Here is an 88,129-nt window from a genome sequence, read left to right as displayed (position 1 = left end):
GGGGGGCTGGGGGTCAACTCCGCAGGGGTCAACGGAGGATGGGCCTGTTGCCGTTCCTACCCAAGTCCAAGTGCAAACCGAAGACGGGGATGTTTGGCAGGATGTCGCTTCTCCAACTTCTGATAATACCGATGAAAAAGGTCGTTACTACACCACCTTAAGCGAATATCTTGAACGCAATAAAGAACGCCATGAAAATCGGGTATTTTATTGTACCGATGAAACAACCCAAGCCACTTATATTCAGTTACATACCAGTCAAGGATTAGAAGTTTTGTTCTTCGATTCCTTTATTGATAGTCATTTTATTAGTTTCCTAGAACGGGAACACACTGATGTTAAGTTTGCCCGGGTGGATGCGGAACTAGATGACAATTTAATTGCTAAGGATAATAGTCCTGAAATTGTTGATCCTAAAACCAATAAAACCCGCAGTGAAATCATTAAAGACCTGTTTACCGCAGCTTTAAACAAGCCTAAATTAACGATTCGGACTGAATCCTTGAAATCCGAGAATACCCCGCCCGCGATGGTATTATTACCGGAATTTATGCGACGGTTACAGGATATGACAGCCCTGATGCAGCAACAAAAAGTTGAATTTCCAGAGGAACATATTCTGTTAATTAATATTGCCCATCCGTTAATTCAGAATTTAGTGAATTTGAGTCAAGGAGCGATTATTCAAGAAGGTGGTGAATCTCCTTCGACGGAATTAGCGAATATGATTTGTCATCATGTCTATGATTTAGCCTTAATTGCTCAAAAAGGCTTTGATGCTGAAGGAATGAAGGACTTTGTAGAACGTTCTAACCAAGTATTAACGCGGTTAACAACCCACTGAGATGACGGTAAAAAACGCTAGTAGAGGTAATTCATGAATTACCCCTACATATAGGGTTACATCCCCAAATTTGCGTAAGTCCTGAAAGAGTAAAAAGTTAGCGATCGCAGCCTGATATAGCAGGGAACAGCCCCCCCAAACCCCCCGTGCACGGGGGGCTAGGGGGGGAGGGAACACCGGGGGAAAACACTTTACCGTCTGGGTTCCAAGATCCGTCTGGTGTCTTAACTGCCTTGGCGGTTGCTATAAAATCAAGAGCGATCGCTTGCTTTTTACAAAAATTTTGAATTTAAAATGATAATTAAAGCTGAAATTTAAGTTGGTTAAAAAGATCAGCATTAATAGGCGATATTGCTAGAATGGGATACTTAACACCACCCCAAATACTACCCGATCGCACCCGATACAATGCTAATAATTCAGGAATTTTCGAGGAAATAAAAACTTGTGGGGGTGCAAGTTGATCGAGTAATCGCGCCCGTTGGTATTGAATTGATTGTGATAAAGCAATATCTAAATTTTTAGCTAAGATTTGTGGACTTTCTACGGCTTGATCGAGTAATAAAATATAGTGAGGTGGATTGGCAACTGGAACTAAGCTTTTAAAGCAGGTTTCTGGAATATTTAATTGCGCTAAAATATCACAAACAAAGCTTTCTTGTAGCTTTTCACCGACTAGATCGCTGATGGCTTCATTTCGTCCTAAAAACTCTAAACAAGGAGTGTGATGATATATCCCCGACACGCGAATGCGATCGCCAATTCGATAACGATATAATCCTCCCTTTTGTGATAGAATGATTGTATATTTCTGCCCAACACTAAGTTCATGTAGTTGATAAAAGCAACCCTGATCATCTTCAAATTCAAAAAAAACTTCATCCAGAACAGGAACATACCCGTTAGCTTCTATTAACGGAATTGTCATTGGGGCTTCTGTGGCTAATAAACCTTTACCTTGAACGAAGACATTAGGAAATTGTAATTGCAACCCTTTCGCCCCATCTCCTGAATTAGCAGCATCCCAACAGGAAATTAGCTTTAAATTAGACCAAAGTTGTTGCCAAGTAATTTGAGGTTCTGCTAGTAATTTCAGGCGTTCACTTGATATCTTTTTTTGTAATTCTTTTGACAATAATTCCTGATTTTCTTGAATATAGTTTAAATGTGTTTTAAGAAAACTAGGACTCCAAATCGAAATTATTTCGAGTTTTTCTGCTTGTAATAGTGCTAAAGAAAGCTGATGTTTAAATTGCTGGTAATTCTGCAAACTTTCCAGTTTTTCTGGCATGACTAACCAAGGATGCAAAAACCAGCGCAACCAATTATCTAAGTAATCTAAATCATTTTGCAAAGAGAGGGAATTATTGAATTTAGAATCGAGGGAATCTAATTGAGGTGAAATACAAGCATAGAGTTTACCTGTGGAAAACTTAGGGCCATTTTGTATTAAATCATACGCCCATACACAAAACATTTGATTGAAGGATTTTCGCAGCGATCGCGTGTAAGGAATCCATTTAACTGCACCGCTACTTCCAGAGGTTTTTTCATAAAATAAAATGGGTTCTGGTGTCAGTGAAATTCGCTTTTGTTTAGAGTTTTGTTTTCCTAAAATCCAAGGTTTAAGTTGATCATAATCAACGATTGGAACCTGATGCCAATCTGCTACAGAGCGAATGTTTAAAGATTTGCCGTACTCGCTTTGAATCAAGCGATCGCAAATTTCTATTTGCACCAATTGTTGTGCCGCTTGCGGGTTATCTAATGCTCGATAAAATCGCCGATAACTTGGGGCTAGAAGTTTCCCAAATAGTTGAATAAATTGACGCATTATTTTACTTTTTGATTCGGATAAAGGTTAGTATCAACAGGCATATAAACACCATTTTCAATAATTACTCCGGGCGCAATATGCGATCCAGCACCGACAAAAACATCATTGCCAATTTTGACTTTTTTGACATACAACATTAAGTTGTGTTTACGGGGTTTAATAACATGAGAATAAATGCCAACTCGATGTCCAATTACAACGCGATCGCCAATTTCTAACAAACCGCGATCGGCAATTTCTAGTCCCGGTGTCCAGTATATATTTTGCCCGATTTTCGCCCCCCACAATCGCAACCAACCGGAAAATACGCCTGGAATTAATCGCAATACAGCCTCTAAAACTGGAATTGCAATATAGATCACCTGAATTTGATGGCTACCCCACCAAGGGCTATATTCTTTTCCCTGTAAATAACTAATCCCTTCTTTAATCGGATAAATCCACTGATGTAATCGATAAATAAAAACGGGCAAACCATAAAGAGAAAATAATACAACCACAGCACTAAAAATGCCAGGTGAATGTGCAAAATAGATTAACGATCCGCCTGTTAGTAATAAAACTATAGCAGGAAAAAATAAAAGAATTTTACTCAGCAGTGTCATGAAAAGGGAAATAAAAGTTTTTGAGTGAAAGTTAATGGAATTGCATTTCCAATTTGAGTTGGTAATTCACTGTTTTGATAATAAGTTCCATGCAAACGATCCCAAAGTTTTAGATTAGCACCATAATTACAGTTAGGAAACTGGCTAGAATGATGCCATGAGTGATCCTGGGGCAAAATCAACCAAGGAGATAGAAAATGGTAAAACCAACTATTTGCAGGAACAATCAGTTGGCTATGCCTCCATAGATCTAGGACAGAAGTTAAGCTAACTCCTAAAAGATAGCCTGTAGAATTAGCAAACAAGTACAAAAAAAAGCTATTAATCCACAAATAAACAATAAAAAAGCTTGCCCAAATCGTGTTACGAGATGTTCCTAAAACATCCAAATTAGTCACTGTATGATGCACTTGATGAACGTTCCAAAAAAAAGTAGAATGTAGCAGGCGATGATTCCAGTAGTAGAGATAATCAACGGCAACAAAGCTAATCAGAAAGGATAAAATTGGAGAAACATGAAGATATCCGGGTGATATCGGTAGCCAGTAACGATAAAGTTGATAAATTATCGTCGCTTGCATAAGTGGAATTAGCATTCCTTGTACAAATAATCCAGCGCTATCTAATAGCCAATCTTCAAAAGATTTTGCTTTAAGTTGAGTTCTCCCTGATTTATCAAAAATAGTCCAGCCAACTAAGCCGATAAAAGCAACAAAAACTATAATTTGGACAATAATTTGCATAAAAAAGGTTAAACGAAAAATGTAACTTTAACCGATTGATTGGGTAATTGTCGCGGATCTTTTCCAGATGCGATCGCATTTCGGATCGACTCTACAAATACATGAATTGTATCAGCAGGCGTGTTAGAAAATTGGGTTCCATATTTAGCGATCGCTTCCCCTTGAATCCCCAATATTTTCACATCCTGCTGAATAATATGTTGTGCTGTCCAACGGATAAACGGACGCGCTAGTTTATTCCAAATGCCATAGTTATAAGTAACATCCGTGTAAACTAGGGTTGAATTTTCCGTTTCGGGAATCGACTGACTGGTAATGAACAAATGGCGGTTGTTTCCCATCTGATATTCGACACTGGTAATATTTGGCATATAAAAGCGATCGCTATGTTTAATTTCCCCACCTTGCTGATTAAGAAAACGACTATACCATCCTAAATTACTCGTTTCGTTACAATAATTCACCAAAACAGAACCATTTTTCCGTTCTACAATCATTTGTAGCATTTGTTGGCAAGATTTGCGGAAAATACCGGGATGCACAAAGGCAGTATGGGGAATATCAATAAAGTTTTCTACACAATTAGTCACATTATTTTGAAAACGGTTAATAACTCGTATTGTTTCCCATCCTTGCTCTTGATAATGAGGCATAAAAAACGGGTTAAAATCTTCACTAGGATCGTCAGCTAACCGCACATAAACATAACCATCTTGTTCTTTTGTTGCATAACATTTTGCTCGACGTTGTTGGGATAATTTGATTGAATTTCCCTCCGAAGGAACAGCAATAACATTACCATTTTGATCGTAAATCCAACCATGATAAGGACATTGTAGTGCGCCGTTACAAACCTTTCCGACGGATAGGCGACTACTGCGATGCAAACAGCGATCGCGCAACGCCACAGCTTGTCCATTTTCTCCCCGAAATATTGCTAACCATTCTCCTAAAAGCGATCGCGCTAATACCGTGTTAGGCTTTAATTGGTTGCTCAGTGCAACAATGTACCAAAAATCTTCAAATTGCATGACTAATAGTACCGAGAGACGAGGACGATCATATTTCAATTCTGACAAATTATCAAAAAAATAAAAATATCAGTTAATCCATTGCCTGCCAATAGTCACCTGATTTATAATTAAAAGTGATACTTATAGGCAAAAAATCATAATGAATTTACAAGAATTACAAAAACAGGTATTGCAGTTACCAATTAGCGATCGCTGGCAATTAGTAGAAACGCTGTTAGAGTCATTACAGCGAGAATCCAGTTTTGAATTGAAAAAGGGAAATCTTTCTCGATTACGAGGAATTGCCAAAACAACAGAAACATCAAGTGAAGATGTCGAAACAGATTATATTAACTATATTACAAAAAAATATCAGTTATCAAAATTATTCTAGTTTGCGAATTTTAACATTAACTGTGAGGTCAATTTGACAGGCTAATCTTGCATTTGAAACATTAGAAGCCAATATATCCAAGACCTCCTGCTCATCTGCTTTAGCAGCAGGAATATCACCGATTACTTTAACTAAACAAGTTCCACAGATTCCAGTCCGACAGCCAAACAAAACAGGTGAATTTTGAATGGTTAGATGTTCGGATAAGTTTTGATGACGTTGCAAAGTAATGGAAAGATAATCAGTTTCGGGAAAAGAGATTTTACACAAATTAGACATGGCAGAAATCCTGTTAATATTGCTGTTCAAAGCGTTGAAAAGCCGTTTTTTGAGTTGCTAAATATTGGGGAATGGAATTAGATGACATTAGGGTCATTTCTCGATTGCGTTTCCATAGGTAATCGAGCTTTTCCACATACACTTTATAAGATTCCATTGCTTCTTGATGGGTTAAATAACTGCGATGTAATCCCTCTGATTCTTCAGTAAAGCAGCGTCGCATCATGTCTTTAGCATCTTTTTCAGTTAGGTTAAAAATAGGCGATCGCAACACGCGATAAATCTTACTATATAACGCCGGATCGTACCAAAAAATTCCATTAATGGCAGCAGAAAAGTGAAAATGATCTTGTTGACATCCCCATACTCCTAAATTCGCTACAAACTTTTCAAATGCTGTTGGAGGTGCAAGGCAAGTGACAACTTCGTGAGATACAATTGTAGAACTATTAAAATGAAAACTCTCATCTAAAAAATGATAGTAAGAAACTTTAGCGGGAATAGGTGCTAAGTCTTGATTGGTATGTTTTTGATAGTAGTTGCTGAGTTTATGCTGAATTAATTTACCATTTAATGTCCGCACGCCTCGGACAGTAAAATACTGACAAGCCAAAAAAGTATTATTTGCAGAAATTAAACCAAAGTATTGAAGTTGAATCTTTTTCCACCAGGTTTTTAACGCATTTGTATCTGCATAAACCATTGTTTCTGTAAAGGGCGATCGCATCGGGTAAGTGAAAATTAATTCTCCAAACAAAGCTTTTTCTACTTGTTTGGAAATCGTTCTAAATGCGTTAATATGGGTGCGCTCTTGAGACGATTCTAAATCTAATGTATCGCAAATCAAACGGAAATCTTCATAGGCGTAAAGACCAGTAGCGCTAGTTTGATTAAAAAAGATAGTGGCAATTTCAGCCGAGACAATTTGCGAATAGTAAGCGACCCAGTAAAGTTGATTTAAAATTAAGCGCTGATCTGGACTCGATTGCTCCCATAAAGGAGTACCATACAGTAAAGAAAACTCTTCTGGATTCCAATATTCATTTTTACAATCTTCATAACAAAACTTTTCAACAGCTTCATCCATTAAAGTCGTCTGATCTTGCTGTTTGTTGCGTTTATAATTAATTTGTAACTTGCGATAAATAGTGGGATGCTCTAACAGTTGATTTTCCATATTAAAGTTTAAGTTAAGTTAACACATTGGTGAGCAGGTAAGGGGACAAAAGCACCTCGTTCTTCTAAAGTTTGAATGATCGCCTCTACCGATTTTATTCGCATGAGCGATCGCAATAATTTTAATCGGGTTCCGCTATGGGTTTCCGTATCCAACTCTTCTAGGATTTGGATTTTTTGCGATCGCGAAAGGTGTCCTTTCACCTGTGTGATCGCCGTTAGCACATTCTGGGGGCCAACTTGTACCATCATTAAAAACTTTGCCAATAGTTCAATCATTAATTCTTGACTAGATTTTGAAATTAAAATTTTCTCAAACAATAAATTTCCAGTTGCGTGATGGCGTGCTTCTGCATCCAAAAAACTAGAAAAAATTTCTGCAAGATTTTGATGACAACATTCCTTTGCTATTCGGCGATAGTGACTTAAACCCCATCCTTCTAACACCACTTGCAACACAAATAATAACACAGTTTTATCCGTACCTTCAACAACTTCTGCCAATAAGTTTAGAAATGGATCTTGATGATTAGTTAATTCAATTTCTGGCAAAAAACAACTGATTTGACTCAGATGATTGGCTTCATCTGCTGCAAATAAACCGTAAAGTATTCGTTCTTCAACGGTTTCTGCTAAAAGCGTCATTTTTGCCATATAACCAACGCCTGCATTCTCAATATAATAGGCTTCTTCTAATAAGCTGCGATTTGTGATTTGAAGAATAGCAGACTGTTCGCGATCGCTTGCTTCTTGAAAAATTTTGACTCGATTGAGATGAAAAAAATCCGCATTCCAATATTGACCACTTACGTCAATTTTAGGACGTTCTTGCTTTGGCAATGCTGCCGTCAAAACCCGTCTTAATTTGTTATTCGAGGTGATATGAGGTAAATTTAATCCGGCAATTTGGGATTCTGATAATGGTTGATTCATGCTAGGGTACTCAAAAAATAGATGGATTGCGATCGCGATTTTCTACTTGATCAATAGGTTTCCAAGTTTTCCAGTTCAGTGCTTTCTGGCGGTTAACCTGTTGGATAAATTCTCCAATGGAATGATCCGCTTTTGTGGGAGTTTTTAAGTCAAATTGAATGGTTTGAAAAACTTGTGTATCTCCCTTAGCAAAGTAATTACCAACCTGTTGAGTTAACCACAGTAACCCCTGATTAATTCCCCATTTCAAACATCCCGATCTTTTGGGGGTTATTAAAATTGTTTGTCCCTCGGTTTTTCCTTCCTCAATCATTCGCAGTGCAAAGACAATATAGAAGTGTAAGAAATCGGGGCCAAGGGTTACTGTTCCTGTACTACCATACCAATAACACATACTATAAGTCACTTCATTTTTATAAAGCGGACGAATCAAACGAATTAACCCAGAATTATCACCTCCCCTGGTTGTATTGCTAAAAGTAATGGCATGAGAATTCAGTTCTTTAGACTCAAAAATAATCTCTAAAGGTAAATTGTGAACGGTATTAAAGTGATGAGCATCGATTGCATTAATTAACAGTACATTGGGATGACAGTTTTTAATAAATCGAGTCCCCAAACGATAATCGCAATCTACCTGTTCTAATTCCGGTACAAAAGGCAGTAAATTAGGTAAATCTTCTCCCACCCACACCCAAATTAAACCATAATTTTCTGCTGTTTGCCAAGTTTTTATACACACATTTAGGGGTTTTTCCAATGAAGGAATATCAATGCAAATCCCCTCCGCATTATATTTCCAATTATGGAAAAAACAACGAATTCCATCCCCTTCTACTTTACCTTCTGCCAAATGGGCTCCCATGTGGGGGCAATAGGCATCTACCGCCACCACCTGACCACTAATACCCCGATAAATGGCTAAGTTTCTACCCAAAAGCGTGACCGCTTTCACCTTCCCAACTTTTAATTCTTTAGAGGGTAATACCCAGTACCATCCCTCAACAAATTGAGTGGGATTATTAAAAATAGCATGAGGTTTTTGATCAGACATAAGAATTAAATTAAAACTGAGTTTTGCACAAATTCTAGGGGTGATTCTGCATCCCACATTCGTTGTCCAGCCGGGGTGAGATTTTCATAACAAATTTCTGTTAAACACACCAATTCATCACCTAATTTATAACCTGGGTTTTGAGTTGTAAAAAAATGAATATGGCGGTTAGTTTGTCGTCCCGATGGAATTTCTATTAATTTATCCTGAAGAATTTGGGGAGATTTAAAGCGGACAATACCCGTTGCTTTTTTATAAAAATCGCCATAATATTCTTCTGCTAAACTTGCCATTAACTTTTCAATAAAAACAGGGGTATTTGTGTTGTATTGAGGATAGAACTCTTTCCAAAATATGGGTAGAAAGCGATAGGTACGAAAACCCGAACAAATAAGCAGCCAATATAGTTTATTTTCAGTATGTTGTTGACGTAAAAAATTAACGGCAGCGATCCAAGTTCGAGGTAAGGTGGTGCTTGACCAAACACTGGGATCGACGATCGTATCCCCTGAATAAACAACACTAATTTTTTCCCCTAAAAAACTCGTCTGACACAACATTAAGGTCGAAAAACCTTTTAGAGTATTAGTTGTTTCATCTCTTAACAATAACGCCCAATTTTTGCGCTCAAGATCGGTCTGGAACCCATCCCATGTAATACCCAGAAAATGATTGTTTAAAAGGGCATACATGGCAGTGCGATCGCTAGGATGTAGCTTGGTAATGGGAACTAGCCAACTCTTCATGATTGGGAAACTACCGGAACTCGGTTTTCAAGTATACTCTTCTAGTTTACTCAATGTTATTTGATAACAGCAATAGCTCACCTCTATAAGATAATAAACTTAATGCAAATAAGTTTACTATTTTTTTAGGATTAAGTTATTTTTGATGGATTGATTTCAAATGACAATTTTCATCCTGTGACCATTGAGATGGTTCAAGTTGATTAACATACTGTATATATTGAACTAGGGGTTGATCAATAGTGAGAATTACTTGCGGATTAAACCGAATATTATCATAAATTTTGCCATCTTCATCCCTGAGCATATAATAAGCCAAACGGGTACAAAATAATAAAAACTGACTGAACAAATAACCCAGGATTCCCTTCCGTTTTTCGGTGACATAAATCGGTTGAATTCGGGTTTTTTGTGGTGCGATCGCCGTATAAGCATAGATCATGTAAAGCGAAGGAAATAGCCGTACATTTTTCATCATTGTGAGTAAACCAATACAACCATCTGCATAACGCATAGAATACTCATAACTAGAACCTAAAAATCGCTGTCCTAACCTTTCTCGCCAAGTCGTTTGGGGGAATTGTCCCCGCATCGTAAAGTCAATTTGCGTCCCTAATTCATTTATGTTTAAAGATAGATCCATTTTGATATCTAAATGATGAATAGTTTTCAAATGTTGGGCATCAATTCCATTCATCATACAAATATGATGATGGCAACTTCTTTCAAAAGCATTATCAGCTTGACTGATAATTTCTTTACCCTTCAATTCATCAAATTCAACAAGTTTTTCCGGTGCTTTAGCATTAGGATGAATCCAAATAAAGCCATATTTTTCCTCGGTTGCGTAAGCTGTTAATTTAGCTTGATGGGGAATTTCTGATTGACAGGGAATATTTTGACAAACTCCTGTTTCATCAAATGCCCAATAATGAAATGCACAGCGAATCCAATTTCCCTCAACTTGCCCAATTCCTAAATCTGTTCCGAGATGAGGACAATAGGCATCTAAAGCCCGAACTTTTCCATCTTCCCCTCGAAAAATGACAATTTTTTGACCGCAAATTTCTATAGATTGTGCTTTTTTCTGAGATAATTCTTGACTAGGACAGGCAATATACCAACCTTTGGTAATAATATTCCAATTGTTAAAATTTTTCATAAAAAATCTTTATTTATAAGTCGGTTAATTTACTTTTAATTGATACTGCTGTAAAATTTCTTGACATTGGTGGATATCCTCTCTATATTTGCCCGATAAAACCCTAAATAGCATTTTACCTAAACAGAAAGAAGCTCGCCACGAGAAAACTGCATCTTGTAAATTAATATGACTTCGTTCAAATAAAAAATGTCCAGCTAATCCGATTAACTGAGTGAGGGGCAAGCCTAAAAGTAACCAGTAATTTTGCGATTTACAAATGGTAAAAAGTAGGCTGTAAAAGAATATTATACCGATAATATGCAGGGCAATATTGATAGGATGCTGGTGTTTGAGAACAAAAATATCCCAGTAGTCTGTAAAAGGATGATCGAGAATGCGATCGCTAATTCTATTTCTCAATTTTGGATCGATTGAATTCATAAATTATTAGAGTTAAAAGATGGAAATAAAACGGTTCCCAGACGTTCTCGACCTAAAATTTCCCTAACTTGACCCCGACTAACGACTTGAATTCCCTTAATATAAACCGCTTCTACAATTTCTTCAGATCCCCGTTTAACCATGCGAGGTTCGCCATCTAAAATGGGATCAAAAATTTCGACTTGGGGACTAATTGGTTGGTTAAAAGATTGAGGATTCAGTAAAACGAGATCAGCTTGAGCGCCAATATTCAGAACACCTGTATCTAGCCTAAACCAACGAGCGGGTTCTCCGGTAACGCGAGCGATCGCCACTTCTGGTTTCAGAAACTTCGTTGCCACCGCTTGCTTGAGCAAAGATAACGCCCCATCGTAGTAACCCAAGTTACGGACATGAGCCCCCGCATCAGTAAAACCGGGCAAAATATAGGGGTGCTGCATCAGTGCTAAACGAGGTGCTAAACGATCGTTCGCTCCCGTCGCCACCCAACGCAGATCCGTGTCATATTTCCGCAACGCCTCAATAAACAAATCTACAGGTTTCTGTTGCTTTTGAGCAGCAACTTCAGCAAAACTTAATCCTTGCCAACTCGTTTCGGGACAACGCACGATTTCCATTAAATCTAACTGACGATGAAATGATTTCCGCCAATTATTTAACCATTCTTGGCGAAATTGACGGCGAAACGTTTCCGACTCCCATAATTGTTGCCGTTTTTGTCGTGAATTGCAGCTATTGAGTTGTGCGCCTGTGGGGAATTCTTCAAATAAGGGAGTAACAGACCCATCAGAATAAATTGTAAAGGGTTCGGTCAATGTTTGAAAGCGAACATTCCCCTTAAGAATTTGGTTCCAAAAATAGAGCAGAGGCGAAAAGATGCGCCACAATTTACGATCATGAACGGCATCCAGGGCTGATAAAACTGTCAATCTTAAGGGTTTTTGTCCAATTCCCGAACCCATACGAAAAATATCTAAAAAAGAAGCAAATTTTTGTAAATTTGGAGTGACTTGAAATACTAAATCTCGTTCTCGACAAAGATTAGCAAGCATTGCGTATTCTGGAAGTTTGGCGTGTTGGGATGGGATCGTGCAACCACTCCATTCTCCACTCATCCGATGCCAGGGAAACATATCTATTGAAATGCCAACAAATCCTGCATCTAAAGCATCTGCGGCAATTTGTTGCATAGTTTTAAGTTCGGTTTCTGAGGGTTGAACTGTTAAGCTGCGTTCCAATCCCATCACATGAGCGCGTAAGGCACTATGCCCGAATAAAGGCGCAATATTAGCACCAAGTTGTAATTGTTTTAAATGTTCTAAATATTCTGCGGGTGTCTGCCAAGAAACCGATTGTTTTAACCATTTTTCTATTAATTTATGGGAAAGAGTTTCGACTCTCTGAAATATATCTGCCAGCATTTGGGGTTCACCAACTGCAACCGATAAGCTGCAATTACCAATCACAACGCTGGTAACACCATGACGCACTGATTCGCTTAATCCGGGTGCAATTTCTAGCTCTAAATCGTAATGAGTGTGAATATCAATAAATCCCGGTGTTACCCATAAACCGGACGCATCGATAATTTGATGAGCATTGGGGGGAAGAGAAGATGCGATCACCACAATCTTACCCTTTTCAATCCCAATATCCCCCCGCATTGGCTTAGAGCCTAAACCATCAAAAATTAACCCGTTTTGAATTAGCAAATCTAACATGATTTTTTGTTATTTGGGTTGTTAGCTGTAATTTATCCTAATGCAATAGAAGTTAAGCTATAACTGTTCGATTCTTGAGCGTAATTCCATAATATCGGGATGTTGAGTAAAGTCAAGGTTATTAATTCCCCAACGAAAATATTTTGTTAGAGAAATATAGTGATGTTTTTGTTGCTGCAATTGCTTCTGCATTTCCATTTGCCTTTGAATATCTTTTCCATGAAACCATATTAAATACTGTTTCTGTGTCCAGAAATTCTCTTGTTCAAACTGATTTTGATACATCGCAAGGCTGTCTTCAAATTTTTCTGTTGTGACTGTTTCAACAGCTTGTTTAAATTCGTTAATTAATCCTAAAGCTTCACTTTTACAATCTTGTAAATCCAATGAAGCGGGCAGTGTACCACTATTGCCTGTCCATGTTGTTTTGAGTTGTTCTCGTGCTGCACTCATGTTAACCAAGTCACTCAACGCCCAGCGTACAGCTTGGTAATCTTGCAGGTTCTTGGCACTACTTTCAATCCATGCTGAAATGAGATTGATTCCTGGTGAATCTTGATGTCCCCACTTAGAAAGTTTAGGATTTTCCTGCTTCTGCCTGTAATTTTCTACCCAATAGGTGTGAATTAAATTAGGATCTAAGAGATAGTTCTCAATACAAGCGCGATAAGTTAAAACAATAGAACTATTACCTAACCTATTACCTAGTGGAAGTAATTGGCAGTTAGCAGTTGGTTGAATATCGAAATCACGATCGCGAAAAATAATGTATTTCTGATTTACTGCTTGATTATTAGAGAAGTAGCCTTCAGCAAAGATTGAAAAAGTAAATTTACTACCCGCAGGCACAATTGTGCATCGATCGCCTGGTATGCCATCAACTACTTTGTCAAGCAAGCTATAATCTAAGCTGCTCCCCTTCCCTTCACAAAAAATTATTTTTCCACCGCTAACAACACTCACAATTATACCTCGATGCGGACAATGGATGCTTCAGGTATTAACTGCTCTACATAATCGGAGTGAGTTGTAATGATAAATTGATTATTTTTCCCTAATTTGGGTAAAGCTCTCAACAATGCTTGTTGCATAGGTGGGTGTAAATGTAACTCAATCTCATCAATCAATATCACCGAATTATGAATATTCCAATTGGCAAAGTCCATCAAGATGGGAAAGGTAGCACGCTCACCCCCAGACATCTCAGAAATTTCATAGTGATTTTTACCATCGTAGAGATAAAACCAAGGTTCGCTGAGAATATCATCGATACCCTCTCGTGGAATTGAACCTTCAAAGCTACGTTCTGGAAAAACGGCTTTATAAGCTTGTTCAATTTCAGCATATAAGTCTTTCTGCCCAGGACGCAATTGCAGATTTTTGTCTTTCACATCTTGATGAAATATTCGCCACTTTGATAGGCGATCGCGTAAAATATCATCTGTGATTTCAATTTTGCCATCCACGTTTTCAGTAGTTAAGCTAGTTGAAGTTCTTTGCTCTGTATACCAAAAAACTGTGCCAACTCGTTCAAACACCTGAAAGCCTTCTGAACGAAGTAATTGCTTTGCATATTCTCGTCCTTTGAATTGAAACAATTCAGCCGCCGTGTTTGCTTGAACGTCCTCACCTTGCCATCTAAGAGATACACTATGTTCGTTAGCGGGAGAAACTGGTAAATCGTGGCTCATCTTTTGTAATTTGTGATGAAACTCACGCACTGCTTCGAGTTCTGGGCTAGGAAATTGTACTTTTAGAGTTACTTCTGGTTCAAACCTTCCCCAATTACTCCCTAACAATTCATAGTTAAATCCTGGCCATTGTAATTTAGGAAGTTTTTTTAATCGCCCAGTTGCAACTCCCAGTGTAGCAGCTATTGCTTGTAAAAGGCTTGTTTTTCCAGAGCCGTTCATCCCTATTATGACTATAATATCTCGTGCTAATCCAGTTTCTGGATCGGTGAAATCGAATGACCGTTCCCGAAATTTTTTGAAATACTTTAACTGGACAGATTGAACTTTCATGTCAGAAGTTTATTGAAAAGGATAGAGACTGTTTGTATAGAGTTACTTTATACTTATTTTATAACCCTTTTGGCCATAATGCTCTGTTTTTATCCACTGCGATCGCCCCCCTTTCACACACATCCTTAATGTAACAAAAATCATCACAGGAATCCAATGCACCATATAAAACGAACCTTGAATGGTTGCCCAAATTAATCGCCATCCTCTTAAATTTTGATATTGGTATATTCCTGCTATAAACCCAACCGTTAGAAGAAAACCGAGTAAAGTTTGCAGAGGGAAAAGAACCGGATGATGGCTATAAAAAACTGTCCATAAGAGATCGGCAATTAGCCCGATGGGAAGTAAAAATTGCAATAATAAAAATAATAATAAATCCAGTTCTTTTTGCCAATTTAAAGTTAAAATATTCGGAAAATAATCGAGGTAACGCTGATAGCCCCCTTCTGCCCAACGACAGTGTTGATGCCAAAGGCTTTTCCAGTTTGTCACCCCTTCCTCCTGAACTGCTGATAACGTGAAAAACTCGATTTCTGTACCAATTAAATATAGTTGGAATGTGAAATCTAAATCTTCAGTTACCGTATCTTCACTCCAACCGTTACACTGTTCTAGCAATTCTCGCCGCACTAACATTCCATTCCCCCGGAGTTCAGTCATTCCAGCCGCAGCAATACGATGAGTTTGCAGAAAAGCATCACAATTCATTTCCATTTGTTGGCAACGAGTTAGGAAATTGGTATCAGCATTAGAAATCGCTTTTCTGGTTTGTACTGCACCGATCGCATTTTGCCCAAATAAAGGAACGGTTTGTATTAAGAAATCGGCCGGAAGTTGAGCATCGGCATCACAAATTAACATAATCTCTCCCTGGGTAAAGGGAAAAACTGAGTTCAATGCCCCAGCTTTACCGCCTTTTGATTCTCGACGATGCACTTTTAACCCGGAAAATTGACTTTGCAATTGATTCAAAATATGGGGAGTTTGATCCGTACTCCCATCATCAATTACCCAGATATCCAAAAGAGCAGTTGGATAATTTAGGTGAAATAGGTTATCAACTAAATCAGTTAAAACGGCACTTTCATTTTTAGCGGGAACTAATATAGAAACTCTGGGCAAATCAACATCAACTTCTATCTGGGGCGAAGTGGTTTTTGCTATCAACATCCGTAGAATTTGAATCGTCAGGATTGCCGTTAATCCCCCCATCAACCATTGTGTTTGGGGTTGCCAGTGCAGTAAACTGACGATACCCCAAATGAATAGAACAACCAGCCTTGCTTTCCAATGTCGATTCGACTCGACACGGCTATCACGACTTAAGTGATCAATACGAGTTCCCATTCTATGAGCTACAGCCTTGACGTTACTTGTTTGCGGCTACGATGCCAGAACAGCATCCCCACAGCCCCCACGATAACACCGCCCAACCCCGTAGCAACGGCGATCGCACGCCCCGCTTTTTGAGCACCATACAGTAAAGGGTTATTCAGTAGATTAGACGAGAAATGCAGGGATTGAATCGTCCATCTCCCCTGAAACTTTTGCATCACGGCTGTCCAGCGCATTGCCATATTAGCAGAATTACCATCTTGGAAAGAGAAAGTTGCGATCGCATCTCCGTAGGAAACCTCAGTCTCCGACGAGAGAAACCTTCTCGGATCGTCCACCTTAACTTCCATTGCGATCTTTTGGATCGAACTGGAAAACTGCTGATTCCAGTATTTCTCAAACTCTTGCACCTGATGAAACACCTGGTTATCCACAGTTGTAATCGTGAATGAGGGGTGTAAGTAAGGCTCAATTTTGGAAAAATCACGAGTGTTGATAGCTTTCAAGGCTATCTCCCGCGCCTGAATAATCCCATTGATGTCCTGTTGATTAGCCTCTGCTAAGGCGCATTGAGGCATATTCCAAATTATCAACACTAGCAAAATGCTCCAAAGTAGCTGCCAATATTGATGTGCAATTGTGAATTTTTGTTTGTTCATAAGTAGTTACACAAAATAAATTACCTAGTTGAGAGAGGGAACAGCCCCCCAAACCCCCCGTGCACGGGGGGCTAGGGGAGGAGGGAACAGGGTGGAGGATGTGTAATTAATTTTGTTTAGGTACTTACCAGCTTGTTTTTTGACTTCAGTGCTAATCTAACATCTGATTGAAGTGGAAGTGAAAACTGCTGACCGTTGGAGTTAGAGATTTGACATATTCTATTTAGAAGAACGAACCAATAAAAAACTCGCAATTCCAATTCCTAAAAATGTAGGTAACCAAGCTGCAAAAAAGGGAGTCATAATTTCTTTTTGACCTAATGCTCCGGTAATAAAAGACAGTAAATAATATCCGAAAATCACGATTACACTAATCCCAAAACTGGTTGCTCGACTGGTACTTTGGGGTCTGCTTCCTAATGCAACACCCAATAATGCAAAGACAACACAGGAAAAAGGGAGAGCATATTTTTGTTGAATTCTAACTTGAGTTTTAACAATTTTTTGTTGATCTCCACTCAATTTCATTAACTTTAAATAATCTCGAGCTTGAGCAATATTCATCTCATCAAACCCTCGTTTCCGTGACGCTAAATCTAGGGGAGTACGAGAAAGTTGAATCTGTTTATGATCAAAACGAACAATATTACGATAAGAGCCATCGGGATTGACAATATAAACCGTACCATTAAAGAAATCCCAAGTATTAGCAGAAAAATTCCAATTAGCAGATTTTGAAGAAATAATTTGAGTTAATTCCGGTTGGGAAAGATCTAAGATAGTCACCTCTAACATTTTACCTTTGTCAAATCTTTGGGCATAAAATAACCGCACTAAACGACTAAATTTTTTATCAGTTCCTTCTATTTTAATTTTCTCATATTCGGGATAAAAAATATTATCTTCTTGAACAGGAAGGTTGCCTTCATTTAATGCCTGTTCATAGGTGACAGATGCTTTATAATTAGCCGCCGGAACAATTACCTCATTAAACCAAAAGGTTAAACCCGTGATCATTAAACTAAAAATCAATGTTGGTACTAATAGCCGATATAAACTAATTCCACAACTTTTCATGGCAATTAATTCACTATCACTTGATAAACGACCATAGACCATTAAGGTACTTAAAATCATCGCCATGGGAAAGGCTAAAACGATGAATTCTGGCATTTTTAAAAGAAAAACCTCAACCGCAATCCCCACGGCTAAACCCGACTCCGCCACCTGTCTAACCAAGTCAAAAACCGTTCCTACGGTTAATGCAACGGAACTAAATAATCCCACTCCAAACACAAAGGGCGGAACTAATTCTTGAATTAAATATCGATCTAAAATTGAAAGATAGGGCGGGAGAAATTTACCAGAAATAAAAGACTGATCAAAAGTAATTTTCATATAGCAATTCTAAATAGGTTGTACCATTTTAATACTGACATGAAAAAGCCAGAAGTTAGACCCCTGTTCCCTCCCCCCCTAGCCCCCCGTGCACGGGGGGTTTGGGGGGGCTGTTCCGGTGTTCCCTTTTGATCAGGGATTTTAAACACAACTCAAATAGGATTGCTATAGTTGAAAACTGTCACCTAAATAATACTGCCGCACTAGGGGATTATTATAGAGTTCTTCAGCAGTTCCCGATGCAAAAATTTGCCCATCTCGCATAATATAAGCTCGGTCTGTAATAGCTAAAGTTTCCCTAACATTATGATCCGTAATCAAAATTCCCATATTTCGAGTGCGTAACTGAGCGACAATTTCTTGAATTTCAGAAACTGCAATCGGGTCAACACCAGCAAAGGGTTCATCTAAGAGTAAAAACTGAGGTAATTCTAACCCCGCCGCTAAAGCCCTGGCCAGTTCCGTCCGTCGTCGTTCTCCCCCAGAAACCTGATAACCTAAAGTCGAGGCTACTTTTTCTAAGCGAAATTCCCTTAGTAAAGTATGCAGACGTTTTTGCCACAAATGACGCGGAACATGGGTTTGTTGCAACACCAATAAAATATTATCCTTGACAGTCAGATGTCGAAAAATACTCGCCTGTTGCGTTAGATAACCAATTCCTAACCGGGCGCGTTGATGAATCGGTAAATGGGTAATATCAATTTCATTCAGATAAACATTCCCTTGGGTCGGTTTTTCTAATCCCGTAGCAATATAAAAGGTTGTAGTTTTACCAGCACCATTTGGCCCCAATAATCCCACAATTTCCCCTTGAGAAACCGATAAATTAACCCGACTAACAACGGTACGTTTCCGATAGGATTTGTGAATATTCTCCAGCACTATTTTCATAACCAGATTTGTTAGAAATTATTTAAGGATTACGCGGTGCTGAAGGCGCGCTTAATGGGTTTTTAAAAGCAGGTTTAGGATTAAAAGGTTCAACTGTTGTGTTTTTCGGGCTGGCACTTTCATCGGGTACTAAATACATAGATTCGACCTGTCCTCCCCCTTGCGGTAAGGCGATAAACCGTCCTTCATCAATTAAATAGGTGACGGTTTCCCCGCGAATTGTATTCCCTTCTTGCAAAACAAATACATTTCCACTGAGAATGATTCGACGTTCTCGACTAAAATATTGGGCTTGGGCTGCGGTGGCCTGAATACTGCGGGCGGGATAGTTAATTTGAACATTGCCCCTAGCGGTGACAATTCCCGTTTGAGCATCGGCTTCTTGAATATCGGAGCGCACGGTCATCGCCCGCCCGACGGCGTTTTTAGCGGGGGGGGCCTGGGCATAACTAGCCGCAGAACTGACTACACTATCTGTAAGGAAACTACTGACTAGGGCAATGGGTAACAGGAGTGTAAACCCCAAGGGAAGGGTGATTGAATTTAACAGTTTGGCAATCAGCATTATGATGTTGGAAACTCTAAAATGTTGACTGGGCGGTGCAATTGAGTCGTAGACATTGAAATTGACACCTTATAGTCGGTGTGTCCATTGTACTCTATCCGCTTCATGACACTTACACCTACTCAAATACTTAAAATGCTGAATATATAGCAAAAGGCAATATAGATCGCCCTTAAACCAACTCTACATCACACGCACTCTATTAATGCCAAATCTACGAGGGTGATCGCTCTTTTTCAAGGTAAATAACTCAAGGTAAATAAGATGACAGGCCCACACAAAACTAGACAGTATCTACTGATTAGAAAGATTTATGATTTGATTCATAGAATCTTCTAAATGTTTTAATAAAGTATCGACATCTTTTCCAACTTGTTGAAAACATTCTGGGGGAGTAGGATTAGATTCAAAATAAATTAATCTGACATGATCAAAACCAATTCCAATGATTAATACTTCTTTTTCCGGTTGATACCCGTCTACAATTCCGACAATTTCTTTTAAGCGATTTTCAACATTTTGATTTAGTTGTTCAATAGTTGATTTCGGACAGGCGACAAAGTGGGGGGTAGGTTTGAGATCAATTCCGAGGGTATTGGGTTCTTCTCCCCATTTTAGGTGTAAACCCCAAGTTAAGGCGGCGAATTCCTGACGGTTATCTTTCACAAACTGATCCAACTGACTTTGCCAACTTTGCTGTCCTAAACCGGGTTGAGTGCTATCAGGTTTAATCATTTTTTGACTACTCGTTTTCACTGAGATATTATTTTAACCCATTATGGGTCAATTCTATCAAATTCTATGGGTCTAAGTCGATCTACTGATCAAAACTAGAATAACTGTAATAAAAGTCATGAATTTACTCAGTATTTTTAATGAGTACAGGATGTAATTAATAACTGAGTATCCTTAAAAATACGGTATTTTTTAAAATTGATGTATATTAAATTACTTTTATAAATCAATAATTTGGATAAAAAAAATCTAAATTTGAGAAACTTTTTGCCTCAATAAATCGTCTTCGCTGTTTAGTGCATTACTTTCAGGGTCAGGGTTTAAACAGCTTTTAAATCTACTAAATTTTTAATCAGATTAAATTAAATATTTTCCTGATTAATTGAAAATATCCTGAAAAATAGTATAGCTATTGTGAGTCTTTGCGAGGAAAATTAGATTATGAGTCTCGACACTTTTGATTCTGGAAATTTGTTTTTCAGTCCGACCCAAATTATTCCTAATCCTCAAACCTTATCTTTTGGTTTAGGGGTTAATCTTCCCATGGGTAGAAGTTTTACAAATATTACTCCGACTGAAACTAATTTTATTCCTACCAATAATTCTGATTTAATTATTGGTACTGCATTTCAGGATAATATTTTTGCTCTGGGGGGAAATGATACTATTTATGGTTTAGAAGGGAATGATATTTTAGGAGGAAACCAACAAGCTGATCTAATTTTTGGTAATCTAGGAAATGATAGTATTTATGCTGGTCAAGATGACGATACTTTAGCGGGAGGTCAAGATGATGATCTGATTTTTGGTGATGTAGGAAATGATTTTATTTTTGGCGATCGCGGTGCAGATACATTATTTGGAAATCAGAATAACGATATTATTTATGGGGGAAAAGAGGATGATTTAGTCGCCGGAGGTGAAGGAGATGATCAATTATTTGGTGATTTTGGGGATGATATTCTCTATGGAGATTTTGGTGCTGACACGGTAACGGGTGGAGATGGTAATGATCTATTTTATATTGGCAAAACGATGGGAGGATTTGCGATTAATGATGCTGATATTATCACAGATTTTACTTTAAATCAAGATACTATTGGATTATTAGGAGATCTGACATTCTCGGCTTTAAATATTACTCAAGGTACTGGAGAATATGCTAATGATACGATTATTCAGGATAAAAATTCTAGTGAATATTTGGCAATTCTCAAAAATGTAAATAGTAATAGTCTCAATTCTGATAATTTTGTTTTTGACGGTTTTGATCCAACACCCGATCCAACACCAATACCAACACCCGATCCAACCTCTGTACCGACTCCAATACCAACACCTGATCCCACACCAATACCAACCTCTGTACCAACTCCAATACCAACACCAGATCCGACACCAATACCGACTCAAATACCAACACCAATACCAACAACCGATCCGACACCAATACCGACTCCAGTACCGACTCCAATACCAACTCCAATACCAACCTCTGTACCGACACCAGTTCCAACACCAATACCAACGTCTGTACCGACACCAGTTCCGACACCAGTTCCAACACCAGTACCAACACCAGTACCGACACCAGTACCGACACCAGTACCGACACCAGTACCGACACCAGTACCGACACCAGTACCTCTTAGTGTTTTAGGGTTTAGTTCTGCTAATTTTAGTGTTAATGAAAATGGCACACTTATTAACACTATTACCATTAATAGAACGGGAGGAAGTAGTGGTTTAGTGACGGCACAAATCACCCCAACGGATGGAACTGCAACGGCAATTTTAGATTATACTAATACTCCCGTAACTGTGACTTTTGCAGATGGAGATATTACTCCAAAAACTGTAATAATTCCGGTCATTGATGATACAATATTTGAACCGACGGAAACCGTTAATTTAGCATTAACTATTACCGCCGGAACTGCAACGGTCGGAACTCAAAACACAGCTATATTGCAAATTGTTGATAATGATCCGAGTGATAATCTCCTGTTAAATAGTGCAACCTATTTAGGAACTACTGGAAATGATAGTGGTGCATCGGTTGAAATTTCCCCGGTTGATAATAACATTATTATTGCTGGGAATTTTAACGGTGTGGGAGCAATTCAACGATTACAGAATGGCAATACTGCCCCCTTATCCAATACACCATTAGGCGGTATTGTTAATGATTTAGATGTGGATCGAGATAGTGGGGAAATTGTAGCAGTTGGGGATTTTGGAATTAAGGTTTATAACCCTACAGCTAATACAGTTTTATGGTCACAACCGGGAACTTTTAATCGAGTTGCGATCGCCAATGATGGTACAGTTGCCACTTTAAATAATAGTACCGATACTATTACTTTATGGAATGGAACCGGAACTCAATTAACTAGCACAACCTTAACCGGAACCAATGTCAATCCGGCGGATATCACTATTGATCCTACCACAAAACAAGTCTTTGTTACCGGGTATAATCAAGTTACCAGTCTCTTACAAACTCCTTTCTTACGAGGGTTTGATTCTGCCTTGAATTCCTTATGGAAAACTTGGGATTTCAGTGCAACGGAAGTCACCGGACAAAACTTAGGGGCAGATACCCGGGGAGAACGGATTACTATTGGTAAAGATGGCGGACTTTATTTCTTAGGAAGAACAGATGGCGGCAATAATGTTTTTCAACGCAATGGTCAAAACATTACTCAAACTTTAGCAACCCTAGTTAATGTGGATTCTTTTAATAATTTCTCTGGTGCTGGTGCAGGAACTTTCACATTTCACGCCAAAATTAATCCTAATACTGGAATAGTTGATCAGGGTCAATTTATTGTCACCCGCACTAGCACTGGGGCGAATAGTTTTACTCCCAATTCGATTACGGCTGACGAATTTGGTAATATATATATAGGAGGATCTTCGGCTTTCCAATTACAAAATCGTCCTGGTAAAACGATTAATAGTCAACCCGTTGGTGCTTATACCTTGGGAGAAATGGCAGTATTAGGATTATCTGCAGATTATACTATCAGAAAATTCTGGACTCCGTTAACCCAAACTGGTGACGTAGATGGTGCTAAAGGCAGTGTGAATGGTTTTGCAGTTGCGAAGGGTCAAGCGGTGATTTTGGGAACAGTAACCCAACCATCTGTTACAATAACAACTAACGCGATTAATCCTAATCCATTAGGAGGAAATGATGCTTATTTAGCCACTTGGTCGGTTTAGGAAATCATTGATCACTCGCTAGGTTTCTAACCGTTATCTTTGATTGAGAAACCTAGTTTCTTAGATCTGCGTCGATCAGTTTAAATACCCTCTGATGATGCGCTAGAAGCGCAACAACGGGTTTTTTAGTATAACCTGTAAATTATCCCTGCACTTATTATGTTAAAACGTTTGACAATTGCCAGATCTTTGCGCCGTCGTTGGTTATATCCGGTTATTTCAATAACTCTTAGCCTGAGTATTGTATTGAGTTCGACGGTTGCAACTTTGGCAATTCCTTTTCCAGAATTAATTTTTAGAGGAATTCAGGTTATCCAGTTATCGAATTTATCTGCACGTCAGGAAGTTGCGATCGGCGAACAAATTAATCAAGAATTACTCTCAAAACAAGTTAAATTATTTCGTAATCAAGAGGCTCAAAGCTATATTAATCAAATTGGTCAACGTCTAGTCCAAGCCAGCGATCGCCCGAATATTCCCTATACTTTTCAAGTAATTGATGATAGTAGTGTCAATGCTTTTGCAACTATGGGCGGGTTTGTTTATGTTAATACCGGGTTAATTGCCGCTGCTAGTAATGAAGCAGAATTAGCGAGTGTAATGGCCCATGAAATCGGACATATTGCCGGACGTCATGCGATTAAACAAATGCGCCAAGCAGCTGTGGCTGCGGGGGTGGCTACGGCTGTGGGTGCGGATCAGAATAAATTAGTCCAAATTGGGGTGGAATTAGCCTTAAACCGCCCTAAAAGCCGTGAAGCTGAATATGAAGCCGATCGCATGGGTTTAGCTACCCTAGCCCGGGCGGGTTATGCTCCACGAGGCGCCGTTGATTTTATGGCTAAACTGTTAAAAAGTGGTTCTCCGCCAACAATTCTCAGCACTCACCCGGCTACAGGCGATCGGATTTCCGCCATGCAAAGACTTATTGATCCGAGTCAGGTTAATTCAGGTGATGGATTAGATAGCAATTCCTATCGCGCTACCGTTGAACGAATTTTATCTTAATTTCTGATCGAATTAATCGAAACTTCACGCGCCTTGAATCGAATTCAGGGCGCTTTTGATTGCTATGGATAGACAAAATTCAATCAATATGTTAAGTTAACCTATCAAGTAGAGTCAGTCAGCCTAATCCACTCTTTTTTAATGAGTTAGGAGCGGGGGAACCATATTTAGGGGCTTATCTTCGATTGTTTGTGATTGTCGAGAAGGACATCTCTCAGTCCTAGCCCGTCAGCTAACCCCGTCGGCTGTGAGAGAAGACTGTTGATCGGCAAAGTTTTAATCATTGCCCTCACCGGAATTCTAAGTACATCAGACTCTGTTATTAATATTCAATCCGTGAAGGTTGAATACTAGACACTTGCAAAGGTGTGTTGGGGTCATGGAAATGGCTAGGTTTTGTGGTTTGCTAATTTTAGGTAATCACAGATATAGATAACTCATTCTAAAATTCAATGAGTGCGGGGGTGAATAAATATTAATCTCCCTTTAACTTTCGTATTGTTCCAATTTGATGCTGACTATGAACCCTGCGATTTTAGTTCTCCTGCAAGTTTTAATCGTGATTGGATTATCCCGATTAATGGGATTATTCTGTCGTCAAATTAAACAACCCTTAGTAATTGGAGAAATTATTGCTGGAATTATGTTGGGGCCATCATTATTAGGGTTAATTGCTCCTAATGTGATGACGGCTTTATTTCCTGCCGAAACTTTGCCCTACTTGAATATTTTATCACAAATTGGACTGATTTTCTTCATGTTTTTAATTGGGTTGGAACTAAACCCTAAATATTTAAGTGGGCAACTAGAAAAGGCAGTTTTAATTTCTCATGTTAGTATTGTGGTTCCCTTTGCATTAGGAATTTCGACCGCATTAATTCTATATCCAATTGTTTCTAATAATGGTGTTTCCTTCACAGCGTTTGCTTTATTTTTAGGTTCGGCTTTATCAATTACCGCTTTTCCCGTTTTAGCCCGAATTATTACAGAAAATAATTTACAAGGAACTCGTTTAGGAACCTTGGCTTTAACTTGTGCCGCCGTTGATGATGTGACTGCATGGTGTTTATTAGCCTTAGCGATCGCCGTTACCCGAACTAACAGTATATCGGGGGCATTTCCCACAATTATTGCCTCAATTCTGTATATTATTTTAATGGCAACCGCCGGGCGGTGGTTATTAAGAAAACTCTCGATCCATTATCAACGCACAGGGCGACTTAGCCAATGGGTTTTAGCTTGGATTTATATGGGAGTGGTGGCTTCGGCTTTAATTACTGAATTGATCGGAATTCACTTGATTTTTGGAGCCTTTTTACTGGGGGCTGTGATGCCTAAAGATCCAGGTTTAGTCCGAGAATTAGCTGAAAAAACCGAAGATTTTGTCTTAATTTTTTTACTACCAATTTTTTTTGCTTACAGTGGATTACGCACGGAAATTGGCTTGCTAAATCGTCCTGAATTGTGGTTATTATGTGCATTAGTTGTGGCGGTGGCAATTATTGGCAAATATGTCGGAACCTATGTCGCGGCGCGGGTTAGTGGAATTGAAAAACGAGAAGCCTCCGCCCTGGGTTGGTTAATGAATACCAGGGGATTAACTGAACTAATTGTTTTAAATATTGGCTTAAGTTTAGGGGTAATTTCACCGTTACTTTTTACCCTATTAGTCATTATGGCATTAGTCACAACCTTTATGACTTCGCCATTATTAGAAATGACCTATCCCAAAGAGTTAATTAAACTCGATATTATTGAACCGGAAACTCAAACAACAAATCCTCAATCTCTTACTCCTGCTTATCGAGTTTTAGTTCCCGTTGCTAATCCCAATACTCAAAAAGGATTAGTACAATTAGCTTTAGCGATCGCCGGAAAACCGCCTGCTGTTGTTCATCCTTTAAGTTTAATCGAACTGGAGGAAGATTATTTATTTCAAAGTACCCCCGATGAAGCTAATCGCTTAATTGAGAAACAACGCCAACGTTTAGAAGAATTAATTCAAAGTTTAGAACCTCCTGAACTTAGACAAGGAGTTTATCCAATTATCCGCATTGCCCAGGATGTTGCTAAAAAAACGATAGAAATTGCACAAGTTGATCAAGCTAATTTAATATTAGTAGGCTGGCATCGTCCCGCCTTCAGTGACAATCGTTTAGGTGGGAGAGTGGGCAAAATTTTGAATACTTCTCCTACGGATGTCGCCGTATTTGTCAATAAAGAACAGCAACAAATTCAGTCTTTATTAGTGGCTTACGCTTCTAATATTCACGATGATTTAGGGTTAACTTTAGCTTTAAGAATGATGTTCAATGACCCCAATCGTCAGTTAAAAATTCTAGTCACATCCAACGAGGGGGAGGAAGAATTAAGCCATGAATTACGGAACATGATTAATGTATTACCTACCCAAATTCAATCCCGTTTAGAAGTGATTAGACTGCAAGAAACCGATCCTATTCAAGCGGTAATTGAAACTTCAAAAACCGTAGATTTAACGATTGTAGGTACCAGCCGCACCTGGGGAATTGAAAGGCAAACATTGGGAAGGTATACCGATCAACTAGCTCAAGATTGTCATTCATCTTTACTAATTACTCGGAGTTATTCTCAAGTTACCTCCCACTTGGAATCATTATTACAACAACCAATTAATTCCTAACAATTATTATCAAACTATGAGCCATAATTTTAACTGGAAATCCTTCCTATTTTATGCAGCTACAATCGCCTCAGTGCTGATCCTTTTTAAAGGAGTCACAGCCTATGGAGAAACCCAATTAAAAGCACCTGTAAGTATTGGGGGTGATTATTCTATAGAGTTTGATACCCCTCCCAATTGTTTAAAAGATAAAGATTTAACCTTGAAAATTGAACAGTCAGGGATTTATATTTTTGCTAATTTAGTATTAGAAAAATCTAAAGATAATTTGGATAAAATTCCGTTAAGTGGCAAATTCAAAGAGCCAGAAATGATCTTATCAGGAAATTCAAATCCGTTATTATTCTGTTCATCCGATCTTTCCCAAAATCCTAATCAATTAACACTCACAGGAGAATTTAAAGAAAAAATATTCATAGGTAAAATACAGGATCAAACCTTATCGAAGCCGATCAATTTTACCGCAAAAATAAACTCTGTTTCTCCCTCAGAAAAATCAACTCATTAATCACTAAAAATTATTGTTATTTTGGGAAATATGTGATACCATTAAAACAATTAATTAATTTTCAGGTATTTGTTTGTTTTCAACCCATATTATCAATATAAACAATGGATTCTTTAATTGCTGGAATCATCTTTGTTGGAGTTATTATTTCAATCATGGGGGAATGGTTACACCTCACCATTGCAGCGTTTTTAGGGGCTCTCCTCCTGATTTTTTTCCATGTAATGACTTTAACCGAGGCTGTTAATTATATCAGTCGAAGTTATGCAACTTTAGCCTTATTTTTTGGCGTGATGGTTTTAGTTCGTGCCTTTGAGCCGACTAAAATTTTTGATTATTTAGCCGTTAAAATGATTTTGATGGCTAAGGGAGAAGGGAAACGGTTACTGTTAGGAATTGTAGCCTTAACCACTCCCATTTGTGCCGTATTACCCAACGCTACAACCGTGATGTTATTAGCGCCTTTAATTCCCCCCATTGCTCAGGATATAGGAATTGATTTTGTCCCCTTATTAATTTTAATGGTATTCATTGCTAATAGCGCCGGATTATTAACCTTAGTAGGAGATCCGGCCACATTTATTGTCGGAGATGCGATTAATATTAGCTTTGTTGAATACCTACAACGCTTAAGTATTGGAGGAGTATTAGCAGTAGTAAGTGTAGTGATTTTATTACCAATTTTATTCCGTAAAACTTGGAATACAAAATTTGAACATTTAGAAGATTTGCCCCATCCTAAAATTAATCATCCTCGGATTCTAGCACTGGGAGGTTTAATTATGGCCTTTGTTTTAACCTTTTTTGTAATTGGAGAAACCTTACCCGTTCCCATTTCTCCGGCGGCGGTAGCTTTATTAGGTGCTGCTTTAGCCTTAATGTTAGCTCATCACAGTAAAATTGATACCGTTAATAATATTTTGCGGGATTTAGATTGGAGTACCTTAATTTTCTTTATGTCAATTTTTGTTTTAATTGGAGGATTAGAAAAAACTGGAGTGATTAGCAATTTATCGGGACTTCTAGCGGTGATTTTAGGAAAAAATATCGCTCTCGGTTCAATTTTACTGTTAGTAACAGTAGGGATTATTTCTAGTGTTGTGCCTAATATTCCCCTAGTGGTGGCGATGGTTCCCTTATTAAAACAATATTTAGTTAATGTGGGATTTGTCGGTGCAGAAGTGCTTGACCCGGCTTTTAACGGACAGTTTCCCCCGGAAGTATTACCGCTATTTTATGCAATGATGTTTGGGGCAACCTTGGGCGGAAATGGCACATTGGTAGGAGCTTCTTCTAATATTGTCGCCGCCGGAATTTCCGAACTACATGGACGGACAATTTCCTTTAAAACCTTTCTTCATTATGGGATTCCAGTCATGGTTGTGCAAATATTCGTGGCGATGTTATATGTTACCTTTGCCTTCCTAATTTAAACCGGGGTGATAACAGGAATTTCTTCTTTTATCCAATCTAAAACCGCATAAACTTCTACGGGCTTTTGGCGACCTTTGACTTTAATTTCACCCAAACTTTTAAGAACAATACCATGATGTTCTGCAATACCGTTAGCAGTTAATTCATTAATTAAAATGGTATATTCAGGATATTCTTTAGTTAAGGTTTCCAAACGCGCCGCCACATTTACTGCATCCCCAATCACCGTATATAATAACCGTTCTAAGGAACCAATTTGTCCCGCAACAACTTCTCCACTACTAATACCAATTCCCGTTTGAATAGTGACTTCACCCCGTTGAATTCGCCGATAATTTAGTTCTTCTAAACGTTCACGCATGGTTAATGCGGCAGCTACTGAACGCCATTCTGTTTCTGCTGGGGATAAAGGCGCTCCGAAAATTACCACAATTGCATCCCCAATAAAATTATTGACATATCCCCCCCAAGGACGAATTGCATCGGTCATTTCGGTTAGATATTCATTTAAAAATGCCACCACTTCTTGGGGTTGCATTTGTTCCGATAGGGTAGAAAAATTGCGAATATCGGTAAATAAAACCGAGACCCAACAGAGTTCTCCTCCTAATTTTAATTGACCCTGTAATAATTTTTCTCGGACTTCAGGAGAAACCACACGGCCGAAAATATCCCGTTCTCGCTCTCTTTCTCGAAGTCCCACAATCATATTATTAATCGCATGGGTTAAAATTCCTAACTCCTGACAGGTTTCAATTTCTAGTTTTTCAACTTCTAAATCTCCATTTTCAACGCGATGAGTTACTTCTTTAATCTGATTAATTGGTTTGACCAATAATCGATCACTAAGGGTGATTACTAAACCCGTTGTTCCTAAAATCAATATTATTACAAACCCCAATAAAATCTTATTATTTTTTTTGATTGTTCCCATGTATTGATCTTCTGGAATTACTGTTCCGATGAACCAATGTAATTGATTCATTGGAGTTACAGCGCGAGTGAGAGAGACATAATAATATTTGCCATTCTGGGGATTTTTAGAGATCCACTGTTGAGGACTACTAAACAGTTTTAGATCTATTGCTCGTTCTTCTAATATTTTTACAGCCATCTGAAAATAGGGATTTTTAGAATTTTTTAAGAGTTGAAGCTGGGGTTGATCTTGCCCTTTAATTTGAATTGGAGAATGCTCATTGGGATCGGTGGAAGCAATCATTTCTCCTTGGGAATTAATCACAAAAACCTCAATATTTGATCGCCCTTTTTGTTGTTCTTGTAAACGCTGAGAAATTTGTCTGAATTCAAACCCTACACCAATCACGCCTAAGAGTACAGATGGGTTTTCGACCCGCCAATAGATGTTATCCGTTTGTTCTTTATAAAGCGCGATATTAGAGTCAATTCCAGGGGTATTGGTAGAGCGATAAACATAGACAGTCCAAGCCGCTTGACCTGGGGTTTTCAGTGCATCTCGATACCAAGGACGACCCGGGGTATACCAATTCGGTTCTTCAATTTGGGTGGTTTTAATTAATTGCAGTTTTTGGCCGATTAATTCATACTGATCTGTTGTTTTAATCGCTAATTTTCTTTCTTCATCCCATTGACGAAAATGCAGTTTAAACGTATTCTGCTTTTCAAAAGCTGTTGTTACCCTTTGAGCGCCGACATAATCCCCATTAGGATAGGCAAATTGTACAAAGGAAAAGTCGGGATTAGATTGCAGAATACTTAAAAAAAAGCGATCGCGTTCTTCGGGATTATTAATATCTACTATATTACGATTAATGGCACTTCTAATAAAATCCTGGGTATAGTAAACATTATGGAATAAATCAGTAAATTCTTTTGAGGTTGATAGGGCAATTTCTTCGTTGATTTGAGTAACAATTTTATCAATATTTTTTTTAGAGGTAAAAAACCAAGGGAAATAAACAATTGCCGTTGTAAAGCTGATGGTTAGAACAATAAAACCAGTTAACATTGTTTTTAAACTTATACTGGTTTTTGTTTTCTGTTTTCCTGTGATTTTTTTCATAGTTATCTGATAATAAAATTCAGTAGATTAAATAAATTTTTCTGTTTTTATGACTGAAATCCGGTAATTTATTAAACCGAGGTATTCCAGTGGGAAAGTTTAAAAGTAGATGCTTTATCTGCAAAATGTCAGAAATTATGCCCAATTTCAACTAAAGATGTAGAATTTTCCGGACGCAGTTATGAATTTTTAGAAGAATAGCACAATCAGAGTATAATAGGAATTAGAGTTTGGAAAATAATATGTCAATTCCCCCAGGTAGGAAGCGAACAGTTCTCAAATTGATCGGGATTGTTGTTTGTATAGCAACCATTGTAGCTATCCTGGTGACAAGGGCAGATTTTGCTATTTCAACCAGCAATATCTTATCGAAGGAAACAACAGGAAAAACTGCTGAAACCCAAGCAATACCTGTTACTTTTCCATCTAATCCAGATCAACAATTACCCACTCTTAATAGTCAGGGAAAGGAAGTTATCGACTTACAAACTCAACTGAAAAAACGAGGATATTACCCAGGTGCATTGGATGGAGTCTATGGAGAAGGGACACAAGAGGCTGTTTATAATTTTCAAGTCAGTATGGGTTTAGAGGCAACGGGAATAGTTGATCCTCAAACTTGGCAATACCTCCAGCCCAATGATAGCATTAGGGCTGAAGTTACCCCCACCATCGGGTTAACCACTTCCTCTGTTAGTTTGTCCCCCGACCTGCAAACCATTGTAGATCGAAATCAGCTAATTGTTGCTATTTTAGGAATTGATAGTCCTCCATTTTTTGTCAAAAATAAACAAAGTAATTTAATCGGGTCAGATATTACAATAGCGCAAGATTTAGCCACGGCTTTAGGTGTTTCTCTCAAAATAGATCGGACGGCTAAAACCTTTAATGATGTCGTGGATATTGTTAATTCTCAAAAAGCCGATTTAGGCATTTCTAAACTAAGTCAGACCTTGGCTAGAGCCAAAATGGTTTCTTTTTCCCGTCCCTATTTAACCTTACGGCATGGTCTATTAATCAATCGTTTACAATTAGCAAAAGCGTCAAAAGGGAAAGATACGGTTGATTTTTTAAAGAATTTTGAAGGCAAAATTGGGGTGATTAAAGGATCATCCTATGTGGGATTTACCAAAGAGAAATTTCCCCAAGCTCAAATTGTTGAATTTACGACTTGGGAGGATGTAATTAAAGCCGCAATCAATGGTGATGTTTTAGCAGCCTATCGGGATGAATTAGAAGTAAAAAAAATTATTCTGAATCAACCTAATATAGCATTAAATTTTAAAACGGTTGCCCTTTCAGATAGTTACGATCCGATTGCAATTGCCCTTCCTTGGTCAAGTGGGCATCTTTTACAATTTGTTAATCTCTACCTAGACTTGAACAAAATCAACTATACCGTTGATAGTCTGATTGAAGAATATTCTGATATCTTTGGAAAACCCGGACAAACCAAAAAACAATAAATATCATCCTGAAAATGCTGAAAAAATATTTTAATTTTGCTCAATTATTCAAAATCTTACGTCATCCCTTGGCGATTGTTCCAGGAATTATATTAGGGCTATATTTTGGCATATTCCAAAAAGAAATAGCTGCTTTTTTAACGCCCTTTGGCAATTTGTATTTAGCCTTATTAAAAATGTGTGTTTTGCCGATATTATTCTCGGCGACAACCATGAGTGTTGGGCGATTAATTAGTAGTCAAGACACTGAGAAATATATCAAACGCATTCTGCTGGTTTTTTCTGTTGGACTATTAGCCTGTAGCGTCATCGGTATGACCCTAGCTATCGTGACTAATCCAGGGGGAAATTTAGATGAATCAACTTTAACAGCTTTAGGGGTAATTGTTAATTCATCAGAACTAGATTTAGAAGTCTCTCTGAGCAGTGATACCCCTAAACCGGAAGAAACTTCTATGTTAATCTCTTTTTTATTCAACTTAGTTCCTGACAATATTTTTTCAGCTTTGAGCGATGGTAATACCCTAAAAATTTTGTTTTTTTCAATTATTTTTGGCATCGCTTTAGGGTCGGTAAAAGAATCATCATCTTCTAGCTTTTTTCAGCTTCTTGATACTATTTATAAAAGTTCAAAACAATTAATTGATTGGCTGATTCTGCTCTTACCTTTTGGCTTATTTTGTCTATTAGCCAGCCAAATTGCTAAAACTGGGTTTGGCATTGTTCTGGCTATGGGTGATTTTGTGGGAGTGGTAATTCTTGCCTATGCCTTAATCTATTGTCTCAGTACCTTAGTGGTTGCTAAACAAGCTAAGACTTCCTTCAAAAATGTCTGTATAGCTTTAAAAGAACCCACCATATTAGCCCTAGCAACCCGAAGTAGTTTTTCCTGTTTACCCTCCTCTATTTCCTCCTTAACTGAGAGCTTAAAATTTGATCTGCAAACAGTTGATTTAGTCACTCCCTTAGCGATTACAATTTGTCGATTTGGTTCCGTTACCTATTTTGCGATATCTTCGGTTTTTATTGCCCAGTTGTATAATACATCCTTAAATTTATCCAGTTTTTTAATTATTATTATTGCCTCCATTTTTGCGGGTATGGCAACATCAGGGACAACGGGAGTTTTAACCCTAACTCTATTAGATTTAGTCCTAAAACCCTTGGGATTACCATTGGAAGCGGTGTTAGTCCTGTTAATTGCCATTGACCCGATTGTTGAACCTTTCCGAACTTTATGTATTGTTCATACTGCGATCGCATCAACTTCGGTTATTGCCGATCCTAGAATTTTAGTTGAATATCCAGTATCAGACCAAAGAGAAATGGTCTAAATTGCAGAATATCCCCAAGCTAAATCTAAAGTAATTTCGGCCATAATTTTCATCGGATCAACCCAAATTAAAGGCAGATTCGTTAAATAATTAAAGCCTACAGAAAGTTCTGTACATCCAGCAATCACTAATTCTGCACCCTGATCTGCTAACCAATGAGTTGCATTAACTAAGATTTCTAAAGCCTGGGTAGAAACTTTAATTCCTGTGGCTTTAATGCCCCAAATCGGATGATAAATGGCATTCATAATCTGGTTTTGGACTTCAGAATTTAAGTCAGGTTGAATATAATTTAGTCCTAATGCGGTTAAACTGTGGTGATAAAGTTGGGTTTTGAGTGTTCCTGTTGTTGCTAAAACCCCAATATTTTGATATTGCGGATAATGGGTTTTAATGAATATACTTGTAGACTGCATCCAATGAATCCAAGGAATATTTAATTGAGGTTGAACTTGATCATAAAAAGCATGGGAAGTATTACAAGGAATCACTAAAAAATCAGCCCCGGCGGTTTGTAAAATTTTGCCATACTTAACTAACCAGGGGGTGCAATTTTCCACCTCTCCAATAATACTTTGAGTCCGATCAGGAATATCCGTAGCATTAATTAAAAACCAAACGGGATACTCTTGATCACAACAGGCTCCTCGCCCTTGATTTATAGCAATTAAGTGACGCTCTAATTCAATATGAGCTAAAGGCCCTAACCCCCCAATAATTCCCGGAATTGCTTGTTGTTTGATTAGCTGGTTCATGGATTAAATAGTCACATTTTATGATCAAATCTAACCCGAATAGGATTAAACCGGAAAAATACAAAATTTGTAACTTCTTAAAAACCCAAAAACCCTCCGATCCAACAGCAAGAGGATTGATAGAATTGATGGCTAAATCCCTCACTAAGATTGACGTGGAAGTTAAGGTTAATTTTCCCAGAACATTAATTATTTTCAGCGATCGCTTTTGTTAAATCAATAATTACATCATACCGAAAATCATCGGCTAATTGAGTTAATAATTTACCAATCGACTCTTGAGAAAGTGGAATCTTTTTAACCGCTTCAGCAACTAACCTAGAGTTAAGTTTTAATCCGGCTTGATATAACTCTTGAACAATCGGTTTTGCCAATAATTCTAACACCTCTGGAGTTAATTCTGCAAGCTGGTTTAATTCTAAGGTCGAGGTTTTTAAATCCTCTAAATTTTCTTCATAAATAAAACTAATTCCTAAATGTTCAGAAAGTTTTTCAAATAACAAATCAACTCGAAAGGGTTTTCTAATAAAATCATCACATCCCGCCGATAAAGACACTAATTGATCCTGTTGTAAAGCACTAGCAGTTAAGGCAATAATCACCGTAGATTGACCTGCTTGTAAATGCTGTTTAATCCTTTGGGTTGCTTCATAGCCATTCATAATCGGCATTCGCATATCCATAAAAATTAAATCTGGTTGCCAATTCTCCCAAATTGTAACGGCTTCTTGACCATTTTCTGCTTCTTTTAATTGAAATCCCAAGGGTTTTAAAACCTTAATCACTAACTGTCTATTTGTCCAATTATCATCAACTACTAAAATCCGATAGTTAGGTTGATTGGGGGCTAAATTGATGACTCGTCGGGTCAATTCTTCAGAACGAATATCGGAAAAAATAGCTAAATTAGCTTGAATATAAAATTGAAATATTGTGCCTTTTCCGACTTGACTATTGACGGTTATTTCTCCTCCCATTAATTGCACAAACTGTTTACTAATAGATAGACCTAATCCAGTTCCTTGTTCAGATTTTCGGCCTGTTTCAGTTTGGATAAACGGTTGGAATAGTAATTCTAATTCTTCTGCTGAAATTCCCGATCCAGTATCTTCAATTTCAAAGCCGAGTAAAATTTGATTTGGGGATATCTGATTATTTAAGGGTTTAACTTTTAAAGTAATAGACCCTTTTTTGGTAAATTTAATTGAATTTCCTAATAGATTAATTAATACCTGTCGCAATTTACTTTCATCAGTTTCAATATATTCAGCCATACCCAAATCGGAAATAATATTAAACTCTAAACCTTTAGATTTGGCTTTAAATGCTAACATATCTTTAATCGAATCAAGAAGACGCGGTAAATCAAACTTACTGGGATTTAATACAATTTGTCCCGCTTCAATTTTAGACATCTCTAAAACATCATTAATTAAATTCAACAGATGTTCACCACTGCGACCAATAATGTCTAAATGCTCTTGATGTTCGGCTAACAATACCAAAGGATTTCGCTTTAAATCTCGTTCTATTAGTTGCGTAAATCCTAGAATAGCATTCATCGGTGTTCGCAATTCATGACTCATGCGGGCGAGAAATTCACTCTTAGCACGATTTGCGGTTTCCGCCGATTCTTTAGCTTGCTGTAAGGCAATTTCAGCTTGTTTGCGATCGCAAATATCCCGAACAATTGCACAACCGTATTCTTTATTATTATATTCTAAATAACTGAGCGTAATTTCAACACTAATTTCTTGACCTGTTTTGGTTAAATGAACAGATTCAAAGGTAAAAGAACCCTGTTGTTTTAACTCCTCCCAAGAAATTGGCCAGGCATCATCAAGTGCTTGAACGTCAATATCTTTAACCTGCATTTTCAATAATTCTTCTCTGGAATATCCCAAAGCATTACAAGCGGCTTCATTAACATCAAAAAATTGTGCTTTACTATCTGTAAATAAGAAATAATCCCTTGATTTTTCAATAGAAAACTGCGTTAATCTCAATTTTTCATCAATTTCTTTTCGTTCCGTAATATCTTCAATTACCCCCAAAATTCCAATCACATTTCCATCAGAATCCTGCATGGGAATCCGACTAATATCTAACCATAATTGTCGCCCATCAGCAGAAAGTTTTTGTTTGGGTGCAATTAAGTGCATTTCCGCTTGTTTAGATGCCATTACCCGCCGATCTTGGGCGCGAAAAAAGTCTCCAATTTTAGGATCAGAAAATAAATCATGATCGGTTTTTCCCCTCACATATTCTGGACTTTCTAACTTAGCGGCTTCTGCCCAATTTGTATTACACCCTCTAAAGACTAAATTGGTGTCTTTCCAAAACACTTGTTGAGGAATATTATTTAAAATTAAACGTAAATATTCCTCTCGTTCTTTAATATCTTCTTCCGCTAATTTACGTTGGGTAATATTCTGAATTTGAGTCATCACAGAATAAGGTTTCCCCTGAGCATCTAAACGTAAATAACCATTGACAATCGCATAAACCCAATGTCCTTGTTTATGTTGATAACGTTTTTCTAGTTGAAATTGTGATATTTTTTGAGTAATTAACTGATTGAAAGATTCAAAACTAATGTTTTGATCATCAGGATGGGTAATTTGATTAAATTGAAATTCGATTAGTTCAGCTTGAGAATACCCCACAAACTTACAAAAAGAAGAATTGACTTCTAAAAACTTCCCCTCCAAGGAAATTTCTACCATTCCAATCGGAGATAAGTGGAATAAATCTCGCCAATGGGATTGCCTTTCTTGGAGTGCAATTTCCAGTTGCTGACGCGCTTTAATTTCTGCTTCGAGTTGCTGTTGTAATACTTGTGTTTTTGACAATTCAGGAGTTTTCATAATTACCTTTATCTGATTTTGGTAATGTAAAATTAAATGTGGTTCCAATTTGCCATTCTGATTCTAACCAAATTCTCCCTTGATGACGTTCAATGATCTTTTTACAAATAGCTAACCCCACCCCAGTTCCTGGATACTCTTGATTGGTATGAAGACGCTGAAATACTTGAAAAATCCGATCAAAATTTTCTGGTTTAATCCCGATCCCATTATCCTCAACTCTAAATAGCCATTCTTCGGGTTTTTCTTGAACAGAAATTACGATTTTAGGTTGAATATTAGGACTTTGGTATTTAATTCCATTCGCAATTAAGTTCTGAAATAACTGTCCTAATTGAATCCGATCTGCCATTAGTATTGGTAGCTTCTCACAAGTAACAATTGCAAGACTATTTTCAATTATACTATGTAAATCAGCTAAAGATTTTCTTAAAATTTCCTGACAGTCTGTGGGTTCAAAGTTACGTTTTTTGGTTCCGACTCGGCTATATTCTAACAAGTTTTTGATTAGTTCTTGCATTCTAATCCCCTCTTCTAAAATTGGGCTAACATATTCCTCCGCTTCTTGTTCTAAATTGATTTCGGATTTTAAGGCTAATAACAGTTCTGCAAATCCCGTGATTGTTTGTAAAGGTTGCTGTAAATCGTGAGAAACGACATAGGCAAATTCTTCTAAATCTCGATTAGAACGCTTTAACTCTTGATTTAATTGTTCCAGTTTAATATTTTTATTTTGTAGTTGTTGTTGTAAACGGCGAATGGTCAGTTGATTTTCAATTCGAGCAAAAACTTCTTCTACCTGAAAGGGTTTAGTAATATAATCCACACCCCCAACAGTAAAGGCTTTAACTTTATCGAAAACATCATCCAAGGCACTTAAAAAAATTACCGGGATTGCAGCCGTTTCTTCTTGCATTTTTAGGCGTTCACAAACTTCATACCCGTCCATTTCTGGCATTTTAATATCTAATAAAATTAAATCCGGTGGCTCATGTTTTACCGCCATTAATGCTAATTTTCCATTAATAGCACATTGAACCTCGTACCCCTGTTCACTTAAAGTTTTGGATAACAGTCTTAAGTTATCGGGGGTGTCATCAACAATTAAAATATGACCTTGATGATCTGACATAAAGTTTGTACCAAAAATCTAGGTTTAAACCCTCGCCTTTTTAGAGCGGCTTTTCCAGTATAATCTACTCAAATCCAGTTGTGGAAAAAAAGTATTCCAAAGGAGTAGAGGTGTAGGAGGTAGATAGGGGGATTAGGTTAACCCAAAAGTCCCCAAATCCCCCTGTTTGATTTAGGGGGACTGGGAAATCTTTACCTCAGATTCGGTGATTACTGGCCTCCTACACTCTCCACACTCAGGGGAACCATATCGCCTTGAAATGTGAGTCCCAGAAACATTGCTTCTTTGGGTCGGATAATATTGCCTGTTAAAACGCAGCGTTCCTCTTGTTCTGCAATAGCGGAAATATGGGCGCGGATATCTTCTCTGGTCAAGGGGGGTCGATAATCTCCTGATTTTTGCTGGACATAATTCCAAAGGATATCTCGAATCAATGCTTGATAGCCTTTGTTCTTGGCCAGTCCTTTTAATTTTTCTTTGAGATCCCGTTCTAGGCGAATGCTGGTGACTTCCATATCGGTTGTTGAGGTTCGAGGAAGGGTATACATAATTTTTTCTCCTTGAAAAACTAGACGTTTGTGTAATATTAGTGTAGTATAAATAACGTGAGATTAAAACTATCTAAATTAAGGTTTGGCTTTTGCCAACGGTGTTAACTTCTGCTATTGTATTAGGGTCTGTACTCAAAAACCCTATCAATTTTTCTTCCTCAAGACCTAGACTAAACTCCAAATATAGGGTATAATCATTGGTGATTCCCAATTAAGACGCTATATCTAGTATTTGGGAAACTATCGTGCAGAATCTAGGTGTTTGCCCATGTCTCATAATTTAATTCAGGCTGGAGTGATTGTTCCGAGTCAATGGCCTCTAGCCCGTGTCTGGTTGGAAGTTGCTACCTTACTCAGTATCGCACCTCGAAACATTGAGCGCCTGGAATTCTGGCAACACCAAATTTGGGTAAAAATTGAACATAAAAAAGCTGTTTTTATCAGCTATCGTCGCCTACCCCTCTGGAAAGAAACGGGGTTAGATGCGATTAAAAATAGTGGCGATCGCCCTTACTTAGATCAACTAGGGGAAATGCTCAGTTTAGAAGTGAAGCAATACCCAACTCAGTATGACTCCTCCCTCTTAGAAGCATGGCGGTCTGCCTGGGCGCAAAAATCCCAACAATTGAAACTGGAAGCCCAACGTCAAGCTCAAGAAGAAGAACGTCTCAGACCCCTGCGGGAGCGTCAACAAGCAGGTCAACAATGGTACGACGGCTGGAAAACCATTTTGCGTTACTGCAATAGCTTTGATGGCTTAGAACGCTTGGCCCCCGAACTCCAAAAACAAAGCCAAGAATTTATTGACATACCCCAGGGGGAAACCGCCATGGAACTTTGGCATCAACGATGGCAAGAACTCACCCACGCCACTGCCTAGTCCACCTTCGTGCAGTGCGAGTGTCCTCACTCGCTGGTCTAAACCCAAACTCCAAGCCTAATTCCTAATTAATGATGATATCCCCATTAACTATTCCAGAAGCCCAAGCCATTTTAAAGGGCTTTATTTGTACGGATGTAATTTCCCCTATTTCCGATCCAGAAAAGGTGAAGATTCAAGCCGCATTATTATTACTTAACCGTGAATCTGAATATCAAATGATTGGCATTTGTGCTGATGACATGGCACAGGCTTTAACCGCATTAACTGAGTATTTAAAAGCCTTTGAATATTCAGTTAATGTAGAAGATCATGCCTTAGAACCCATCTCGGAATCGGTCTATTTAAAATTCAATGGTCGCAGTCAAAATTTTTATATTAGTCCCTATTTAGAAAAATATCGTGGGGTGCTAATTTCCTTTCAATCCACCGAAGAAAATGGAATTAATGGAGTATACGGACATTTTCCTTTAGATTTATTTGCTTAAAATTAATAAATTAAGAACAGGGAATAGGGAACAGGGAACAGGGAACAGGCTGCGTCGTGAGCTTGTCGAACGAGAACAGGGAACAGAAATATTACCCATTACCCATTACCCATTACCCATTCATTACCCATTACCCATTACCCATTACCCATTTAGGTTAAACTACAACACCAGGAGTTGTTGGTGGTGGTTGAGGTGGTGCGGGTTCGGGTGCGGGTTCATTAGAAACACCGCCATAACCATCCATCACATTGTTGTAAAGTTGGATATACTCTTTAGCGGAATTTTCCCAACTAAAGTTTTGACCCATCGCCCGACGTTGCAGTTCTCGCCATTGATCTTTAAACCGGAAAGCTTCGGACGCCCGAACCATTGAGGTATAAAAATCTAAGGGTTCATAGCGATCAAAACAGTATCCCGTACCATGATAATTAATCGGATCATTATAGGATACCGTATCAACTAAACCGCCCGTCCGTCGAACAATCGGAATACAACCATAACGCATCGCCAACATTTGACTAATGCCGCAGGGTTCAAACCGACTTGGCATAATAAAGGCATCACAACCCGCATAAATCCGCCTTGATAGGGCATCATTAAACAATAATTGTGTCGTCATCCGACCTGGATAACGGGAAGCCATGTGCCATAATTGGGTTTCATAATAGCGATCGCCCGTTCCTAAAACAATCAATTGAGAATCGCTATAGGATAAGAATTGATCCATAATTTGTATTACCAGATCAATCCCTTTCTGATCGACTAATCGGGTGACCATCCCCATTAAAAAAGTATTAGAATTAACTTCTAATCCCACTTCTTCTTGAATGGCAACTTTATTGGCGCGGCGATTTTCCAAACTATCAGCCGTAAACCGTTCGGGAATATAAGGGTCAGTCGCTGGGTTATAGGAATTAGTATCAATTCCATTTAAAATTCCCGTCATTTTACCACTGACAAAGGAAAGTAACCCTTCTAAATTTTCCCCATAAGCTGCGGTTTGAATTTGTTCAGCATAAGTCGGTGAAACCGTTGTTACTCGGTCAGCGGCTTGTACCGCCGCCGCCATGGTGTTGTGACCCTGCATATACCAAGGACACCAAGTAATTCGTTCCAAATACCAACGCCAAGGCCCTTGATATGCTAAATTATGAATAGTGAAGATTGTGGCAATATCGGGTGTTTCTTGCATCCATACCGGGATCATTCCGGTGTGCCAGTCGTGGCAGTGAATGATATGGGGTTTCCAATAATTCCAGGCAAATTCCGCCGCACCACTAGAAAATAAAGTGAACCGCCACTCCTCATCCTCTCCGTAATAAACGCGACGAGGCATAAAAGAGGGATGCCCAAATAAGTATAATGGCACATCGGTTTTTGGAAATACCGTTTCAAAGACAGCGAAACGCTGATACATGGCATTTCCCCACCAGATCGGGTCTTTTGGGACTTTGATCTTATCGGCGAGAAAGCCATAATAGGGCATAAAGATGCGGACATCGTGTCCCATTGCTCGCAACACCTGCGGCAATGCACCGACCACATCTCCCATCCCACCTACTTTTGCTAAAGGTGCCGCTTCTGCGGCGACAAATAGAATTCGCATTTTGATTTTGCGTTCCCTTAGTTGCTCCGTAACGTCATCATACCTCTGGTGGGCGTACTATTGAAACGCTTTAATCTAGTTTCGATGAATTAGCGATCTAGGTCAATCGAAAAGGTAATGCCCACTTCAAAATAATTTCAAAATAATATTGTATGTTGCAATTAGCAGCAAACTTTACCGAAATTCACTGAATTGATGCTGTAGCTAGAGATTCGGTGATCAATGCCTTTTTTCGCAGGAGATTCAAAAAATGCTTGATCAACTGCTCAATTCTATTTCATCTTGGAGTAGGTTTTGCCGGGTATTAACCCGACTTTCCCCCTTGACTCATACTTTAGCCTTAACGGTAATCATAGGTTTTGGGGGAATTGCTTCGGCGAACACCGTCTTAGTTTCACAAAATCCTCAAAATCTGGGTTCAGAAACCGCCGTTGTCCAACGTAATTTCCTTAAAGATGGGGTTTACCTCTATGGTGAATCTTCCCAACCGGAACAAATTGGACAATCTTATATGGTGTTTGAAGTCAAGCAAGGTCAAGTAACTGGGGCGTTTTATATGCCGCGCTCGTCCTTTGACTGTTTCACCGGAGTTCCTGAAGGCAATTATCTGAGTTTAAAGATTATTGAAAGTTATACTCAAGAAACCCATTCCTATCAAATTGGTTTGAATAATACTGCTGTTGTAGCGACAACCGGAGGTCAAGTTAGCGAAAATAATCTGGTTTTAGAAGGATTTAATCGTCTTCCTAATGTTAGTGAAAACGATACTCGGATTCTGAATCAATGTAAAGCCGATCTCAATTCAAGGCTTTAGCTGAAACAGCCTCAAGCCTAGGGTTTCTATTTTTCTCGATAAACTCGAATTAATTCTGCACCAATACTAATGGCAATTTCTTCAGGAGTTAATGCTCCAATTTCTAATCCAATCGGAGCATGAATTTTTTCGAGTTGATGGGGAGAAATTCCAGATTCTTGTAAATCTTGGTAAACCCAGTTAATTCTTTTTTTGCTACCAATCATGCCAATATATTGATAGGATAAATCCCAATTTAAAATCACCTTTAAGGCTTCAATATCTTGAATATATCCTCGATTTACCAAGGCAATATATAGGTTTTTATGGGATGTCAATTGTTCTAAAACATTGCTGACACTTTCATTAAAAATCTTGGTAAAAGGAGGAAATCGTTCTGGATTAGTTAACTCAGTACGAGAGTCTTGGATAATAATTTTAAAGCCAATAAAATCAGCTATTTGAGATAACTTTTCTCCAATATGACCCGCGCCTATAATTAATAAGATCGGCGAGGGTTTTAGAGTTTCTATAAAGGTCTGATCAGAGATTGAAATTGGGTTATTTTTAGTCAGTAAATAGGGAAAAGTTTGATCAAAAGAAGTTACAAGAATAATAGATTTTCCTATTTCTAAATTCCGTAAAATTTTTTCAGTTAATGCGATCGCTTTTTCCCCTGACCATCTTTCTAATAAAACCTGCATTAACCCCCCACAAACCCCCTGAGTTTCACGTTCAGGGGCACCGGATAAGTCAATTTCAACTAATTGCTTTTTTCCGGTTTTTAAGACTTCCCCAGCTTGCTGAATTACCTTAAATTCTCCCGCGCCTCCTCCAATTGTATCAAAAGTTCGACCATCAGCACAAATGATCATTTTAGCCCCTATTTCCCTAGGGACTGAACCTTTAATCCTGGTGACGGTTGCTATCACCACATCTGCTTGATTTAAAACTTGAATAAGTTGTTGGTAGAATTTAATCATTATAACACAAGAAAGTCAAGTGGATTTAGTAGAGACGCGCCATGGCGCGTCTCTACTGTAATGCGTAGCACTATAACTGAATTTTTTTAAGAATCAACTGAGTTTAATTGTACCTGTTCAATAGCATTTAAAATTGCTTCTGGGGTAGCAGGAGAAGCCAAAAAAACTGAATCCGTTTGACCAAAAGCTGCAATAGCTTCTTTAATTGCTTCCCTGACAGAAATTGCTAACATAAAAGGAGGTTCTCCCACTGCTTTACTTCCATAAATTACCCCATCCTGTGCCGCCCGTTGTAATAAATGAACCTGAAAATTTTTAGGAACTTCTTTGATCGTCGGAATTTTATAGGTACTGGGGGCAAAAGTTTTTAATTTTCCTGACTCATCCCAAATCAATTCTTCCATGGTTAACCATCCCATTCCCTGCACAAAACCTCCTTCTATTTGTCCAATATCAATTAAAGGATTTAAGGATTCTCCCACATCATGAACAATATCCACTTGGCGGAGTTTAAAAGTTCCCGTAAGTCCATCAATTTCCACTTCACTTACCGCCGCCCCATAAGCATAATAATAGAAGGGTCTACCCTTGCCTATTTTGGGATCATAATAAATATTAGGAGTCCGATAATAGCCCGTTGTTGATAAACTTACTCGTTGATTATAGGCTTGTTTAACTACTTCATTAAAATCTATTTTTTGACTAGGATAACTTTGACAATAAATCCAATTTTCAGCAAAAACTAACTCTTGGGGTTCATCCATATTTAACAACTTTGCAGCCACCTTTGATAATCTTTTTTTGAGGATTTCACAGGCATTTTTAATCGCTTGACCATTTAAGTCAGAACCACTAGAAGCCGCCGTAGCCGAGGTATTAGGCACTTTATCGGTACTTGTGGGCATGATTCTAAATCGTTCAATATTCACCCCTAATGCTTGGGAAGCAACCTGTAACATTTTAGTTTGTAAACCCTGACCCATTTCCGTCCCCCCATGATTAAGTTGAATACTCCCATCCAGGTAAATTAAAATTAAAGCACCTCCTTGATTATATTCGGTTTTGGTAAAAGAAATTCCGAATTTAACCGGAGTAATTGCTAACCCACGTTTTTGATAATTATTATTTTGATTAAATTGTGCTATTTCTATTTTTTGCTGGGCAAAATTTGATTTTAATTTAATTTCCTCCCAAACCCTTGAAATGCGATTATCAAAAATTTCTTGACCATAATGGGTAGTATTAGTTTCTGCTTTTCCATGATAAAAATTACGTTCTCTGACTAATTCAGACGGTAAACCTAATTTACGCGCAATTCTATCCATAATTTCTTCAATAATTACCATACCCTGCGGCCCCCCAAAACCCCTAAAAGCCGTATTAGAAACTTTATTGGTTTTCAGGACTTGACCTCTAATTTCTAAGTTAGGAATATAATAACAATTATCGAGATGAAACATCGCCCTTTGTAAAATAGGAAAGGATAAATCCGCACTCCAACCGCCATCGGAATATAAATCAATATCTAGGGCTAAAAGTTGACCTTTTGAGTTAAATCCAACTTGATATTGACCCAAAAAAGGATGGCGCTTTCCAGTTATGATCATATCTTGATCTCTTTTGAGTCGAACTCGCGCCGGACGTCCGGTTTTTTGAGCGGCTAAAGCTGCTATAGCTGCGGTAGGATTAGCTTGGGTTTCTTTTCCACCAAACCCCCCACCCATCCTTAAACAAGTGACAACTATTTGATTTCTGGAAATACCTAAAACCTCGGAAATAATCGCTTGAGTTTCACTAGGATGTTGAGTCGAGGAATAGACTTGATAATTGTCTTCCATATTCGGAATAACCCAACTAACTTGAGTTTCTAAATAAAAATGATCTTGACCTGGAATTTCAATCTCTCCAGTTAAAATAAACTCAGATTCCTGTAAAGCATGGGTGATATTTCCCCGACGCATAATATTTTTATCCGCGTGAACACTATTGTTTTTAATTACATCTTGAATGGTTAAAATAGGCGTTAATACTTCATAGTCAATTTTTATAGTTTCGGCTGCTTTTTTGGCTGCATTTTCTGTTTCTGCAACTACCCAAACCACAGGTTGACCCCAATAGTTAATTTCATCCGCAGGTAATAGGACTTCATCGTGTTTAATAGTTCCGGTGTTATTATTGCCTTTGATATCATTTGCTGTTAAAATAGTAACAAACCCCAGAATATTATCTAAATTTGAACTATCAATTTTTAATAGTTTAGCTTTAGCATAAGGAGATAATACTGGCCATAAATATAACATTCCATTGGGTAATCTTTGGTCATCGGTATAAATCGCTTTTCCCGTAACATGACCAACGGCGCTTTCATGGGGTTTAGATTTATTATTGTTATTATTTTCTTCCATATTTTTATCCTTAAATTCGTTGTTGCGCTTAAGCGCAATCTTTACAAGGGCACTCATCCCAAAAACGTTTTATAGCATATCCATCAAAAATTCCCCGAATCAAAATTAACAAGGACTGGGGGCTAAAGCCCAACAACTAACAAGGACTGGGGGCTAAAGCCCAACAACTAACAAGGACTGGGGGCTAAAGCCCAACAACTAACAAGGACTGGGTGCTAAAGCCCAACAACTAACAAGGACTGGGGGCTAAAGCCCAACAACTAACAAGGACTGGGGGCTAAAGCCCAACAACTAACAAGGACTGGGGGCTAAAGCCCAACAACGTTTTATCGGGGAGAAAAATCTAGGAAAAATTTTTCAAACAAATTAGCAACTAATCGTTTTCTATAACTAGCACTTCCTCGCAAATCCGTCAAGGGATTAAAAACATTTTTTAACATAATTTTAGCCTGTTGAATAGTTGCTAAATTCCAGGGTTTTCCGATTAACATTTCTTCAATCTCAATCGCTCTCAGGGGAATTGCTGCGACTCCACCATAGGCGAGTCTAGCATAAATAATTGTATTATTTGTATCCAAATCAATTGTAAATGCTGCGGAAACAATACTAATATCATCTGTCCCCCGTTTTCCGACTTTATAGGATTGACTAAAACGCCTCACTGCATTTTTAGTAATGGTTTTAGGAATAATAATTGAAACAATAACTTCTTGGGATTTTAATTGGGTTTGACGATAACCTTGAAAAAATTCATTAATATAAATTATTCGTTCTCCGGTTAAACTTGCTAACCGCAGTTGAGCATCTAAAGAGAGTAAAACCGGGGCTAAATCTCCAATGGGAGACGCTGTGGCAATATTGCCTCCAATAGTAGCACGGTTACGAATTTGTTTACCCGCAAACCAAACTAACATTTCATCTAAACTGGGGAATATTCCCCTTAATTGTGCTTGAATATAACTCAAGGGAATAGCGGCACCAATTTCTACTGTATCTGAATTGTGGTGCATTTGTTGGAGTTCTGTAACGGATTCTAAAGAAATTAGGGTAGGAAATTCTTGGCGATGATGACTAATTTCTAAACCTAAATCCGTTCCACCTGCAATTAATTGAGCTTGGGGATATTGTTGTAAAAGATCTAAAACTTCTGAAAGTTGAATCGGACGGAAAAACTGTTGACAAGGAGTAATATATTCGATATAATTAAGTTGTGAATTAATTTGTTGTAAACGGTGACTAAATTGATCACAGGGATGGGAGTTATTAACAGCTTCGGCGACTTTAATAATCGGTAAATAACCCGTACATCGACATAAATTACCCTCTAAAGATTCATCATCCACTTGACCATTATAGTAGGCAGCAAATAAACTCATAATAAAGCCCGGGGTACAATAGCCACATTGAGAACCCCCCAAACTAACCATCGCTTCCTGTACCGGATGCAGACCATTTTTCCCAACACCTTCAACGGTAATAATTTCCCGCCCCGCCATCATTGCTAGGGGAATTAAACAACTATTCATCGCCAGATATTGGGGTTGTCCGTTCGCCCCCTGACCCACAACAGCAACCGTACAAGCACCACAGTCCCCATCCCCGCAACCTTCCTTTGTCCCTACCCTTCCACTACTTCGCAAATATTCTAATAAAGTCAGGGTGAGAGAAAGGTCTTGGATATCGACTTTTTGACTATTAATTATTAGACTAAAGGTGTTATTTTGCATAAGGTATAGTCGTTTGTTGTTGCGCTTCAGCGCTCTTTGTTGTTGCGCTTCAGCGCTCTTTGTTGTTGCGCTTCAGCGCTCTTTGTAGGGACACTCATCCCAACAATTTACTTAAATTATTTCAAAAATACCAAACCACTATATAAATGAAAAGCATTATCCCAAAGACTTTCTGATTTTCGAGATAAATCAATATGGGGTTTAATCCGACCGAGAAATTGAGTATAATCTAATGTTGTTTCGGCAAAAGGTGTAAACTCAGACCATAGTTGAGCATGAGTTAACAATAAATTTAACTGTTCTTTTAACAGATTCCAATTAATTCTATTTGTATTTTGAGAAACTGGGAGAGTTTCTTGAGAAAATTGACTAAAATCAACTCCTTGTTGAAAATCATAATTTTGATCACAAATTCTTAAAATACAACCCCGTTTAGGCAAATGTAAATCATAGATTTGAACATAATCTTGAGTGGTTTCTTTATGACGAAATCGTTCAGATTTAGGACGACGGGGATCATAATCTAAGGATTCCACAAATATAGGTAATAATCCCTCAACCCGTTGGGTAACTTCCTGCCAATTAAACGTCATAGACCCTAATTGATCCTGTTCATTTTGACAGATAATAGTCGGTTGAGGGGATAAAGATTGAATTGATTGTATCCGAAAAACCTGGAGTTTTTGAATCTCCGTTAAAGATACCCAAAATACTGGTATTCCGGCTTCTAACATTTCCTGACCATAAACCTTTAATTCCCCCATTTCCCCAGTTTTATACAGACGCCAACCCCGACTTTGTAGCTGCATTCGGGCGGTATAGGGATCGGTTTTTAACATTCGGGCTAAGGTTTGGGCGGCGGCTGGTTTTTTTTCTGGGGCTAAAGGTTCTAAAATTAAAACACCTAATTCTTGATTAATGGGGTCAGTTTTAGCTTGAATAATTGCTTCTTGACGTCGATTTTGTTCAATGGTTTCAATTCTTTGTAAACCCTGACGCGCCTGGGAGACAATTTTAGGGTTTGTCGCATCTTTGAGTAATTTACGATAAACCTTTTCGGCGGTTTCTAATTTATCAGTCCCTTCATACCAACGCCCAGCATATAACTGTACCCAAAAATTCTCAGGTTCTTGTTTTTGCAGTTGCTTTAACAGTTTGGCAGCTTGGCGGTAGTCCTCACGGTCTAGGGCTGCCGCGACTTCTTCGAGTTCTTTCATGGTTTTATAGAAGGGAACAGGCCCCCCCAAACCCCGCGTGCATGGGGGGCTTGGGGGGAGGGAACAGGCAATAGGCAATAGGCAATAGGGGGAAAGACTTGACTATCAGGTTTGTGGCATCTGTCTGTGTCAAATACCTTAATGCACGCGACTGCTATAACCCTTTGCCTTAATATTATTGTGCCATTTCTTTTCTAATAAAATCACCTCCCCGTAATCAACAGGAAGGTGAAAAAAAATAAGGATAATTAAATCAACTTATTTAGGGCAAACGGAAATATTATTAGCGTTCAGAACAACTGTTCCGGCGCTTTGCTGTTGGATTAAAATGGGGTTGCCTGTATCAGTTTTGATGATTAAAGGACTTAAAGCCAGACATCCTTGAACCAATTCGCCCCATTCTTCCACTTTGCGACTATATTCAGCCCGAACCCGGGGAACATCATCTAAGGTAATACCATTGGGGATCGGAGGTAAGTTAGGGATGAACACCGTATCGGTAATTACTGCATCACTGGTGATGCTGCTATCAGCCCCTAATTCATAGATAATCGGGAATTTGAAGGCCGAAGGTAGGGTTCTATCCGGGTAGCCCAGGTCGGGTAAGCTGTAATAAATCGGGGGCTCAACTCGTCCAAGATCAGGATCTTTGGGTTGATATTTATAATCAAAGTCAGAGGGAACTACAGGTGTCCCAATAGGATTTTGAGCGACAGCAGGTAACTGTGAAGCTACTGCGATCAGGGCGCATAGGCCACCAATCAGTTTAGAATTCATCGTTTTCATCTCCTCAATCTCACCAACGTAAAAATTAACGAACTCTGGACGTACAGTTGATTCTAGTTTGATCAACATTACTCCATTTGGCTTTACAGAACTATAGCCTATCTTAACCCAGATTCAGAAAGGGTTTCTGCGATCGCCTTGAGTTCGAGTAGGTTTCTATCTTAGATTTTGATAGAGCTACCTGGCAACTCTATCAAATTTTAGTCTGTATATCAAGGGAAAGGGGCTTAGGTTAGAATAACAGGGGACTATCAAAACTGGAACAGAAATTGAATGGATGGGTCTGAAGGCGTAACAATTCCCTTACCGCCAGAGGGATATAAGTCTGGGTTTGTCGGAATTATTGGCCGCCCGAATGTGGGGAAATCAACATTAATGAATCAGATGGTGGGTCAAAAAATCGCCATTACTTCCCCCGTAGCTCAAACGACGCGCAACCGTCTGCGGGGGATTCTGACCACGGCTGAGGCTCAAATTATTTTTGTCGATACCCCCGGAATTCATAAACCCCATCATCAATTGGGTAAGGTTTTGGTACAAAATGCGAAGTCGGCGATTTCGTCCGTTGATGTTCTGTTGTTGGTGGTAGATGGGTCTGTGGAGGCTGGAGGGGGCGATCGCTATATTATTGAGTTACTCGAACAAGTCAAAATTCCGGTAATTCTGGGGATGAATAAGCTGGATCAACAACCGGAGGATACGGTAATTATTGACCGGAGTTATGGCCAACTCTCCCAACCTTATGAATGGCCTGTAGTTAAGTTCTCAGCATTAACCGGGGATGGTGTCAATGAATTGCAACAATTATTAATAGATCGTTTAGATCCTGGCCCCTACTATTATCCCCCGGATTTGGTGACGGATCAGCCAGAACGCTTCATCATGGGGGAACTAATTCGAGAACAGATTTTACTCAATACCCGCGAAGAAGTTCCCCATTCCGTGGCGATTTCCGTTGACCGGGTAGAAGAAGACCCGAAAATTACTCGGATTTTAGCGACTATTCATGTTGAGCGCCCTTCCCAAAAGGGGATTTTAATTGGCCATCAGGGAAGTATGTTGAAAACTATTGGCAGTGATGCGCGACAACAGATTCAAAAGTTGATTGATGGTAAGGTCTATTTGGAGTTGTTTGTCAAGGTACAACCGAAATGGCGTCAGTCCCGAACTCAGTTGGCGGATTTGGGTTATCAGGTTGAATAGGAGTTTCTAGGGAATGGGTCAACTTGATTCGCACAGATTAACAAATTTGTTGTTAAGCTTTAGCCCCTAGAAAGAGCGCTAAAGCGCAACAACGTATCAAAGTTTATTTCCAACCTGCACGATCCATAATTTGAATTGCCTGGGAATTGAATTTTCCGTAGGCTGCAACATTGATCGGATTACTCTTAAATGTGCCAAAACTTGAGAGAACAGGAGATACAGCAACACCCGCAACTACAGGATATTCAAAAGCACTTTGAGCAAAAATCTTTTGAGCTTCAGGACTTGCTAAATGCTCTAAAAATTGAATTGCTCCCGCCTTATTGGGGGCAGTTTTAATTACCCCAGCCCCGCTAATATTGGTGTGAGTTCCCTGGGCTCTTTGGTTAGGAAAAAATAAACCAACTTTACTGGCGATCGCCTTATCTTCGGGTTTGGGAGAGGCGACTAAACGCCCTAAATAATAGGTATTAGCTAGGGTTAACTGTCCCACACCCGCAGCCACCGCTTTAATTTGAGAAACATCATTTCCTTCCGGGGGTCTAGCAAAATTAGCCACAAATCCTTTCACCCAAGTTTCTGTAGTAGCCGTTCCACTTTCTCCAATCATCGAAGCCACTAAGGATTGATTATAGATATTATTAGAAGAACGAGCTACTATTTTTCCTTTCCATTTAGGATTGGCTAAATCTTCATAAGTAGAAAGTTGAGCCGGATTCACCTTATTTTTATTATAAACAATCACCCTCGCCCGTTTAGAAAACCCAAACCAATTACCATTTGGTTCCCTTAAATTCGCTGGAATTACTTGATTTAAAGTGGCAGAAGAAATAGGTTGAAAAATTCCCTGTTGTTGCGCTCTCCAAAGGTTTCCCGCATCAACGGTAATTAGAATATCTGCCGGACTATTAGCGCCTTCGCTCTTAATCCGTTCTACCATTTCCTCCGCTTTTCCTTCCACCAGATTGACTTTAATTCCAGTTTTTTTAGTGAAACTTTCATAGATCTGATTATCAGTATCGTAATGGCGGGCGGAGTAAATATTTAACACTTGGGGGTTAGCTTGCGATCGCTCCATCGGGCCAAGTCCAACCGCGGCAACTACAGCCAAGGCCGTTCCCAGGGTGAAAAACCCACGTCTAGTGATTTTGTTCATCTGACTTTAATGCAATAGTTTATCAAGAAGACAGTATACAGTTAATGCTAGTAATTCTCAATAATTGTTTTTTGAGAACACTTGTGGTAATATGGCCGCTTTTTTACAGTCAATCAATTTGAGGAGAGTTCACCCGCTTTTGAGGGGCTTACGGGCTTAACTGCCTGGGTTAAGCTGAATCTGAGTTAAGGAATAAATGATTTAAGTGATTAATATTATTTTCTCAATAATCAAAAACTATTGAAAATAATAATCAAATAAGTACCTGAACAAAATTAATTACACATCCTCTACCCTGTTCCCTCCCCCCCTAGCCCCCCGTGCACGGGCGGTTTGGGGGGGCTGTTCCCTCTCTCAACTAGGTAATTTATTTTGTGCAACTACTTATAGGGATAAAAAATATTCACAAGTTTGTCCAACCTGTGAATATTGAGGGTTAAAATCCGGTGTTTCAGCCTGGCTTAATCACAATAGAGGGTATCCCGGGTGTTGCGTCCGGTGACGGGGTTAGTTCCGGTTGCGACTTTGCAGAGGGTTTTTAGGGAATCTTTGCGTAACATCACATCGGTGAAATCAGCCCCTTCGATAATTGCCCCTTCAAATTCGGCATTATAGGCATAGGCGCCTTCGAGAATCGCGTTGGTTAAGTTGGTGCGCCTAAAACGAGCCATGTCCAGAGTGGAATTTCTCAAATCCGCACCTTCCATGTTGACGTCTTGAAGTTTCGCCCCAAATAAACTAACCCCACGCAAATCCGTATGGCTAAAGTTGCTTCCCCGTAAATTGGCAAAACCAAATTCTGAGTCGGTTAGGACTTGGCCAGAAAAATCGGCATTTAATAAAGTCCGCTTTTCATAATTTTCAGCTAGGGCTGATGGGGTTTTTAATAGGGTTAAAACAATCCAAAAACTAATTACCAGTAACACTCCTAGAGTTTTCATGGGTGAGACTATTCTGAAATTTATCAGATTCATATTTTTGCCGAGATCAATCAATGTTTTAAGATAAAATTCGTACTTACCAATTATTGTATTTCTAATCCTAGATCCGATGTCTAAATCAAAAGTAATTGGTTCTTTAGGGGAAAAATTAGTTAGCCATTGGTTAGAAACACAAGGCTGGGAGATTTTGCATCATCAATGGCATTGTCGATATGGAGAAATTGATTTAATTGCCGTTGAAACCGGAGAATCGGGAATTAAGACTTTAAGTTTTATTGAAGTGAAAACTCGTAGTCAACGGAATTGGGATCAGGGGGGACTTTTAGCTATTACTCCAAAGAAGCAAGCTAAAATTATTCAATCGGCTGAATTATTTTTAAGCGATCGCCCCCAATTCCTAGAATACCCCTGTCGGTTTGATGTGGCTTTAGTCAGTTGTGTTCCCTACCCCAATCGAAACCCGATACCAGAGGAAGTTTCCAGCTTTTCCCCCCCTATAAATATCGGTCAGTCTGTATTGATAAACGGCTACCAACTGATTCTACAAGACTATATTGAATCAGCATTTAGCGCATAATCGAGGAAATTAAGCTAAAGCTTCGGGACAGTATCCTAAACCCCTAACAAATTGAGTTCGGAAAGATTCAACATCCTCGCGGTTAGGAATACCATGGGAAACAACCGCCACTTGGTAACGACGCATGACACTCAGGGGAGATTGTCCGGTTTCCAAACCCCAAAGGGCCATTAAAATCCGCATATCGGGTTCATAAGGAATACCCAATTCCTGCATAAAAGCTCTAAAGTCTCCGTGTTCCTGTGGGGTAAGATATTGACACATTTTGACTTTAACAATCCAGCCATCAATTTGGTGAATCACCGTAATAAACTCAACTGGGAAAGAATGATTCGAGCATAAAAAGTCTATGACTCTCAGGGTAAGACTGGTGTTGGCAAGGTAGTAAAGGTATTCCATCGGTGATCTCCTGCATGATTGTTCCGCTTTGTTTGTTGCTCAACTCCAGTCTGGAACTCTGCAACAAAAAGCAATAGGAGCGGTATTTTTGCTTGTCCTGTAACCGCTAAGGTCTGAAGTTGAAACGGAGCCAAGAATGATGGGACTCTAATAAACGTCAGATCTGTAGGTAACATAACCTTATACCTATTATAGTGACAAGATTAAGGACAATAGGATAGGGGAAAAGCACCCGATTTTTTATGGGGGATTCTACCCAACTCCAAATTAGGGAATTACCTGGGATCAAAGTAAAACCGATTAAGATCATCATAGGGATCTGCAAATATTGAGTTACTCTATTATGGGATAATGTATAAAAAAATTGGGTTAAAAGATAATTAAGAAAAATGGATCAGTTAGATTATCGGTTAGAAAGCTATAACTATGAACTGCCAGAAGAAAGGATTGCTCAAAATCCAGTTGTACCGAGGGATCACTCCCGTTTGCTGGTTGTAGATTCTCCAGACTCCCATATTCATTGTCTATTTAAAGATTTACCCGAATTTCTCAGACCTGGAGATTTACTGATACTTAATAATACCCGTGTACTTCCGGCTCGTCTGTATGGACACAAAAGTAGTGGGGCAGAGGTGGAGGTATTACTACTCGAAGAAAAACAGCATCATTGCTGGTTAGCTTTGGTTAAACCGGGTAAAAAATTTAAACCGGGTTCTGTAATTGAGTTTGAACTTAATCCTGCTTCAAAAAATAATTTTAATTGTGAAAGATTGCGGGCGACGGTATTAGAAACCGACGAAGAAACCGGGGGAAGGTTATTAAAGTTTGAAATCCCACCTGGGAAGTCTTTAATTCCGTTTTTAGAAGCCTTTGGCAATATTCCGTTTCCTCCATATTTGACGGAAACCGAAGCCTTACCGGAACAATATCAAACGATTTATGCAGAACGTTCCGGGGCCGTCGCCGCACCAACTGCGGGGTTACATTTCACTGAAGAATTATTTCAGCGTTTACAATTAAAAGGAATTGATCAGGCTTTTTTAACTTTGCACGTTGGAGTTGGAACTTTTCGACCTGTTGAAGTAGATAATATTATCAACCATCAAATGCACGGAGAATGGATTGAAGTTCCGGCGGAAACCTTTGAAAAAATCGCAAAAACCAAGGCATCCGGGGGGAGAGTGATTGCAGTGGGAACAACTTCTGCACGGGCATTAGAAGGGGCTGCGATCGCCCTTGCTAACGCCACAGAAACCCCCCAAGAATCAACGTTTACAGGCTATTGCGGGAAAACTGATATTTTTATCTATCCTGGGTATCAATGGCAGATTATTGATGGATTAATTACCAATTTTCACTTACCCAAATCCAGTTTATTGATGTTGGTTTCAGCCTTAATTGGACGAAAAAGGTTGTTAAATTTATATCAACAGGTCTTAGAAGAACCTGCTAATGAGTTTGGACAACAATATCGCTTTTATTCCTTTGGAGATGCGATGTTTATTGCGCCTGAAAGTGTTTTATAGCGGTTCCTGTGGCTAGGTTTACAAGGGTTAAGTCTAATTTAACCACAAAGATACAAAGACACAAAGAAGTTGTTAGATGAAATCTCATTATAGATGCTACAGATGATCCCCCCTAACCCCATTGGAAAGGGGGGAATTAAAATCAGGACTTATTTTTTTTCCCAATTAATTGATCAACTAAATTTTTATGGTAATTGGGTGGAACTTTAATCACTTCACGTTGGGGCGGTGCGGGGGCGGGGGTCGCGGGACGGGAGGCTTGGGCCTGAATCGGGACAGAATTAGTATAGGGGGGACGTCCGAAGCCTAAAATGATTCCCTGAGTTCGGGTTCGGCGCATAACTTCACCGCCATTGGCATCATTACCCACTCCGGTATTTCCTTCAATACTAATAATACTGCCATCGGATTTAACCGATTCTACGATCCCAACATGATCGGCAATTCCATCCCCCCGCCAACAGAAAAAGACCACATCCCCGGCTTTTGGATCTTGAAACCATTGACCCCGTTGTCTAAACCAGGACACTCCATCGGGACAGTAGGCGAACCCTTTGGGGCTTCTAATGGGCAGGGGTAAACTGACTTTATCGAAACAATAGGAGATAAAAATTGCACACCAAGGAACGTAATTCATTCCGTACCATTCACCGTACTTGTTACCATTACTACCTGGGGGATATTCGGTATATCCAACTTCACCCGCAGCAATATTAATTAAATTACCTACAGTTGTCATAATAATTCTCCAAAATTTCAAATTGATTCGGGATAGTGGAGGCTAATCAGTGCATGACCTGTTGATTTGGGGATGGGATTTTCCTCCTTGACTACCACTATTTTACTATTTTTATTTCTAACATAGGGAGTCAAGGTTTTTATCCGGTGAAATTATCCTTAATGTTCTTTAAAGAAAGATAACACCGGAATTACCAGTCCATTTTTATTTTCAAGGGGATTTCTGGGTGATCAGAATTAATTATAAAATTAGGAATTATTTTGATTGGTGCGTTTGATTTGTTCCCGCTCTATGGCTTCAAATAAGGCTCTAAAATTACCTTCTCCAAACCCTTTAGCCTGTCTAATTTTACCTTCGATAGTACAAAACTTTCGTTCAATAAATTCCAAGAAAAATGTCGGTTTTTCAAAAATAGGTTGGCTAAAAATTTGTAATAGCATTGCTTCCGAGTTTAATGCTTCCCAATCTGCTAGGATTTGGTGGGCTTTTAATTCTTCCCAATTAACAAATAAGGGTTGATCAATCCACCGTTTTTGTAATTGCAGATAATATTCATCTGGAACTGTTAAAAAAGATAATCCTCTTTGTTTTAAACAATTAACTGTTTGGACTAAATTAGAGGTTCTTAGGGCAATATGTTGAATCCCCGAACCTCGATTGATGTCCAAAAATTCTTGAATCTGAGAATTTTTAGATGCGGGTTCATTGATGGGAAACTGCACTTTACCTTGGGAATGAACCATAACTTGACTTTGTAATCCAGAGCGTTCTGTTTGAATATCAAAACTTTGTTTGGGTTGAAATCCCAAATGATTTTGATACCAAGAAATTGCTGTTTTTAAATTACCTGATTGTACATTTAAAACAACATGATCGATGGTAAGTATATCGGGGTAAGAGATAGGAATAATATCGAGAAAACCAGGAATAGCTTTACCGGGTATTGTTCCTATTTGTTCAACTAAGGTATGACGTAAACTCTGCCATCCTTCTATAGTTAACCATTTTAATTGTCCTCCTAAATAGTCCTGAGATTTCAAGGGAGAAATCACCCTAACTCCTTGTTTAACAAGCTGTTCAAGTCTCAATTCTAAATCTTTAACTTGAAAGGCAATGTCTGCAACTCCCGACGGATGTAATTGCAAAAATTCGGTGATAGGACTCTCAATAGTTAAAGGCGAAGATAATAGGAAATAGACTGAACCCTGATAAACAATTTCTGTTTGGGTATGACCAAGGTTGCGACTGCCAATTCCTTGAAATCCTAGATTGTGAATAAACCAGTCCCGTGTTCGTTTGGCATCTTGAACATAGAAATGGATATGATCAAACTCCATAATTCTCCGTTCAATAAGCAACAATATAATTAAGTTTAAAAGAATAAATGGCTTTCCGGTTGAATATTAATTTCTATCGGCACCGCTTGAGGTTCGGCGGCTAAGGCAAACATAATAGAATTAGCAGCAGTTTCCGCACTCAACATTTTTGAACGGTCAACTTTTAAACTAACATTATCCCAAAAAGAGGTATCGACACCACCAAAATAAAATAGGGTGACTTTAATTCCATAGCGTCTAACTTCATCCGCAAAACATTTACTAAAACCCACTAAACCAAATTTAGAAGCACAATAGGCACTAGACATCGCCATCGAATGTTTCCCTAAAATTCCGATAACATTACAGATATGTCCTGATTTTTGTTGCTTCATAATATTAGCAGCAGCTTGACAGGTATAGACCGATCCTTTTAAATTTAGATCCAACATAGCATCTAAATCAGTCGGTTCTATTTTATTCCACTGTTTTAAAATTCCCGCCCCCGCCGCATTTACTAAAATATCAATTTGACCGAAATAATCGGTGGTTTTTTGGAATAAACTCTCGACTTGTTGGGGGTCGGTGATATCTGTTGGGACAATTAACAGTTCCGTTGGGGCTAACTCCGTCGCCAAGGCTTGCAATTGACTGCTATTTCTGGCGACTAAGACCAGTTTTGTTCCCATTTGGGCCAATTTTCTGGCTACGGCCGACCCAATTCCTCCGGTGGCGCCCACAATCACAGCAACTTTATTGTTCATTTTACTTTACATTTCTTAACAATCATCTTTCTTAGTATAACAAATTATCGTTCCCCCGTAGAGACGAGCCACGGCGCGTCTATCTACTCTCTCTACGGGAGCAACAAATTTTAAGCCTTTGTAAAAGTTCGAGTCTTTGCACAGACGTGCCGTGGCACGTCTCTACGGGGAATTTAACTTAACTCTCCAATCTTTATCCGTTTTTTCTAAATTAAAGGCGGGGCTGACATTTAATAGCTTTTGAAAATTACCCCCTAATTTTAATTTTTTAATAATTTTAGTAATAGAAATTCCATACTTTTGATGAAATTGGGTTCCCAGAATAGACATAGAAACATTATCCTCCGATGAATTTAAAGTTAGTTCTTTGATGATTTTAACTAAGGCGGTTTCTAAATCTTCTAAAGATTCAATCAGAATTTTTTGAGATAATTCCGTATTTAATAAAGCCCCAGGTTCGGTAACAGAAGATTGAATCTCAAATAGAGTAACATAGCTAGGAGATTTTTCCGCAGGTTTATGGACGACAAAAATATGGGGATTTTTGATAAATATATCTCTAGCTTGATAATCTGAAAAATGGGCAGAAACTACTTGACTAATGGTTAAATTGTAGGCATCTTTATATAAACTATCAACTCGATTGAGTTTAATCCATTGACTGTGAGAGCGTTTCTGTTCTAGTTTGATAATCTCTTGTAATTGGATAATAAATTGATCTAAAGTAGGAATTTGAGGAGCGGTTTTTAAAGAATAGGTATTCACCTGACTGGTGCGGGTATTCAGCACGGTAAGATTAGTTTTATTTTTAGTAACTTGATAAACGGTTAAACCATGGGTTTGCAGGGCATTGCATAAATGGGTTAAGCCCCGGTCAGAGGAACAAACTAAAACCTCTTTTGCCGTAGGATAATGCACAAAAATAGATGACCCCACCGTTGACATTTTTAAATCTGCACTATCTTTTCCTGGGGGAACATGAATAAGTTGATAACTGCGTTGATGATATTCTAAATCCTTTTTTCCCATGCTGCGCCAGTTAGCAAAAGCAACTTTAATTTGCACGGGATATAAGCAAATAGTCTCTAAAAATTTCTCTGTTTCTATGTCTAAAGTCAGATTTTCGACATCTAATAATAAAATACTAATTCCGCTTTCCTTGGGATTTCTGCCATTTAATAATAAGTGAGAAGAAGAATTATCAACTAAAGGATAATGAGCAAATAGGGCGGCAACATTGGGGTCTGTCAGTTGTTCGAGTTTGGCAATTAAAACTTTATATTCAGGAGAACGTAAGAATTCAACACTAAATAAACGGCCTAAATAAGCGTTGATTTTTATTAAAAGTGCCTCTCGATTTCGTACTTGACTTAACCCGTGATTAAGTTGACGAATCAGTGAGGATTGATGTTCAGATTGTTGCCAAGGAATATGGCGATAACGGGGATTAATCCAGTGCGGATGTTGGACGTTCACTAATGTTTGACAAACATAGTGACTAATAGCAGGAACAACCAGGGTTCCATTTTCTTGAATTGTGCTGGCTTGCTTAAACATAACCGATATAAAATGCTAACAATTCCGTATTGAATCCTAGTAGCATGACGATATTCTACACGAAAATGTCAACTTTATCTAAAAAAATTACTAAACAGGAAAATTGCAGTTTTTAGTGTTATCAGGTTTTTCACCGAAACACAAAGACACTAAGGCACTAAGAAAGAGAGCAGGATAATTAAGGCATATTAAAGATTTATCGAGGTTTTTAGAGTTTAATTCCGAGGACTTGGGTGTAAGCTCCTCTGGCTTGGGTGACGCCGATGGTGCGTTGGGACGCTTCCATCATGGGACGACGCAAACTAACCACAATAAATTGGGCTTGTTCGGTTTGACTTTTAATCATTCTAGCTAATCTTTCGACGTTGGAACCATCTAAAAACATATCGACTTCATCGAAGGCATAGAAGGGTGAGGGACGATATTTTTGTAGGGCGAAAATAAAGCTTAAAGCGGTTAAGGATTTTTCACCCCCGGACATAGATGTTAACCGTTGGACGGGTTTTCCTTTGGGGTGAGCAATTAAGTTTAAACCACTGGTAAAGGGATCTTCTTGGTTATCAATTTCTAAGTAACCATCGCCTTCGGAAAGTTGAGCAAAAATGATTTGAAAGTTCTCATTAACAGCATCAAAGGCTTCTTGAAAAGCGCGACGGCGGAGGGTGGTAAAGTTCTCAATTCTGAGTAATAATTCGGTTCTTTCTCCTTCTAAGGTTGTTAGTTTTTGGGTTAATTCTTCTAAGCGGGTTTGGGTACGTTCAAATTCTTCTAGGGCTAACATATTCACGGGTTCTAAGGCTTCCATTCGTTTTTGGAGCGATCGCAAATCCCTTTGCAGAGCAGCTAAATCTAAGTTATTAGGAATATTAGGTAGGGGTTCGGGTAGTTCGATTTTAATGGCGGCAATTTGTTCTAATTTGATGGTTAATTGTTCCCGTCTTCCCTGTTGGGTTTCTTGTAATTTTTCTATTTGCCAGTCTAATTGTTGTTTGGCTAAACGCAATTCTCCTAAATTGGTTTCTACCTGATCCCGTTGTCTTTTTTCTTCTCCTAATTTGGCTTCTACTTTGGAGACATTGCCACGAATTTGTTGAATATTTATCTGAATTTCTGTTAATTGATTCTTGACAGTTTCTAACTTTTGTGTTAAAAACTTTTGTTCCTGACGAGTGGCTTCTAATTTCTGGTTTCCGGCTTGATTTTTTTCTTGTAAACGGGTTTGTTGATTTTCAATTTCCGTTAACCGTTGTTGCACGGTTCTCATAGCATTCTCTTTCTGTTGGAGCTCGGTTTCTTGGGTTCTTAATACCCCTTGAAGTTGTTGCCATTCACTATGGCTATGGGTGTCTTCTAGTTGGGCTAATAGTTCGCGATCTTGTTGTAATTTTGTTTCTAAATTGGGAATTTCTGCCTCTAAATTCTTTAAGCGAATTTGGGCGGTATTGAATTCTTGGGTATTTTTTTCTAATTGCGATCGCAGTTGTTCTTGTTGATTATTTAAGGTTCTAATTTCTGACTCTAATAGGGAAACTTGTTGTTGATGATCTCGCAAAGTTTGTCTGGCTTCATTCATTTCTAGCGATCGCTCTTTCACCGTTTGACTCGCTTCTAAAATACTGCGGTTACAGCGTTCTAAAATTCGTTCAATTTCCTCTAATCTTTCCTTCAATGCGGCAATATTTCGGGCTTCTGCTGACCCTTGATCTGTGCCAAAATGCAAGCTAGACCGAGACGCTACACTTCCCCCGGTCATCGCTCCAGTGGTTTCTAATAATTCCCCTTCTAAGGTAACTATCCGATATTGTCCTAATACTTTTCGAGCATTAGAGAGATTATTGAAAACTAAAGTATTGCCAAAAACATAAGCAAAAATATCTTGATAACGGGGTTCATATTCAATTAAATTAACTGCTAAATCAATTAACCCCGACACATTTCTCATCGTGGCTAAATTGGGTAAATTAGAAGGATTTCCCTTAATTTTATTTAAGGGTAAAAATGTCGCCCGTCCTGCTTGTTGGCGCTTCAAAAATTCAATGGCAGCCGCCGCCACACTATCATTTTCTACGACAATATTACCCAACCTCGCCCCGGCTGAGGTTTCCAACGCTAACTGATATTGGGGTTCCACCTGTCCCAACTGACAAACTAACCCACAAATCCCTGAAATTCCCGACTGAGCTATGATTTTAGTGGCATAACTTCCTGTCGCTTCCTGTTGCGCCTGATGTTGGGCTTCGGACTTATCCAGTTTGCGCTGACGTTCCCGTTGTTCCTGTAATAGACGGGTTTGGGTTTCCTGTTGCACCTGTAACTCCGTTTCCACTTCCGTCACCTGTTGGGTTAAGGTTGTCACCCGTTGAGCAGTTGCATCCCTTTGAGTGGTAGCGGTTTGCAAAGTTATGGTTTTTTCCGATAATTCCTGACTCAAGGTAGTAATAGACTGTTGCTGTTCTGAAAGTTGGCGTTGTAGTTGTTCAACTCGCTCCCGCAGTCTGGCTTGTTCAGTTCGATGGGGGTCAAGGGTTTTTTGCAAGGCTTCAATTTGGCGGTGCAGTTCTGTTTGTTGCACCATCCAGCTTTCCGCCTGTTGTGCGACTTCTGAGGTGGCTTCGCGCCCCCGTTCCACCGTTGCTTGTAGGGTATCCCGTTCCCGTTTTCGTTGATCTAAATTCAGGGTTTCTTGGTCTTTTTCAATAGCCAGACCATCCAGGGTTTGATACTGTTGGCGCAGTTCCTGTTCGGTTTGGTGAATTTGGGTGATCGTTTGTTGGATAGCGGTTTCCAGTTCCGCAGACCGGGTTTGCAGTTGACTCTGTTGGGCTTCTTGGGTAGCTAAACTAGACTGGAGGGCAATTAGTTCTTCTTCACCCATGGCTTTAACTAGGGCGTTGAGTTGTTCTAGTTGAACAGATGTAGTTTGAATTTGTTGATCTTGGTGTTGACGCTGTTCGCCGAGTTCGGTTAAGGTGCGATCATCGGCTTCTATTTGTTCCCGCAGTCGTCCCTGTTGTTGTTGTAAAGTTTGATAATTGAGAACGGTTTCCCACTGGCTTTTTTGTTGAAATTCTTCTCGCAGTTGTTGATATTTTTCGGCTTTTGCCCGATCTTTGTCTAAGCGATCGCGTTGGGCAATTAATTCTTGTTCTACAATACGGCTACGTTCTTCTCGATCCTTGACCGCATCTAATTTTTCCTTGGCTAAGGTAATTTTCCGGTCAAAGGAAGCTACTCCCGCCAACTCATCAATAATTTCTCGACGTTCCCTGGGTTTCATCGTAATAATACCCGTGACGTCCCCTTGTAAAACCACGTTATAGCCTTCGGGATAAATTCGCAGTTTATTTAACTGTTCGTGGAGTTCGGTTTGGGTACAGGCTTCGCCATTAATATAATAAGTCGAGGTATAGGTTCCCTGTTTCGTTACCCGCAGTTTCCGGGCCACTGTCCATTCTAACGAGGGTTCAAAGTTCGGTATTTGTAGAGACGAGCCATGGCGCGTCTCCCCGTCGGTTTCCGCTTCCAAGTATGAACTATTATCAGTTTCTTCGCTATCACTCCCCAAGGGTTCGCCCTCGTAGTCGGAGAGGTCAAAGGTAACTTTTACAAGGGTTTCAACCGTTCCCTTCCGGCTTTGGGCGTTATTAACCAAGTCGGGTAAACGTTCCGCCCGCATTCCCTTAGAAGACGATAACCCCAGGGCAAATAATAACGCATCGAGAATATTAGATTTGCCGGAACCATTGGGGCCGGAAACAACTGTAAACCCGGGTAGTAATGGTACGGCTGTTGTACCACCAAAGGATTTAAAGTTAGTGAGTTCGACGCGCTTGATATGAACCATTGAGACGAATTTAGGACGAATGAGGTGAGTGGGGGAGACTCACACTGCATAGTTGTCTGAATAATCAACAATATTAACAGTTTAGCCTGGATCAAGCAAGGATAGGGTTTTTTAAACTACAGTAACACACCGAACAGGTGATGGTGTAACGTTAGCTCTTGTTTGTTTGAATAAGCAATTTTTTACTTGTTTAAAATAATATAAATAGGTGTCGGGTGTCGGGTGTCGGGTGTCGGGGAATGAAACCTGCTTTCTACCCGAAACCTGACACCGGCTTTCTACCTGACACCTGCTTCATCACATAGTTAACACCCCAAATAATTACTGGTTATTTAACACCAATTCCAAACGGGATAAAGCACTTGTAGCAGACTCGCGGAGATAAGTATCAGCAGTTTCATCACTCGCTAATTGGGTTAAAAATTCCGATACACGCGGATCAGCAATCCCACTGATAGCATTAATCATTGCTACCGCCATCCCTAAATTATCTGTTGTTTGTAACGCTTCTAATAAAACATCTAAAGCCGGTAATCCAATTTCTCCCAACGCCATCACAGAAGCAATATAAACCACGGGATTCGGATCATTAATGGCAATTTTTAGTCCTTCAATTCCCTCCACAGGAAAAGGCTGATCAGGATGATTATAGGCAACCTGGGCTAATGCTTTGGCACAACTGGAGCGAATCGTCGAGTCATCATTTTCAAGCAAAGTCTTGACCAGGGAAGGAACAGAATCCGAACCAATATAACCCAAGGCTTTCACCGCCGAGCGCCGATAGGTGACATCTTCTTCCCCTAAAATACTCATCAGTCGAGGAATTGTTTCCTGATTCCGGGTTTGGGCTATTTCTGCCATTGCTCTTTCTCTGAGATTGGGATTAGGATGCTTTAATTGTTCAAACACTGAATCTGTGGTCATTATTTTTATTGATTATGGGTTAGGCATAAACGGCGGAAAGTGAGGCTGCTTTGGCTCGAACTAACCCATCCGGATCATTCGCCACCAAGGTATAGCTTGTAGAATCCCCCAACTGTTCCAAGGCCATTAATGTAGCATATTTCAAATCCCAGATTCGGGTGTTTAAACTATTGATTAGCAGGGGAATCGCCCGTTGATCTCCCAGTTCAGCTAAAGCTAGGGCTGCTGCGGCTCTTGATTTCTGGAACTGAGGGGCAGGATTTTGTAATGCTTCCACTAAGAGATCATAACTAGGAGCATACCGCAACCAACCCAAGAGTTTAACAACGTGATAATGGGCTCCATAATCATTATGGGCTTCTTCTTTATAGGTTGCCATTAAAGCTTCTGGAGCTTCTTGGGAATAGGTTTCTAATAGGGTTTTACTGGCTAAATAGCAACGGCCAAAATCCGTTTGATACAGTTCTCGAATCAAAAACTCTAGGGTCGGTGGTTGATCATATTCATGGACTAAGTTTAGATCATGGGGATGATCTCGCAAGACTTGTTCTAAACTGGGTTGAATTTCCTTAAAGCTAATCTCTCCGCTTCTGTCTCCCAGTTCTCCTAATAAGCGAATTCCTCGCAGTCGAAATACTAAAGACACCGGACAGCGTGCAATTTCAGGAATTGCGACATAATAACGGGCATCAATTAGATCTTGAATACAACCCCGGCGAGCATTGACATTTTCATGCTGTAGAAAGGCAACAACTTGCTCCATTAAGCTGTAATCTTGACTCAGACGGCAAACCGCCGACAGCGCAGCACAGGCAATGGGGGGATCATCGGCATCAATGAATTGGCGAATCCGTTCTAAAGCGGGTTGATAGTTTAATTTAGCTAGAGTATGAATAATTGTCCGATACAGTTGTCCTGGTTTCTCTAATAATTGAGCCATGTCTTCGAGTATGTCTGGATCACTGACCTCAATTTCGCCCAGAGCCCAAACTGTATTCTCAACCATATAACAATCTGGATCGGCTAAACAGGTATGAAAGATTGATAACGCTTGGGTAGCTTGCAATCGTCCTAATGTCTCTACACACTTGCGGCGTACAATCTGATTATCCAGAGATGGATCAAGGGTTTGTACCGCCCGAATTAAAGCAAGTATGGTATTTTCTGTGGGGAAATTAACTAAATGGGAAGCGGCTACATAGCGAGAATCATCCTCTCCTATTTCCTCCTGGGGAGTATCTAAGAGGGCGATCGCCTGTTCTTCGGTTAAATTATAAAGATTAAAAAAACGTTTATCCATAATCGGTGTTCTAAAACCAACAAACCTGGGGACTCTTTGAGCAATACTCGGCTTTAGAGTGGCAAAGCATTGTACTAAGAATACCCAGGTTTATAGAATCTAAGGCAAAAATAATTTGACTTAAATTCAGTCCGTTACAATCTACTAAGACAAGGAGTTGATCACATAGTCGAGCAGAGCATTGTATTCAAGCAGAGCTTGAGCGGACATATCACGAGGAGCGCAACCCCGGTTCCGAGAGAATCTCAATGCTTCAACATAGGGAGCGGTGGGCAGACTTAAAGCGCGATAGACTTCACGTTGGCCAGCAATTCCCCACTCATCCAAGGGCCCCGTACCACCGACAACCAGGCAGTAGTTGACTAAGCGCAGGTAGTGTTTGATGTCACGGAGGCATTTTTCTTTGAACACGGCGGTAGAATTAGCTTCCCCGTCGTTGTTCAGGTAAGGATATTTTTTGATAGCGGCATCATAACCTTCCCGGGCAACTGCATCCAGATTGGAAGCGAGTTTTTCGGCGGCTTCTAAACGAGCAGCAGCACGTTGAAGACTACCTTGTACGGATTCTAAGTCAGAGGTGCTAGGAAAACGTCCGGCTGCATCCGCAGCACCGACCGCAGTGGTAACAACTGATTTCATGATGGGGATATCTCCTGAATGGATCTGATTACTTGTTGGTTTCAATTCAGCTAGTTCATCAATTAGAAGAACAATAGCTATTAGCTGAGGGCAGCAATCACGCGATCAAAGTAGCTGGCGGCTTCAGCAGACAGAGCCGAGCAGTCGCCTTGGGTTGTATCCATTTTGCGGAATTTGTTACCAGCCATCGCAGGAGTGTTGGTGCTATTGATGTGAGCAACGGAAACTGCTTTCATGATTCCAACAGCACGAGCCGTAGATTGGAGGGGAACACCCAAAGCGATGTAGGTTTCTTTCAGACCATTCAAGCAACGATCATCGAGAACGGAGGCATCACCAGCCAACAGAGCATAGGTCACATAGCGCAGGATGATTTCGCCATCACGCAGACAAGCAGCCATCCGACGGTTGGGGTAGCAATTACCGCCAGCTTGGATTAAACCTGTATTTTCGCAGATCATCCCAGCGATCGCATCGGAAACGCAGCAGCTTGCATTACTGGCAATAGCGTTGACTGCGTCAAGGCGCTTGTTCCCTTCAGCAATAAAATTTCTCAGGCTACCGAGGTCAGCACCACCAATTGGGGCTGTTTTGGTATCGGCAGTTACTACTGCTCTGGAAAAAGCGTCAAGCATTGAGTTCTCCTTAAATAAGTTAAAAGGAATTTTTTAATTCAGATGTCGTTAGTTGTTTGACTAACTTGTATACGAGAATACAGGCAGGCTATCCCCTTTGTCTTTTGTCTGAGAAACTAATTAACAATTTGTAAACTTTACTGAAATTAACCCTCAACTAACCCCAAACTTTCGGCGGTATTGTGGCGGGTAAACTGGTTCCAAGTCCCTAATTCCTCCGCCGGACGACTGCACAACATTGCTTTTGTCTCCTCGCTCAACCCTTGAACTAAAGTAAAATCAGCCCCAGCTATACTTTCAATTTGCTCTAGGTTAGCATCGGTTAAGTCCGCCCCCCGGAAATCTACCCCCTGAATTTCTGCCCCAACTAAACGGGCTTTGCGTAAATAAGCCCCGGTTAAGAACGCTCCCTGAAGGTTCGCCCCGCTTAATGCCGCATCTTCTAAGTTAGCCCCACTCAAATCGGCTCCACTCAAATAGGCTCCCCGCAGGTTAGCCCCCTGCAAATCGGCATTTCTCAGATTTGCCGTATTCAGATAGACTCCGTTTAAGTTGGCTTTTGGCCCCACAGCCCCGGAGTTGCGGTAGTTATATCCCTCTGGCCAGAGGGTATGAGCATCATAACGAGCCAGTTGCAGTTTCGTGCCTTCAAGTTGAGCCTGACTCAGACAGCATCCCTGTAAATTAGCCCGAAATAATAGACTATCTGCCAATATTGCTTGGGTGAGGTTCGCTCCTGTTAGGTTCGCTGCGCGTAAATCAGCCCCGGTGAGGTTCGCCCCGGTGAGGTTAGCATGACTCAAATCTGCTTGAATTAAGTTGGCTCCTGTGAAATCAACTCCTGATAAGTCGAGGGAATGCAGATCAAGGCTTTGTAAGTCGGCTTTGGCTAAACTTTTGCCTTGTTGGAGAAGTTGTACAATTTCATGGCGGGTTATGGTCATAGTTGTTGAAGAAAAATCATGCCCAATATTATCGGTGGGCGTGGTGACTTACAATACCTTTGCTATTTTTTTTCTGTAGAAGGAACCACAAAGACACGAAGACACGAAGGAAGAAATTAAGGGGGATATTCCCTAGTTCCCTGGTTTGGGTTTGCTGGATTCGTCTTTGTCAATCACTTTTGATGGTAACTGCTATAAGTCTGTAAAGGTGTAAAAATAGAGGTTTAATAGTCATTTTAATCGCTATAATTTTAATTAACAAGGAGAAAAACGGTCAATGAAATTACCGATGACGATGATGGATTTTTTTAGAAAGAGTGAAGGAACGTGGTTTTCACAAAGAGCGGTTCATCGCTTTGATTCGGCTGCGGATGAATCGGGAGAATCGAATTTAATTATTAAAGTTTTAGATAAAACTGATCCGACTATCTTAGAAATTTGTTCAGAACAAGGAATTGATTCTAATTCAGTGGTTGGAGGGGCTAGTTTTATGTGGCAGGGAAATTTTAAGGAGGGAGAACCTAATCCTAATTATGGCGCTATTTTGATTGATGTTCCTAATCCAGATAATCCCCGTTATGGTAAATTCTTCCGCAATAAAGGCTATGTTGAAGGCATTCCGGTTGTGGGGATTTATCAGTTTGCTGATGATGGGGTTTTAACAATTGATACTGAATATGAACGCAATCAAGGTCAAGAACGTTGTTGGTTTATTACGGATAATTTTCGGGTGAGAGTTAGTACCGTTAAGGTGATGAATGGTGTTAATTTGATGACTTATTCTTCTGAACGTCGCTGTGTTTTGCCTTCTGAATTAGATGCAATGATGGAAACCAATCGTCAAAGAGCGTTACTTTCAATTTAGGGGAAGGTAGACCATCAGAAACCGGGTTTCTCAATAGAATCTGAATTATAAACTCGGTTTCTTGAGATGAGAGCGATCACTTTAACCCTTTAGCTAAAATTAATTTATAGACTTATGCTACCTGTTCATGAATCTGATAATTTTTGCCTAATCATATTACAAAATTCTATCAAGTCTTGAAAAGTTTTTAAGTGTTGAGGTTGTTCTTGAATTCTTAGCATTAACTGTTCTAAATAGTAACGTTCTTGTGCATCTCGTGGCTTGTTCTTCGTGTAAACTTTATTGTTTGCTCTAAAAATTTTTTTTAAATAAGCATAATGGAAATCTGCATGATTTTTATGAGTATAGCTTCCCATCATTTCTGGATCTTCCGTAGAAACATCATAATAGTTAGCATAATCTAATAACAAGCTTTCCTTCGGTTGTATTGAATTAAACATTCGTCTATTTCCCAGAAGCCATGTTTCTATACAACGATTTTGAATAATAGTCACAAGCTCGGTTTTTCCAAGGTCAATATTATTGTTTATAATAAACTCATCAACCTCTGTTTTTCTATCTTCTACCGTATCTTCATCTGCATCAAGACAAACTACCAAATAGTTATACTTACCCGTTTCATGAATTTTATCTATTGCATTAGGAATACCATGCTCAATAATATTAGGATATCCGTGACCACTAATTAAAAAGTAACTATTTTTATCTACCTGATCATAAAAGTTAACTCTTTTCAATTGTGGCAAAAGATAACTCAGCCAAGATGGATAAATTTTTTCTCTGTATTTTTTCCCTCAACAAGAATATAAAGATTCATGCTTGATCAATTCCTTCTGGATATTCTTCTAACAGGTTAATTAAATCAATAAATGCTTTTTGTCTTGAGGGTCTAATTCCCCAATCTTGAGCATTTTTTACCGTTACTATTCCTCCTTTTCTGGTGATAATTTTCCAGTGGCTAGGGTTGATATTATTAATAATATAAGGATGGTGGCTTGTCATAATGATTTGTAAATCACGTTCCTCAGATAATAGGGTATCTGCTAAACTATCAAGACAGTTAACTCCTAGACTATTTTCAAATTCATCGATTAAGATTAAACTTCCTTTTGGTAATAAAAAAAGTTCACTTAAACACATTAATGTTTTGAACATCCCAGCAGAAATTCTAGATTGTTTAATCCAAGAAATAATTCCTTTTTCTTTAAGGCTAATCACTGTAGATTCATTTAAAATTTTACTTAAAGACATGGGTAAGGAGAAATTATTAGTATCTATAGGTTCTATTTTAATATCTTCAATTTGTGTAAAAATATCTATAAATTTCTGTTTTATAATTTGAAATTGATCGGGAAATTTACGATAAATTAAAGACAGCTTTATGGGGATAGGAATATCACTTTCTTGAATCTGATCTAAGGAATAATTTTCACATTTTTTAAAAATAGCAAGGGATAATCCATAAATCCCATTCGATGTTCTATCAGGATCACTAAAGTAAATTCTATCAAGTTCTTCTTTAGCCATATAAATATCTTCTTCTTGATTCAGCAAATGTATAATACTTTGTGTTGGTGATAATTTAGGGGTAGTTTGGTGTTTGAATATAATTTTTTCTGCATCTCTCTGAATCAGATGATTTTCATCTTTGTACAAATTTTCTGTTAAAAGATTAAAACCCTTTGGAGTATCTTCTGATTCTAGTTGAAACAGATCTTGATCAAATTTTTCTGTCTCAAATTCTCCATCCCATCGATAAATTACCTGAGATCTAGTCTGGAAAGTAACATTCCATTTGACTCCATTCAAAGAGGCACCATTAGCTATTTTTTTTAAGTTAAAAATTGATTTAAGAATCTGAGTTTTTCCGGCTCCTGATATTCCCACCATTAAAGTTAAATTTGATGATAACTCTATAGGTTTATAGCTCCAATCGTATTCTTTGTCGTGATATTCTATACTTAAAATTTTCATGACTTTTATCAAACATTGCTCTAAAACTCTGAATTCAACTTATTATAGCAGTCCTAAACAAGTTGTGCAAAAATTCTGTAGGGGTGATGTCCCTCTAAACCCAGGATTAAATAGGGTTTGAAGACCAAACCCCTACAATAAATAAAATATTACAATCTCCGTCTCGACGGCGCGGATTACTCCAGATAACGTTCTAAATCAAATAGAAACCCGTGAATATATTCTTCAGTCCATTCTTCCCCATAGAAACGAGTAAACATTCCCCGTGCGGGGTCTTTTTCTGCCCGATAACTAACATAACGTTTTTGGGCTTGTAAAATGTCTTGGCGTTGCTCAGAATTATCAATGGGTTGGGCTTGTTCTACAAATTCCAGATAGGCTTGTAAATAAGCTTTAAACGCTTCAAAAACATGGGTTTTAACAACTTCTGTTTCTTGAGGACGAGTCCATAAAAACGCCGGAGAAAAGAAGGGTTGAGCTTCTTCGGGAAAATCTCCACCCCAAGGTAAATGTTGTTGATACTGTTGAAAAATAGGCAATATCGGCTCAGTATATTTTTGTTGATAGGTGGAATTATGAAATAACGGCTGCATATCTAAGGCGATTAAATGTCCCCCGGGTAGGGTGACTAAATCAGCCCCAAAGAAGGGTAAATCATAGTTTAAATGGGGGAAAATAACAAAGTTGAGAACTTGTAAAGCTTCTCCCCCTTGAACATGAGCAGCTCGAATTTGTCGCAGTTTGGGTGTTTGATAACCGTAACTGGTGGTAATCACAACTTGCTGTCTTTTTCCTTTTCCTGTTATTTCTTCTTTTTGTTCAAATCCTGGGGGAATGGGGTAAGAAGTCAGGGGGAGTTTTTCTTTAAGAAGGGTAAGGGCGTAATCTAAAAAGGGTTGATAGAGCGTCATATTGTTGAAAATTTTTATTTCGCAGCAACCGCTAAGGGAACAGCATCTTCAAATAAGAATTCATAGAGAAAACGTTCCGCCCATTCATGACCAAAGTAGCTACTAAATAAGCCGGATGCTGGATCTCGGTCAGCGCTATATTGATCATAGGCTTTTTGGGCGTTGATTACCTCTTGAATTCTTTGGGGTTCTGAAAGGGGTTGTGAATTTTGTAATAATTCCCAATAGAGATGAATATAGTCCTGATAAGCTGAAAATACTTTTTCTCTAACGGTGGCTGCATCGGTTTTAGCAAACAGAATATATTTAGAAAAATACTGATTTGCATCATAGAATTTCATCGGTAAATCCTGGGCTAAATCATCATATTTTTCCCAAATCGGACGCATTGGTTCAATATATTTTTGTTGATATTGTTCGTCTCGGAATAAGGGTTGAAAGTCTAAAACAACTAAATTTTTAACTTTACCAAAAGAGAGGAAATCAATCCCTAAAATGGGTAAATCGTAGTGATAATTGGGATAAATGACACTATTAAAAATTTGAGCCGTTTCACCTGCATCAATATAGGTGTAGCGAATTTTCCGAAATTGAGGACATTCGTAGCACCAACTTTGAATCCGAGCGGGATTTTTTCCCCGTTCACTAACCTTAGACTCTAATCCGGCTGGAATAGAACGACTGACCACCTGGAAACGAGAAAATATCTCTGCTTCTAAAAATTCCTGAAATGGCTGATACATAAAAGTTGATATGGATTTTAATGTTATCCGTTTAGATTAACGGAATCCCACCGGACTTGTCTGGCTTTGCTTAAAGAAAGTAACATTTCTTCAACTTACAAAATTTTCCAGTACCGCAGCCACCACGCGATGATCTTCATCCTGCTTCAATGCTTCTAAGGCGGTTTCGGCTTGGGGACTGGAAAAGCGATGCAGAGCGCGAGCGACTCTCGCCCGAATTCGCCAGGAAGAATCCTTGACTTTAGATAGAAGTTGTGGTAACGCTTTTTCTCGTTGGGGGGTACTAGCGAGGAAGGCTAAACTATCAATACAGGCTTCCTGTACCGTTAGATCTTCTCCGTCAATCCCACAAACACAGATTTCTAATAGGTGTTCTGGACAGTCTAATTCTACCATTGCTCCAATAATACTTCGACGCACGAGCCAGTTGTCGTCTTGGTAAAATGCAGCGACCAGATGAGAAGCAACGGGTTGTCCAAATAGAGATAGGGAATTGCTGGCTTCGGCTCGAACATTAGCATCGCGGTCAAATTTAACCATTTGTAACAAAGCGGCTAAGGATTCTGCGGTGCGTTGTTTCCCCAAACCCATTGCGACAAAAGACCGAACTAAAAAGTCTTTTTCCTGCATTTGACTCAAGAGTAAGGGAATAGCGATTTCAGGTTCATACTGATGCAACTCTTGAATGGCTTTGAGTCGGTCTTTGGGGTCGGAGTCGGCTAGACAGGCTTTAATTTCGCTGAGTTCCATGATTTCAGGTTGAGGAGGGGAGGTATCTTGAGTATTATATAATATCAAGTGAATAATTTATCCCTTTTTTATTCTCCCTGGCATCGGTTGAATTTTTATCAAAAATCCATACAAATTTATGCAGTTAACTGAACGCGCTAAACAATTAATTCCGCTTGCTAGAATTGTGAGTTTTGAGGCTTGGAAAAATCACTACTCAGCCGAATTAATTGAGATTTTTCAACAGGCTGATGATCAAGGACGTTATTTAACAGATCAGGACTTAGAACTGATTGCAACGATGATTCCTGAGTCTTTATCGGCTCTCGAATCTGCTCGATTACTCAGAGATAAAGCGGATACCATTATTGAATCTGCCCGTCAAAAAGTGTTAGATGAATATCCAGGAATTGTTGAGGTTGGGGGAGATTTATATCCTCCGGCACGAGCGCAGGCTTGTTGGCGAGATTTTTGGCATTTTCTTCGTTGTATTACCTATGGAATTGCTGGAAGTTGTATTCCGTTTACATCTTCTGAAGGCTTGAATAATATGCAATTACTCTATCAAGAATTACAGGTTCCTTTACCTGCAATGATTGTGGGGTTAGAATCTTTAAAAACCTTTGGTCTTGAGGAATTTAACCCGGAACAACAGATAGAATTGAGTTCTTATTTTAACCATTTAATTGAGGCGATGAGACGGTTTCAGTAATCGCTTTTTCTCTGAACAAAGGGTTCGAGTCACCAACACCAAGTTTTAGGTTTATGAGACATAAAAGCTTCCTAGAGAGGCAAATGTTACGAATCTTTACGGATTATCGGGAAAATGTCTAATCTAAAACCTTGTCTGGTATAACATTAAACGAACAGGCTTAAGTGTAGCTTTCAAGACAATTTCTGATTTTTAAATCTTAACAGCTTGTTAAGTTTCGTAACAAACTTCAGAAATCCTAATTTTCGCCAACTTATCGTGCATCGAGGAGATTGTTTCATGGTTTTTGGGCCAGCATCCCAACTGGGCGTGGGTCTATACGAAGACACCCCCCCGGTAGAAATGATTCTCGGACGTTCTGAAGAAGAAGCCGAAGCCGTGATTTGCGCGGTTTATCGGCAAATTCTGGGCAATGCCTACGTCATGGAGAGTGAACGGGCCATCGTCCCCGAATCTCAATTTAAGCGGGGAGAATTGAGTGTCCGTGAATTTGTCCGCGCTGTTGCCAAATCTGACTTGTATCGCGTTCGCTTTTTCGAGAGTTGTCCGCGTTATCGGTCTATTGAACTCAATTTCAAACATTTTCTAGGTCGCGCCCCTCGGGACTTAGAAGAAATGAGAGTGCACAGTACCCTGTTAGATACCCAAGGGTTTGAAGCGGAAATCGACTTCTATCTCGATAGCGACGAATACCAAAACGCCTATGGCGAAAACTTCGTTCCTTACTATCGGGGTTATAAAACTCAACCCGGTCAAACCATGGTTGGGTTTACCCATTTCTTTGCTCTGGCGCGGGGCGCGTCCAGTAGTGACCTCAAAGGTAGTTTGACAGGGAAAGCATCGGTGCTGAATCGATATGTGATTCAAAAAACTCCCTTAGCTGTAATTCCTCCTTCTGGGGGTGCAATGGGCAATGGTTGGTCTTTCCAAGACCCAACCGGAAGTGCTCGCACCCGTCATGGAGTTGGGGCGTCCGAAGAAGGTAAAGTTTACCGCATCGAAGTCACGGGTTATAGCTCTCCTGGGAAAGTTAACCGAGTGTCAAAATTCCGTCGCAGTAACCAAGTTTTTTTGGTTCCCTTTGAGAAACTATCTCAGGAATATCAGCGCATTCACCAACAAGGCGGCGTGATTGCCAGTATTACTCCGATTAGTTAATTGGGTTTGGGATTAATATCAATATCCAAAATCCAACTTTTTAATATTTTCTCTGAGGCAATAGGATTTCAGTCATCATTTATTGATGAATTGATTGCCTATTTTTTCTATATTCTATTGCCCAGATTTCTTGAATTCCCTCAATCTATTTTTAGGAGATCTAAATCATGGGCGTTGTTGTCGATGCTCCCGTAGAACTGCGGACAGTGGGTTGTTCCGATGAAATCTCGACGGTGATTCGGGCTGTTTATAAACAAGTTTTAGGCAATCCCCATATTATGGAGAGTGAACGGTTGGTGACAGCCGAATCTCAACTGGCAAATGGCGGTATCTCCGTGCGGGAATTTGTGCGTCAAGTGGCGAAATCGGAGTTTTATCGGAGTCGTTACTTTGAGTCCTGCGCCCCTTATCGGTTTGTGGAACTCAATTTTAAACATTTACTGGGTCGCGCTCCCAGTTGTCAAGCCGAACTCTCAGAACATATCCGTCGTTGTATTGAGGAAGGATATGATGCTGAGATTGATTCCTATCTCGATAGCCAGGAATATCAAGATATGTTCGGAGAAATGATTGTTCCCTACTATCAAGGGGCAAAAACTCAGGTGGGACAAAAACAGGTCAACTATAACCGTACTTTGTCTTTATATCAGGGCTATGCGGGAGTTGATAGTGCTTTTACGGCTTCTCGCTTGGTGGAAGCGGTGGCTACAAACAGTGGCAATAAAATTCAGTTGCCTAGTTCTGGCGGCCGTTTAGGGGCTTATCAGGATGCCACTGAAAAGACGTTTAAAATTGTGGTCAAGGGGTCTAAATTTGACGCTCCCCGTCGGTTGAGCAATACCGTGTATTTGGTTTCCGGCGCGAAAATGACTCCCCAAATTCAGCGCATTCATCGGAGCGGTGGCAAGATTATTAGCATCAATGAAGTTTCCTAATTCCGTTTGATTTTCATAGAATTAATTCGGAATTAAGAATTAGGAATTAACCATTAACGGTTGAACAGTTGGGTGTTGAACACTCAGCACCCAACACGCAATAAAATCACCTGTAGCGAGGAAGAATAACAATGACAACTTTAACTCCAAGTTTCACATCAGAACGCCTAGAATTACGTCCTAATACAACAGAAGAAGATTTACAAGTGATTATCCGAGCCGTTTATAAACAGGTCTTGGGTAATGCTCATTTGTTGGAAAGTCAACGGAATCAAACGGCAGAATCTTTACTGCGAAATCGAGATTTAACCGTGCGGGGTTTTGTGCGGGCAATCGCTCAATCAGAACTCTACAAATCTCTGTTTTTTGACCCTAATTCTGCCTATCGGTTTATTGAATTAAACTGTAAGCATTTATTGGGACGGGCACCGTTAGATCAAGCGGAAATTTCTGCTCATGTTCAAATTTGTATTTCACAAGGTTACGCAGCAGAAATTGATTCTTATCTCGATAGTGCAGAATATCTGAACAACTTCGGAGAAAATTGTGTTCCCTATCCTCGCAGTAACACCACACAAACGGGGATTAAAAATGTTGTCTTTAATCGGACAATCAATTTATTAGGTGGTGCCGCTACCAGTGACAGTGAACACCAATCTAAATTAATTTCCAGTGTTGCTACCAATTTACCCCAAAAAATCAAGGTGTCTTCCTTGGGTCAAGGTGGCGCTCAAGAAAAGCGGTTTCGGATTGTGGTAACAAAAGGCGTAAATTCGCTGTCAAAACTGGCGAATAAGACCTGCTGTGTCAGTTATTCCCAACTGTCTCAAAATATTCAAAATATTCAGAAGACTGGGGGTAAAATTCTCAGTATTACTGAGATGGTCTAACTGTTGAATTTTGGGGGAATCTTCACCCCTAAAATTGAACCTGTGGGTTGTTAAAACTGACAAGGGTTAGGTTTTAATTACCCACATTGAAAATCGTTTTTCTCTTGACATAGCTTCTATGATACTCTTTTTATTTTCTGCATGGATATTGCTGAATTTGTTGAACAGTCTTTAGGACGATGGCGTTCACAACGGAGCGCTCATCATCTGGCTTTTAGTCACTTTGAAGCTGTTACTTCTATTATTGATATTGTGCCTTTAGAAGAACAGGATTCTGATGTAATTGCCTTGTGTCATTCTTATCAGATTGATCCTGAATCTTCTACTCATCCTTTTCGGATGACTTGGGAGGGAGAATCGGATTGGGAGGAGGGAAATATCATTAAAGGAACAACGATTTTAGTTCCTATTCCCGATCAAAATGACTTTACAAAAGGTCAATTATTGCGGGATCAAGGCTATGCAGAAACCATTCCTTCTGTGGGAGATTATCAGATTAATCCAGAAGGGGTTTTTACGCTGTTAACGCCCTATGATCGAGCGATGGCTGAAGAAAGAATTTGGTTTGCTACTCCGAATCTGCGATTTCGAGTTTCATTGATTAGAACGAGTGCTGGAACTGGAGTGGTAACGGCTTCTTTTTCTTCCGAAATCCGAGATTTAAAACAAGAATAAACGATGAGCTTAATCCCACGTTTTTCTCGATGTATCGCTGGGGATTTTAGCAATGCTAAACAAACGATTGCTGACCCTAAAAATTTTGCTCATATTCGGATTTTTTTTCGGCCTTTACCCTGGGAATTTTTTCAAGGCATTGGTTTTTATTCTGAGCAAACTTATGATTATGATCTGTGGAGTCCTTATCGTCAAGGATTGCATAGATTAGTTGAACAAAACGATGAAATTTATATTGAAAATTATGGGATAAAAGACGCTTATTTGTACGCTGGAGCCGGACACAATCTGGATATTTTACGAACATTGACTCCAATTGTCACCGAACGTCGTTATCACTGTTCGATGATTTTTCAACCTTGTGAAAATGGATTTCAAGGACGGGTTGAAGGGAATCAATGTTTAATTGAACGCAATGGTCGTCAAACCTATTTAGTTAGTGATGTGGAACTCACAGAAACGACTTGGGTGAGTTTAGATCGAGGCATGGATATTAATACCGATGAACAGGTTTGGGGATCGGTACACGGCCCTTTAAGGTTTGAAAAACGACAAAGTTTTGCGGATGAACTTCACCGCGAGGATTGAATAATTTTTTTGTAGATTGACACCAAAATGAATAATAAAAACAATGTTACCTCCAGTCGCCCGAAAAAAAATGGAGGCATGGATTCGGAGTCGCCATTTGATTTTTTTAGATAATTTTTTGATTTTTGAAACCTTAGATTATTCAGCCATTGAAAGATTTGAATCTTCCATCGCTAGTTTGAATGGAACTTTTATTTCTGTGGCGATTAAGGAAAAAATTTGGATGGGAAACCATCGACAGGTGATTCTTTATCAAGCCAAGGCTTATTTAGCTGTTCCTAATCATCAATTAAAACAATATTGGATTAAGTATGGAGCATTTTATACTCGGTTTGATCAACAATTCTAAATGTTTTATAAAAAAGGTTTACTCGGAGTCACCGAATCTGAGAAAATCTGAATAGATCCCAATCTAAATTATCAAAATATGACAGAACAAACCGAAATCACTAGCACAGAACCTGTTGTTTCTGACGAATTAGCAGAAGTTATTCAGGAACTAGAACAGTATCGAGAACGCCTCCTGAATGAAACGTTGACTGCGGCGCAACGGGCTAAAATGTCCAAGACAAAGGCAATGGCACAACTAGAGCCGATCTTGGCTCAAATTGATGCCAAACTTGAGGAACTCCGCAGCCAACAGGCGATGGTGAGTGTTGAGAATTAAGTTATCCCACTTGATCTGTATATATGTCTAACTCGGAAACTTTATCTGGAAATGATGCTGTTGTCCTGTCTCCTGAAGAAACAGATATTTTGTTGGCGAGGGTGAATCAACAGTTAGCCGCTAACGGTTTTGACTCTAGCGACCTTACCCTAATCAAACAAATGGTGGAGTGTCTAGGGGATACACGGGGGATGGTAAGACTGGGTTTTGCGGAAGCGTTGGGTCAAGTGGGAAAACCTGCTGTTCCCTTTTTACTAACTGCGCTGGCTAATCATCCCAACCCGGTTGTCCGAAGGGCGGCGGCGAAAACCTTAACCTTGATTGCTGACCCGGAAGCGGTTCCGATTTTAATCAAAGCGTTGTTAGAGGATGAGGATACGGTGGTCAAAGGTTCGGCAATTGGGGCATTAGCGGGTACAGGAGCCGCATCTGTCCCACCTCTATTAGAGATTTTGGCGTCCCCGGATTCCCCAGAAAGCACGAAAGGACACGCGGCTTGGGCCCTGGCTTTTATTGGGCCAGCCGCAAAAGAGATTTTATATCGGGAAATTCATTCCGATTCCCCAGAAGTGCGGATGGCGGTGGTGGGAGCGATCGCTAAAATGGCTGAAGAACAACCGGACTCGGAAGCATCGGAGATGCTCTTCCAAGCTTTAGAGGATGTTGATTCAGAGGTTCGCTGTGAAGCGATCGCCGCTTTAGGAAATATCAGCTATGCACCTGCGATTCCCCGATTGATGGAGTTATTGCAGCATCCAGATGGAGAAAGTCGGAAAGGGGTAGCGATGGCTTTGATGAAGATGGGGGATGAAGTTAAAGATCAAGGTGCAATGGAATTGCTGAATACGGCATTGATTCAGGAAACTGACCCCACGGTGCAACGGGCGATGCAGTTAGCAATTTCTCATCTGAGGCGGGATTAAGGACGGAATTGGATTTTTCCTCTAAGTATTTTCACTTAGCAAAAATGCGATAATGATGAAAAGCAGACTGTGTTTTTTACCTAAGACATTGTTCGTAATAAATTTTAACGCAACAAATAGCGACGGCGTTGTATAACCAATATCTGAAGGGCAAAGATAACAGCCAAATGTTAGTCTCCCAACAATTGATTAACATTTGATTAAAAAAGTTTAATGTCCTTTCATAAAATGATGTAAAATTTCTAAGGTTCCTCTAAGTAAGGCTACTGTTACTTCAAAAACAGTAACAGTAGCCAAACAAGAGAGACTCTCAAGAGTCAGGATCGGGAAAACCCATCATTTCACTTTGAGTCGAAAATAAAGTTAAGCAAGTCAAGTAGGAGATTGATCCATGTTTGATGCCTTTACCAAGGTGGTTTCTCAAGCTGATACCCGCGGCGAAATGTTAAGCCCCGGCCAGATCGATGCTCTCGGCCAAATGGTTGCCGAAAGCAACAAGCGTTTAGATGCCGTTAACCGCATCACTGGTAACGCTTCTGCCATTGTTTCTAACGCTGCTCGCGCTTTATTTGACGAGCAAGCCCAATTGATCGCTCCTGGTGGCAATGCTTACACCAACCGTCGTATGGCTGCTTGCTTACGCGACATGGAAATTATTTTGCGTTATGTCACCTACGCAGTCTTCGCCGGAGATTCTAGCGTTCTTAATGATCGTTGCTTGAACGGTCTGCGTGAAACCTACCTGGCTCTGGGCGTTCCTGGTGCTTCCGTCGCCGTTGGCGTTGGCAAAATGAAAGATGCAGCTTTGGCTATTGTTAACGATCCCGCAGGAATTACTCCTGGAGATTGTAGCGCTCTGGCTTCTGAAGTCGCCGGCTACTTTGATCTCGCTGCGGCTGCTGTCGCCTAATTTTTCAAAAATTAGATTTTCAAAACTCCATAGAAGTCTAATTAAACGACTTCAATCTGTACCTAAATTTTGTAAACCCATAGGGAGATAACTCAAGCATGAAAACCCCCCTGACTGAAGCGGTAACAACCGCCGATTCTCAAGGCCGTTTCCTGAGCAGCACTGAAATCCAAGTGGCTTTTGGTCGTTTCCGTCAAGCCAAAGCCGGTTTAGAAGCAGCCAAAGCTCTGACTGCAAAATCTGACAGCCTGATCAGTGGCGCTGCCCAAGCAGTGTATAACAAATTCCCTTATACCACCACAATGCAAGGGCCCAACTACGCTTCTAGCGAACGTGGTAAAGCCAAATGCGCTCGTGACATCGGTTACTACCTCCGTCAAGTCACCTATTGCTTAATTGCCGGTGGTACAGGCCCTATGGATGAGTACCTGATTGCTGGTGTTGATGAAATCAACCGGACTTTTGAACTTTCTCCTAGCTGGTATGTGGAAGCTCTGAAATACGTCAAAGCCAACCACGGTCTGAGTGGCGACGCAGCTGTTGAAGCTAACTCCTACATCGACTATGCTATCAACGCTCTGAGCTAGACTTAGCGCGCTTGATGCTCCTAAGCGGTAAATAGCTGTTAGCAACTGGGTTAACGGTTGTTTAACGCTTAGGGGCATCTTTGATTATTTGGGTATGAACTATCCGACATTAACAAAGTTTTTCTTTTTTGTCTGTTTTGAAAATCTCTTACGGAGCATAAGGATATGGTTGGCTTGCTTGAGGGTAGCCGACTTGGTATCCGGGCCTTTGAAGAAACAAAACCCGTAGAACTACGCCCCAACTACACGGAAGCAGACGTGCAAACCGTGATTGTGGCTGCATATCGTCAGGTGATGGGCAACGAACACCTGATGTCGCGGGAACGGCTCACTAGCGCGGAATCTTTACTGCGCCAAGGACAAATTACCGTTCGGGATTTTGTCAGAGCTATTGCTTTATCCGAGGTTTACCGGACTAAGTTTTTTTACTCTAATTCTCAAACTCGGTTTATTGAGTTAAATTACAAACATCTGCTCGGTCGCGCCCCTTACGATGAGTCAGAGATTGCGTTTCACGTCGATCTCTATGTCAGCCAGGGCTATGAAGCTGAAATCAACTCCTATCTTGACTCTCCAGAATATCTGGAGAATTTTGGGGAAAATGTCGTCCCCTATTATCGGGGATTTTCTACCCAAGATGGACAGAAAACCGTTGGTTTCAACCGCTTGTTTACCCTCTATCGCGGGTATGCCAGTAGCGATCGCGCTCAAAACCAAAAGCAAAGTCGCTTAACTTGGGAATTGGGCCGGAATTTGGCTGCTCCGATTCAAACACCGGATCATGGTCAAAGTCTGGCAGGTACGACAGGCGGCAGTCGTGGACAACTCTACCGCCTGACTGTTATGCAAAAAGCAACACAGTCTCTGCCTCAAGTGCGCCGTACCCAAACTGAATATACCGTACCCTATGACCAACTGTCTACTCAGTTGCAGCGAATTCATCGCGCCGGGGGACGGGTGATGAGAATTACTTTGGCATAATCTCATTGATTTTAACCTTAATGCCAGTTTGTGTCAGAGGATTTGGGGTTAGAGCTAACTGTTAACAAGGAACGCTTAGACCCTATATTCTCTGACTAACAAACATTGAACAGCGAATCAATGCACGCTACAATCGCAACTTGATTCTGAAGTGATGTTCTTAAATATAAGAGGAGGATTTTAGGTGGCTATTACAACAGCAGCATCTAGGCTGGGAACTACTGCGTTCCAAGAAACGCCTCGTGTTGAACTGCGACCAGATTGGACTCGGGACGATGCTCAACGGGTAATTCGTGCCGTTTATCGCCAACTCTTGGGTAACGATTATTTAATGAGTTCTGAGCGCCTCAAAGGTGCTGAGTCTCTGTTGACCGATGGTAGCATCAGCGTGCGAGAGTTTGTCCGTTCTGTGGCTAAATCAGAACTGTACAAAACCAAGTTTTTCTACCCGAATTTCCAAACCCGTGTAATTGAACTCAATCACAAACATTTATTGGGTCGCGCTCCCTATAGTGAATCCGACGTGGTTTTTCACTTGGATTTATACCAAAACGAAGGCTATGACGCTGATATTGATTCCTATATTGATTCAGCCGAATACCTGGAAAACTTTGGGGAAAATGTGGTTCCCTACTATCGCGCCTTTGAATTTCAACGGGGACAAAGAAGCGTCGGTTTTACTCGGATCTTCCGGTTATATCGCGGTTATGCTAATAGCGATCGCTCTCAATTAGACGGGAATTCGTCTCGCTTGGCTAAAGAACTGGGTCAAAACAGTTCTTCTCCTATTGTTGGCCCCTCTGGTGGTAGCGGAGGTTGGTCTTATCGTTCTTCCGGTCAAGGTGTGGTTCCCACTACGGGATTCAGCACAGGTGGCGTGTTAGGACAATCTGACCGTAGCTATCGGGTTGAAGTGGCTGGAATTGTTGAGCGTCGATATCCTAAAGTTCGTCGCAGCAGCAAGTCCTTTATTGTTCCTTACGAACGCTTATCTCCTCTACTTCAGGAAATTCAACGCCAAGGTGGTAAAGTCGCCAGTGTTACACCTGTTTAGAACTGTTTTTTTTTGAAAACCAGGGTGCGCTGATCAGCAATCCCTGTTTATTGTTTTTGTACAACTTTATTAGATTAATTCAAAACAATGTTAGGTCAAGTTGCAGTAGGTAATTCAGCCGCTTCTCCATCGGGAAGTCGCTTTTTTCGTTATGAAGTTGTGGGTTTACATCAATCGGGTGAAACCGACAAAACTGATTATTCTATTCGTTCTAGCGCCAGCCAGTTCATCATTGTTCCTTACAACCGCATGAACCAGGAAATGCAGCGTTTAACACGGATGGGTGCAAAAATTGTTAGTATTCAACCTTTAACTTCCGAGGCAGAATAATTACTATTATTCTCTAATTAGATCGAAGTTCAAAACTGAATTTAACAAGTAAACGGACGCTAGTTAAATTTAAACATTGATATTTGTGGTTAGGTGTTTCAAATCCGAAACACCTAACCCTTTTTTATTCTCCAATGTTCTGATTATATACCCTACTGAAAATCATTTTTTCTACCAAAGAATGCCAATCTCCTGAAAATAAAGGCTCAGAAGCTAAAATGACCGAATTAACCATATTGAGAGCGTTATTCGACCAGTAAAGAGAAGGAGCGGTTGCATTAATGGCAAAACGACAAGCAACTAATTGTTGTCCATTACTAACAATAACTATAGCAGTCCTAAATCATTATCAAGAGCATGATATAGCGAGTCTAAATCAGTTGTACAAAAGCATCATATTTTTCTAAGTTACGAAGAAAAAAGCGATCGCCCAAAACTCAAGACTCATAGTAATAGCGATCGCTAATATCAACCAATTCTCATTTTATCCAGAAATTCTACAAATCTTTTTTTATATTAATCAAATGGTAATTGGTGATTGGACATAAATTGTCGGATCTTCCATCGTAAAGACAATTCCCTGTTCAGAAAGAGATCTAGCAATTTCGACACTTGCCCACTCTAATAAACGTTTACGCACCTCGATCGCATTATCTTGAGAGCCGAGAATTGCAAAACTAACCCGCAGTCGCTTACCTGTACCATCAGCATCAGAAATATTAGTGCTATTCGCATCAATTCCTGATAGGGTGTAAGTTTTTTCAATGATTACTTGTCGCACCAGAGCGTGTTCCCGTTCCCCTAAAACTGCCACAAAATCCATATATAGTAACACCATAATTTTTTGGGCAAGGGTCACATTTTCAATTTCGACATTAACTAAAATAGAATTGGGCATGACAATAATTGTGCCAGTACCAAGGGAACGAATTTTAGTTGATCGCAAACCAATACTTTCTACTTTGCCTAGTTCTCCCCCTGGTAAGCGGATGTAGTCGCCAGTTACAAAGGGACGATCCAGATAGAGAACTAAAGTTGCAATTAATTGTTCGAGAATCTTTTGCGCCGCAAAAGCAACTGCTAAACCAACTAATCCTAAACTTGCCACTAAGCCAATTAAGTCAAAGTTGAGACTTCGCGCAAAGGCAACTAAGGCAATAATAAAAATAAAAATATTAATAATAGTTTCAAATACAAGAATTGCGTCATCACTACTGGGGCTAAAATTTCCGCCTATCTTGAATCCATAGGTACGCAAATATCGACTAATTAGTTTTATAGATATCCAATATACACTACCAATTAAAAACAGATTAGAAATCGGTTTAATCAGGTTGTAAGCAATCGGTGCTAAGGACTCTAACAAAATCAAAGACCAACTAAGTGCAATATTAAGAACTACAAATTCTAACAGGTGATCGCTGAGATGAATTACATCCTGATAAATTTTTTCGGCAGATTGAGGAGCTAGTTTTCTTAGGGCAAATTTTACTAAATTTGTAGCGTAGTAGCTACATATAAAAGAGCCGATTAAAGCACCGAAAAATATCAACCATTGGGCTTGAAAGAATGGAGAAATAATTTGATAACGCCAACTGCGTAAAAATGGGAACCATTCAGAACTAACACCTGCGATCGTAATCCAACCTAAAGTAAAACTAATCTTGCTGAGAATTCCAGTTTTGATCTTAAATATTCGATTTGCCAGACCTAGTAAAAACTGTAATCCGATTAATGCAGTGATCGCCATCAAAATCCAAATACTTCGCTGCCAAAGATATTGCGGAGTTCGTTCTTCCTGAGCTTTTGCGATCGCGGTCTCTAAAATTTTCTGCCATTGATTAGCTTGTTGTAATGGCGAAAGATTTGGTGATACATCATTAGCTGTAACTGTAAGCAGATATTGATTATTTAAGGAAATATAAGTAGCACCGGTACTTTTATCATTAATTACCTCAAAATTTATCTTTTGAGAGGTAGCGATCGCTTCGGTGATAATATTATTTGCAAATTGGGATCTATCCTTGGCTGTAAAGCGATCTACTGGCTGTAAATCAAAAAGAGGAATCCCATCGACGACGACAGGCGCACTAGCAGAACCAAATCCATAACCAAAATTTGGTGTAGGACTAGGGACAGAACTTTGAGCCAAACTCAGGGGTGTGAGAAAAACCAACCAACTGATCAAGAATAAGATAATTAGTCTAGTTAATTGCTTCATTACCTGCTTGTTAACGCTAATAGAATAAAAGCCAAACCATCTATTTATAGCTTTTAGAATCTGTAAATAATTGAACTTTAGATACTTAGATAAACATCTAAATAGAGATGGGAGAATCCACATAAATTGTTGGCTCATCAAGAGTAAAAGAAATATTTTGTTTTGTTAGTTGTTTGGTAATTTGTTGCGTAGCAAGATCTAGTAATTGTCTTCGCAGATCCATTGACAACTCATTAGAACCCAAAATAAAGAATGAAATTTGGGCATGATTCTCTCCAAAGGAAACCTCGGTGCTACGCCAGTCTAAACCAAAAATGTCCACTGTGCTGTCCATGACGATTTGGCGAATCAATGCTTGCTCGTCAATCGATACCTGCTGTGGAAAGGCTATCATCATTATTGACATAACTTTCTTAGCACCTGAAAAATTCTCAATAGTGGCTTGAGTGAGCGAATTATTGGGAATAATTGTGAGTGTACCTTTGCCAGAAGTGCGGATTTTAGTTGACCTCAAACCAATACTCTCAACTCGCCCAAATGTGCCTTGTTTGCCTTGCTGACCATCAGATAAACCGATATAGTCACCAACTGTAAATGGGCGATCTAAAGTTAAAACAATTCCACCTAAAAATTGTTCTAATGTTTTTTGAGCAGCAAAGGCGATCGCAATACCGCCAATTCCCAAACTAGCGACAATACCAAAAACGTTAATACGATGACTGATGCAAAAAGTTAGAATTAAGGAGATGGCGATCGCAAAGTCGCCCAAATAGCGAAGTAAAAAGATTGATTCACCTCTTACTTTCGGATTAGATTCAAAGGTGATTCCTAAAATTTTTCTGTCAAAAAATTCTCGAAACAGTCTTGAAAACAGCCATCCACTAAGTATCGTAATGCCTACACTCAAACAAAATTCGATCAAGTTTAGCCATTCTGTTTCAGGAATTAGTAGCAACGTTACTTCCATTACCGATAGCATAATTAAGGACAAAATGACAGATTTAGATGCAATCACGACTCGCATATAACTTTCTGTTAAGAATTGTGGAGCGAACCAACTGAAAAGAAATCGTAAAATAGGAATAATCACGATCCCTCCTAAGAAGGTAACTCCTCCTGCGATCGCAATCAGGCTAACTTGTAACAGGCGATCGCCATTACTTAAAGCCAATTCTGATGCTTTGTTAATCTCATTAATTACTTCTGTCATGGCGAGTTAACTTCCTGTTATACTTTAAACGACTTAATTTTTGTAGGCTGGTTTGAGGCAGGAAACCCAACGAAACCTTTATTGATTTTGGGTTATGAAGATCGCTAATGCCGCCTACACAAAAAGTCTATTTTTTAACTGTTTACAGTATAGCAAAATTACGGATTGATTGCTGTCAATGGTGT

The 88,129-nt window shown here is 39.4% G+C and carries 81 protein-coding genes, 1 pseudogene and 1 riboswitch; of the genes and pseudogenes, 31 read left to right on the top strand and 51 right to left on the bottom strand.

Translation table 11 applies throughout. From position 1 onward, the window contains the following. Positions 1-844, top strand: a pseudogene (locus tag AC559H_RS05820) (molecular chaperone HtpG); the annotation flags it as partial. Between the two features lie 301 nt (positions 845-1,145). On the opposite strand, the gene AC559H_RS05815 reads toward AC559H_RS05820, so the two are convergent. From AC559H_RS05815 to AC559H_RS05800, 4 genes are all read right to left on the bottom strand, one after another. Beyond that, the gene (locus tag AC559H_RS05815; RefSeq protein ID WP_026793995.1) at positions 1,146-2,678 is read right to left on the bottom strand and encodes a GH3 family acyl-acid amido synthetase; all 1,533 of its coding nucleotides are present in this window, start codon (positions 2,676-2,678) and stop codon (positions 1,146-1,148) included. Continuing rightward, positions 2,678-3,181 (bottom strand): DapH/DapD/GlmU-related protein, encoded by a 504-nt coding sequence (locus AC559H_RS05810; RefSeq protein WP_237745636.1) that lies wholly within the window; start codon positions 3,179-3,181, stop codon positions 2,678-2,680. The genes AC559H_RS05815 and AC559H_RS05810 overlap by 1 nt, the downstream gene beginning before the upstream one ends. A gap of 101 nt (positions 3,182-3,282) precedes the next feature. Further along, a complete protein-coding gene (locus AC559H_RS05805) occupies positions 3,283-4,029 on the bottom strand; it encodes a sterol desaturase family protein (RefSeq protein WP_087882174.1) in 747 nt (248 codons plus the stop codon). An 8-nt stretch (positions 4,030-4,037) separates the two neighbouring features. Next, complete coding sequence (locus AC559H_RS05800; RefSeq protein WP_233422977.1) at positions 4,038-5,108, bottom strand: aromatic ring-hydroxylating dioxygenase subunit alpha; 1,071 nt, start codon at positions 5,106-5,108, stop codon at positions 4,038-4,040. A gap of 94 nt (positions 5,109-5,202) precedes the next feature. Between AC559H_RS05800 and AC559H_RS05795 the strand changes: the two genes are divergently transcribed. Then, positions 5,203-5,436: a hypothetical protein gene (locus AC559H_RS05795; RefSeq protein WP_026786710.1), complete on the top strand. Its 234-nt coding sequence runs from the start codon at positions 5,203-5,205 to the stop codon at positions 5,434-5,436. On the opposite strand, the gene AC559H_RS05790 is transcribed toward AC559H_RS05795, so the two are convergent. The 16 genes from AC559H_RS05790 to ccmS all read right to left on the bottom strand — a co-directional run bounded on the left by AC559H_RS05790 (position 5,428) and on the right by ccmS (position 20,564). Next, positions 5,428-5,715: a 2Fe-2S iron-sulfur cluster-binding protein gene (locus AC559H_RS05790; protein ID WP_026786711.1), complete on the bottom strand. Its 288-nt coding sequence runs from the start codon at positions 5,713-5,715 to the stop codon at positions 5,428-5,430. The genes AC559H_RS05795 and AC559H_RS05790 overlap by 9 nt on opposite strands. A 13-nt stretch (positions 5,716-5,728) precedes the next feature. Continuing rightward, positions 5,729-6,892, bottom strand: a complete 1,164-nt coding sequence (locus AC559H_RS05785) for a hypothetical protein (protein WP_026793991.1) — start codon at positions 6,890-6,892, stop codon at positions 5,729-5,731. An 8-nt stretch (positions 6,893-6,900) separates the two neighbouring features. Further along, the gene (locus AC559H_RS05780; protein ID WP_026793990.1) at positions 6,901-7,824 is read right to left on the bottom strand and encodes a hypothetical protein; all 924 of its coding nucleotides are present in this window, start codon (positions 7,822-7,824) and stop codon (positions 6,901-6,903) included. Positions 7,825-7,834: 10 nt separating this feature from the next. Beyond that, positions 7,835-8,878: an aromatic ring-hydroxylating dioxygenase subunit alpha gene (locus AC559H_RS05775; RefSeq protein ID WP_026793989.1), complete on the bottom strand. Its 1,044-nt coding sequence runs from the start codon at positions 8,876-8,878 to the stop codon at positions 7,835-7,837. A gap of 5 nt (positions 8,879-8,883) precedes the next feature. Further along, positions 8,884-9,624, bottom strand: a complete 741-nt coding sequence (locus tag AC559H_RS05770; RefSeq protein ID WP_026793988.1) for a hypothetical protein — start codon at positions 9,622-9,624, stop codon at positions 8,884-8,886. A gap of 136 nt (positions 9,625-9,760) precedes the next feature. Further along, complete coding sequence (locus AC559H_RS05765) at positions 9,761-10,786, bottom strand: aromatic ring-hydroxylating oxygenase subunit alpha (protein WP_026793987.1); 1,026 nt, start codon at positions 10,784-10,786, stop codon at positions 9,761-9,763. A gap of 24 nt (positions 10,787-10,810) precedes the next feature. Further along, positions 10,811-11,209 carry an Mpo1-like protein gene (locus tag AC559H_RS05760; RefSeq protein WP_026793986.1) on the bottom strand — a complete coding sequence of 133 codons (399 nt, stop codon included), beginning with the start codon at positions 11,207-11,209 and terminating at the stop codon, positions 10,811-10,813. Continuing rightward, positions 11,206-12,930, bottom strand: coding sequence for an N-acyl-D-amino-acid deacylase family protein (locus AC559H_RS05755; protein WP_026793985.1), 1,725 nt, complete (start codon positions 12,928-12,930; stop codon positions 11,206-11,208). The genes AC559H_RS05760 and AC559H_RS05755 overlap by 4 nt, the downstream gene beginning before the upstream one ends. 57 nt (positions 12,931-12,987) lie before the next feature. Further along, positions 12,988-13,893 carry a DUF4435 domain-containing protein gene (locus AC559H_RS05750; RefSeq protein ID WP_026793984.1) on the bottom strand — a complete coding sequence of 302 codons (906 nt, stop codon included), beginning with the start codon at positions 13,891-13,893 and terminating at the stop codon, positions 12,988-12,990. A gap of 2 nt (positions 13,894-13,895) precedes the next feature. Continuing rightward, positions 13,896-14,954 (bottom strand): AAA family ATPase, encoded by a 1,059-nt coding sequence (locus AC559H_RS05745; protein WP_026793983.1) that lies wholly within the window; start codon positions 14,952-14,954, stop codon positions 13,896-13,898. Positions 14,955-14,996: 42 nt separating this feature from the next. Next, a complete protein-coding gene (locus AC559H_RS05740) occupies positions 14,997-16,304 on the bottom strand; it encodes a glycosyltransferase family 2 protein (RefSeq protein WP_026793982.1) in 1,308 nt (435 codons plus the stop codon). A gap of 8 nt (positions 16,305-16,312) precedes the next feature. Beyond that, positions 16,313-16,888, bottom strand: a complete 576-nt coding sequence (locus AC559H_RS05735; RefSeq protein WP_233422978.1) for a YybH family protein — start codon at positions 16,886-16,888, stop codon at positions 16,313-16,315. A 282-nt stretch (positions 16,889-17,170) separates the two neighbouring features. Beyond that, positions 17,171-18,349, bottom strand: coding sequence for an LptF/LptG family permease (locus tag AC559H_RS05730; protein ID WP_026786721.1), 1,179 nt, complete (start codon positions 18,347-18,349; stop codon positions 17,171-17,173). 165 nt (positions 18,350-18,514) lie between these two features. After that, complete coding sequence (lptB, locus tag AC559H_RS05725; RefSeq protein WP_026786722.1) at positions 18,515-19,243, bottom strand: LPS export ABC transporter ATP-binding protein; 729 nt, start codon at positions 19,241-19,243, stop codon at positions 18,515-18,517. A 22-nt stretch (positions 19,244-19,265) separates the two neighbouring features. Further along, positions 19,266-19,808 carry an LptA/OstA family protein gene (locus tag AC559H_RS05720; RefSeq protein ID WP_036831889.1) on the bottom strand — a complete coding sequence of 181 codons (543 nt, stop codon included), beginning with the start codon at positions 19,806-19,808 and terminating at the stop codon, positions 19,266-19,268. Positions 19,809-20,102: 294 nt separating this feature from the next. Beyond that, entirely contained in the window at positions 20,103-20,564 is a 462-nt protein-coding gene (ccmS, locus tag AC559H_RS05715) for a beta-carboxysome assembly chaperone CcmS (protein ID WP_347375202.1), read from the bottom strand. 420 nt (positions 20,565-20,984) lie between these two features. On the opposite strand from ccmS, the gene AC559H_RS05710 reads away from it, so the two are divergent. The 5 genes from AC559H_RS05710 to AC559H_RS05690 all read left to right on the top strand — a co-directional run bounded on the left by AC559H_RS05710 (position 20,985) and on the right by AC559H_RS05690 (position 29,382). Next, complete coding sequence (locus AC559H_RS05710; RefSeq protein ID WP_026793979.1) at positions 20,985-23,771, top strand: Calx-beta domain-containing protein; 2,787 nt, start codon at positions 20,985-20,987, stop codon at positions 23,769-23,771. Positions 23,772-23,930: 159 nt separating this feature from the next. Further along, positions 23,931-24,779, top strand: coding sequence for a M48 family metallopeptidase (locus AC559H_RS05705; RefSeq protein WP_026793978.1), 849 nt, complete (start codon positions 23,931-23,933; stop codon positions 24,777-24,779). Positions 24,780-24,889: 110 nt separating this feature from the next. Further along, a riboswitch (cyclic di-AMP (ydaO/yuaA leader) is annotated at positions 24,890-25,040 on the top strand. 259 nt (positions 25,041-25,299) lie between these two features. Beyond that, the gene (locus AC559H_RS05700) at positions 25,300-27,441 is read left to right on the top strand and encodes a cation:proton antiporter (protein WP_026793977.1); all 2,142 of its coding nucleotides are present in this window, start codon (positions 25,300-25,302) and stop codon (positions 27,439-27,441) included. A gap of 16 nt (positions 27,442-27,457) precedes the next feature. Next, positions 27,458-27,949, top strand: a complete 492-nt coding sequence (locus AC559H_RS05695) for a hypothetical protein (RefSeq protein WP_071782710.1) — start codon at positions 27,458-27,460, stop codon at positions 27,947-27,949. Between the two features lie 104 nt (positions 27,950-28,053). Continuing rightward, positions 28,054-29,382, top strand: a complete 1,329-nt coding sequence (locus tag AC559H_RS05690) for an SLC13 family permease (protein WP_026798461.1) — start codon at positions 28,054-28,056, stop codon at positions 29,380-29,382. On the opposite strand, the gene AC559H_RS05685 is transcribed toward AC559H_RS05690, so the two are convergent. Next, positions 29,379-31,424, bottom strand: coding sequence for an adenylate/guanylate cyclase domain-containing protein (locus AC559H_RS05685; RefSeq protein ID WP_051319538.1), 2,046 nt, complete (start codon positions 31,422-31,424; stop codon positions 29,379-29,381). The two genes, AC559H_RS05690 and AC559H_RS05685, sit on opposite strands and share 4 nt — an antisense overlap. A 242-nt stretch (positions 31,425-31,666) precedes the next feature. On the opposite strand from AC559H_RS05685, the gene AC559H_RS05680 reads away from it, so the two are divergent. Both AC559H_RS05680 and AC559H_RS05675 read left to right on the top strand, forming a co-directional pair. Continuing rightward, positions 31,667-32,890, top strand: coding sequence for a peptidoglycan-binding protein (locus AC559H_RS05680; RefSeq protein ID WP_051319537.1), 1,224 nt, complete (start codon positions 31,667-31,669; stop codon positions 32,888-32,890). 14 nt (positions 32,891-32,904) lie between these two features. Further along, positions 32,905-34,224, top strand: a complete 1,320-nt coding sequence (locus AC559H_RS05675) for a dicarboxylate/amino acid:cation symporter (RefSeq protein WP_051319536.1) — start codon at positions 32,905-32,907, stop codon at positions 34,222-34,224. Here the strand turns inward: AC559H_RS05675 and AC559H_RS05670 are convergent. Next, complete coding sequence (locus AC559H_RS05670; protein ID WP_026793974.1) at positions 34,221-34,979, bottom strand: aspartate/glutamate racemase family protein; 759 nt, start codon at positions 34,977-34,979, stop codon at positions 34,221-34,223. The two genes, AC559H_RS05675 and AC559H_RS05670, sit on opposite strands and share 4 nt — an antisense overlap. A gap of 20 nt (positions 34,980-34,999) precedes the next feature. Between AC559H_RS05670 and AC559H_RS05665 the strand changes: the two genes are divergently transcribed. Then, complete coding sequence (locus AC559H_RS05665; protein WP_026786731.1) at positions 35,000-35,194, top strand: hypothetical protein; 195 nt, start codon at positions 35,000-35,002, stop codon at positions 35,192-35,194. Here AC559H_RS05665 and AC559H_RS05660 read toward each other — a convergent pair. The 3 genes from AC559H_RS05660 to AC559H_RS05650 form a co-directional block, all read right to left on the bottom strand. Next, a complete protein-coding gene (locus AC559H_RS05660) occupies positions 35,165-37,846 on the bottom strand; it encodes a PAS domain S-box protein (protein WP_051319535.1) in 2,682 nt (893 codons plus the stop codon). The genes AC559H_RS05665 and AC559H_RS05660 overlap by 30 nt on opposite strands. Then, on the bottom strand, positions 37,833-38,978 hold the full coding sequence (locus AC559H_RS05655; RefSeq protein ID WP_026786733.1) for a response regulator: 1,146 nt from the start codon (positions 38,976-38,978) through the stop codon (positions 37,833-37,835). Before AC559H_RS05655 ends, AC559H_RS05660 begins: the two co-directional genes overlap by 14 nt. Before the next feature lie 209 nt (positions 38,979-39,187). Next, entirely contained in the window at positions 39,188-39,526 is a 339-nt protein-coding gene (locus AC559H_RS05650) for a ribbon-helix-helix domain-containing protein (protein WP_026786734.1), read from the bottom strand. A gap of 271 nt (positions 39,527-39,797) precedes the next feature. Here AC559H_RS05650 and AC559H_RS05645 point away from each other — a divergent pair, with 271 nt between their 5' ends. Both AC559H_RS05645 and AC559H_RS05640 read left to right on the top strand, forming a co-directional pair. Beyond that, a complete protein-coding gene (locus tag AC559H_RS05645; protein ID WP_026786735.1) occupies positions 39,798-40,409 on the top strand; it encodes a hypothetical protein in 612 nt (203 codons plus the stop codon). Positions 40,410-40,480: 71 nt separating this feature from the next. After that, positions 40,481-40,897, top strand: coding sequence for a DUF1824 family protein (locus AC559H_RS05640; protein ID WP_036831886.1), 417 nt, complete (start codon positions 40,481-40,483; stop codon positions 40,895-40,897). 157 nt (positions 40,898-41,054) lie between these two features. On the opposite strand, the gene glgA is transcribed toward AC559H_RS05640, so the two are convergent. Further along, entirely contained in the window at positions 41,055-42,506 is a 1,452-nt protein-coding gene (glgA, locus tag AC559H_RS05635) for a glycogen synthase GlgA (RefSeq protein ID WP_051319534.1), read from the bottom strand. Between the two features lie 250 nt (positions 42,507-42,756). Between glgA and AC559H_RS05630 the strand changes: the two genes are divergently transcribed. Beyond that, positions 42,757-43,320, top strand: a complete 564-nt coding sequence (locus AC559H_RS05630) for a hypothetical protein (RefSeq protein WP_043937046.1) — start codon at positions 42,757-42,759, stop codon at positions 43,318-43,320. Positions 43,321-43,346: 26 nt separating this feature from the next. On the opposite strand, the gene AC559H_RS05625 is transcribed toward AC559H_RS05630, so the two are convergent. The 5 genes from AC559H_RS05625 to AC559H_RS05605 all read right to left on the bottom strand — a co-directional run bounded on the left by AC559H_RS05625 (position 43,347) and on the right by AC559H_RS05605 (position 50,408). After that, positions 43,347-44,282, bottom strand: coding sequence for an XdhC family protein (locus tag AC559H_RS05625; RefSeq protein WP_026786738.1), 936 nt, complete (start codon positions 44,280-44,282; stop codon positions 43,347-43,349). A gap of 86 nt (positions 44,283-44,368) precedes the next feature. Beyond that, positions 44,369-46,687 (bottom strand): xanthine dehydrogenase molybdopterin binding subunit, encoded by a 2,319-nt coding sequence (gene xdhB / locus AC559H_RS05620; protein WP_026793972.1) that lies wholly within the window; start codon positions 46,685-46,687, stop codon positions 44,369-44,371. Between the two features lie 326 nt (positions 46,688-47,013). Beyond that, positions 47,014-48,414, bottom strand: a complete 1,401-nt coding sequence (xdhA, locus tag AC559H_RS05615) for a xanthine dehydrogenase small subunit (protein WP_026793971.1) — start codon at positions 48,412-48,414, stop codon at positions 47,014-47,016. Between the two features lie 116 nt (positions 48,415-48,530). Continuing rightward, positions 48,531-49,631, bottom strand: a complete 1,101-nt coding sequence (locus AC559H_RS05610) for a tetratricopeptide repeat protein (protein WP_026793970.1) — start codon at positions 49,629-49,631, stop codon at positions 48,531-48,533. A 258-nt stretch (positions 49,632-49,889) separates the two neighbouring features. After that, a complete protein-coding gene (locus tag AC559H_RS05605) occupies positions 49,890-50,408 on the bottom strand; it encodes a hypothetical protein (protein ID WP_026793969.1) in 519 nt (172 codons plus the stop codon). A gap of 282 nt (positions 50,409-50,690) precedes the next feature. Between AC559H_RS05605 and era the strand changes: the two genes are divergently transcribed. Continuing rightward, the gene (gene era, locus AC559H_RS05600; RefSeq protein ID WP_026793968.1) at positions 50,691-51,620 is read left to right on the top strand and encodes a GTPase Era; all 930 of its coding nucleotides are present in this window, start codon (positions 50,691-50,693) and stop codon (positions 51,618-51,620) included. A 103-nt stretch (positions 51,621-51,723) separates the two neighbouring features. On the opposite strand, the gene AC559H_RS05595 is transcribed toward era, so the two are convergent. Next, on the bottom strand, positions 51,724-52,776 hold the full coding sequence (locus tag AC559H_RS05595; protein ID WP_026793967.1) for a Fe(3+) ABC transporter substrate-binding protein: 1,053 nt from the start codon (positions 52,774-52,776) through the stop codon (positions 51,724-51,726). Positions 52,777-53,237: 461 nt separating this feature from the next. Then, positions 53,238-53,717, bottom strand: coding sequence for a pentapeptide repeat-containing protein (locus AC559H_RS05590; protein ID WP_148292199.1), 480 nt, complete (start codon positions 53,715-53,717; stop codon positions 53,238-53,240). A gap of 109 nt (positions 53,718-53,826) precedes the next feature. Here AC559H_RS05590 and AC559H_RS05585 point away from each other — a divergent pair, with 109 nt between their 5' ends. After that, positions 53,827-54,294, top strand: a complete 468-nt coding sequence (locus tag AC559H_RS05585) for a YraN family protein (protein ID WP_026793966.1) — start codon at positions 53,827-53,829, stop codon at positions 54,292-54,294. A gap of 9 nt (positions 54,295-54,303) precedes the next feature. Here the strand turns inward: AC559H_RS05585 and AC559H_RS05580 are convergent, their stop codons facing one another. Further along, positions 54,304-54,693 (bottom strand): hypothetical protein, encoded by a 390-nt coding sequence (locus tag AC559H_RS05580; protein WP_026786750.1) that lies wholly within the window; start codon positions 54,691-54,693, stop codon positions 54,304-54,306. A 389-nt stretch (positions 54,694-55,082) separates the two neighbouring features. Here AC559H_RS05580 and queA point away from each other — a divergent pair, with 389 nt between their 5' ends. Beyond that, a complete protein-coding gene (queA, locus tag AC559H_RS05575; RefSeq protein ID WP_026786751.1) occupies positions 55,083-56,219 on the top strand; it encodes a tRNA preQ1(34) S-adenosylmethionine ribosyltransferase-isomerase QueA in 1,137 nt (378 codons plus the stop codon). A gap of 142 nt (positions 56,220-56,361) precedes the next feature. Here the strand turns inward: queA and AC559H_RS05570 are convergent, their stop codons facing one another. From AC559H_RS05570 to AC559H_RS05525, 10 genes are all read right to left on the bottom strand, one after another. After that, entirely contained in the window at positions 56,362-56,958 is a 597-nt protein-coding gene (locus AC559H_RS05570; protein WP_026798460.1) for a CHAP domain-containing protein, read from the bottom strand. Between the two features lie 248 nt (positions 56,959-57,206). Then, positions 57,207-58,295: a 4-hydroxyphenylpyruvate dioxygenase gene (gene hppD / locus AC559H_RS05565; protein WP_026798459.1), complete on the bottom strand. Its 1,089-nt coding sequence runs from the start codon at positions 58,293-58,295 to the stop codon at positions 57,207-57,209. A gap of 35 nt (positions 58,296-58,330) precedes the next feature. Next, complete coding sequence (locus tag AC559H_RS05560; RefSeq protein WP_026786754.1) at positions 58,331-59,038, bottom strand: SDR family oxidoreductase; 708 nt, start codon at positions 59,036-59,038, stop codon at positions 58,331-58,333. A gap of 162 nt (positions 59,039-59,200) precedes the next feature. Continuing rightward, complete coding sequence (locus AC559H_RS05555) at positions 59,201-60,595, bottom strand: NYN domain-containing protein (RefSeq protein WP_043937051.1); 1,395 nt, start codon at positions 60,593-60,595, stop codon at positions 59,201-59,203. A 208-nt stretch (positions 60,596-60,803) separates the two neighbouring features. Next, positions 60,804-64,439, bottom strand: coding sequence for a chromosome segregation protein SMC (smc, locus tag AC559H_RS05550; RefSeq protein ID WP_026786756.1), 3,636 nt, complete (start codon positions 64,437-64,439; stop codon positions 60,804-60,806). Between the two features lie 321 nt (positions 64,440-64,760). Next, positions 64,761-65,363, bottom strand: a complete 603-nt coding sequence (locus tag AC559H_RS05545) for a HEAT repeat domain-containing protein (protein WP_026786757.1) — start codon at positions 65,361-65,363, stop codon at positions 64,761-64,763. Positions 65,364-65,382: 19 nt separating this feature from the next. Continuing rightward, positions 65,383-66,663 (bottom strand): C-phycoerythrin alpha-cysteine-82 phycoerythrobilin lyase CpeY, encoded by a 1,281-nt coding sequence (cpeY, locus tag AC559H_RS05540; RefSeq protein WP_026786758.1) that lies wholly within the window; start codon positions 66,661-66,663, stop codon positions 65,383-65,385. 144 nt (positions 66,664-66,807) lie between these two features. Next, positions 66,808-67,302 carry a C-phycoerythrin subunit alpha gene (gene cpeA, locus AC559H_RS05535; protein ID WP_026786759.1) on the bottom strand — a complete coding sequence of 165 codons (495 nt, stop codon included), beginning with the start codon at positions 67,300-67,302 and terminating at the stop codon, positions 66,808-66,810. A gap of 80 nt (positions 67,303-67,382) precedes the next feature. Next, positions 67,383-67,937, bottom strand: a complete 555-nt coding sequence (gene cpeB, locus AC559H_RS05530) for a phycoerythrin subunit beta (RefSeq protein ID WP_026786760.1) — start codon at positions 67,935-67,937, stop codon at positions 67,383-67,385. 146 nt (positions 67,938-68,083) lie between these two features. Then, entirely contained in the window at positions 68,084-68,881 is a 798-nt protein-coding gene (locus AC559H_RS05525) for a pentapeptide repeat-containing protein (RefSeq protein ID WP_026786761.1), read from the bottom strand. 277 nt (positions 68,882-69,158) lie between these two features. Here AC559H_RS05525 and AC559H_RS05520 point away from each other — a divergent pair, with 277 nt between their 5' ends. Further along, positions 69,159-69,746: a phycobiliprotein lyase gene (locus AC559H_RS05520; protein ID WP_026786762.1), complete on the top strand. Its 588-nt coding sequence runs from the start codon at positions 69,159-69,161 to the stop codon at positions 69,744-69,746. 125 nt (positions 69,747-69,871) lie between these two features. Here AC559H_RS05520 and AC559H_RS05515 read toward each other — a convergent pair whose 3' ends face one another. The 5 genes from AC559H_RS05515 to AC559H_RS05495 form a co-directional block, all read right to left on the bottom strand. Further along, on the bottom strand, positions 69,872-70,492 hold the full coding sequence (locus tag AC559H_RS05515; protein ID WP_237746348.1) for a hypothetical protein: 621 nt from the start codon (positions 70,490-70,492) through the stop codon (positions 69,872-69,874). A gap of 67 nt (positions 70,493-70,559) precedes the next feature. Beyond that, positions 70,560-71,720: an AAA family ATPase gene (locus AC559H_RS05510; RefSeq protein WP_026786764.1), complete on the bottom strand. Its 1,161-nt coding sequence runs from the start codon at positions 71,718-71,720 to the stop codon at positions 70,560-70,562. A gap of 176 nt (positions 71,721-71,896) precedes the next feature. Next, positions 71,897-72,631, bottom strand: coding sequence for a phycoerythrobilin:ferredoxin oxidoreductase (locus AC559H_RS05505; RefSeq protein ID WP_026786765.1), 735 nt, complete (start codon positions 72,629-72,631; stop codon positions 71,897-71,899). A 14-nt stretch (positions 72,632-72,645) separates the two neighbouring features. Then, on the bottom strand, positions 72,646-73,374 hold the full coding sequence (locus AC559H_RS05500) for a 15,16-dihydrobiliverdin:ferredoxin oxidoreductase (RefSeq protein ID WP_026786766.1): 729 nt from the start codon (positions 73,372-73,374) through the stop codon (positions 72,646-72,648). Positions 73,375-73,464: 90 nt separating this feature from the next. Beyond that, on the bottom strand, positions 73,465-74,124 hold the full coding sequence (locus AC559H_RS05495; RefSeq protein ID WP_026786767.1) for a HEAT repeat domain-containing protein: 660 nt from the start codon (positions 74,122-74,124) through the stop codon (positions 73,465-73,467). Between the two features lie 118 nt (positions 74,125-74,242). Here AC559H_RS05495 and AC559H_RS05490 point away from each other — a divergent pair, with 118 nt between their 5' ends. The 14 genes from AC559H_RS05490 to cpcD all read left to right on the top strand — a co-directional run bounded on the left by AC559H_RS05490 (position 74,243) and on the right by cpcD (position 84,513). Beyond that, complete coding sequence (locus AC559H_RS05490) at positions 74,243-74,815, top strand: bilin-binding protein (protein ID WP_026786768.1); 573 nt, start codon at positions 74,243-74,245, stop codon at positions 74,813-74,815. A gap of 279 nt (positions 74,816-75,094) precedes the next feature. Then, complete coding sequence (locus AC559H_RS05485) at positions 75,095-75,973, top strand: phycobilisome linker polypeptide (RefSeq protein WP_026786769.1); 879 nt, start codon at positions 75,095-75,097, stop codon at positions 75,971-75,973. 167 nt (positions 75,974-76,140) lie between these two features. After that, positions 76,141-76,908, top strand: a complete 768-nt coding sequence (locus tag AC559H_RS05480) for a phycobilisome rod-core linker polypeptide (protein WP_026786770.1) — start codon at positions 76,141-76,143, stop codon at positions 76,906-76,908. A gap of 131 nt (positions 76,909-77,039) precedes the next feature. Beyond that, positions 77,040-77,798 carry a phycobilisome rod-core linker polypeptide gene (locus AC559H_RS05475; protein ID WP_026786771.1) on the top strand — a complete coding sequence of 253 codons (759 nt, stop codon included), beginning with the start codon at positions 77,040-77,042 and terminating at the stop codon, positions 77,796-77,798. A 141-nt stretch (positions 77,799-77,939) separates the two neighbouring features. Continuing rightward, entirely contained in the window at positions 77,940-78,473 is a 534-nt protein-coding gene (locus AC559H_RS05470) for a phycobiliprotein lyase (protein ID WP_026786772.1), read from the top strand. A 3-nt stretch (positions 78,474-78,476) separates the two neighbouring features. Continuing rightward, the gene (locus AC559H_RS05465; RefSeq protein ID WP_026786773.1) at positions 78,477-79,061 is read left to right on the top strand and encodes a chromophore lyase CpcT/CpeT; all 585 of its coding nucleotides are present in this window, start codon (positions 78,477-78,479) and stop codon (positions 79,059-79,061) included. A 43-nt stretch (positions 79,062-79,104) separates the two neighbouring features. Next, positions 79,105-79,410: a hypothetical protein gene (locus AC559H_RS05460; protein WP_026786774.1), complete on the top strand. Its 306-nt coding sequence runs from the start codon at positions 79,105-79,107 to the stop codon at positions 79,408-79,410. A gap of 78 nt (positions 79,411-79,488) precedes the next feature. After that, on the top strand, positions 79,489-79,728 hold the full coding sequence (locus AC559H_RS05455) for a DUF8630 family protein (RefSeq protein ID WP_026786775.1): 240 nt from the start codon (positions 79,489-79,491) through the stop codon (positions 79,726-79,728). A 23-nt stretch (positions 79,729-79,751) separates the two neighbouring features. Beyond that, entirely contained in the window at positions 79,752-80,651 is a 900-nt protein-coding gene (locus AC559H_RS05450; RefSeq protein WP_026786776.1) for a HEAT repeat domain-containing protein, read from the top strand. Positions 80,652-81,042: 391 nt separating this feature from the next. After that, positions 81,043-81,561: a C-phycocyanin subunit beta gene (gene cpcB / locus AC559H_RS05445; protein ID WP_026786777.1), complete on the top strand. Its 519-nt coding sequence runs from the start codon at positions 81,043-81,045 to the stop codon at positions 81,559-81,561. 98 nt (positions 81,562-81,659) lie between these two features. Further along, a complete protein-coding gene (gene cpcA / locus AC559H_RS05440) occupies positions 81,660-82,148 on the top strand; it encodes a C-phycocyanin subunit alpha (RefSeq protein WP_026798457.1) in 489 nt (162 codons plus the stop codon). Positions 82,149-82,313: 165 nt separating this feature from the next. Then, complete coding sequence (locus AC559H_RS05435; protein ID WP_026798456.1) at positions 82,314-83,129, top strand: phycobilisome linker polypeptide; 816 nt, start codon at positions 82,314-82,316, stop codon at positions 83,127-83,129. A gap of 184 nt (positions 83,130-83,313) precedes the next feature. Next, the gene (locus tag AC559H_RS05430; RefSeq protein WP_026798455.1) at positions 83,314-84,183 is read left to right on the top strand and encodes a phycobilisome linker polypeptide; all 870 of its coding nucleotides are present in this window, start codon (positions 83,314-83,316) and stop codon (positions 84,181-84,183) included. 87 nt (positions 84,184-84,270) lie between these two features. Continuing rightward, positions 84,271-84,513, top strand: a complete 243-nt coding sequence (gene cpcD / locus AC559H_RS05425) for a rod-capping linker protein CpcD (RefSeq protein ID WP_026786781.1) — start codon at positions 84,271-84,273, stop codon at positions 84,511-84,513. Positions 84,514-85,033: 520 nt separating this feature from the next. Here the strand turns inward: cpcD and AC559H_RS05420 are convergent. Further along, entirely contained in the window at positions 85,034-86,734 is a 1,701-nt protein-coding gene (locus AC559H_RS05420) for a mechanosensitive ion channel family protein (RefSeq protein ID WP_036831878.1), read from the bottom strand. A gap of 97 nt (positions 86,735-86,831) precedes the next feature. Continuing rightward, on the bottom strand, positions 86,832-87,944 hold the full coding sequence (locus AC559H_RS05415) for a mechanosensitive ion channel family protein (RefSeq protein WP_026793956.1): 1,113 nt from the start codon (positions 87,942-87,944) through the stop codon (positions 86,832-86,834). Between the last annotated feature and the right edge of the window lie 185 nt (positions 87,945-88,129).

It is taken from the genome of Planktothrix prolifica NIVA-CYA 540 (genome assembly GCF_963864145.1).
GTDB classification, from domain to species: domain Bacteria; phylum Cyanobacteriota; class Cyanobacteriia; order Cyanobacteriales; family Microcoleaceae; genus Planktothrix; species Planktothrix agardhii.
This window is presented reverse-complemented; position numbering and strand designations above follow the sequence as displayed.

What these genes read in the sequence shown, in the direction of transcription:
- AC559H_RS05700 (WP_026793977.1), top strand. Translation starts at nt 25,300, where the DNA reads ATGAACCCTGCGATTTTAGTTCTCCTGCAAGTTTTAATCGTGATTGGA.
- AC559H_RS05455 (WP_026786775.1), top strand. Translation starts at nt 79,489, where the DNA reads ATGACAGAACAAACCGAAATCACTAGCACAGAACCTGTTGTTTCTGAC.
- AC559H_RS05470 (WP_026786772.1), top strand. Translation starts at nt 77,940, where the DNA reads ATGGATATTGCTGAATTTGTTGAACAGTCTTTAGGACGATGGCGTTCA.
- AC559H_RS05605 (WP_026793969.1), bottom strand. Translation starts at nt 50,408, where the DNA reads ATGAATTCTAAACTGATTGGTGGCCTATGCGCCCTGATCGCAGTAGCT.
- AC559H_RS05545 (WP_026786757.1), bottom strand. Translation starts at nt 65,363, where the DNA reads ATGACCACAGATTCAGTGTTTGAACAATTAAAGCATCCTAATCCCAAT.
- AC559H_RS05435 (WP_026798456.1), top strand. Translation starts at nt 82,314, where the DNA reads ATGGTTGGCTTGCTTGAGGGTAGCCGACTTGGTATCCGGGCCTTTGAA.
- AC559H_RS05775 (WP_026793989.1), bottom strand. Translation starts at nt 8,878, where the DNA reads ATGTCTGATCAAAAACCTCATGCTATTTTTAATAATCCCACTCAATTT.
- queA (WP_026786751.1), top strand. Translation starts at nt 55,083, where the DNA reads ATGGATCAGTTAGATTATCGGTTAGAAAGCTATAACTATGAACTGCCA.
- xdhB (WP_026793972.1), bottom strand. Translation starts at nt 46,687, where the DNA reads ATGGAAGAAAATAATAACAATAATAAATCTAAACCCCATGAAAGCGCC.
- AC559H_RS05460 (WP_026786774.1), top strand. Translation starts at nt 79,105, where the DNA reads ATGTTACCTCCAGTCGCCCGAAAAAAAATGGAGGCATGGATTCGGAGT.
- AC559H_RS05465 (WP_026786773.1), top strand. Translation starts at nt 78,477, where the DNA reads ATGAGCTTAATCCCACGTTTTTCTCGATGTATCGCTGGGGATTTTAGC.
- hppD (WP_026798459.1), bottom strand. Translation starts at nt 58,295, where the DNA reads ATGGAGTTTGATCATATCCATTTCTATGTTCAAGATGCCAAACGAACA.
- AC559H_RS05765 (WP_026793987.1), bottom strand. Translation starts at nt 10,786, where the DNA reads ATGAAAAATTTTAACAATTGGAATATTATTACCAAAGGTTGGTATATT.
- AC559H_RS05790 (WP_026786711.1), bottom strand. Translation starts at nt 5,715, where the DNA reads ATGTCTAATTTGTGTAAAATCTCTTTTCCCGAAACTGATTATCTTTCC.
- AC559H_RS05675 (WP_051319536.1), top strand. Translation starts at nt 32,905, where the DNA reads ATGCTGAAAAAATATTTTAATTTTGCTCAATTATTCAAAATCTTACGT.
- AC559H_RS05485 (WP_026786769.1), top strand. Translation starts at nt 75,095, where the DNA reads ATGGTTTTTGGGCCAGCATCCCAACTGGGCGTGGGTCTATACGAAGAC.
- AC559H_RS05755 (WP_026793985.1), bottom strand. Translation starts at nt 12,930, where the DNA reads ATGTTAGATTTGCTAATTCAAAACGGGTTAATTTTTGATGGTTTAGGC.
- era (WP_026793968.1), top strand. Translation starts at nt 50,691, where the DNA reads ATGGATGGGTCTGAAGGCGTAACAATTCCCTTACCGCCAGAGGGATAT.
- AC559H_RS05655 (WP_026786733.1), bottom strand. Translation starts at nt 38,978, where the DNA reads ATGTCAGATCATCAAGGTCATATTTTAATTGTTGATGACACCCCCGAT.
- AC559H_RS05720 (WP_036831889.1), bottom strand. Translation starts at nt 19,808, where the DNA reads ATGCTGATTGCCAAACTGTTAAATTCAATCACCCTTCCCTTGGGGTTT.
- AC559H_RS05580 (WP_026786750.1), bottom strand. Translation starts at nt 54,693, where the DNA reads ATGGAATACCTTTACTACCTTGCCAACACCAGTCTTACCCTGAGAGTC.
- AC559H_RS05745 (WP_026793983.1), bottom strand. Translation starts at nt 14,954, where the DNA reads ATGAAAGTTCAATCTGTCCAGTTAAAGTATTTCAAAAAATTTCGGGAA.
- AC559H_RS05640 (WP_036831886.1), top strand. Translation starts at nt 40,481, where the DNA reads ATGATGATATCCCCATTAACTATTCCAGAAGCCCAAGCCATTTTAAAG.
- cpcA (WP_026798457.1), top strand. Translation starts at nt 81,660, where the DNA reads ATGAAAACCCCCCTGACTGAAGCGGTAACAACCGCCGATTCTCAAGGC.
- AC559H_RS05415 (WP_026793956.1), bottom strand. Translation starts at nt 87,944, where the DNA reads ATGACAGAAGTAATTAATGAGATTAACAAAGCATCAGAATTGGCTTTA.
- AC559H_RS05780 (WP_026793990.1), bottom strand. Translation starts at nt 7,824, where the DNA reads ATGAATCAACCATTATCAGAATCCCAAATTGCCGGATTAAATTTACCT.
- AC559H_RS05520 (WP_026786762.1), top strand. Translation starts at nt 69,159, where the DNA reads ATGAAATTACCGATGACGATGATGGATTTTTTTAGAAAGAGTGAAGGA.
- AC559H_RS05660 (WP_051319535.1), bottom strand. Translation starts at nt 37,846, where the DNA reads ATGAAAACTCCTGAATTGTCAAAAACACAAGTATTACAACAGCAACTC.
- AC559H_RS05555 (WP_043937051.1), bottom strand. Translation starts at nt 60,595, where the DNA reads ATGTTTAAGCAAGCCAGCACAATTCAAGAAAATGGAACCCTGGTTGTT.
- AC559H_RS05630 (WP_043937046.1), top strand. Translation starts at nt 42,757, where the DNA reads ATGCTTGATCAACTGCTCAATTCTATTTCATCTTGGAGTAGGTTTTGC.
- AC559H_RS05420 (WP_036831878.1), bottom strand. Translation starts at nt 86,734, where the DNA reads ATGAAGCAATTAACTAGACTAATTATCTTATTCTTGATCAGTTGGTTG.
- AC559H_RS05695 (WP_071782710.1), top strand. Translation starts at nt 27,458, where the DNA reads ATGAGCCATAATTTTAACTGGAAATCCTTCCTATTTTATGCAGCTACA.
- AC559H_RS05645 (WP_026786735.1), top strand. Translation starts at nt 39,798, where the DNA reads ATGTCTCATAATTTAATTCAGGCTGGAGTGATTGTTCCGAGTCAATGG.
- AC559H_RS05500 (WP_026786766.1), bottom strand. Translation starts at nt 73,374, where the DNA reads ATGTATCAGCCATTTCAGGAATTTTTAGAAGCAGAGATATTTTCTCGT.
- AC559H_RS05590 (WP_148292199.1), bottom strand. Translation starts at nt 53,717, where the DNA reads ATGAAAACTCTAGGAGTGTTACTGGTAATTAGTTTTTGGATTGTTTTA.
- AC559H_RS05670 (WP_026793974.1), bottom strand. Translation starts at nt 34,979, where the DNA reads ATGAACCAGCTAATCAAACAACAAGCAATTCCGGGAATTATTGGGGGG.
- AC559H_RS05705 (WP_026793978.1), top strand. Translation starts at nt 23,931, where the DNA reads ATGTTAAAACGTTTGACAATTGCCAGATCTTTGCGCCGTCGTTGGTTA.
- AC559H_RS05690 (WP_026798461.1), top strand. Translation starts at nt 28,054, where the DNA reads ATGGATTCTTTAATTGCTGGAATCATCTTTGTTGGAGTTATTATTTCA.
- cpeB (WP_026786760.1), bottom strand. Translation starts at nt 67,937, where the DNA reads ATGCTTGACGCTTTTTCCAGAGCAGTAGTAACTGCCGATACCAAAACA.
- cpcD (WP_026786781.1), top strand. Translation starts at nt 84,271, where the DNA reads ATGTTAGGTCAAGTTGCAGTAGGTAATTCAGCCGCTTCTCCATCGGGA.
- AC559H_RS05770 (WP_026793988.1), bottom strand. Translation starts at nt 9,624, where the DNA reads ATGAAGAGTTGGCTAGTTCCCATTACCAAGCTACATCCTAGCGATCGC.
- AC559H_RS05665 (WP_026786731.1), top strand. Translation starts at nt 35,000, where the DNA reads ATGATCAAATCTAACCCGAATAGGATTAAACCGGAAAAATACAAAATT.
- AC559H_RS05785 (WP_026793991.1), bottom strand. Translation starts at nt 6,892, where the DNA reads ATGGAAAATCAACTGTTAGAGCATCCCACTATTTATCGCAAGTTACAA.
- AC559H_RS05610 (WP_026793970.1), bottom strand. Translation starts at nt 49,631, where the DNA reads ATGAAAGAACTCGAAGAAGTCGCGGCAGCCCTAGACCGTGAGGACTAC.
- AC559H_RS05560 (WP_026786754.1), bottom strand. Translation starts at nt 59,038, where the DNA reads ATGAACAATAAAGTTGCTGTGATTGTGGGCGCCACCGGAGGAATTGGG.
- AC559H_RS05570 (WP_026798460.1), bottom strand. Translation starts at nt 56,958, where the DNA reads ATGACAACTGTAGGTAATTTAATTAATATTGCTGCGGGTGAAGTTGGA.
- AC559H_RS05760 (WP_026793986.1), bottom strand. Translation starts at nt 11,209, where the DNA reads ATGAATTCAATCGATCCAAAATTGAGAAATAGAATTAGCGATCGCATT.
- AC559H_RS05505 (WP_026786765.1), bottom strand. Translation starts at nt 72,631, where the DNA reads ATGACGCTCTATCAACCCTTTTTAGATTACGCCCTTACCCTTCTTAAA.
- AC559H_RS05495 (WP_026786767.1), bottom strand. Translation starts at nt 74,124, where the DNA reads ATGGAACTCAGCGAAATTAAAGCCTGTCTAGCCGACTCCGACCCCAAA.
- AC559H_RS05490 (WP_026786768.1), top strand. Translation starts at nt 74,243, where the DNA reads ATGCAGTTAACTGAACGCGCTAAACAATTAATTCCGCTTGCTAGAATT.
- lptB (WP_026786722.1), bottom strand. Translation starts at nt 19,243, where the DNA reads ATGAAAATAGTGCTGGAGAATATTCACAAATCCTATCGGAAACGTACC.
- AC559H_RS05595 (WP_026793967.1), bottom strand. Translation starts at nt 52,776, where the DNA reads ATGAACAAAATCACTAGACGTGGGTTTTTCACCCTGGGAACGGCCTTG.
- AC559H_RS05680 (WP_051319537.1), top strand. Translation starts at nt 31,667, where the DNA reads ATGTCAATTCCCCCAGGTAGGAAGCGAACAGTTCTCAAATTGATCGGG.
- AC559H_RS05710 (WP_026793979.1), top strand. Translation starts at nt 20,985, where the DNA reads ATGAGTCTCGACACTTTTGATTCTGGAAATTTGTTTTTCAGTCCGACC.
- cpcB (WP_026786777.1), top strand. Translation starts at nt 81,043, where the DNA reads ATGTTTGATGCCTTTACCAAGGTGGTTTCTCAAGCTGATACCCGCGGC.
- AC559H_RS05685 (WP_051319538.1), bottom strand. Translation starts at nt 31,424, where the DNA reads ATGAAAAAAATCACAGGAAAACAGAAAACAAAAACCAGTATAAGTTTA.
- smc (WP_026786756.1), bottom strand. Translation starts at nt 64,439, where the DNA reads ATGGTTCATATCAAGCGCGTCGAACTCACTAACTTTAAATCCTTTGGT.
- AC559H_RS05510 (WP_026786764.1), bottom strand. Translation starts at nt 71,720, where the DNA reads ATGAAAATTTTAAGTATAGAATATCACGACAAAGAATACGATTGGAGC.
- AC559H_RS05450 (WP_026786776.1), top strand. Translation starts at nt 79,752, where the DNA reads ATGTCTAACTCGGAAACTTTATCTGGAAATGATGCTGTTGTCCTGTCT.
- AC559H_RS05795 (WP_026786710.1), top strand. Translation starts at nt 5,203, where the DNA reads ATGAATTTACAAGAATTACAAAAACAGGTATTGCAGTTACCAATTAGC.
- AC559H_RS05525 (WP_026786761.1), bottom strand. Translation starts at nt 68,881, where the DNA reads ATGACCATAACCCGCCATGAAATTGTACAACTTCTCCAACAAGGCAAA.
- AC559H_RS05585 (WP_026793966.1), top strand. Translation starts at nt 53,827, where the DNA reads ATGTCTAAATCAAAAGTAATTGGTTCTTTAGGGGAAAAATTAGTTAGC.
- xdhA (WP_026793971.1), bottom strand. Translation starts at nt 48,414, where the DNA reads ATGCAAAATAACACCTTTAGTCTAATAATTAATAGTCAAAAAGTCGAT.
- AC559H_RS05650 (WP_026786734.1), bottom strand. Translation starts at nt 39,526, where the DNA reads ATGTATACCCTTCCTCGAACCTCAACAACCGATATGGAAGTCACCAGC.
- AC559H_RS05475 (WP_026786771.1), top strand. Translation starts at nt 77,040, where the DNA reads ATGACAACTTTAACTCCAAGTTTCACATCAGAACGCCTAGAATTACGT.
- AC559H_RS05815 (WP_026793995.1), bottom strand. Translation starts at nt 2,678, where the DNA reads ATGCGTCAATTTATTCAACTATTTGGGAAACTTCTAGCCCCAAGTTAT.
- glgA (WP_051319534.1), bottom strand. Translation starts at nt 42,506, where the DNA reads ATGCGAATTCTATTTGTCGCCGCAGAAGCGGCACCTTTAGCAAAAGTA.
- cpeA (WP_026786759.1), bottom strand. Translation starts at nt 67,302, where the DNA reads ATGAAATCAGTTGTTACCACTGCGGTCGGTGCTGCGGATGCAGCCGGA.
- AC559H_RS05740 (WP_026793982.1), bottom strand. Translation starts at nt 16,304, where the DNA reads ATGGGAACTCGTATTGATCACTTAAGTCGTGATAGCCGTGTCGAGTCG.
- AC559H_RS05480 (WP_026786770.1), top strand. Translation starts at nt 76,141, where the DNA reads ATGGGCGTTGTTGTCGATGCTCCCGTAGAACTGCGGACAGTGGGTTGT.
- cpeY (WP_026786758.1), bottom strand. Translation starts at nt 66,663, where the DNA reads ATGGATAAACGTTTTTTTAATCTTTATAATTTAACCGAAGAACAGGCG.
- AC559H_RS05625 (WP_026786738.1), bottom strand. Translation starts at nt 44,282, where the DNA reads ATGATTAAATTCTACCAACAACTTATTCAAGTTTTAAATCAAGCAGAT.
- AC559H_RS05730 (WP_026786721.1), bottom strand. Translation starts at nt 18,349, where the DNA reads ATGAAAATTACTTTTGATCAGTCTTTTATTTCTGGTAAATTTCTCCCG.
- AC559H_RS05805 (WP_087882174.1), bottom strand. Translation starts at nt 4,029, where the DNA reads ATGCAAATTATTGTCCAAATTATAGTTTTTGTTGCTTTTATCGGCTTA.